The following is a 115,343-nucleotide window of genomic DNA, read 5'->3' on the forward strand; positions in this document are numbered from 1 at the left end:
CGCCTCCGCGACGGTCGCGGGGTCGGTGACGGTCGCCTGGCCACGGGCCATGGCGAGCGCGGCGAGGAAGTCGTCGAGGCAGTACGCCTCGGGGCCGCCGGTCCAGTGGGTGCGCCAGTCGGAGCCGGTGCAGTCCCACGACTCGCCCTGCCCCTGGTTCACGATCCGCTTGCCGCGCATGAACCTGTACGCCTGCAACGACCGCCACGTGCCGGGGTAGCCCCTGAGGAACTCCCCCAGCTTGTCCGGGGCGGCGTAGGTGTAGTTGTTGCCGTCGGTCGGGCTCGGCACCCACTTGGCGCACAGCTTCGTGGTGTCGTTGCACCGGCCTCCCGGGATGCTCCAGGTGTTCTGGAACCACGGCCCGGCCACACCGCCCGGCGCGCCCGGGGGCTTGTTGAAACCGGTGCCGTACTTGCGGCCGAAGGCGAAGCAGGTGGAGACGACGTCCTGCTGGATCTGCGCGGTCAGCTTGTCGTTGGGGTACACGAACAGCCCCCACGCCCGGTCGTGGCCATGGCTTTCGAGCGCGCCCAGCGAGCCGCACGACTCGTCGCGCTGCTCCTGCGGGGTCAGGCTCGTCATGTCGCGGTAGCCGGCGCCGTGGCTGACGAAGCTCCAGCCGTCCTCGTCGCGCAGCGTGGCGAGGTCGGCCCAGTTCGCGTAGCCGATCATGTCCAGGCACTGCCGGCCCTGGTCCAGGGCCCGGTTGACCACGACCGTGCCGGTGCCCGTGAACCCGCTCGCCTTGAACAGGCGGGCGGACTCCCGCAACGGCACGGCGGCGCGCAGCGGCCGGCAGGCCCCGTCCGTCGCGGACCACTGCGTGCGGGACATGAGCAGGCTGACGTACCTGCCCGCCGTCCCGGGGTCGTGGTCGAAGCTCTGCCAGCGCGTGAGCTCCTTGTTCGCGGTGTCCACGATCCTGGCCGCGAGGACGTAGTGACCGGCGGCGGGCGCGCGCCACGTGTGGGACCAGTTCTCTCCGGTCAGCGTCGCGGGGGCCCAGAGGGCGTTGTTGCCCCAGGTCCCGTTCGCCTGCCACCACTTCCCCGTGTCCAGGTTCTCCACCCCGATGACGACCTTGGCGACGGCGACGTCGTCGGTCGCGGTGCCGCGCATCTGGATGTCGGGCGAGGTGTAGCCCTGGCTTCCGACCGGGCTGGTCACCGTCCCCCCGGGCGGCGCGCCGTCGGGGCCGGGCGGGACGACGGAGAAGGCCTGCCAGGGGTGCGCGGTGTCCACCAGGCCCGTCGCGTCGACGGACAGCACCGAAAGGCCGTAGTCGCCCGTGGCGGGTGGCGTCCAGGTGTAGGTCCAGCCGGTCTCCGTGAACGACAGCTGCCCGGACGCCGACGCCTGCCAGGGCTTGCCGTTGAGCGGCCCGGTCAGCGGCACCGTCCGGTCCTGGTAGGCGCCCCAGGTGCCGTCGTCGCGCCACCAGAGCCTGCTGGTCCTGTCCATGATGGCCACGCGGACGGAGGCGACGCCGCGGTTGTCGCTCGCGGTGCCGGTCCAGGTGATCCGTTGCCCGGCCGGGTGGGTGGCCTGCCCCGCGGCCGCGGTGACCGCGGGCGGGGCCGCGTCCGTTCTCAGCAGGATTCCGGGCGACGGGACGGTGACGCCCTGTGCGTTCCGGATTCTGACGCTGACCCAGAAGTCCCCCTCGCGCGGGGGTGTCCAGTCGTAGGTCCAGGTCACCCTGGCCGCGCCCGGCGCGTCGAGGGTCACGGGGAGCGCCTCGAACGCCCCCCAGGTGCCGTCGGCGTGCCAGAACGTCCCGGCCGCCGCGTCGAAGATGGTCAGCGCGGCCCAGGTCACCCCGCCGGCCGCCTGGCCTGCCCCGCGCATCGTCGTCTTCGCGCCGACCCGCGCGATCGCGCCGGCGGAGGGCTCGGTGACGACCCCCGCCGGGTCGGCCAGGGCCGCGGGCAGGTCCACGACGGTGAAGCGCCGGTAGGGCAGGGTGGTGTCGACGGAGCCGTCGGCGGCGACCGCCTTGGCCTGGACGAGGTAGTCGCCGGGTTCGGGGGCCTGCCAGGTGAAGCTCCACGAGCCGCCGTCGAGGGACGCCTCCTGGCCCTGGTAGTCGCCCCACGTGCCGTCCGAGTGCCACCAGACGTTGCCGACGCGGTCGGAGACGGCGACCACCATCCTGGCGGCGCCGCTGAGCGTGCCGCGGAAGGTGATCGGCGCGCGGGTGTACAGGACGCCGTCGGCGGAGGGCTCGCCGATCGTGCCGGACGGGGCCGCCGCGGCGGGCGCGGCGGCCGTCGTGACCAGTCCGGCGGCTAGCACCAAGAGGGCGGCCAGGCCGGTGAGCAGTCGTCGGACGTTCATGTGGTGCGCCGGTCTCACTCGCCGCCGGGCCGGCCCACGCGGGCCAGGCGGCGGGCGCCACCGATGATCACCGGCGCGAACACGATGCCGACCAGCAGCAGCGCCAGCCCGAACAGGCCCCAGGGCGTGCCCGCCTGGGCCGCCACCGTGTTGACCTCGCGGGCGGCGTTCGCGGCGAGCGTCGGGTTGATCATGCCGTTGCCGGTGGCGCCGGGCGTGCCCGGGGCGCCAGGAACCTGCTGGACGTTGGGATCGCCGGACGTGGGCAGGCCGTTGGTCGCGACGGCGCCGGGGTCGCCCGTGGCGCTGGGGCCGGTGGTGCCCGGCGCGGTCGGGTCCCCGGTGTTCTGGCCGGGCTGCGGCGCACCGGTGCTCGCTCCGGGAGAGGGCGTCTTGCCGCCGGTGCCGTTCTTGGTGGGCGTGCCGTTCGGCGTCTTGGTGCCGTTCTGGTTGGTCTTGTTGGTGTTCTGCTTGTTCGTGTTCTGCTTGTTGGCGTTGTCGTTCTTCTGGTCCTTATTCTGGTCGTTCTGGTTCTTGTTCTCGTCCTTGTTCTGGTTGTTGTTCTGCTGGCTATTCTGCTGGTTGTTCTGGTCGTTCTGGTTGTTCTGGTTGTTGTTCTGACCGTTGTTCTGGTCGCCGCCGCCACCCCCGTTGTTGTTGCCGCCGTTGTTGTTCTCCTGCGGCGGGGGGTCGTTCTTGGTCTCCTGCCCTTCCTGTTCGCACGAGGTGCCGTCCGGAAGTTTCAGGCTCTTGTAGAACTTGCCCCACGTGGCGGCCTGATCCGCGTTCGGAATCGCCGGGTGACCGGGCACCTGGCCGAGTACGGCGAAGCCTTCCTGGATGAGGTTCGTGGGCAGCGGCGAGTAGCCGATCTTGTCGACGTTCTTCTGGCCGTCGGTGATCGAGTACAGCACGAACTTGGCGAGCGTCTCGCCCTTGGCCGGGTCGAGGCCGTCGGTGGGGACGATCACGTAGTTGTAGCTGGAGATCGGGTAGGCGCTGGGCGAGGGGTGCGTGTGCACGCCGTCCAGGTTGTAGGTGCCGTCTTCGTTGCGACGGGCGTTGGTGAGGGCGATCGCCTGGTTGCACGCCGTGGGCAGAGTGTAGTTGCCGGCGACGTTCCTGATGGTCGCCACTGGGACGTCGAGTTGCTTGGCGTAGGCGTACTCCGCGTAGCCGATCCAGCCCCAGCTCGGGTTGCCCTGCTTGACCTGGATCGCCACGCGGTCGGAGCCGTCCACCCGGTCGATGTCCGGCCGGTCCGGCCACTCGTCGGTGGCGCCGCACGCCTGCGGGGTGCACTTGTTCGTCGGCCGCGTGGTCGCGCACCCGTTGGGGTTGCCGTCGATGCCCTGCATGTACGCCTTCCAGCGCTGCGGGTCCATGTGGTTGAGGTAGTCGGTGAAGACCGCCGTCGTCCCGGAACCACCGGCGCGCACGACCGGACGTACCCGGACATGCGGCAACTGGGCGGCGATGCTGGGGTTGTCCGCCTTGACCGCTGGGTCGTCCCAGTACATCTCGGGGTTCGCGCCCGGGTCGGCGCAGGAGAACATGTTCTGCGTGAACAGCTTCACCAGCAGCGGGCCCGAGAGCTGGAGGTTGCTGATCGGCCTGCCCGCGTTGTCCTTGAGGTTCACCATGATGGCCGTGCCGCCGGCGACCAGCGGCATGTAGGTGTATCCGAAGGACGGCTTGGTCTCGTTGCCGAGGCCGCCGGGGAAGTTGTAGGACACGTCGCTGGAGGCGAAGTCGACCAGCTTGTTGGTGAAGTCCGTCCGGCCCTGGGTCGAGCCCTTCGGCTGGAAGTTGACGCTCAGCCCCTGCTTGGCGACGTCGGACATCCACTGCTGGATCGCGATGAACGCGAAGGTCGAACCGGACCCGTTGACGGCTGCGCCGGCATACGCGGGCACGGTCACGACCTGTGCGAGGAACGCCACCAGGGCCACCAGGGCCAGGCGGGCGGCTCGTCGGCGGACAGCCATTCGTCTGCTCCTAAACTCGGGAAGACTCAGCCGAAGCGGCCGTTGACGTAGTCGGCGGTCCTCGGATCGTTCGGGTCCGAGAAGAGCCGGTCGGTGGGGCCCTGCTCGATGACCCGTCCGGGCTCGTTCTCGGCCGCCAGGAAGAAGGCGCAGTGCTGGGAGACGCGCTGCGCCTGCTGCATGTTGTGGGTGACGATGACGATCGTGACCTGGTCCTTGAGTTCGAGGATGGTCTCCTCGATGCGCCGCGTGGAGGTCGGGTCCAGGGCGGAGCAGGGCTCGTCCATGAGCAGCACGTCCGGGCTCACGGCCAGGGACCTGGCGATGCAGAGCCGCTGCTGCTGGCCACCCGACAGGCCGCCGGCCGGGGCGTCCAGACGGTTGCGGACCTCGTTCCACAGGCCCGCCCGGCGCAGGCTGGCCTCGATGAGGCCGTCCCGGTCGGCGACCTTCTTGCCGGTCAGCTTCAGCCCGGCCGCCACGTTGTCGGCGATCGTCATCGCGGGGAACGGGTTGGGCTTCTGGAACACCATGCCGATGCGGCGGCGGACCTCGGTGAGACGCAGGCCCACCCCGTAGATGTCGTGGCCGTCGAGGAGGACGGAACCGGCGAGCGTGGCGATCGGCACCAGCTCGTGCATGCGGTTCAGCGTGCGCAGGAAGGTCGACTTGCCGCACCCGGAGGGCCCGATGAGCGCGGTCACGACTCCCGCGTCCATCTTGATGTTGACGCCCTCCAGCACCTTGCGGGACCCGAACCAGCAGCTGACGTCGACTCCTTCGAGAACGCCGCCCATCGGGCCGGGCACGGCCTCCTGCGGGGCCATAGGCCGCGTGTGGTCGAGCTCTGGCGCGGTCATGGATGTCCGTCCTTCCACACTGGGTACTGCGTCAGCGGCCACGACGGCGCCCGCCACGGCCGGGGATGGGGATCCGGAACCTGCGCCGCCCCGGACCCGCCGAGCCGACCAGCCGGGCCAGGATGAACAGCAGGAGCACGATGACCAGCAGGATCAGCGCGCCCGCCCACCCGCGGTCGACCTGGCTCTCCTGCGAGCTCCTGATCTGCGTGAACACGAAGAGCGGCAGGTTGTCCTGGAACCCGGACAAGGGGTTGGGGTTCAGCAGCGTCGTACCGCCCGTCGTCATCAGCACGGGCGCCGTCTCGCCGACCACGCGCGCCATGCCGAGGATCACGGCCGTCGACAGCCCCGCGCGGGCGGTGGGGAGGACGACCATCAGGACGCTGCGCCAGTACGGCGCGCCGAGGGCCAGCGCGGCCTCGCGCAGGCTGCCCGGCACCACGCGCAGCACCTGTTCGGCGGTGATCGTCACCGTGGGCAGCATCAGGATGGACAGCGCGAGAGACCCCAGGATGCCCGACTGCCCGATGATGTGCGGCTTGATGAACAGCGAGAAGATGAACAGGCCCGCGACGATCGACGGCAACGCGGTCATGGCGTCGGCGACGAGGCGGACGGGCCGCGCGAGCGGGCCCTTGATCTCACTGAGGTAGACGGCGGTGAGCACGCCGAGCGGCACCGCGATGACCGTGGCGAGCGCGAGCTGCTCCAGGGTCCCGATGATCGAGTGGAGGGCGCCGCCGTCCGTGGCCTCCGCGAGCGGGCCGACGAACTGCATGGTCTGGGTGAAGAAGTTGCCGCTCAGGGACTTCAGCCCGCGGTACAGCACGTACCCGATCACGAAGACGATCGGCGTGAAGGTGAACAGCGCGCCCGCCATGACGAAGACGGTGGCGACTCGGTCCTTCGCCGCCGTCGTGCCCTGCCCGTCCTTTGTCACGAACCAGTAGATCGGCAGGAACAGCACGAACCAGATCGCGAAGAAGGCGAGCGGCATGATCCGGAAGGGCAGCAGCCTGTTGAAGATCAGCCACGTCAGGAAGAACGAGGCGGCGAGCGCGCCCGCGGCCTCCGCGATGTCGCTCCATCGCCACGCCCGCGGCCTCCGGCGCGGCGGCACCCTGCGGGCGGGGCCGGCGGGCGACCCCGTGGACGGCCCCGTGGACGACGCCGTGGGCGCGCCCTTCGATCCGGCGTCCAGGGACGCGGGGCTCGCCCCGGGCGCGGCCGTCAGGGCCCTGGTCTCCTGTGTCGTCACGTGCTCGCTCCGGATCGGGACCTGCTGACCACCATCGCCGCCAGGAAGTTGATGGCGAAGGTGACGATGAACAGCGCGAGGCCCGCGGCCATCAGAGCGCTGAGGCCCATCTCCTTGGCGTCGCGGAACTCGATGGCGATGCCGCTCGCCACGGTGATGCCGCCGTTCTCCAGGATCCTGGGCTTGATCTCGAAGGCGATCGAGAGGATCAGCGTGGCGGCCAGGGTCTCCCCGAGCGCGCGGCCGAGGCCGAGCATCGAGCCGCCGATGATGCCGCCCTTGCCGAACGGGAGGACGACCGAGGTGATCATTCCCCAGCGCGTCCCGCCCAGGGCCAGCGCGCCCTCGCACTCGTGCCGGGGCGCCTGGGCGAGCACCTCACGGATGATCGAGGTCGTGATCGGGATGGTCATGCAGGCGACGATCAGTCCCGCGTTGAACAGCGACCCGCCGGTGGCCGACGCCTCCGCCAGCGGCAGCCAGCCGCCGAACTGCGCGACCACCCAGTCCTCGATGGGCGCGAGCGCCGGCACGAGGAAGAACAGCCCCCAGATCGCGAAGATCAGGCTCGGGATGGCCGCCATCAGGTCGACCAGCGACGTGAGGCTCCTGCGAACGGCCCGGGGGGCGTACTCGTTGATGAAGAGCGAGGTGCACACCGCGACGGGCACGGTGATCGCCATCGCCACCACGGCGCTGACGAACGTACCGAACATCATCGCCGCGACGCCGAATCTCGGCGGCTGACCGTCGGGGGTCCAGACTTTCTCGGTCAGGAACGAGAACCCGGCCTCCTTCAACGCGGGCCACGCGCCGATCAGGAGGAAAACGCCGATGAGCGTGATGAGCAACAGCGTCGCGGCCGCGCCCGACGACACGACTGCCCGGTACACCCGGTCGGCGTCGGTCAGCCGGGCTTCGAGCTTTCGCGGTTCATCGGCATGTGGCGGTGGTTCGGGCACATCGCTCGGGACCGACCCCTGAGGGTCAGTTGTCTGCACGTCGATCTCCTCGTCAGCGGGCGCTGAGTCTCCAGCGATTCCTCGACGGATCCTCACGGCCGTCGCGTGGTCCCGGCAGGTTGCTCGAGGTCCGCCGCAAGTGTCGGACATGTCATATGGCTGATGCGCTAATGGCGCGTGAACACGCGTGGGCAGGTGCTCGACGGGCACCATGCACCGTTCCACCCGAATCCGAGGCCATTTCCAGAACGCGAATCCAGGATGAACGAACTCGGACGACCCCACGACGAATGTCCGCACCCATTGTCCGCGGTGAGCTCGGAGCGCTTCCCTATATGGGGCATATGCAGCGAGGTACGCACGCCCCGTTCAGGGCATCTAGGAGAGCGGACGTGTTGCGAAGAAGGCGTTTGGCGCTGCTGGCCGTGGCGGTGACGGGAGGTTCCGCGATCTTGGCGGTGGGCCCCGCACCGGCGCAGTCCCCGGCGAGCGCGGCGGAGCCGACCCCGACGGTCGAGGTGTGGTCCGCCGACGGCAGCACGAGGCTGGACGGGATCACCAACCAGTTGCTCGGCCCGCAGCAGACGGTCACGGTCAAGTGGTCGGGTTTCACCCCGAACTCCTCGATCGTGCTCACCCAGTGCACGACCCCCGGCCGGGCGTGGTACGTCTACGACGGCAGCGTCATGAACGCCACTAACTGGAGCCCGTTCGACTGGTGCGGCCCGCAGATCCGCAAGCCGGTCAGCACCGGGCCCGACGGCAGCGGCTCGGCGACGTTCACCGTCAAGCAGGGCACGATGGCGCCCTCGGTCGTGTACAGCACCGGCGCGAACACCAAGACGAACAAGTCCTTCCTGTGCGCGGCGAACGCTCCCTGCATCGTCATCGCCAGTGAGTGCGAGTGGAGCCAGCCCCTGGACTACCAGACCACCTGGCCCCAGACCCTTTACCCACGCGCGGCGCAGCCCGAGGGCGTCGTGGACCCCGCGCGGGCGGCGGCGAGCCAGAGCCTCAACTTCGCCCCCGGCGATGACGGGAACCCGATCACCACCGTCATCCCCCCGCTGACCCTTCCCGAGTTCCCCAAGGACAAGCCGCCGCCCGTGCTGCCGCCCGTCACGGGCGGGAAGGTCGGAGGCCCCATCTACGGGACCGGCTCCGCCAACGTCGCGACGGTGTTCGAGGGCTGGCTCATCGACGTGCGCGCCCAAGCGAAGGCGGCGGACGCCGGGTACTCCCGCACGACGTCCGACCAGGGCGGCGACGTCCTGAAGTCCGGGTTCGACACCAACTTCGACAGCGGCGCCGACTACGCCGTCACCGGCATCGATTACACAAAGGACAAGGTCGGCGGGGACGTCGCCTACGCTCCCATCTCGCTCACCGCCCTCGCCATCGCCAATCAGGTCGAGGTCGCCGGCCAGCCGATCCGCGAGGCGCGGATGAGCCCCCTCACCCTCGCCTGGATGCTCGGCCGGAACGCCGCGCCCACCACCGGGCCGCTGAACGACCTCAACGCCTACTCCATGGACTGGGGCGTGCTGTCCGGCGGCGGGAAGACCATGCTCGCCAAGGACAACCACGGCTGCGAGCTGCCTCCCCGCTCGGTCACCCCGATCTTCCGCCTCGGCAAGTCGGCGCAGAACAAGGTCCTTTCTGCGTGGCTGGGCGCGAACATCCCGCTGGAGCTGTTCAAGAAGGAATTCCCCATCAGCGACCCGGGCAGCCTGGAGTTCCTGTCGAGCCAGGCCGGAGTCCGCGGCACCCAGAGCGGCGCCGAGACCGCCTCCCAGCTCGCGACGCAGTTCGGCGACCTCACCAAGTCCAAGGCCGACGGCTCGCCCGACGAGAACGTGTTCGGGTACCGCAACGGCAGGGCGTCGCTCGGATACCTGGACATCACCGAGGTCAAGGCGTACGCCGAGCGCGGGTTCACGCTCGGCGTGTCCCCGCTGCTCAACGCGGCCGGGAAGTACGTGGCGCCGACCAAGGAGTCGATCCTCGCCGCGTTCGCGACCATGAAGAAGGAGGCCGACGGGACGTACACGCCGGTCTTCGACGCCAAGGACGCGGCGGCGGCCTATCCCCTGCCGATGATCCACTACCTCGCGGTGCCGAAGAGGAACGCCGACGGGAAGAACCCGTTGCCGCAGGACAGGCGCATCGCGCTCGCCGCCCTCATCAGGTACATCGTCGGCGACGAGGCGCAGGCGAAGGTCGAGCGGCTCGGCGGCGCGCCGCTGCCGCAGGCGCTGCGCGCGCAGTCGCTGCAGGTCGCCGACATGCTGGAGACCCCGGACACGCCGAGCGACGACCCCACGCAGCCGCCCGCCGGGAACGGCGGGGGCGGGAACGGCGGCGGAGGCAACGGGGGAGGCGGCAACGGCGGTACCGGACCCAAGACCACCAACGAGGGGACGCCCGGCCCGCCCGACGACAACGCGGACCTCCTCGACGGCGCCGCCAGGCCGGCCCCGACCGCGACCGTGCGGATCACCCACACCCCGTCCCCGCGCGCCACCGCCAAGTCCTCCGGCACCGGCAAGTCGTCCGGCGGCAGCGGGAGCGGCGGCTCCTCGAACCAGCAGCCGATCGGCGGCGGCACGAACAGCGGCACGAACACGGGCGGCACCGGGGCGGGCGGAGCGACCACGACCCCGCCCCCCGCCGTCGACCCAGGAACGGGAACGGGCCAGACCCCGCCCGCCGAGACCACGCAGCAGCCCGGCGCCCAGACGACCCCGAGCGCGCAGCCACTGGCCAACGAGGGCACCATCCGCGGCGGCACGATCCCGGCCGCCTCGTGGGCCGCGCGGACCAGCCTGCTGCTGATCCTCGGCCTGATCGCGCTGTCGGTCGGCGGCACCTGGCGCGGGTACGTGTTGTGGCGGATCCGCGCCAACGCGGTCACCGCGACGGCCGCCGGACCCAAGCCCCCCACCGGGGCCCCGGGCTCCGGCGCCACTCCCCCGGCGACCTCGAACTCCGGCACGACTCCCCCGGCGACTCCGGGCTCCGGCGCATGACTCCGATGGACGTCGCGTCGCCGGCCGAAGGAGGCGGCGAGGAGGGGTACACCGCCGCGCTGGAGATGGCCGACCAGGCCGTGGCCCGGCTGGAGGAGACGGTCGCCCGCGTGTCCGGCACCGGCGGCGGGCCGGAGCATGCCAACGCCCTCGTCCAGGCGGGGTCGGCCTCGGTGCTGCTCGGGCAGCTCGAACTGACCGTCCCCGCCCACGACACCGCCCGCAGGGCCGTGGCCGTGGCCCTGCGGGCGCGCTACGACGACGCGCTCCTGCGGCTCGGCGCGGTTCCCGCTCCCGCGCAGGCGGCGCCCGCCATGCCGTACGGCCCGGCGCCGTGGATCCAGGTCGGGCCCGGGCAGTGGATGCCGCTGCCCCCGGCCACCGTGCCGGGCATGCCGCCCGGCTATGCCCTGCCGCCCGGGTACGGACTGCCGTACGCCGTTCCGCAGGGGTACAGCGTGCCCGTGCCCTACCCGGGGCACACCGGCTACCCGGGCCACACGGTCCTGCCGGGCCAGACCGTGCCTCCCGGCCCGGGCGTGCCCCCGGCGCAGGGCGCGCCTCCGGCCCAGACGGGTCCGTCCGGTGACACGGCACCGCAGGCGCACACCGCACCGGCCGCGCACGCCGCGCAGACGATGGGCCGGCCGGCGGCGTCCGCCCACACGGCGCCTCCCGGCCACCAGTTCGCCCAGCCCCCGGGTCACCAGTACACCCAGCCTCTCGGCCAGCCGTACCCTCAGGCCTACACCCAGCCGTTCACGCAATCCTTCGGGCGGCCGATGCCGCCCGGGCCGGGCGCGCCGATGTACCGCATGCCCGCGTACGCCCCTCCGCCGAGGGTCAGTTGGTGGCGCACGCTGAAGAAGTCGATCGGCGACCTCCCCCCGGAGGTGCGCAAGCTGGGCGGCGTCGCGATGAGCGCGCTCACCGTGATGGGCGCGCTGCTGGTCGCCTTCTCGTTCTACGCGTCGTGGTTCGGCCACCTGACCTACGAGCGCAACCAGCGGATCATGGTCGACGAGATCAACGACAAGTTCAAGATCGCCGCGGCGATCGCGGCGGCCCCCCAGCCCGGAGACCCCAACCTGGCGGCCAACCCGCCGCGCGGCGAGCCCATCGCGTTGCTGGAGATCCCCAGGATCGGCGTGCACGAGGCCGTGGTGCAGGGCACCGGCACGGCCGAGCTGAGGTCGGCGGTCGGCCACTACCGGCCGTCGTCGATGCCGGGCCAGGTCGGGAACGCCGTCCTCGCCGGGCACCGCGACCTGTACGGCGCGCCGCTGGCCCGCATCGGAGAGCTCAAGAGCGGGGACAAGATCACGGTCACCACGCAGGAGGGCAAGTTCTCCTACACGGTGGAGACGACGCTGCGCGCCAGGACCGGCGAGCAGGACTTCATCTCGCAGGCCACGATCGTCAACCGGCTGACGCTGCTGACCACGCTGGAGTCGGGCGGCGGCGGCAGGCTCGCCGTCGTCGCGCGGCTCGACGGCCAGGTCGCGTCGCTGAAGACCCAGGACGAGAACCAGGTCAAGGTGGACGAACTGGGCCTCGGGCGCGATCCGACGGCGTGGTGGCCGAGCATCGGCTGGGGCGTGGTGTTCTTCGGCCTGCTCACCGGGACGTTCGCGCTCTATCGCCGGTGGCGGAGGGCGTCGGCCTACGTGCTCACCACTCCCGCGCTGCTGGCGATGGTGCTGATCTGGTTCGAGGCGCTCGCCCGCCTGTTCCCGTCGACGTTCTGAGCCGCGGTGCAGGCAACGAGGCTTCGCCGCCGGCTCCCCTTCACGCCGAAGACCGCGTGGGGCATCGCCGACCAGGCCCTGGCCAGCGCGACGAGCATCGCCCTCACCGTGGTGGTGGCGCGCGAGGTCGACATCGCGGCGCTCGGCGCGTTCGCGATCGCCAACACGCTCTACATGATCGTGCTGGGGTTCTCGCGGACGGTCGTCTCCGAGCCGCTGCTCGTCCGGTTCAGCCACGTGCCGCCGGACGAGCACCGGCGCGGCGTCCGCGAGTCGACCGGGCTCGCGCTGCTCATCGGCCTGCTCGGGGGGCTGCTGCTGATGGCCGTCGTGCCCCTGTCCGGGGGCGCGGTGGCCGAGGCGGTCTACCCGCTGGCACTCTTCCTTCCCGGCCTGCTGCTCAAGGACGCCTGGCGGTTCGCGTTCATCGCCGCGGACCGGCCGGGGCAGGCCATCCTGAACGACGTCATCTGGGCCGCCGGACAGGTCGCCGGGGTCGGCTGGGTCATCCGCTCCGGTCACCCGACGGTGGGGGGCATCGTGGCGGCCTGGGCGATCTCGGCGACGGTCGCCGCCGTGGCGGGGGCGGTGCAGGCCCGCGTCCTGCCGGCCCCGTGGCGGGCCCACCGATGGGTCCGCGCGACCTGGGACCTGCTGCCCGCCTACACCGTCGAGTTCGTCGCGCGGATGGGCGGGCGCAACCTCGCGATGCTGGCCATCGGCTGGGCCGGCGGGCTTCAGGTCCTCGGGGCGATCCGCGCGGCCGAGGTCGTGTTCGGCCCGCTGAACGTGCTGCTGCAGGCTGGCGGCCTCGTCGCCATCCCCCAGGCCGTGGGCGCGCTGAGGCGCTCGGCCGCGACCCTGCGCACCACGGTGGTCACCCAGTCCGCGGCCCTGGTCGTGATGGCCGCCGGCTACACGGTGGTCGCCCTGGTGCTGCCCGTCGGCGTCGGACGGGCGCTGGTCGGCGAGTCGTGGGGGCTGGCCGAGTCCATTCTGCTGCCGACCGCCCTCCTGTACGCGTGCGTCGCCGCCATGACGGGGCCGGTGGTCGGTCTGCGCGCCCTCGGCGACACCCGCCGCAGCCCGGCCGTGCGCCTGATGTTCGCTCCCCTCTACATCGGCTTCAGCGTGGCCGGAGCCGCCTCCTACGGCGCCGTGGGGGCCGCGACGGGGCTGGCCCTCGCCAACCTCGCCGGGGCGGCGCTGTGGATCTGGCAGTTCCACTCCGCGGTCCGCGGGGCCGAGCCGCCGGACTCCTCGCCGCCTCTGGTCCCGACCTCCGTGTCCGCGCCCGTCGCGGCGCCCGCTGCCAAGCCCGCGCCGGCGCCCCCCGCACCGGCGTCATCGGCCCTGCCATCCATCCGACGAGTCACCCGAGGAGACACGATGGAACTCTCCGAATATGGGCGACGGTATCGCGGGATCATCGTTCCGCTGGCCGCCATTCCCATCGTCGCCGCGGCGGGCGGCGCCGGCTGGGCGTACCTCCAGCCGCTCACCTACCGGCACGTCGTCGAGCTGCAGGTGACCACCCCGGACGCCGCCGGGGGCGCCGCCCTCGCCGAGCAGTCCGTCGCCAACTACCGCACGCTGGTCGGCTCCGCCTCGGTGACCGAGGCGGCGGCCAGGAAGACGGGCGTGGACGCCGGCAGCGTCGCCGGCGGGCTGACCACCGCGCGGCCCGACGGCGTCAAGGAGCGCGGCACCGTCGTCCAGGTCGTCTACACCGGCGAGGACCCGGTCAAGGCGGCGGCCGTCACCCGCGCCGTGGCCACCGCCGCCCTGGACGCGCTGATCGACCCGTACGTGCAGCGCGCGAAGTCGGACGTCGCCACGGCGCGGCGCACCGCCGACGACAGCGCCAAGGCCCTGGCCAAGGTGGTGAGGAAGAACGGGCTGGCGCCCGACCGCTACCGCGTGCTGTACGCCGAGATCACCCGGCTGCAGTCGGAGCTGGCGGCTCCGACGGGCACCCGCGACAAGAACGAGATCCTCAAGGCCATCAGCGACCGGCAGAAGCAGCTCGCCGCCCTCACGCCCGACCTGGTGCCGTTCATCGCGCGGCAGAACGAGTCCGACCAGGCCAACCGCTTTCTCGTTCAGGCCACGCAGACGCTGCGCCAGGCCGAGGCGCGGCTGGCCCAGTCCAGGGCGTCGATCCGGCCGGTCACCCCCGAGGGCGAGGCGGTCGCGAAGTCGCCGCTCGTGGCGAGGTCGGCGGCGATGGCGGGCGGCGTCGGAGCGCTCCTGGCGGTCGTCATCCTGCTGCTGCGCGAGCTGCTGCGCCAGCGCCGCCCTGTGGTCCACCTCGGCCCGCCGCGCGTCTCGGCGGTGCAGGCGATGCCGCCGGGGCAGCCCCCGCAGCACGACGTGCGGGTGATCGAGCCGGAGATCCGCGTCCTCAGCGGCGGCGAGCGCACCGAGCACCGCCAGCTCGGCTGACGCCCGGTTCGCTCAGATCTGTAGCCCTCAGAGCTGGTAGCCGAACCGTTCGAGGTGCCCGCCCAGCGAGCGGTCGAGCAGGCCGACCTGGGCGGGGGTGAGGTCCCGGCGGAAGGCGTCGGCGCGGCTCGCCGAGAACGAGTACCGGGCGAAGCCGCGCTCGAAGCCGTGCGTCCAGGACAGGCCGAGGAACTCCAGGATCACTTCCAGGTGCTTGCGCGGGTCAGCCACGATGTCCTCGTAGCGCACCTCCAGCCAGGCGTCCTCGGGCAGGGCCTCGCGCGCCGCGCCGTAGGCGTCGATGAGGTGCTTCCAGGCGAGCCCGGCGAGGTGGACGAGCGGGCGTCCCTCCGCGTCCCACTCGCGTGCGTACCGCTCGGGCAGCGGCCCGAAGGACCAGCCCTCGGGTCCGAGGTGCCCGCGCCACCAGGGCATCTGCACCAGCGAGTTGGCCACCGCGCGCCCGTCGCGGACGATGTGGACGAACCGCGTCCCGGGGAAGATCTCTCTGAGGAAGCCGGTCCGCGGCCACCCGGTGAACTTGTGCAGGTACGCGGGGGCGCCCTCGGCCTCGGCGCGGGACTCGAAGAACGCCCGCGTGCGCCGGGCGAGCCACGGCGTGACGTCGGAGGCCAGCAGGTCCCGGAACGGGTCCACCAGCAGGGGGGACACCTCGCGGGCGAGCGCGCTGTAGGCCTCGGAGGGCGCGTAGCGCAGCCGGCCCTTGGCCGTCAGCCGCGGCGGCACCCGGCGGTAGATCGCGCCGCTGTTGCGGCGGACCCAGCCGGGGCAGCGCGCGTACCGGTCGTCGAGGTTGGAGACGAACCCCACCTCAGGGTGCCGGGCGAGCACCTCGTGGACGAGCGTCGACCCACAACGCCCGGTACCGATGACGAAGCTGAGCACGTGTTCTCCCGCCGAACCCGAACCGACCAATGAAATAACCCCGCGACCTCGCCGGTCACGCCGGACGAGAGAGGCCCCGCCGGACGGCCGAACCGGGCCGGGCTCGTGCGAGCCCGGCCCGGAACGGTACGGCCGTGTTGAGAGACCGAAGGTGGAAACTACGTCAGTTCACGTCGAACGTGACGCACTTGTTGCCGGTCGGGTTGACCTTCACGAAGCCGTTGGCGGTGATGACCTGGTCGATCGCCACGCCCCAGTTGCGGTCGACGTTCGCGTTGACGATGCCCGGGTTCGGGTCGCCGGTCGGCTTGCTGTGCAGGGCGTTCGGCTTGCAGATCCAGCCGGCCTCGCCCACGTAGCCCTGGATCCACGCCGGGCCGCCGCGGCGGTAGGCGTTGAACAGGGTGCGGTTGAACTGGTAGGTGCCGTTCTGGATCGTGGTGGGAGACGCGGCGATGCCGTTCACGCTGATCAGAGCGGTCCCGGTCGGGCTGCAGTCGGCCTCACCGGTGGTGTACTTGCCGAACGACAGGGCCCAGATCGACCGCTGGCGGTCGACGGCGGGCAGGGTGTTGATCGGGGTGCAGTTGTTCTCGAAGAGGACCTGGCCGCCGGTGGCCGCGACGCAGGTGTTCGGGTCGCCGCCGAGGAAGCCGGACCACGCCGAGTAGGTGCCGGAGCTGGTCTGGATGCCGTTCACGCGGATGAGCGCGTTGCCGCCGCCGAACTCGTTCCAGTTACGGTTGCAGCCGCCGGGGCCCGTGCCGAGGAAGATCTCCTTGAGCTGGGCGACCGTCAGGTTGGCCACGCCGTCGGAGGCGCCGCCGGTCCACCGCGGGATCGCCACGGCGTCCTTGGCCCAGCCGACGTAACGGAGCTTGTCGTTGGGGTCGTTCTTGCACTCGCTCGGGGCGCTGCCCGGGGCCGAGGAGGAACGCGCGTAGCTGTAGTACAGGGTGCCCGACAGGCCGTCGTTCTCCTGGCACAGCATGCGCAGACCGGCCGAGGAGCCCTGCGGGAACATCTCGGTGGCGACCTCGTGGTCGTAGTTCTCCGTCGTCACGGTGGTGGCCGTGTCGGCGAGGCAGGTCCACTGCGGGGTCGCCGGCGGGACGGTCAGGTTGCAGCCCGGGGCCTCGTTGAACAGGTTGTCCAGGTCCTGCATGGCGAAGTAGGTCGTGTCCGACCCGGCGCCCGTCATGACGAAGTTGAAGTGGCCGTCGGAGAAGTCGGGGAGCGCCGAGGCCGGGAGCGCGAAAAGGCTCACGGAGGTGAACACGGCCGCGATGGCGGCGACGCGCCGGGCCAGGCCGCGCAGCCGGCTCTTCTTTTCGGAAATTTCGATGGACATGAATCCTCGATCCTCGGGGGATAGGGGAGCGTCGGCGCGCGGTCCGTCCCGAACAGGGGTGGTTTCGTCGCGACACCACTGGGATCATCAATGCAGTTCCCCTGTTCGCCAACTAACCAGGTGTGTCCGCCACGGGAACGTGAGATGAGCAGGACGGATATTTCGGGATTCCGGGACCGGTCCCGCGATTTATCAATTCGTTTACCGAGTCAGCACTTCACAGACCTGCTTTCGGCGCTTCAATCCCCGAGAGTGCCGTGTCATGAGAAATGCGGCGATCAGGATTTCGGTGGCGATGGCCGGGCTGGCGTGCGCGGCCGGCTGCGCGGTCGGCCAGGCGGACCAGGGTTTGCCCGGCAGGCCCCTCGAGAACGTGACGGCGCCGCCGCTCACCTCCGCCGACACCCAGCGGATCGGCTCGGGCCTGACCGTCAGCCTCACCGCCGGCGGTCCGGTTCCCCGCCAGCTCGTCGCCGGCCTGGGTGACACGATCACCTGGCGCAACGACTCGGGCGGGAAGGTCTCGGTCCACCTGATCGACGGCACCAGGCCCTCGGGCGACATCCCGCCGGGCGGCACGTTCACGCACGTCTTCGAGACGGTCGGCTCCTTCGCGTACCGGACCTCGAAGGACGGCGAACCCGTGGGCTTCGTCGAGATCCTCCCGCACGCGGGCCAGGAGCCCACCCCGGCGACCCCCACCCGCTGAGCCGCACGCCGGCCGGGTCCGTCAGGAGGCCCGGCAGGCGATCAGCGACTTGGTGAGCCCGGCGAAGCGCTCGGCGATGAGGTCCGAGCCCGGGAAGTAGTGCCGCATCTGCGTACGGCTCATCAGCTCCACCTCCATCACCAGGGGAAGCGCCTCGGCCCGCGAGCGGGGACGCTTTCCCCACGCCGACAGCGGCCAGCGCGCGGCGATCGCCGTCTGCGCCGGCAGCGGCAGGAACTGGAACAGAGGGAACACCCAGTGCGGCTCGACCGGGAAGTACAGGTAGGGCACCTGCACCCAGTGCCGGTCGGACAGCATGTGGACGGAGTCGGCGAACCGGGCGCGCCTCTCGTGCCCGCCCACGTGCTCCATCACCGAGTTGGAGAAGACCAGGTCGAACCGCCGCTCGCGGAGGTGCGCCGGCAGGTCGCAGGCGTCGCCGATCTCCATGGTCACCCAGTCGGGCAGCACGTCGTCGGCGACGCCCTTGACCGGCGGCTCGGGGTTGATCAGGTGCACGTGGGCGGGACGGACCGGGGAGCGGGTCCAGGTGCGCACGGTGCCGCCGAGGTCGACGACCTCCATGTGCGCGAGGTCGGGGAACCGCTCCAGCAGCATCCCCATGCGCTTGGCGCGGAATCCCGTGTTCAAGGAGTTCGGCTGGCCTATCAGACGCGAGCGCACGCCTTTGCCGCGGTCCGGACGTACTTCGTCTACCGACGTCATCTCTGGTTCCCGTCTCACTGTGGTCACTTCTTCGCCCGGCCGCCGGCGCGGCGGGCCTCGGCGTAGATCTCGCCGAGCGCGCTCATGTGCCCCTCGGGGGAGAAGCGGGCGTTCGCCGTCATCCGCGCCGACCTGCCCATGGCCAGGCTCTTCTGCGGGTCGCGCAGCAGGGCCAGCGCCGCGGAGGCCAGCTCCATGGGGACGTCCGGGGGCACCAGCCGCCCGGTGGCGCCGTCGGTGACGAGCTCGCCGATGCCGCCGACGGCCGTCCCGATCACCGGGACGCCGCAGGAGAACGCCTCCAGGATCGTCATCGGCTGGTTCTCGTGCCAGCGGGACGGCACCAGCAGCGCGGTGGCCGAGCGGACGAGCTCCAGCACCTCCTCCCGCGACCTGCGGCCGAGGAACGTGACGCGGCCGGGCACGAGGTCGGCGGCCATCTTCTCCAGCCGCTCGCGGTCCGGCCCCTCCCCCGCGACGACCAGCCGCGCGTCCGCGCCGAGCAGGCTCATCGCGCGGATCGCGGTGTCGATGCCCTTGCCCTCGTGCAGCCGGCCGACGCACACCAGCGGGCCGCCGGGCTCGGTCTTCTGCGGGGGGTCGGTGAGGTCGACGAAGTTGTCGAGCACGCGCAGCCGGTCGGGGTAGACCTGCGCGCGGGTGAGCTGCCCGGCCAGGAACTTGCTGGGGCTGATGAAGATGTGGACGCCGTCGTAGGCACCGAACCGGCGGTGCAGCCAGGTCTCGGCGGCGAGCACCGCGCTGGCCGAGCGGGAGTCGTCCTTGCAGCGGCGGCGCACCGCCTCGCGCAGGCTGCCGCCGACGCACGCGGTGCACACCTTGCCGTGGTCGAGGAAGGAGTACGACGGGCAGACCAGCTTGGAGTCGTGCAAAGTCATGACGACCGGGACGCCGGCCTGGCCCAGCGCGGAGACCACCGAGGGCGAGAGCTGGTGGTAGATGTTGTGCAGGTGCGCGACGTCGGGCTTGAAGTCGGCGATCACGCGGGCGAGGCCGCGCCGGGCGCTGGTGGACCACAGCATGCGGCCGACGCCCCTGGCCTTGGCGAAGGGGCCCCGCGGCGCCGGGTTCAGCTCGACGTTGCGCGGGAAGTGCTCCTCGTAGCGGGAGGGGATGTTCTCGGGGTGGGCCATGGCGTAGAAGGCGACCTCGTTGCCGTTCCTCACCTGCAGGTCGGCCAGGCCCAGCATGTACGCCTCCGCCCCGCCACGCCGGTAGAGGAACTTGTTGACGTGCAGAACCCTCACTGGGTCTCCTTCCCGGGCGCCCCGATGCGAAGGGCAAGCCCGGCGAACACCGCGAGATACCACATGACGACCACGGCGGTCATGATGTTGTCGGCCAGGGCCGATACGGCGAAGGCGGCGACGCAGCCGGTGAAACCGACGGCGATCCCGCGCGACGGGTCGGCCACGCGAAGGCCCGGCGGCCGGGCCGTCGCGCGCAGCGCCTGTCGCGCGGCGATGAACAGGGCGGCCAGCAGGCCGAGGTAGGCCAGCAGGCCCACGACTCCGGACTCGACCAGCGCCCGGACGTAGTCGTTGTGCACCTCTTTGTAGAGGAACAGCCGGGCGGTGCCGAGCCCGACGCCGGTGACCGGGTTCTCGGGCAGCAGTCCGGTCGCCTCGATCCAGTGGTCGAACCGCCACACGAGCGAGTTGGCTTCGTAGCCGCCCGCCGTGTAGGTCTGCGACAGGTCGGAGAACCGCGCCAGCACCGACGGCACGGCCAGGACCACGCCGCCGACGACGGCCACGGCCCCGAGGATGATGCGGCGGTCCTGGAGGAACCCGACCACGAGCACGCCGACGAGCGCGGCGATCCACGCCCCGCGCGCGGCGGTCGTGACCAGGGCGGCGCCGAGGCCCGCGACCAGCAGGAACAGCGCGACCCGCGCGCCGCCGCGCACGTGCCACAGCAGCGCCACGCCCATGATCATGATCGTGTAGCAGAACTCGCCCAGCGCGTTGGGGTGCCAGAACGTGCCGACCGGGCGCATGAGCCCGTCCAGGTCCACCAGGCCGTTGCCGGTGACGACCTGGTAGAAGGTCACGAGCACCGGGACCACGCCGGAGGCGAACACCGCGCCGAGCAGCGGCCCCCTGCGGCCCGGGTCCTCGGCCACGAGCCGCTCGACCACGAAGATCATGACGAGGAACGCCGCGACGCGCGAGACCTCGCCGACGCTGACCGCCGGGGCCCGCGAGCCGAGCAGACTGAACAGGCACGCGCCGAAGAAGGTCAGGGCGGCCATCGGCAGCGCCGGGTGCGGGCGCGCCTCGATCGGGCGGCGTCCCTGCACGACCAGCCAGGCGAGCCCGGCGCAGATGAACAGCACCGCGAGCATCGAGGACGGGTCGAACAGGCTGGACGCTGTCGGCTGCCCGCCTCCCCCGTCCACCGTCGCGCCGATGTCGGCCAGCTTGGCCGCGTCCAGGCTCGACCGGATCGCCAGGACGATGACCAGGAACAGCGTGAACCGCGTGACGGCGACGACGGTCAGCGCGCCGGCCATCACCAGCGCCACGGGCATGATCCACGCGCTGCGGGGCGCGCCGGAGGCGAAGACGGCGCCGCAGTACACCGCGAGGGCGACCGCGCTCGCGCCGGCGATGACCAGGCTCTTCTCGACGGTGGCGCGGGGCCTGCCGTACGCGGAGCTGTGCGGGATCATGCCGCCTCCAGCCAGCGCAGCGCGTCCGCGTAGGGCGCGGGGAAGGTGACGACGAGCGGCTCGGCGCCGACCTCCAGCGTCCCGGCCGTCCAGGACCACGAGCGGCCGCCCGGCAGCGCGGTGACCGCGATCGGCCGGTCGGCGTCGAGGGCCGGTCGCGGCTGGGCGACGGGCGTCCCGCTCGTGCTCCAGAGCACCAGCGTCGTCGTGCCGCCCTGGTCGGCGAGGCCGCCGGCGAGTCCGGGGCGCGTCACGGGGTGCCAGGCGCCGGTGGCGAAGTGCTTCCTGAACGTGTCGTACACGAGCTTGGCCGGGCGGGCGACGTTGTCCTCGCCGTACAACCCGCGCCAGTGCTCCGAGCCGGCGAGCGCGCCGGCCGACTTGTAGTTCAGCGGCAGGTACACGACGCGCTTCACGCCGCCGGCGAGCAGCAGGGTGACGAGCTTGGCCGTCTCGGTGCCGTGCGGCGCGGGGTCGTAGTCCGGGCCCGGCCAGTAGGCGCCCACTTCCCAGCCCTCGATCGGCATGCCCGCGGGCACCCGGGCACGGATGTGCGCGAGGACGTCGGGGACGGCCTGCCAGCCCGCGTAGTAGTGGAGCTGGACGATGTCGAAGACGCCTTCCCTGTCCAGCTCGAACACCGCGTCCTGGGCCATGACGGCCCGCTGGGCCCTCGGCAGGGCGAACGCGGCCCGCAGGTCGTCGGCGGTGTTCGCCGCGGGGAAGCCGCCGTCCCCGCGCCCGGCGTAGAAGTCGCGGTAGAAGGCGAGGGCGCGGTCGGGCCGCCCGGCGTCCAGGAGCGCCTTGGCGACGGTGATGCCGTAGCCGGCGCTGGCCACCCCGGCGTCCAGCACCTTCGCCTGTGGATCGGCCGCACGCACGGCCCGCGCCCCGGCGCGGCCGACCGCCTGGTACTCGCGCGGGTCCACCCCCCAGGAGGTGAACGCGTCGATCTCGTTCTCGATGCCGTACAGGTGCACGCCCTTGGCGGCGTAGCGGGTCACCGTGTCGCGCACGAACGCCTCGTACGCGGCCGTGTCGGCGGGCGGGTAGGACACGGCGACGCGCGGGCGCTCGGCGTCGGGCCTGCCGCTCGCCCAGCAGGATCCGACGCGGATGCGCAGCATGACACGGTAGCCGTAGGCGACCAGGTCGCCGACGACGCGGTCGTCGAGCCACCAGTTGCGCTCCCCGGGCCTCGGCTCGACGGCGCACCAGACGATCTCGTGGAACGTGCCACCGCCGCCGTACGACTCGATGACGGCGTCGTGGACGGTGGGCGGATGCTGGTAGCCGTCCCACTTCAGACCGAAGGGCTGCTCGGGCGGCTGCCGATGGACCGGGGTCTTTCCGGGCTCGGGCCGCGGCGGGCCGGCGGTGCATGCGGTGGCACACAGAACGGTCATGACCGCGAGTACGGCCGCGACCACGCGGATCACGTTTTCTCCTCCCAAGGGACAGCCATTTATAGCGCCCGCGACGCGTATCGCACAGCGACGATCAGGCGAACCGATAAATACGCGAACAGAAATGACAGGTGGCGTAAATTTCATCTTTGCCGGGCTGTTCGGGCCTTGACCAACCCACAAAACCCATGTGGAATACAGGGAATCGGCGACAACGACGCGCCTGCGCCGGATCGGGCCGCCCAACCGCAGCTCAAGCGCGGGTTTCCCGCCGAAAGGGCCGGAGATCTTATCCGGAACTTATCGACCGGCGACGGTACGGATCATTAACGATCACTGGCGCGGCCGCGAACTTCTCCCTCAGGGAAAGCCCCCGCCGGCCGCGGCGCGCATGGGCGAGGTCGCGGGGGCCAACCATCGGTGAAGAGCGCGGAAATACCCCGGACCCCTCTTTCCCGCGCCACCGGGAATTCCCTAGCGTCCACGCCAGAGGCGCGTTCCGCGATTGTCATATTTGGGGAGTTCGGGCATGCCCGCGGCCGAGACTTCAGGTTCCATCGCACATTCCCCGGCGTCCGCCGATCGGCGGGTGCTCCGCATAGCCATGATCGGCCAGCGCGGCATCCCGGCCACCTTCGGGGGCATCGAGCATCATGTCGCGCACCTCGGGCGGCGGCTCGCCGCCCGAGGTCACGAGGTGACCGTCTACTGCCGCAACAACTACGTGCTCGAACGGCCGGCCACGGTGGACGGCGTGCGACTGCGGCACCTGCCCACCCTCGGCACCAAGCACTTCGACGCCCTCGCGCACAGCCTGGTGTCCACCATGGCCGCCCTCGCGGACGGGCACGACATCCTGCACTACCACGCGCTCGGCCCCGGGCTGTTCGCCCCGCTGCCCCGCTACCTGTCGCGCGCGCGGGTCGTCCAGACCATCCACGGGCGCGACGACCGCCGGCAGAAGTGGGGAGGCGCGGCCAAGGCCGTCCTGCGCAGCGCCCGCTGGCTGAGCGAGCGCGTCCCCGACGCGGTCATCGGCGTCTCCCGCGAGATCGCCGACGAGTACGCCCGGCTTCGTGCGCACCCGACCGTCCACATCGCGAACGGCGTCGAGCGGCCCGTGTCGGCCGTCTCCGTCGCGCCGGTCCTCGAACGCGGGCTGGCCCCGGGGCGGTACGTCCTGTTCGTCGGGCGCCTGGTGCCCGAGAAAGCCATCGACCTGCTCATCAGGGCCTTCCGCGACGTTCCGGGAGACATGCGGCTCGCCATCGTGGGCGGCTCTTCCTACACCGACGAGTACGTCCAGGAGCTGCACGCCCTGGCGGCGGGCGACCCGCGCGTGCGCATGCTGGGCTACCTCTACGGCGAGGACCTCGCCTCCCTGTACCGCCACGCCGCCGTCTACGTGCAGCCTTCGCACCTGGAGGGCCTGCCGCTCGCGCTGCTCGAAGCGTCCTCCTACGGCCTGCCGACCATCGCCAGCTCCCTCGGCTGCCACCGCGAGGTGATCGAGGAGGAGGGCCCGGGCGGGCGGCTGTTCCGCGAGGGAGACCACGAGCACCTGCGGGACGTGCTGGTGCGCGTGCTCTCCTCCCTCGACGCCGAGCGCGGCAGCGCCAGGACCCGGGCCGAGGACGTGCTCGCCCGCTACTCCTGGGACGTCGCCACCGACCGCACCGAGTCGCTCTACCGCTCGCTGGTGGCCGCGCCGGAGCGGCGGTGATGACCGCCACCTCCCTGTCCAAGCCCCTCACCGCCGCTCCCGCGCCGTCCTGGGTCGGGCGCTACCAGCGCCGGCTGGTGGCCGGGGACGCGCTCGTCGTGTGCGCCGTCGTCGTCGGCTCCTACGGCGGCCGGTTCGGGTGGCGCCCGCCCGTCATGGCCGGCGTCCCCTACCACCTGGCGGGCCTGGTGATCGCGGCGGCCTGGCTGCTCTGCCTGCACCAGACGCGCTGCTACGACGGCCGGATGCTCGGCTACGGCATCGACGAGTACCGCCGGGTGGCCAACGGCAGCCTGTACCTCGCGGCGTTCGTCGGCATCACCTGCTACGTGCTCGACCTGCCCCTGGCCCGCGGATTCGTCGCGCTGGCCTGCCCGGCGGGGACCGCCGCCCTGCTCGGCTGGCGGTTCGCCGCCCGCACGTGGCTGCGCCGCCGCAGGGCGCGCGACGCGTCCTGGTCGCACCGCGTGCTCGTGGTGGGCACCGAGTTCCGCGTCACGCACCTGATCCGCGAGCTGCGGCGGGAGGCCCAGGCGGGGTACGCGGTCGCCGGGGTGTGCCTCTCCGACGGGTACGACGACGCGCTGCCCTCCGTGCCCGGCGTCCCCGTGCTGGGCACCGTCGACGACGTGCGGCGGGCCGTCACCCGGGCCGGCGCCGACACCGTCGCGGCGACGGGGCTGACCATCCCCCGGATGCGCGCGCTGTCCTGGGAGCTGGAGGACATGGGCGTCAACCTGATCGTCGCGCCCGCGCTCACCGACGTCACCGGGCCGCGCATCCACACCCGGCCCGTCGGCGGGCTGCCGCTGCTGCACGTCGAGGCGCCCGAGCTGGCCGGGCCGCGCCGCACCGCGAAGGACCTGCTCGAACGCGCGGTCGCTGCGCTGGCCGTCCTGGCGCTGCTTCCGCTGCTCGCGGGCATCGCGCTGGCCGTGCGCCTCGACAGTCCCGGGCCCGCCGTCTTCCGGCAGACGCGCGTCGGGCTCGGCGGGCGGCGGTTCACGCTGTACAAGTTCCGCTCCATGGTCGTGGACGCCGAGGCCGCGCTGGCGGGCCTCGCCGCGCGCAACGAGAAGGACGCGGTGCTCTTCAAGATGCGTCACGATCCGCGCGTGACGCGGGTCGGCAGGTTCATCCGCAAATGGTCGCTGGACGAGCTGCCGCAGCTCTTCAACGTCGTCAGGGGCGACATGTCGCTCGTCGGCCCGAGGCCCCCGCTGCCGTCGGAGGTCGCCCGGTACGGCAGGGACGCGGCGCGGCGGCTGCTGGTGCGGCCCGGCATCACCGGGCTGTGGCAGGTGAGCGGCCGGTCCGACCTGACGTGGGAGGACAGCGTCCGGCTGGACCTGTACTACGTCGAGAACTGGTCCTTCACGGCGGACCTGGTGATCCTTTGGAAGACGGTCGGCGCGGTCCTGCGCCGCGACGGCGCCTACTGAGGCTGGACCGTGACATTCCCGGAGAGGTCCTGACAGGGCTGCGGTCCGTGACGTAACCGGAGGTCTGGCAGGGCTGCCAGGACGACCCCGGGAGGTCCCGGCCCGGCCGTGAACCCCGGGGTGGCCGGCCTGCCGGGCCATGAACGAGCCCGGCCGGGCCGGTAGAGGCCCTAGACCGTGCAGCCTCCGGGGTGCCCAGCCGGGCCGTGGGGGGCCGCAGCGACGTTCTAGCCGCCGACCGTGACGTCGTCCGTCGGCAGCACGCCGTCCACCAGCGGGAACACCACGTACCAGAGCAGCAGCACCACCACGGCGAGCAGCACCGCGGCCGACACCAGCTTGCCGAACGTGCGGCCCGGAAGCCGCTTCCAGATCCACGGGTAGATCACGGGTGCCCCTTGAGCTCGGCCGGGCGGCCGGCGGACTTGGCCTGCTCGCGCACGAGCTCGGCGTGGACGATGAGCCGCTGCCAGTTCTGGAACTTGGGGTTGCAGGTGGTCAGCGTCAGCATGGCCTTGTCCGGTGGCCGGTTCTCGTCGTCCGGGTTCGGGGCGATCACCTCCACCTGGGTCGGCCGCACCAGGCGCTGCCGGGTCACCTTGTAGACGAACCAGCCGGTCTTCGTCTCGGCCACGATCGTGTCGCCCTTGTGGAGGTGGTCGATGTCCCAGAAGACCGACGAGATCCGGTGCCCGGCGATGGCCACGTTGCCGACCTCGCCGGGCTGGGCGGTGCGCGGGTAGTGGCCGGGCCCCTTGCTCAGGTCGGACTGGTCCACCCCCTCGACCACCGCCCACTTGCGGTCCAGCTTGGGGATGTGGATGCGGGCCATGGGCTGGCCCGCCACCGGGCGCACCTCGTTCGCCGCCCAGCGCTCGTCCAGCTCGGCGGCGACGCCGTCCTGCGCGGCCTCGATCTGCCACGCCTTGCCGTACACCGCGTAGGCGGCGAACAGGAGCAGCAGCAGGCCGAGGGTGAGCATCACCTCGCCCACGGCCCGCGCGGCACGCCTGCCGGACGGCTCCCAGTCGTCCTCGGCGTGCCGCGGGGTCTCCTGCTCCATCGTGCCGGTCACTGGTCTCCCGGCCACCGCTCGCCTGTCACTGGTCACCGCGCTGGTAGGCGCCGCGGCGGGAGGCGCGCAGCGTGATGCCGCCGCCCACGATGAGCCCGATGCCCGCGGTCATGAGCGGGATGACGAAGCCGTCGCCGGTCTTGGCCAGCGTCTCGTCGTCTCCCGCGTTCTTGGCGGGCAGCGTGGTGTTCTCCGTGACGGTGTGCGTCGGCTTTGGCGTCGCGCTGCGCGAGGTCGACGCCGACGGCGAGGAGGACGTCGAGGGGGACGCGCTCCTGCTCGGCGACGCGCTGGTCGAGGGACACCCGGAGGCGCTCGTGCTCGGAGACGAGCTCGCGCTGGGACTGGTGCTGGTGGACGGAGTGGCCGAGGCCTCGGCCTCGGCGAAGGCGGCGAACCGCACGACCATCTCGCCGGCCGCCCGCGCCGCCCCCGGGGTCTGCGAGGAGCTGGCGGAGGGCGACGCGCTCGACGACGCGGAGGCGCTCGGCGAGGTGGAGGTCGAGGGGCTGCCCGAGGAGCTCGGGGTGGTGGAGCTCGACGGGCTGGAGCTGCTGGAGCTCGTCGGGGACGAGGTGGGACATGCGGACTGGCTCGGCGTGGGCGAGCCCGTGCCCGATCCCGAGGGGGTAGGCGAGGCCGAGGTGCTGGGCGACCCGCTGGCGCACGGGCTCGCCGACGCGCTCGGAGATGCGCTGGCCGAAGCGCTCGCGCTCGGGCTGCCGGAGACGCAGGGCGACGGCGACCCGCTGCCGGACGGCGAGGGGCTGCCCGTCCCGCTGCCGGTCGGCGTCGAGCCGGCGGAGTCGGCCACACCGGGGTTCGGGGCCGGGGTGCTCGCCTGGTCGAAGGTGACGGTGAGCGTCAGCGGGGTCAGCGGCTCGGTGCCGAGCACGTCGGCCAGCAGGCGGGCCGACTCCTCGGTGGCCGTCGCGGGCACGGCGGCCCACGTCACGGTCTGCTCCTGGACGCCGGCCGCGTCCTGGTCGATGGTCAGGCGGGCCAGCTCGGTGAGCGGCATCGGGCTCGTGGCGGTGCCGGACGGGTGCGGGGTGGCCGGCGCGGCGGCGTGCGTGCCGGGGGCCGCCGTGGGCGTGGCGGTGGGCGTGGCCGGCGGCGCGGCGACCTCGGCGTGCAGCGCGGACTCCGTGCCGTTGATCACGACGACGGGGTCGGCGATGACGACGGTCTTGTGCGCGCGCGTGACGGTGACGGTGCCGCCGTACCTGACGGTGCCGCCCCCGGTCGCCGGGTCGTAGGAGCCGCTCGCGACCGGGAAGTGGAACACGCCGTCACGGTCGCGCTCGACTCCCCCGGCGAGGACCACCTGCGTGTCGCCGGTCTGCGCCGCGCCGTTCCTGCCCTGCTCGCCGAGGTGCTCGTTGATCGCCCAGGCGAGCGACCCTCCGGTGACCTCCCGCGCCGTGGGCTGCCTTACCTGCACCGACACCGAGGCGAGCGCCGCCACGGTCGTCAGGCCACCGACCACCACTTGCACGAGGCCGAGCATGATCAACCAGCGGACGCGCCGTCGGGCCGGCCGGGGCCGACCGATGGACGTGGGACTCATCGAACCAACCATCCTGAAATATGTGTTTCGGTGGACGTGAAGGACATCCGAGGATCACCGAACACCGGTGAACCGAAATCGCCCTGTGAGCGAGGCAACAAAACGGTAAATTCGGCCCGGCTATATTGAGGTGGCCGGTCTCATGGACGCGTAGACGATCAGGTTGTCGGTGTGCGCGCCCGTTCTCCGATCGAAGTCACCGGCGCAGGTGATCAGTCGTAGACCAGGGCGGTCGAGGTTTCCATAGACCCGCTCCGTCGGGAATTCGGTCTTGCGGACCTGTTCCAGACGGTCCACGGTGAACACGGCCACCACGCCGTCGGAGCGCACGATCCTGATCGCGTCGCCCCGGCGCAGCCGGGCCGCACGGGCGAAGACCGACGGCCCCGAACGCGTGCTCCTGTGCCCCACGATCACGGCGGGCCCCAGGCTGCCGGGGACGGGTCCGTACTTGTACCAGCCGGTCAGGTTGCGGGGGGCGAGCGGCGGCACCTCGATCTCGCCCGAGGGCATCAGCCCGACGGGGCGCACGGGCGCGTCCACCCCGATGCGGGGGATCAGGATCCGCACCGGGCGGACCTCGGCCGCCGCCGCCCCGGGCTCGGCGGTCGCGGCGAACACCGGGGTCGTCACTCCCAGGAGGACGACCACCACGGCGACGACCGTCGTCGCCACCAGGGCGATCCGAATCGGCCGTCCGAGCAGGCCGGGCGGGCTCTCGCTCTGCGTCACTCTGTCTCTTCCCGTCTACGAGCGTCCGGGCTAGCAAAGGGTGGCGAGCTTCGGTTACGCCAAGGGGGCGGCCCGGCGGCTCACCGGTGTTGCCGCTGTGAAGGGTCTTTTGAAAGGTGCACGGGAGGCAACGCGGACATTTCCGGCGGGCGTCCGCCGGGCGAGCGGGACGTTGAACCGCCTCCGGGAGGGTGCCTCGCGGCGTTTCCCCGTCCATTTCCGGCAGCTCAGGTGACGAGCACGGCGACCGCGAAGTAGAGGTACAGGAACCCGCCGATCGACACCACGACCCCGGCCACGACCGGCGTCCAGGCCGCCAGCGCCGTGGCCGCCGAGCCGGCCCGGAGGCGGCTGCTGAGCAGCGCGTACCCACCGATCGTCACGGCCCCCACCCCGGTGAGGGTGCAGGCCATGCCGACGCCGAAGGCGAGGACGAGCACGACGGCGTCGACGCCGCGCCCGGTGAGCAGGCCGCTCACCAGCACGAGGAACGCCGACGGCGACGGCAGCAGCCCGCCGGACAGCGCGAGCGCCACCAGGCCCTTGCGCGACCACGGGTCGGTCGGCCCGTCCTCATGCCCGTGCCCATGACCGTGACCGTGCCCATGACCGTGCCCCTGGACGTGCGCGCGGGAGTGCGCCAGCCGTCCCCTCAGGTGCCGGTACGTGAGATGGCCGCCGATCGCGACCACGACCAGCCCGGCCGCCACCTGCATCCACGCCGTGACCGACTCGGTGCCGAACCCGGCGATCCCGCTCACGCCGACCCATGCGAGCGCGAGCACCAGTACGGAGAACGTGTGCATGACGGCGACGATGACGCCGAGCCGCACCGCGTCGCGGTAACGCCCGTGCGTGCCGACCAGGTACGCGGCCGTGATGCTCTTGCCGTGCCCCGGCGCGACCGCGTGCGCCGCGCCCGCGCCGAGCGCGATGACGAGCGCGAGCCAGAACACCCCCCTGCCGTCGAAGAAGGCGACGAGCCGGTCGTCGAGCACGGGAATCCCGCCCATGCCGGTCACGCCCGCCCGCCGCGCCGCCGCGCCCGACGGCCGACCACGACGCCCGCGCCGGCGACCATCACGACGCCCGCGCCGACGACCACGCCCGTCAGGCCCATGGGGGTGCTCGCCGCCGTGGCCGAGAAGCGCACCCGCTGGGTGGCGGTGGCCTTGGTGAACAGCGTCCGCGCCGGGGTGGCGGGCGTCTCGGCGGTCAGCATCGTGCGGTAGTTCTCGTTGAGGTCGGTCAGCGCGGCCAGGGTGACCTGGACCTCGGTCACCGGGCCGTCGCAGTCGAAGCCGAACCGGGCGCCCTCGGTGAGCAGCGCCCGCAGCTCCTCCAGCCGGGCCTCGCACGGACGGCCGTTACGCGCGACCGTGATCCGTTCGAGCAGGTAGTCGCGAACCGCGGGCGAGCGCGACAGCTTCTGCTCGCCGGTCAGCGCGGTCGACACCGTGCCGGTCGCGGGGTCCTCGAACGCGCCGATCGACTGGCCGAGCGCGACCCAGTCGTCCTCGGCCGCCATCCAGGACAGGGTCACGTGCGACCCGTCGGCGCTGATCCGCGCGGTGGACGGCGGGCCGAACGGGTGCGCGGCGGCGGGCACGGCGCACGCGAGGACGATGAAGGCGGCGGCGCACACGACCGGCGCGGCCTTCGGCATGAGGGTACGGATGTTCACCACGGGCTCCAGTCCGATACGGCCGGACACGGCCCCGCCACGGTGGCGGGCCCGCGTCCGGCGTGGGTCACTTCTTCGTCACCGTGACGACGGGAGAGGTGATCTTCTGGTGCTCGCTGGACAGGTACACCACGTACGTCTCGTCCTTGCGGGAGACGGACGGGGCCTTGAAGGTGTAGGTCAGGCGGCCGAGCTCGTCGGCGGTGCGGAAGCCGACCAGGGAGCTGTCACGGTCCCACAGCTTCCACAGGTCCCGCCAGTCGCGGACGCGGGCGCGCTCGTCCTTCGCCTGGTCGGCGTCGCGCAGGAAGACGGCGACCTTCTCGCCCGGGTCGTACCCGTAGGCCGAGACGGTGATGTCTTCGCGCGACCTCACCGTGGTCTTGTCGACGGCGACCTGCTCACCGGTGGTGTTCTGCTCGGTGCGGATCTCGTTGACGGTGCGCTCGCCCTTGTCGTTCTTGCGGACGAGGAACCCGTCGTGGTGCTGGCCGTTGGCGTAGCGGGCCTCGAAGCGGAGCTGGCCCTTGTCGACGTCGATGAGCTGGTAGAGCTGGACGTCCTGCCCCTTGCTCACGACCTCGGCGCCGTTGCCGGTCCAGTTCTCGCCGTTGTTCAGGGCGTACATCTTGCCGCCGGAGACCGACACCACGTACACCACGCCGTTGTGGACGGTGGCGGACTTGCGGGCGGTCTTGGCGTTGCCGCGGCCGTAGGAGTGGTCGTGACCCTGGAGGACCAGGTCCACGCCGTACTTCTCCAACAGCGGGCCCCACTGGTCGCGGACCTGCGGGTTGTTGCGGGTGCCGGTGGTGGAGTAGACGGGGTGGTGGAAGGTCACCACGGTCCACTTGTTGGGGTTGTTCTTGAGCAGGTTCTCCAGCCACGCGGTCTGCGAGGCCATGAGGGTGGCGTTGCTCTGGTAGTTGGAGTCGAGGCCGATGAACCGCACGCCCTGGTAGTCGACGTAGTACGCGGTCTGCTTCAGCTCGGGGTTGCCCGGCCCGTTGTCCGGATACGGGAACTGCGGCCGCCAGAAGGTGGACAGGCCGCTGCTGTACTCGTGGTTGCCGGGGATGGAGACGTTGTTGACCTGGCCGTCGATGAAGCCGCCGGCCTTGTACCACTGGCCCCACTGCTCTTCGCTGTTGGCCGAGTCGATCAGGTCGCCGGCGTTGACGATGACCTTGGCCTGCGGGCGCTCGGCGAACGCCTGGCGGAAGACGCGCGGCACCGCGGAGTCGATGTAGTTCTGCGCGTCGCCGTAGTAGATGAACGAGAAGGGCTGGAAGTCGGCGGCGGCGGTGGTGAAGTCCGTCCACTCACTCCAGTTGGTGCCGTCGCCGACGCGGTAGGTGTACCGGGTGTTCGCCTTGAGGCCGGTGAACTCGACGGTGTGGTACGTGGAGGCGTAGCCCAGCGTCGTGTTGACCGGCGTGCTGGCGACGGCCTTGACGTTGGTGACCGCCCCGGCGGCGGGAAGGACCTGGCCGAGCGCCTTCGGCGACTCCAGGATCTCCGCCTGCGCGAACTCGGCGGTGGTCTCGGCGCGCCAGGTGACCTTCTGGGAGGTGGCGGGCGTGGTGGTCGGGGTGAGGATGACGCGGTCGGGCATGGGGGACGGCTTGTGGATCTCGGCCGCGGGGTAGCGGGGCGGCGCGGCGGCGCCGAACGCCACCGGGCCGAAGGCGATGCCGCCGACGAGCAGCGCGCCGACACCGGCGATGGCGAGCCTGGCCTGGGTGGAGCCCTTGAGCCAGATCTTTCTTTCGTTGCTCACGTGGGGTTTCTTTCTGTCCGTAAAGGAGGGGAGTTCCGTCCGCGGAGCACGGCAGGTGACCGCATTCACCCAGCCGCGACCGGCAGGGACATGAAGATCACCTGGACGCCACGTGAACATAAGCTCGCGTATGACAAAGATCACATGGCCTCTGACCTGCGAAATCGCAAATATGTCGGATTCTGCGTCCGACACCGGCGCTCCCCGCGCCGGTCACGCCGCGTTCCCGTGGCATTCAGCGGGCCCTGCCTACGATCAAGGGTGCGTCCCGCAGACCCCTCGTCCCGTTCCGGGCCTCGCCGATGACCGCCGTACGACCGGTCGCGCCGCGGCGATGGTCCCGTCCGCTGGCCCTGCTACCCGGCGTGCTGGCGCTCGGCACGCTCTTCGTCGTCCCGCCGGGCGGGGCCGTCGTCAAGGACGACACCTTCATGACCGCGCAGACGACGGGCATCCTCAACATCGAGGCCGGAGAATGCTTCGACGACCCGGTCTACTCACCCGCCGCGGGCGAGAAGATCGTCCTCTACAAGCCGTGTCCCGAGCGCGCCGACAACCAGGCCTACGGCTTCCTGCACGCGGCGGACGGCCCCTGGGACCGCGCCGGGCTCGCCGCGTTCGCCTGGAAGAAGTGCGAGCAGGGCTTCACCCACTACTGGCCAGGCGAGGCGGGCTCGGGGCTGGACTACTACCCGATCATGCCGACGGCGGAGACCTGGGCCGACGGCGACCGCGACGTCATGTGCGCCGTCTACAACCCCCACGGCAAACTGACCCGCTCGCTCCTCCCCCTCAGGTGACCCGTCCTTCTCTTCGGTGCCTGCCCGGCGCGATGCCGTAGGTCGTCGTCACGCCCTGACCGACCCGGGGGCCAGAGCACCGGATCCTCGCCGGCTGCACGACCCTAATCGCCGCGTTCACCTTCTCGTTCATACGCGGTGAAGTCGTCGGGCCCGCCCGTGACGCTGGGTGCCGAGGCGTTTACCGGCGCTTTTGGTCCGGGCGTACGCCGTTCGACGGACGGCGGGACCCGTTAACGCCCGGCGTCACGTCTCTCTGCGCATTCCTTTTCGGCTGGGCGTGGTGATGCCAGTGACATCACGACTCTTTTCTTTCTGCTGTTATGTCCTCTGCCATTTGGTGCGCAGGCGCATCGCTCATAAGCGGCACCGGACACTCGGCCCCGAATTGATCATGCCCTCCACCAGGCATTAGATAGAACAGGATAAAAATCGGCCACCAATATTGTCAGAACGAGAAAACCGGCAGACACTCAGGGGCACGAGGCGCGACCCCGACCAATGGAGGCGTAGTGAACGCTCCCGTCCCCCGAAAAGTCAGGCACCGGAAACCGCTGATCCGAGGTCTGATATCCGCCGCCGTGGGGATCATCGCCGTGGCATTCCTGTCCGTGCCATCGGCCACCGCTCTGGCGCTGCCCACGCCAAAGGATTTCGTATCGTATCTCGACCTCGAATGCTTCAAGACCGACCCCTACCAGCCGCCGGCCACCGGACTGACGCTGAGGCACCTCAACCCCGTACTCAGCACCCTGCCGGTCGAGCAGGTCACCCTCGGCCCGCGCGAGCAGTTGTGCGTGCCGGTCGCCAAGAACAACGTCATCCCGCCGGCCCCCGTGCTGGACTTCATCCGGTACGTCGACCTGGCGTGCTACCGGATCACCGGGACGACCGTGAACGTCGGCCTCGTGCTCAGCCAGCTCAACCCGGTGCTCGCGGACCTGCCACGCCATGACGCCGTACTCAACGGGCCCCAGCAGTTGTGCGTGCCGGTGGCCAAGAACGGTCTGATCCCGCCCGCCGAGATCCTGTCGCTCGTCTCGCACCTCGACCTGAAGTGCTACGGGACCACGCCCAACCCCCTGATGAACCGCGCGCTGACCCTCCAGCAGCTCAACCCCGTCCTGGTGGACCAGATCCCCGTCCACCAGGTGAAGGTCAACGCCGCCCGCCAGCTCTGCGTGCCGGTGCAGAAGGCTGGAGACACCATCCCGCCCGAGGTGATGAACATCGTGAGGTGGGTGGACCTCGAGAAGTACGACATCACCCTCTCGACGACCCTCCCCTCTGTCACCCTCACCCTGCAGCACCTCAACCCGGTGCTCGGCCGCCTGCCGATCGAGCGCGCCACGCTCACCGGAGCCAACCAGCTCGCGGTTCCGGTGGCGAAGAACGGCCAGTTCCCGCCGGGCTGAGCCGCGTGCGGTCCCCCGCCCGGTCCCGGTTCCACCGCCGGGGCCGGGCCCCTTTTCGCCCCCATCACCGCACACCCTTCTCGCGCGGCCCCGGCGCTCCTCCCACGCGCCGGGGCGGGTCAGTGGGAGAGGAAGACCTGGCGCTCCGTCGCGCTGTCGTCGAAGGCCTCCAGGCGGGCCTGGCCTTCGGTGGCGAGGGTGTCGAGCATGCTGTGCAGGAGCGCGGTGCACAGCACCGTGGGGGCGGCGTGGGAGTCGAACGCGAAGTCCGAGCTCACCGGCGCGAGCAGGACCTCGTCCGCGAGGTCGGTGAGCCGGCCCACCGGCTGGTCGGTGACGAGGGCGACCTTCAGCCGGACGCGCCGCGCCCAGATGAGCCCCTGGACCAGTTCGCGCGGGTAGCGCGGCAGACCGATGGCGAGCACCCATTCCGCTCCGGATTCGGCCGCCCGGCCCAGCCGGTCCTCCAGGATCGAGCCTGGCACGTCGAGTACGCGTACGTCCGGGTGCACCTTCTCGGCGAGGTAGCCGAACAGGTGCGCCAGCGGCGCGGAGATCCGCAGGCCCATGACCAGGAGCGGAGTCGACCTGGCCAGCCCGGCGGCCACTCTGCGAAGCCGACCGGGATCCCGCAGGCCGTCCCGCAGCCGCTCCAGGTCGCGGATCTCGGAGTTGACGAGTTCCTGGACCTCGTTGAGGCGATCAGCGGGCGGCGCCGGGTGCCGATCGCCGAACACGGAGGTGCGGAGCGCGTCCCGGAACTCCGGGAACCCGCGGAACCCGAGTGCGGCGGCGAAGCGGGTGACGGACGGCTGGCTGACGCCGACGCGCTCGGCGAGGTCGGCGCTGGTGAAGAAGACGGCCTCCTGGGCGTTCTCCAGCAGGTAGCGGGCGATCCGGCGCTGAGACGGGGAAAGGCGGTGGCCGTCGAAAAGCGCGCGCAGGTTCGCGGCGATCCGGGACGCGTCCAGCACGGCGAGCGGCCGGCCGGTCTCCGAGACGTGCCTCATCCTGGAACACTTCCCTTCTCCGTGGAGTGACGGCCGCGATGAGCGACCCGCCGCCGAGGCGGCCGCGTCACTATGAATCGCGATGTGCCTGAGGGATGCAACGCCACCGGGCGGCCCTTTGTGGGGACCGCCCGGCCGAACATGTGCGGGGTGAGAACGGCTCAGTTCTTCGGGCCGTTGCCGTTGAACCGCTTCTTGCACTCCTGCAACCTCACGTCGACCTGCTCGCCGCGGTCGACGGTCACGCGCACCGTCTCGAGAACCTCGCCTGTCGGGCGGGCGCAGGTCAGCGTCCAGCTTTCCTTGAGGAAGTTGCCCGGCCCTGTCGCGACGACGCCGGTCTCGGTGTAGGCGGGGACCGGCCGCACCGACGGGTTCACGTGCCAGGTGAACTTGCCGTTGGTCGGGGCGACCAGCGTCGACTCCAGGTGGGTGGGAACTCTCTGCGGCGGGTCGAAGACGTTGTTCGCCTGCCGGATCGGCGCGGTCCACAGGTCGAAGTCCTTGGTGACCGTCAGCACCGCGCCCTTCGGCGCCTTGCCGGTGATCACGGAGTGCCCCGCCGGGTCCGCCGCGTACTCCAGGGCGACCATGAACGCCTCGCGGTTCGACCTGCCCTCGTAGCGGCCCGTGCCCAGGTAGTCCTCGATCACCTCGGGATAGGTGTTGTTGGTCGACTGGGTCTTCATGATCTCGAAGGTGAAGCCGAGGCCGCGGGTGGCGTAGTACGACCAGTCCGGAGTCTCACCGGTCGTCTCGTAGTCGAATCCCGACTTCATGCCCGTGTAGCCGTTCCTGGCCGTCATCGCGTCGGTCAGCGCGGCGTAGACGGCCTCGTCCGGAGCGTCGCCCGCACGCTTCTCCAGCGGGGGGCGAAGGAGGGTGTGACCGGAGGTGTGGTTCGTGATCAGGACGGTGACCTGGTTGTTCTTGGTCAGGTCCATGACGTTGCGCACCTCGGGCTCGGAGCCCGGCCCCGGGCCGCGGGTCGTCGCGTTGGACCCGGCGTTGCTGCCCCAGCCGAAGGGGTAGTTGCGGTTGATGTCGACCCCGCCGCTGCCGGCGCAGGTCGGGGAGAGGCCGCAGCTCGTGCGCCGGTTGATGACGAACCCGTCCACGTTGACGACCGGGACGAAGATCACCCGTGCCTGGTCGAGCAGGCGCGTGACCTGGGGGTCCTTCCCGTCGTTGTTGATCAGGTCGTAGGCGAACTCCAGCGTGTGCTCCCCGGAGGGCCATTCGTTGCCGTGGTGGACACCCATCATGAACAGGGCCGGCTTGCCGTCGGCGGCGTCGACGTCGTGGGTGACCTCGATGCCGTATACGTCCCGGCCCTGGCGGGTCTTGTGCGGCAGCGTGATGTGCTTGACGAGGCCGGGGTGCCGGGTGCTGAGCGCCAGCATCTCGTCGTTGTAGTCCGTGATCGTCCGGTACGAGGTGCGTCCGCTGGGCAGACCTGCCGCCTGCCCCGCCGCGAGCCGGACGGCCGCCTGGGTGGCGGCCGACTCGGCGAGGACGGGGGCGGCGGCCGGAACTCCGAGACCTCCCAGAAGACCGACGCTCAACGCGAACGTCAAAACGCGTTTCCGGGCGCCAGAGGCAGTGGAGGGGTGCGTGCCTCCTGAAGACATTCTGAAACCTTTCTCAGCCGCGGAAGAACAGGAACCAGAAACGCGTCCTTTTCTCCGAGCCGTCTTTCGGCAATGCGCGCGGCCACAGCCGCTGACTGCAAAGTTTCAGTTAGTCTGCGGGCCTGAATGTACCCTGTCAACCCCTTCCGGACGGCCTTCTCCGCACGCTCGCCTAATGCGAGTGGCACATTTTCGCACCGTCCCGGAGCGCCGGAGGTGAGGGATGCCTCGCCGCCCGGAAACCAGGCGGACGAAACCGGAAGGCCGACGACCCGTTGTCGGCGTCGCTCGACCCGGTCACCGTTCGACGGCGAGAGGACACAGCGCGCGAGCACCCTGGTGACCGCGCCTTGCCGGCGACGCCGTCGCGCCAACGGTGACATCCGCGGCTACCGCTGCCGGCGCACTCCCGACCGGCACGCCACCCGCACCCAGAAGACGAATACCGGCCATTTCCAGCCGCACCATGCGTCGAGGGAAATTCCAAATTCCGCTTTCGACGTCATCTTCTCATCGAGTCGATTCGCTCGTGGCACGCTGCCGCCGATGCATATTTGACCGAGGCGCGACAGGGCGGGGCCTCACCCCCCGGGAAAGCAGCCGCATAAGGTGTTACGCCGCGAGCGGCCGAAATGGTCCGGCAGGGGCGGGGAACGCCCCGTCGCCCGCACGCCGACGCTCACCGAACGGCGGCGCCGGCATCGCCACCTGCGTCTCACCGGAATACCAGTGAATACTGACAGCAGGGGGATAACACCCGGAGCCGGCTGGTCCGACCTGCCGAAGATCCTCTCGGCCCCAGAAAAGACGCACTTTTCAGGCGGTCAACTCCGCCACCCCCACGCAGGTGCGGTCGCCGCGGTTGTGCGGAGGTTCGGTGCCGGAAAGCGTTGACCATCCAGTCGTATGTAAGTAACTTCCAGACAGCGCCACCTGGCATGAAATTTACCTACATGCGAGGGTTTGGAGGACGGATGCGTTACCGGCGGTTAGTGGCTCTGGCGGCGGCGACGGTGGTTATGGGGGCGGGGGTGGCGCCGGCCGTTCACGCTGACGACGGGAAGGACTCCTGGATCCTGGGCAAGATCAGGAGCATGAGCCTGGAGGAGAAGGTCGGACAGCTGTTCGTGGCCGACGTCTACGGGCAGAGCGGGGACACGACCGACCCGGCCGACGTGGCGGCGAACCAGGCGATGTACGGGCCTGACGTCAAGAACGGCGACGACCTCATCGCCAAGTACAAGCTCGGCGCGATCCTCTACTTCCGGTGGGCGAACAACCTGAACGACCCCGTCAGGACGGCGGGGCTCTCCAACGACCTGCAGCGGGCGGCGCTGGCGCAGCCGGCGAAGATCCCGCTGCTGATCGCCACCGACCAGGAGCACGGCGCCGTCTACCGGCTGGACGAGCCGTTCACCGCGTTCCCCGGGCAGATGGCGCTCGGCGCGACCCGCAGCGCGGGCGAGGCGCTCGCCACGGGGATGGTCACCGGCCGGGAACTGGCCGCGCTCGGCATCAACCAGGACTACGCGCCGGTCGCCGATGTCAACATCAACCCGGGCAACCCGGTGATCGGCGTCCGCTCGTTCGGGGAGAACACCGAGCTCGTGTCAACGCTCACGCGAGCCTCCGTCCACGGTCTGCGGCAGGGCGGCGTCCTGGCGAGCCTGAAGCACTTCCCGGGCCATGGCGACACGATCACCGACAGCCACACCGGCGTACCGTGGATCTTCCACACGAAGGAGCAGTGGCAGCGGATCGACGCGCCACCGTTCCGGGCGGGCATCGCCGCCGGCGCCGACATGGTCATGACGGCGCACGTCGTCATGCCGTACCTGCAGAGCGACTGCGACGTGGCGACCCAGCAGGGCTGCGACCCCGCGACGCTCGACCCGGAGATCATGACCGGGCTGCTCCGCGGCGAGCTCGGCTACGACGGCGTCGTGGTAACCGACTCGCTGTCCATGCAGGGCGTGCGCGACAAGTACGGCGACGACCGCATCCCGGTGCTCGCGCTCAAGGCCGGGGTCGACATGCTCATGATCGTCGACGACGCGACGAGCACGATCTCCCTGGACCGCGCCTACAACGCCGTGCTGAACGCCGTCCGCTCGGGCGAGCTGACCGAGGAGCGCATCGACGAGTCCGTCCACCGGGTCCTGCGCCTCAAGAAGCAGCGCGGCCTCTTCCACGGTGACCGGCAGGTCGACGAGCGAAAGGTGCTGGACCGCCTCGGCTCCCCCGCGCACAAGGCGCTCGCCCGCGTGGTCGCCGGCCACAGCGTGACGCTGGTGCGGAACACCGCCGGTGTGCTGCCGCTGACGAACACCGGGCAGCGGGTGCTGGTGACCGGCTACCGCAACGTCACGCCGCCGTCCGTCAAGATCCCGCCGACCGAGCGGCTGGCCAAGGCGATCGGCGATTTGGGGGTCACCACCGAGGTGTTCGAGACGGGGACGGCCCCCAACCAGGCGACCGTCAACACCGCGGTGGCCAAGGCGGCCGCCTGCGACCTGGTCGTGGTGACCACGGTGAACTCCAAGAGCTCGGCCTCCCAGCGCAACCTCGTCAACGCGCTGCTCGCCACCGGCAAGCCCGTCGTCATCGTCGCCGCCCGCAACCCGTACGACATCGCGGACTTCCCCGACGCCCCCACGTACCTCGCGACGTACTCGTGGGAGAAGCCGGCGATGGAGGCCGCCGCACGGGTGCTGTTCGGCCGCACCGACCCCAGAGGCAAGCTGCCGGTGACGATCCCGGCCGCCGACGGCTCCGTCCTCTACCCCTACGGACACGGTCTGAGCTACTGACCTCCCAGAAGGGAGCACCATCTCATGGGCCACCTCTTCTCGCGGCGGGCCGTGCTGTCCACCGCGGCCGTCACCATGGCCGGGACAGGCATGGGCGTCCCAGCGCTCGGCCACCGTCCACGGCCCCGCGGATTCCGGACCGGCGTCCAGGTCCTGATGGCCGACGACTACGGGCTCGTGAGGGGCCAGAAGGTCGGCATCGTCACCAACCCCACCGGCATCCTGCCCGACCTCGGCCACGAGGTCGACGTGATGGCCGCCCGCGACGAGATCGACCTCGTCGCGGTGTTCGGCCCCGAGCACGGGTTTCGCGGCACGGCCCAGGCCGGCGGCTCAGAAGGTTTCCACGTGGACGAGCAGACCGGGCTCCCGGTCTACGACACGTACCTGAAGAGCGGCCAGGCGCTGGCCGACATCTTCACGAGGTCGGGCGTGGACACGATCATGTTCGACATCCAGGACGCGGGCGCCCGCTTCTACACCTACATCTGGACGATGTTCGACTCCATGCAGGCCGCGGCGCTGGCCGGCAAGCGGTTCGTCGTCCTCGACCGGCCCAACCCGATGACCGGCCGCCGGGCCTACGGGCCGGTCATGACGCCGCAGTTCTCCACGTTCATCGGCCGCGAGGCGATCTCCCAGGCGCACGGCATGACCGTCGGCGAGCTGGCGAGGCTGTTCAACGCCGAGTTCCTGGACCGGCCGGTCGATCTCACGGTCGTGCAGATGCGCGGCTGGAAGCGGGACCTGGCGTACGAGGACACCGGTTTGCCCTGGGTTCTGCCGTCGCCGAACATGCCGACCGTGGACACCGCGTTCGTCTACTCGGGCACCGGCATGTTCGAGGGCACCAACCTGTCGGAGGGACGTGGCACTACCCGGCCCTTCGAGCTCATCGGCGCCCCCTACGTCGACCACCGGTGGGCGGACACGCTCAACGCGCTGGGCCTGCCCGGCGCCGGGTTCCGACCGGCCTACTTCACGCCCACGTTCTCCAAGCACGTGAACAAGCTGTGCGGCGGGGTACAGCTGTACGTCACAGACCGGAAGGCATTCGACCCGGTCAAGACGGGAGTGGCGATGCTCGTCACGGTCAGGCGGCTCTACCCCGACGACTTCGCCTGGCGATACGACACCTCCGACCCGGCCCGGCCGTACTGGATCGACAAGCTGACCGGCTCGGCCCAGGTCCGGACCGACATCGACGCCGGGAAAGCCCCGGACGAGGTCGAGGCCGGCTGGGCCGGCCCGCTCAACGCGTTCGCCGAGACGCGCGAGAAATACCTGGTCTACCGCGGCGGGAACTAGCCACGCCGGCATGGCGGGGCCCGTCGAAGCACTCGGTGCCTATGGAACCTCGTCCCGCCTTGCCGGTACCGAAGACGGGAGAGCTCAGGGATGCGGGGCTTCGTCGTGCAACATCCACATTATCCGTCTTGGCCTGTCAATCTCTATTGTCATGATTCCATCATCGATGGACACTTGTGCCTTGACCATTGCCGCCGGACAGAGGGGTCCTGAGTGCGACGGCTTCGTGCAGGGCTGACCGTATGCGTCGTCTCGATCTTCCTTAGCGCTGCGCCGATCACGGCGCCCGCGCTCGCCGCGGAGACCGCGGGTTGTGCGGACACATCGGCGCCGCTCTCCATCGAGGAGCAACGCCTCGCCGGCGCCGTCCCGCAGGAGATCGTGCGGCGTGCCGGCTTCGACTCGGTGGCCTCCCAGTTCGCGCGGGTCCTGTGCGGGACGACTTCGTACCGCCAGGCGGAGCTGGTCGTCACAGCGCACGGGCAGCGGCTCTGGCGGCGCGCGGTCGATCGGGCGCAGGGACGCGGCGTTCCGGGCGGAGACCTGAGCCGGGACGACGACCGGCCGCTGTACTGGGCACGGCTGGGGATGACCGGCGCGCTGCGGCAGTGGCGGCCCGCGTTCGACCTCACCGACGCCGGACGCAAGGCGCTGCTCGATCGCCTGGAGCGCGGCTCCCGCGGTCAGGACGCCATCCGCTTCCCCGCGGCGAGGGGCGTGAAGCGGGTGCTGGTAACCGGCTTCGACCCGTTCACCCTGGACCGGGACATCCGCATCAGCAACCCCTCCGGGGCCACCGCACTGGCGCTCGACGGGACGACTGTACGGACGGACGCGGGCCTGGTCAGGATCGAGACGGCCGTGTTCCCCGTCCGCTGGGGCGACTTCGCGGACGGCATGGTGGAGCGGGCATTGCGCCCGCACCTACCACAGGCGGACCTGTTCACGACGGTCAGCCAGGGCCGGGTCGGCCGGTTCGACATCGAGCGCTTCAACGGGGCCTGGCGGGGAGGCTTCCCGGACAACGAGAACGTGTCCTCGACGGGGCCGATCCCCGTGTCCGACCCCGCCGGCCAGCCCCAGTGGACGGTCACCACGCTCCCGTACCGGGACATCGTCGCCGCCTCGACGGGCCGCTTCCCCGTGCGCGACAACACCCAGGTGACCGAGATCCCGGCGGGCGCGACCGCCCCCGTGGTGCGGCCGGACGGCCCCACCGAGGGCTCCACCGCGCGAAGCGGGAGCGGCGGCGACTACCTCTCCAACGAGATCGCCTACCGGGCGACACTGCTACGCGACCGGCTCCGTCTGGATATCCCGGGCGGCCATGTGCACACCCCCGTCCTGCAGTTCGGCGCGACCAACACCGACCCGGCGACGGGCACGATCACGGACCCCGAATTCGTGCGGAACCGCCTGGACATCATCGCCCAGGTCCGCTCGATCATCCTCGTGGCGGCCACCGCCACCCCTGCGCGAAGCTGAGCAACCAGATGCCGCTGCCATCGAGGCCGCGCTCAAGGGGTGATCGCGCCCGGCCCGCAGTTGGCCCACAACCCGCGAGCGTCAATGAGAACGGGCGGGACTCCGTAAAGTGGAGACCCGCCCGCTTCTATGTTGTTCGCCCTGGTCAGCGGCTAAATTCCGCTGGCTGAGATCATGTGCCCCCTGCAGGATTCGAACCTGCGCACCCGGCTCCGGAGGCCGGTGCTCTATCCCCTGAGCTAAGGGGGCTCAACGAGTGACAAGGCTACCAGCATCTGGAGGTCGTTCGTCACCGGGAATAGAGATCACGATCATGGTGTGCGCGGTGGGCGGCCGGGTGGACGGGGTGGTGGCACGGGGGGCATCAAGGATCCACATCGAGTGCCGGCCATACGGCCGGCACTCGATCATCCGATCACGACGGCGGGTTGCCGGCGATCTCGGACGGGCGTACTGGGTGCATGATCATAGGTGGGCGGTCGGGGTCGGCGCGGCGTGCGACCTCGGCCCGGGATCGGCCCCGAGGGCGCGGCCTCGCCCGGGACGTTAGACCTTGAAAGCGAGGGGCCGACCCCAGCTGCGACGAGCATGCGGGACGGGAGGCCGGTCCCGTGCGGCTCGGCCGGTGTCAGGTGCTCGGGCGGATGGCGCCTCGGTAGCGGGAGCGGTAGTAGGGCGAATGGAGGAAGTCGACCTTGCGGACCACGTCGCCGGTCTTCGGGGCGTGGATCATCACGCCGTTCTTGAGGTAGATGCCCACGTGGGACGGGTCGCCGGTGCCGCCGCCGAAGAAGACGAGGTCGCCGGGCCGGAGTTGGGAGATGGGAATCTTGGTACCTCGGGTGAACTGACTGCCGGTGTAGTGCGGGAGGGATACGCCGGCGCGAGACCAGGCATAGAGGGCCAGGCCGGAGCAGTCGAAGCCGCCGCGGGTCGCCCCCGCGGCCGATCCCCCGCCCCAGACATAAGGCGTCCCGAGCTGGCGGAGGGCAGCCGCTACAGCGATCGTCCCCGCCGGTGACTTGCCGGACCTTCTGGAGGCCGCGGCTCCGGGACGTTTTAACGGGTGCGGCAGGCGAGCCCCGGTGGGCGGCTTCGACAGGGCTGAAGTGCCGGCCCGCTTGGAGCTACCAGACGGCTTCACCCGCTCGGAAACCGTGGAGGGCTGCGGGGGTCCGGCCGGGCGGGCCGGTTGGTGGACCCTGTGTATGGGCTGCTCTTTGTCGTGGTCGGTTGAGGGCTGTGCGCCGGGCATGGGGATGGGGAACGTCCAGGTACGGGCGCCGGGTGTGCCGTACGGGTCGATCTCGGGTGTGTGCGAGGGGCGGCTGCGATCCATCGGGGACGGGCAAGGGACCGCGGCGTGTCCGCGTTCCGGGACGTCACTTGCTTCCACGGACATCGAGGAGATCCGAGACATCGCGGAGAATCCGGCGGTCTCTGTCGCGGCGGACGAGGGAGACCCCGGCGTGCCGGCTCCTGTGGCCTCCGTCGCGGCGATTACCGCGGCCTCGGTCGCGATGACCGCTGCGGCCTTCGACGCGGCCAGGCGGGCGGCCTTCGTCGTCGGAAGGTACGTGGTGTTCGGCCGTGGCTCAGAGTCACGTGGCCCAGAGTCACGTGGCCCAGAGTCATAGGCGTGATGGTCGGGGGGCCGGATGATGGGGGTGCAGCGGGTCAGCCGTGGGACCATGGTGGCCTCGCTGGAACCGGTTGAAGCCTCCGTGGAACCTGCTGAAAGTGCCGCCCCCGTGACAAGGACGGTGGTGACGAGCATCGTGATCACGGACGCCCTCCTTGGGCTCGATGAGGAATCGAGGCCCCAGAATCGGACGAGCAGGCCCTTCACCGTCCAGCCGAATCCCACTCTGTGGATTAAGGAGGTGCGACCGTTCCTCGGCCCGTTCAATCGCACCCGTCCTGAGCTGGGACGATGCCGGATTCGACCGAGTCTCGAGTGAGGGGGTTGTGGATAACTCGCAGCCTCGGCGCTCGTCGCCCCCCATCGGTGTCGCCCGGGGGCTACGACGTTCGCTCGGCGTTCGGGGCGGGGAGAGGAAGTTCGGGGAAAGGGTCGCGTGGGGGCGGTTCAGGGGTTAGCCTCGCGGCCGTGGAAGAGCTTCTGGGACGCGTGCTGGTCGTGGACGACGACGAGGTGATTCGGCAGCTCATCGCCGTCAACCTCAACCTGGAGGGCTTCCAGGTCGAGACGGCGACCGACGGGCAGGACTGCCTTGACCGGGTGGGGACGGTCCAGCCTGATGTCATCACGCTGGACGTCATGATGCCGCGCCTGGACGGCTGGATGACGGCCACCAAGCTGCGCGCCGACGAGCGGACCAGCCATATCAAGATCATGATGATCACGGCCCGCGCCCAGGAGGACGACAAGAAGCGCGGCCTCGCGATCGGCGTGGATGCCTACCTCACCAAGCCCTTCGACCCGGCCGAGCTGATCCAGGTCGTGAGAGATCTGGCCCTGTCCGCCCGCACGAGCTCCAGCGGCTGAGCACCGCCCGGTCTCCTGCGGCCACATCTGCATGGGGGACGCGCCGCCGCCCTGCCAGTCTCGCGAGATGCCACGCACCGCCCGGCAGTTCCCGGGGGACGACGGGCATACCTAAATATCCGAACTGGACTGGAAATAAGCTCACAAGTGGCTCTAACCAGCGCCGCGACCGGCTCCTAGAGTCGGACCCATGATCGCCCCCTCGACCCTGCTCGTGTTCTCCGCCGCCGCGCTGGCCCTGGTGGTCATTCCGGGGCCGAACATCATTTACATCACCGCCCGGGGCATCGCCCAAGGGCGCGCGGCCGCCATCGCCTCGGCCGTAGGTGTCGAGACCGGGACGTTGCTGCACATCGCCGCGGCCTCCGCCGGCCTGTCGTACCTGATCGCGCGGTCGGCGGCGGCCTTCACCGTCGTCAAGTGGGCCGGGGCCGCGTATCTGGTCTACCTCGGCGTCCGTACGCTGGCCGACCGGCGCGGGCAGGCCGGCGAGGTCGTCGCGAGTCAGCCGCTCGGCAGGGTCTTCCTGGAGGGGGTGATCGTGAACGTGCTGAACCCCAAGGTGATCCTGTTCTTCCTCGCGTTCCTGCCGCAGTTCGTCGACCCGGCGGCGGGATCACCGGCCCTGCAGATCGCGGTGCTGGGGGCGACGCTGCTGCTGCTCGGGATCGCGAGCGACATGGTGTACGCCGTCGGGGCGGGCACGCTCGGCCGGGTGCTGCGCCGGCGCGGGAAGTCGATCAAATACGTCAGCGGGTGCGTCTACCTCGGGCTCGGCGTCGCGACCGCGCTCACCGGCGGCGCTCGCGCACGCTGAGCGTCGTTCAACGCGACGTCGGCGGGCGCGGGGGAATGTCCGCGCCGTCTCAGCGCGGCCTCCAGCGCCACCTCGGCCAACCGCCGCCACCTCGGCCCGGCCTCGGAGCCGGACGCGTGGCCGCGTGGCCGTGGTTCAGTGTGCGAACGTGCCGATGGTCTCCCCCGAGGCGATCGCCGAGTTCTTGATCCGCTGGTGGACCTCCTGGGGGCCGCCGGACGACACGACGGGTCCGGGCAGCGCGTACACGATGAAGTGGTAGTGGTGGACGCCGCTCGGCGGGCACGGCCCCGCGTACGCCGGATCGCCGCCGTTGCCCCTCACGACCCTGCCGGGGGCCTCGCCCTCGGCGGCGCCGGTGGCGGTGGTGGAGACGCCGGTCACGAGCCAGTGGATGTACGAGCCGCCGGGCGCGTCCGGGTCGTCGACGACGATGGCCAGCTCACGGGCGGACGAGGGCACGCCGCTCCACTTCAGCGGCGGCGAGACGTCCTGGCCGCCCTGGGCCGCGCACGCGTGCTTCCGCGGGATCGCGGCGCCGTCGGCGAAGGCGGGGCTGCTGACCTTGAGACCGGACGCCGGCGTGGCCCCCTCCGCGGAACAGCCGGCGAGCGTGATCGCCGCGACGAGCGCCAGAGCGTTGACGATCTTCATACGTCCAGAATACGGCCACCGACCTCCGCCACCCGGGAGTACCGGGCCGCGTATTTCCTGGGTACGCGGATCGACCACCACCCGGGAAGCGCCCGGCCGAGAACCGGCCGCCGGCCGGGAATTGACAGGGAGGAGGGCCCGCGCCCCTTGGGGGGTGAGGGGCGCGGGCCGGGGGGAGGGTCAGTTGCCGAAGGTGAACCAGTTGAGGTTGACGTAGTCGGCCGGTTGGCCGCTGGAGAAGGTGAGGTAGACGGTGTGCGTGCCGGTCACCCCGGCGATGTTGGCCGGGACGGTGCGCCAGCTCTGCCAGCCCCCGGTGTCGCCGATCGCGAAGTCCCCGATGGGCGCCGCGGTCAGGCTGTCGAGGCGTACCTGGACGAGGCCGCTGGCGCCGCCCGCCCCGGACGCGACGCGCGCGCTGAACTGGGTGGCCGCGGCGCTGCCGAAGTTCACCCCGTCGTAGCGCAGCCAGTCGCCGCCCGCGATGTGGGACACGTTGCTGCCGCCCCCGGCGTCGGTCGTGGCCTCGGTCTGGGTGCCGGACTGCGCCTGGTAGTTCTCGGCCTGGATGGTCGAGCGCGCGTCCACGCCGCCGGGCGGGGGCGTGGTGGGCGGGGGTGACGTGGGCGGGCCGGTGGGGCCGGTGCCGCTCTGCCAGACCGCGACGTAGTCGACGACCATGGGACGCCCGGAGACGGTCGCCGCCGTCGGGGTCTGCCCGGCGAGCGCGTTGGGGAAGGCGCCGCCCATGGCGACGTTGAGCAGCAGGAAGTAGCCGGCGTGGCCGGTCATGTTGTTCCAGGTGGTGGCGTCGACCTGGTTCTGGTTGACGCTGTGGAACTGCTGGCCGTCGACGTACCAGCGCAGGGCGTTGGGCGTGGCGGCGCGGTCCCACTCGAAGCGGTAGGTGTGGAACGCGGACTGGCAGGTGGAGCCGGGGCACGGGCGGTTGGCGCCCAGCCCGGTGGTCTCGTTGCACGGCCCGCCGGGGCTGACGCCGCAGTGCAGCACGCCCCAGACGGCGTTGATGCCGTTGACGTTCTCCATGATGTCGAACTCGCCGATGCCCGGCCAGTTCCAGTAGTTGCCCCGGTAGGGCGCGCCCAGGGCCCAGAACGCGGGCCAGTAGCCGAGGGCGGCGTTGCCGGTGACGTTGGGCATCTGGATGCGGCCCTCGATGCGCAGGACGCGCCCGGCGGCGGGCTTGAAGTCGGCGCGGCGGGTCTCGATGCGGGCGGACGTCCAGTTCTGGCCGCTGCCGATCGGGGTGATGCGCAGGTTGCCGGCGCCGTCGAGGCTGAGGTTGGACGTGCTGGCGGTGTAGTTCTGGATCTCTCCGGTGCCCCAGTTGGCGGGTCCTCCGGGGTAGGCGTGCCCGGTGTCGATGATCCAGTTGGCGGACGACGGGAGGGTGCCCGCCGAGCCGTTGAAGTCGTCGCTCCAGACGAGGCTCCATCCGGTCGGCGTGGGAGGCACGGCGGCGCCGGCGGGGACCGTCACGGCCAGGGCGATGACGGGGAGGATCGCGGCACCGACGGCGGTCAGCAGTGCGCGGAGTCGGGGGCGGCGCCTTTCGGGTGTTCGGGTCGGTGAGTCCATGCTCATCCTCATCTCTCGGGGCAGATCGGATTTGTGCCGGAGATCAGATGCGGACCGCGCCGGGAGGGGCGGGGCTGGCCGTACGGGCCGTGACCGGCGGGGAGGTCACGGCCCGTACGGGCGTGTGCGTCAGCGGAAGGGAAGGGTGATGACCGAGCGGTTGCCGGTGCCGACCGAGGCCGGGTTCGAGCCGATCGCGCTCCACACCTCGACGCGCACCCGGCCGTTGCTCAGGTTGCCGAGGGCGCCGGTCGCGGACGACGGGCCCGTCCCCTGCGTGTAGTGCTCGAAGCCGGTGACCGGGTCGGTGGCGAAGTAGGGGTAGGTCTCGACGCGGTCGTAGGTGCCGTCTCCGGTGAGGTCGTAGGAGACGCGCGCCTGGATGCCGTTGCCGACGGCAGCGCCCGAGTCGATGAACAGGTCGAACGCGGTGGCCGCGCCGGTGTACGTCATGGTGAGCCCGCTGGCCGTGTAGGTCACAGGGTTGTACGGGGTGCCGTCGTGGTTGGCGCCGCCGGCCGAGGGGATGGTGTCGGCCCCGGTCGCCCCCGCGGTCGCGGCGAGCCCGCCGCCGGTCTGCAGGTACCGGGTCGGCGAGCCCGGCGGGGGCGTGACGGTCGGCGTCGGCGTGGGCGTGACCGTCGGGGTGACGGTCGGCGTGGGCGTCGGCGTGGGCTGGGTGCCTCCCGCGCTGGTCGCCGTCGCCCCGGCCGGGACCGTCAGCGTCCTGCCGTCCGAGAACCTGACGGTACGGGCGGCGGTGCCGAAGTTGTGCGCGACGTACGTGCGCGTCCCGTTCTGGGAGAAGACTGCGGCCGTCGGGGTGTCGGCCGTGACCGCCGGGTCGACGAGGCCGAGCCGGGCCAGGTTGTAGATCCAGTGATACTCGTGCGCCTTGGAGTCCCCGGATTCGGGGGTGTAGTTGTTCCAGTTGGCGTCCCAGTTCGCCTTGGCGGCGGCGGGGTCGCCGAGCGCGCGGTACTGCCAGATGATGTCGCGCCATTCCACGGCGGGCCCGCCGTTGTTGGCCTCCATCTCGGCCAGCCCGGCCCTCACCTTGGCCGGGTAGAGGCCGTGGTAGAGCGAGCCGCCGGTGATCGGCAGGTAGTTGATGCCGTGGATCTCCTCGGGGTTGCCGGTCCACCAGGTGCCGTAGGCGGCGCCCTCGCCCCAGATCATGCCGGCGGTGTCGTGGCCGTAGTTCGGCGGGAAGACCGCGCTGTCCACGTCGAACCAGTACTGCGCGATCGTGGCGGTCTGGGTGGTGTAGAGGTAGATGCCGAGGTCGCGCAGGGCGGTGTCGCCGGTGGCGGCGCCGAGCAGCAGGGCTCCTGCGGCGAAGTTCATCCCCTCCGAGGACGACTCCTCGTTGTTCCCCGCGGCGAAGCCCTGGTGGCCCGAGGCCCAGCCGTTGCCCGCGTACGGGTCGAAGTTGCGCAGGAACGGGAAGCGCGTGTCGCTGCGGTCCCAGTTGTTGGCGTCCCGGGCGAGCAGCTTGGCCATGCCGCCCCACTGGCCGTCGGCGGCCCACGCCTTGTCGTACCGGGCGACGGTGGCGGCGGCCATCAGGTAGTAGCCGTAGTGGAAGTGGTGGTCGTTGACCTCGGTGTCGCTGCCGTAGGACGCCGGGTAGCCGGTGAGGATGCCCCAGGCGGCGTCGTAGCGGAACTGCTCGCCGCCCGCCGTGAACCAGCTCTGCAGCTTGGTCTTCAGCAGCCCGATCAGCTTGTCGCGCGAGGCGAGGTCGCCGAGCTGCTCGGCGATGGGCACGAGCTGTGCCAGCCGCCCGAGGGCCTTGCCCGCCCAGTAGGTGTCGCCGGCGCCCTTGTACGGGTCGGCGGCGTTGGCCTCTTGGCGGACGAAGTCGAGAAGCCGGGCGCGGTCGTAGGCGCCGAGGTCGGGCAGCGAGGGCAGGACGCCGTGGAAGGTCTGCCGGGTGCTGAACGTGGCGCCCTCGCGCAGCTTCATCGTGCCGCGGGACGAGGCGTACGTGTAGGTGGTGAGCGCGTCGGTGGTGGCGAGCCACTGGTGCCGGTAGAGGGCGAGCAGCGTGCCGGTCTGCGTGCCCTCCTTCGCCGTGGTCGCGGCGGTGTAGGTGGTGGTCAGCCGGGCGTTCGCCTCGTCGTAGGACCAGCTCACGGTGGTGCCGGTGACGAACGAGTAGGCGTACTTGGCGAACAGGTCGAGGGCTGCGCGGGAGGGCAGCGCGGCGACGGAGAAGTAGTTCTTGCCGCCGAGCGCCACGGTCGCGGTGGTGCCGGCGATCGTCCAGTCGGTGCCCGTCGGGGCGAACAGGGCGTAGTCGTGGCCGTTGACGGTGGCGCCGAGCACGTTGCCCCGGTCGGCCCAGATGGTGGGCGTGGCGACGAAAGCGACCTGCCCGTCGCCGCCGGAGGGGGTGGCGTACACGAACGGCGAGCCGTGGCCGATGGTGGTGCGCAGCGTGCGCGCGCCGTCGGACCAGTAGGGGGTGACCGTCCAGTCGGACCAGCCGTCGACCTGCGTGCGCGGCGCGTTGAGGCCGGTGACGCCGAGGGTGAGGTCGCGGGCGTGGCTGTAGGCGTACTGGGTGGCCGAGCCGCCGGGCGTGGACGGGTAGCTGACCTCCAGCCCGCCGGCCACGGCGTGGAAGGCCAGCGGGTGGGCGTACATGTTCTCGGAGTACGGGTTGCCCGCGTACCTCTGGAAGGCCAGGGAGGACCACCAGTCGTTGGTGGGGACCTTGGCGGTGACGGCGGAGGTGACCTTGGGGGTGACCTGCGCGCCCGCGGTGTTGGCGGGGCCGGAGGCTCCGGCGGGCAGGTCGGTGGTGTAGCTGCCGGCGCCGACGGCGATCGTGGCGGCCTGGGCGGGCCCGGCGGTCACGGTGGTCAGCAGGCCCGCGAGGAGGGTGACGAGGGCGAAGCCGGCGGTACGGCGCCTGCCCGGGAGGCGGGCGGCGGCGGGACGGTTGGGCGGGGTTTCCGAGGGGAGCTGGTTGATCATGCGGAGAGACTTTCGTCGTGGGGGGTGAACCGGCCCGCCCGGGCGAGGGGCGGGGACCGGCGGCGGTCCGTACGGCGGGCCCGACGGCCGTTCGAGGCCCGCACAGCGGCGCGAACCGTTTGTTCGCGGTGACGTAACGTGCGTGTAACGCTCTCAGCGCCGCTGACGCTATTTGGGTCAGAAGCCGCTGTCAACAGCGTGAAAATGTTTCTTGAAGATCACGAGAGCGCTCTCATCTTGACCCAGGGCGCCGCTACGGGCAGGCGTCGCACCGGCACCCTTTTCACCAGGCATGACAGCGGCGGAACGGTGCGGGGTTGCCTTGAACAGCGCACGGCGCACGACGTCCGATCACTTTCCGTCACCGGCGGCCTCCGCGCCCCGGGCGCACCCCTTAGGGGTCGTAGCCGGAGAGCGCTCTCCATCCGTCGGCCCGGACCGTCGACGGAAGAGCTATATTGGGCTGGTGGAAAACAGATTATGAGGCGCGCCGTATTACCCGTTTCCACGCTCGGCGCCCCCCGTGCCCGACGCTCGGCGAACGTGAGGCGGCGGTACGCGCACGGTCACTCTCGGACGCGCCCCGGAACGCAACTGTAAGGACCGGCGCCCCCTCCGCATTACGACCGGGCGTCGATCCGGTCCGACACGGCCCGCCACGGGCGATCGTTTGGGCCCTACTGGATAATTTCGAGTGGCACGATGGGTAGCGTCGGGTTTTCGGAATCGTTCACCGCGATTTCGAAACCAGTGGCGGCTCCTCAACAGCGACAGCGGCTGTGGCACCGGTCGGCCATCCGGGGCGACGGCCGCACCACGACCTCCATCCGAGGAAAGACAGGGCTCTAGCGAATGAAACGACCAACCCTGGAGGCGGTCGCCGCACGCGCCGGCGTCTCCCGGGCGACCGTCTCGCGGGTCGTCAACGGCCAGTCGACCGTCACTCCGGAGATCAGAGAGATGGTGCTGCGGGCCGTGAGCGAGCTGGGGTACGTCCCCAACTCCGCCGCCCGCAGCCTGGTCACCCAGCGCACCGACTCGATCGCGCTGGTCATCTCCGAGCCCGCCACGCGGGTCTTCTCCGACGACCGGCTGTTCTCGATGGTGATCCGCACGGTCAGCAGCGAGCTGGAGGCGGCCGACAAGCAGATCGTGCTGATGCTCGCCAGCTCGCCCCGCAGCCACGCGCGGGTGGAGCGTTACATTTCGGGCGGCCACGTGGACGGTGTGCTGCTGCTGTCCATGCACGGCGCCGACCCCCTGCCGGGCGCGCTGACCCGTATGGGCGTGCCCGTGGTGTCCTACGGCCGGCCCGCCGTCGCGGTCGAGATGCCCTACGTCGACAATGACAACGTTGGCGGCGCGGCGGCGGCCGTGCGCCACCTGCTCGACGCCGGGAGGCGCCGCATCGCGACGATCGCGGGCCCGCAGGACATGATAGGAGGTCAGGACCGCCTGACCGGCTACCGTGAGGCCCTGCGCGACTCCGACCGCCGCTCGATCGTCGCCGTAGGCGACTTCACCCGCGCCTCGGGCATCGCCGCTATGCGCCAGCTGCTGGAGGACGACCCGTCACTGGACGCGGTGTTCGTGGCGAACGACGTGATGGCGATCGGCGCCCTGCAGGTGCTGCGCCAGGCCGGGCGCCGCGTCCCGGACGACGTCGCGGTGGTGGGCTTCGACGACATCGAGGCCGCGCGCTACACCGACCCGCCGCTGACGACGGTGCGCCATCCGATCCCCGAGCAGGCGACCGCGATGGTGCGGCTGCTGCTGACTCCCCCGCACGAGCGCGCGAGCGACCGGCTGATCCTGCCGAGCGAGCTGGTCGTCCGCGAGTCCGCCTGAGGCCTGATCCCGGGACCTGATCCTGAGGTCCTGATCCTGATCCCGGGCGAGGTCTGCGGGCTCCGGCGAGTCCGTGTGGGCTCCGGGCGCCTCCCGGGGGTCAGGGGCGGTGGCCGAGCGCCCCCGGGATGCGGTTCAGCACGCTGTACGGCACGAGACCGTAGGCGTGGAAGTCCACGGCGTCACCGCCGGCCGCCCTCACGGCACGGACCTTCGCGGCGAGCCTGTCCTCGGAGTCGGTGTCGGGACGGCCCGGGCGCAGCACGACCCTCAGCTCGCGGTCGTTGCCCACCGAACGGCGGTAGGCCCCCACGTCGTCGGCCACCCGCGCGGCGTCCCTGGCGTAGGCGAGCACGCCGAACGACGGCACCAGGTCGCCGAGCGCGACCAGGTCCACGCCGAGCTGCCAGGCGTCGTGCGCCGCGAGCCCGGCCGGGGGCAGCCCGTCGGCGTACCCCTTGCCGTGGCCGGTGCCGTCCACGAAGGTCAACCGCGACCCCTCGGCGGCCACGGCCGAGGACACCTCGCTGACCAGGGAGGTGACGGTCTCGGACCGGGCGCGGGCGTAGGCCACGACCTCCGGGCCCGCGTAGGCGGTGAGCGCCGCCCGCGTCACCTCGCCCTGCGCGGGAGGGTCGCCGTCCAGCACGCCGCCGATGATCCTCGCGCACTCCTCGCGCGCGACCTCCGCCTTCACGCCGAGGTCGGCGGCGCGCCGCATGCACCACGAGCAGAAGCACAGGCCGAGCAGGAACTCGTCCATGGGGCCGAGGGGCACGTACGAGCGGTCCTGCCGGTAGCCCTGGGCGAACGTCCCGAAATGGAGGGACTCGGCCACCACGCTGCGCACCCCCTGGCGCGCCACGGCCCGCGCCAGCGCCACCGAGTACAGGCGGACGTCGGGCTGGGCCGGGCACAGGGCGGCCGGTGAGCCGCGCCCGCCGAAGCAGTCCTGGACGGTCAGGTCGAGGTTCGCCAGGCCGAGCGTGACGTTTTGCAGGAAGACCGCCCAGCCGTGCAGGACCATGCCGTGGTCGTCGGCGGCCTCGCGCAGCGCGGCGAGCGGCTCGTCCTGCGCGCCCGGCTGCACGGGCGGCGTCAGGCGCAGGTTCGCGAACAGATCGTCCGGGGGCGGGAAGTGGACTCCGTCCGAGCGCAGGGTCACCCGCGAGGCGCCGTGAGGGGTGACGTCGCGGGCCGCGTGGTAGGCCGCGGCCACCGTGACCTCGCGCACGCCGTACTCGGCGATCCTGCCGAGGACGCGGCGGGCGCCCTCGTCCCGCACGTCCTCGACGAAGACGTGAACCGAACCCTCCACCGCTGCCGAGCCTTTCCGGGAGGCCGCCGTGCGCGACCGTGAGTGACCTATGTCCCAGGTGACCCTATATCTTCACAGGTGAGCGTCGACGGGTACAGGGGAGGACGGGCGCGCAGCAATTCGCGAGCCCGCGCGCGGGCGAGGTTCGAGCCGTTCCACGGGTCGGCGTGGCCGAACCTGTCGACGGCGGCCATCTGGGCCAGCAGGCAACTGCGCGCGGGCTCGGGCAGCCGGTCCACGGCGGGCACGGCCTCGGCGCCCAGGTCGGCGAGGTAGTCGACGTCGAGCCGCGAGACGCCCCGCTTGTCGATCTGGCTCTCGGCCACGCGTAGGTCGGGGTTCCAGGCCGCGAAGATCACCAGGCTCAGCGCGGTGACCAGCACCAGCGTACGGGGCAGCCAGCCGGCTCCGCGCCGGGCCATGCGCAGGGCGCCCGCGGCGAGGACCAGCGCGAACACCGCGCCGAGCCACCAGATCGCCGCGCCGACCGTGGCCCGCAGCCGCGACAGGCCGTACGCGTCCGTGTAGAGGCCGAGCCGGTGCAGGGCCGAGGCGAGGATGACCATGGTCAGCCCGCACAGCAGGCCGAGCAGCCCGGCGAGCGCCCAGCGCTCACGGCCCGCCGGCGCGAGCACGCCCGCCGCCACCGCGACGATGGCGAGCACGAACACGCTCACGGTGACCAGCTCGAAGAAGCCCGACCGCGCGTACTCCGCGTAGGTCAGCCCGGCCGTCTCGACGACCTTGCGGTTGCCGCCGAACAGCGTCGTGATCTGCACGACCACGAACGAGACGAACAGCAGGTCCACCGCCACCAGAGGGGTGATCCACAGCGTGGGGTTCACCCGCCTGCGCCGGACGGGCACCCGCGGCTCCACCGCCGGCCGCAGCGCGACGAGCGTGGCGCCGCCGACGAGCGCGGCGAACAGGCCGAACACCACCAGGCGGAACGGAAGCTTGGACGCCCAGTCGGGGGCCGTGAACAGGCGTTCCACCAGTGAGGAGAAGACAGCGTCCGCCGAGGCGAACAGCAGCCCGAACACCAGCATCAGCACCAGGGCCAGCCCCAGCCCGGCGAGCACGGGCCCGAGCCTTCGCCGGTTCGCCCCCTTGAACGGCGCCGCCAGGAACCACGGGAGCGGCGCGAGCGCGAGCAGCACCGACAGCCCTCCCCGGATCACGCCGAGCCAGCCGCGCCCGCCGCCGGACACGGCGAGCGCCGCCAGCCCGAAGCCGGCGAGCGTCATCGGGCCGACCAGCCAGCCGGCGTCGCGGAACAACGCCACCGCGACCAGCGCGTACGCCAGCACGCCCAAGGCGATCGTCCACGGGGTGATCCGCGCCCGCGCCCACGGCATGACGGCCGCCCCGGCGGCGACGGCCACCAGGACGAACCCGAGGCCCGGCCTGCTCTCCGGAAGCGCCACGGCGGCCAGGAGGCCCACCGCCGCGGCGAGCGCCGGCAGGGCGCGGGGTGTCTTCGGCAGGCTGGGGCGCGGCAGCAGCGGCGGCGGCACGTACGCCTCGACAGGGTCCCCGGCCTGGGCGGTGGCCGAGGGGCGGGCGTCTTTGTAGCCCATAGAGGTGCCGAGCATCGTGCCGCCGGCCGAGAACAGCACCATCGCCACGGGGCCGTAGGGGCCGCCGAAGAAGTAGCCGAGGAAGAACGCGACGCACAGCCCGACGACGAACCCGCACACCAGCCCCAGCAGCCCGCCGGCGTAGGCCTTCTTCCAGGACACGGACGCCAGGAAGTCCGGCTCGGGGTCGTCGAAGCGGCGCCCCGGCCGCGTCGCGGGGGGCGGGTACGGGGCCGCGCCCGGGTGCGGGTGCGGAGCCCGGTCCGGGTGCGGGGGCGCATCCGCGGCGGAGACAGGATCCGTGCCAGGGACACGATCCGCGGCGTGGACGGAGCCTCTGCCTGGCCCGACGTCGGGGCTCGCGGCCACGGCGGTGTCCGTCCCAGGCGCGAAGGGCGTCGCGGGCGCGGAGGGCGTCCCGGGCGCGGAGGGCGTCCCGGGCGCGAAGGGCGTCGCAAGGGCGGAGGCGGGGGTGTCGGCGGCGGGGACGGAGGCCGTTTCGGGCGTCTCGGGGTCCGTGTGCATGCCCTTGGGTCCCGCGACGAGGACGTCGTGCGTGCCGCGTTCCGTCACGGGCGGACGGGCCTCGGCGACGCCCGTCTCGACAGAACCCTCGGCCAGTGCGGCGAGGCCCTCTGCCGAAACGGAGTGAGCGCCTCCGAGCGGCGCGGAGTGAGCGCCTCCGGCCGACACGGAGTGAGCGCTTCCGGGCGGCGCGGAGTGGAACGGCGCCGGCCGTTCGAGGGGCTCGCGCGGCCCCTGTGCCGCGCGAGAGTCCTCGTGGCCCGGTAACGGATCGCTCGAATCGTCGTTCATCGCGGTTGTCCTTCCGGGAAGGTCGACCACCATGTGGCAGCCGGCCGGCGTGTCGGCGACGCTGATCGAGCCGCCGTGCAGTTCGACGATCTCCTTCACGATGGCCAGCCCCAGGCCGGCCCCGCCCGCGTCCGCCGCCCGCGCGCTGTCGAGGCGGGAGAAGCGCTCGAACACCCGGGGCCGTTCGGTCTCGGGGATCCCCGGCCCCTCGTCGACGACGCCGAGGCGCACCCCCGTCCCCTCGGGACGGGCTTCGAGCCACACCCGCCCGCCGGACGGGCTGTGCCGGACGCCGTTGTCCAGCAGGTTGGCGAGCACCTGGGCGAGCAGCGCCGGGTCGGCGTGCACGCCCAGGCGCGGGGTCACGAGGCTGGACAGCGCCACGTCGTCGCGGGTCAGGCTCGCCTCGCGCACGGCCTGGCCGCAGAGGGCGGCCAGGTCCACGGGCTCGCGCTCGATCGACCGCGTGCCGGAGTCGAGGCGGGACAGGTCGAGGAGCTGGGCGACCAGCCGGCCGAGCCGCTCGGTCTGGGCCAGCGCGGTGCCGAGGATGTCGAGGTCGGGCGGGGAGACGCCGTCCACGATGTTCTCCAGCACGGCCTGCAACCCGGCGATGGGGGTGCGCAGCTCGTGGCTGACGTTGGCCACCAGCTCGCGGCGCTGCCGGTCCACCTCGGCGAGGTCGGCGGCCATCGCGTTGAAGGCGCGGGCCAGCTCACCGACCTCGTCGCGCGAGGTCGCCGAGACCCGCATGCCGTACCGGCCCTTGGCGATGGTCTGTGCGGCGGCGGCCATCTCGCGCAGCGGCCCGGTCATTCCGCGGCCGAGCAGCTGGACCATGCCGATGCTGAGCAGCCCGGCCAGGCCCATGCGGACGGAGGCGTCCACGCCGAGCGTGCGGCCGTACTCGTTGATGGTGAACGCCGTGGCGACGGCGAGCAGGATGACCAGGCCGAGCTTGACCTTGATGCGGCCGAGGAAGTCCAGCGGCCTCATGGACGTACCAGGGCGTATCCGACGCCGTGCACGGTGCGGACGATGCCGGAGCCGAGCTTGCGGCGCAGGGCGCGCACGTGGCTGTCGACCGTCCGGGTGGCGGCGGCCTCGGAGAAGCCCCAGATGTCGGAGAGCAGCCGTTCGCGCTCGAAGACGTGCCCGGGGCGCTCGGCGAGCCGCCGCAGCAGGTCGAACTCGGTGCGGGTGAGCTGCGCCTCGGCCCCGCGGACGAAGACCCTGCGCTCGGCGGTGTTGATCTCGACGTCGCCGACGCGGATGACGGTGTCCTCGTGGGCGAGCTGGACGGCCCGTTCGACCCTGCGCAGCAGCGCGTGGATCCTCGCGACGAGCTCGCGCATGCTGAACGGCTTGGTCAGGTAGTCGTCCGCGCCGACACCGAGCCCGACGAGCAGGTCCGTCTCCTCGGCGAGGGCGGTGAGCATCAGCACCGGGACGGGACGGGCGGCCTGCATGCGCCGGCACACCTCCAGCCCGTCCAGGCCGGGCAGCAGCCGGTCGAGGATGACCAGGTCGGGCTCGGCCCGCGCGTACATCGCCAGGGCCTCCTCCCCGTCACCCGCGATGCGCACGTCGAATCCCTCGGCGCCCAGCCGGCTGCGCACGGCCAGCGCGATGGTCCTGTCGTCCTCGACCACGAGAATGCGTCGCTGGTCTGTCACGCGAAGAAGCCTAGGACGGGCACGTGCAGACATTCCTAGGCAACTTGTGCAGATCTCATGCAGGGCTCGGTCAGCTCGCCCGGTGACCTATTCCTCGGTTCGTCCGGAAACCGCGCTCTCCCCTGGCTCCCTCGACGTGCGCGGACACCTTCGCCGGGCCGCCGGGCGTCGAGTCGCTCACGCGGCCGCATCCCCACCGCCCGGACGGTGGGGAGCGTCCGGGCGGTGAGCAGAGGGACGCCGGAGTCAGCAGGCGACCGGCGCGGAGCCGAGCGCCACGTCGTCGAACCACAGCGTGTCCGCGTCGTTGCCGTAGCTCTCCCAGCCGAGCCGCAGGGTCACCGGGCGGGGCGGGGTCGTCCGGCGGAGCCACTGGCTGTCGATGTCGCGGGTGGGCGTCTCGTCGAGATGCAACCCGGCGACCTCCTGGTCGTCCAGCCAGGTGCTCATGCCCGGCCGGGTGGTGTCGATGCGGTAGCGCAGGCAGACCCAGCGGCCGGTGGGCAGCGGCGCGCTGAGGGCGACGCCGGTCGGGCTCTGCTCGGGCAGGGTCGCGTCGTCGGACTGGCGGTTCCACTGGAGGGCGCCGTTCTGGCCGCCGACGCGCAGGTCCCTGCCGCCGTCGTTCTGGTCGGCCATGGTGATCATGGTGATGTGGTTGGCGGGCAGGGCGGTGGTGTGCCGCACCCAGACCCGGGCGTACACGACGGGGCCGACGGCCCCGACGTTCTTGGTGGTGGCGGCGAAGATGTGGTTGCAGTACCCGCCCCCGCCGGAGATCCGCAGGGACTTGCCGCCGCTGTGCGCCTGGGCGGTGTCGATGGTGGCGGTGCCCGTGCCACGGCAGTCGGGGGCGACGACCTGCCAGTCGCCGCTCGGCGCTCCCGGCGCCTGCTCCTCGAAGTTCGCGCACACCACCGCGCCTGAGCAGCCCGCGGGCGGCGTGGGGGTCACGGTCGGCGTCACCGTGGGGGTCACGGTCGGCGTCGGTGTGGGCGTCACGGTCGGGGTCTGCGTCACGGTCGGGGTGGCCGTCGGGGTGGCCGAGCCGTTGCAGGGGACGCCGTTCAGCGCGAAGTCCACCGGGGTGGGGTTGGACGCCGTCCAGGTGCCCTGGAACCCGAAGTCGGCCGAGCCGCCGGCCGGCAGGGCCGCGTTGTGGGCGACGTTGGTCGCGGTGACGGCGGTCCCCGTCTGGCCGATGGTGGCGTTCCACGCGGAGGTGACCCGCTGGTCGCCGCCGAAGGTCCAGCGCAGCGTCCAGCCGTTGAGCGCGGGGCCGAGGTTGGTCACGCGGACCTGGGCGGTGAACCCGCCGCCCCACTGGTTCGGGGTGTAGACCACGCGGCACCCGGTGTCGGCGGCCGCGTGGCCGGGCGGGGCGGGGAGGAGGTCTGTCACCGCCATCACCAGCCCGGCGACCACGGCAAGCAGGGCGAACAGGAGTGACGTTTCCCGTCTGGCTCTCATGCTGTTTCCCCTCACCTCTCGATGGGAGCGCTCCCACAGGCACGGGCCACCGCCGTGCTCGTCGGGCCGATGGTTCTGCGCGCCCCGCGCGAAGTCAACGGCGAGCCCGTCCCCGTGCCGTCCGACCTGGACGGACGCGCCACCAGTGCTGAACGTTTCAGCCGGGGGCAGGGCTCAGAGGCGCTCGCGCAGGTCCCGCTTGAGGATCTTGCCGACCGCGTTGCGCGGCAGGGCTTCGACGAGTACGAGCCGCTCGGGCAGCTTGTAGGAGGCCAGCCCCTTGTCCCGCAGGAAGTCCACCAGCGCGCCGAGGTCGACGTCGTCGCGCGCCACCACCACCGCGCACACCCGCTCGCCGAGCACCTCGTCCGGGTATCCGATGACGGCGACCTCCACCACGGCGGGGTGACCGCCCAGCAGCCCCTCCAGCTCGGCCGCCGAGATGTTGACGCCGCCCCGGATGATCAGGTCCTTCGTGCGGTCGACGTAACGCAGGTACCGCCCGCCGTCGCCGGCGATCTCGAAGACGTCCCCGGTGACGAGGTACCCCTCCTCGTCGAACGGCTCCGCCGTCGCCGTACCGGCGAGGTACCCGGCGAAGACGGTCGGCCCGGACAGGCGCAGCTCGCCCGGCCGCCCCGGCTCGGTGATCTCCTCGCCCGTGCCGGTGTCGACCAGCCGCACGCTGGTGGCGGACATGGTGCCGAGCCAGGTGCCGCCCGGGACGCCGGGCCTCGGGAAGAAGCGGGCGCGCTCCTCCGGGTCGGGAATGGTCACCGGGTCGGACAGCAGCGCGATGCCCTCGTTGGAGCCGAAGAAGTTGATGATGGCGATGCCGTGCCGCTCCTGCCAGCCCCTCACCATCCACGGCGGCAGCGGCGCCGAGCCCGACCCGATGCGCGTCAGCGAGGAGATGTCGTACCGCTCCAGCATCTCCGGCTTCTGCAGCAGCATGGTGAGCAGCGCGGGCGGGGCGAGGGTGTAGGTGACCCGTTCCTCGGAGATCTGGTCCAGGTAGACGAGCAGGTCGAACGGGTGGTGCTGGACCAGCGCGAACCCGGTGCGCAACCACGGCAGGAAGATCCCGCCGATGCCGGCCATGTTCACCATGGGGAACGGGTTCAGCACGACGTCGTCGCCGGTCAGCGAGGGCGCGGCCGTGGTGTTGGCCTCGACGGCGAACCAGTCGTAGTGGCAGCGCGGCACGCCCTTCGGCGTCGCCTCCGTACCCGACGTCCAGCAGATCGTCACGCAGTCGTTCGGGTCGGTCCGCAGGCCCTTGACGTGGGCCGTGAGCGCGGCGGGGTCGGCGGTGGCCGTCTCCAGGTCGCGCGCGAGGTCGCCCCAGGCGAGCACGAGCGGCGGCGCGGGGACCTCCAGCCTGCGGACGATCTCGGCGTTCTCGCGGTCCCCCACGCGCTCGGCGGTGACGAACACCTTGGGCGCGGCCAGGGTGATCACCTGCGTGAGCTCGTACTCGCGGTACTGCACCGGGAGGGGGGTGAGGACGGCGCCGATCCTGGCCGCCGCGAGGAACGTCACAGCCAGCTCGACGCTGTTCGGTAACTGGACGGCGACCACGTCGCCCGCGCCGAGGCCGGTGCCCAGCAGGACCGCGGCGATCCTGTCGGCCTCGGCGCCCAGCTCCGCCCAGGTGAGCCGCCGCGCGGGGCCGTCCATCAGGCTCGGCTTGTTGGGCGGGTCGACGATCGCGACGGCGTCCGGCCGCTCGCTCACCCGCTCGCGGAACAGCCGGTCGACGGTGTCGTCCGTCCACCATCCGTCGGTGGTGTACCGCTCGACACGCTGATGCGGGTGCAGCCCCATCGCGACTCCCATCACAGGCTGGAGCGACACTATGAAGCCGGGCACGGGCGGGTCAATGGCTCCGGCGAGATCTTCGTCGGGCGGACGGCGGGTGCCCGTAACCGGCGCCCGCAGGAGCGTCCGGACGCGAGGCCCGGACGCGAGGCCCCCGCCGGCTCTCAGGCCAGATGGGGGTAGGCGGACAGGTCGAAACGGACCTCCCGGCGCTCCAGCACCTCGTGGCAGTGGCGGCAGAGCAGCACCGGGCTCAGGGGGGAGCCGCAGGGCTTGTGGGTGATGTCCAGGTCGGACCCGGGCGGGCCGGGCAGCTCGCGCTGACCCCAGTGCACGAGGAAGGCGAAGACCTCGAAGTAGGCCAGCCCCCGGTCGGTGAGCCGGTAGTGGCGGCCGGCGTCGGCCTGGAGCACCCCGAGCTCGACGAACCGCTTCAGCCGGTCGGTGAGCACCGAGGGCGCGATGCCGAGCTCGCTCTGGAAGTCGACGAAGCGCCGCACACCGAGGAACGCGCCCGCGAGAACGCTGGTGCTCCAGCGGTCGCCGAGGATCTCCATCGAGAGGGGGCAGTAGCCGACGTAGTCCGTGCGGACGTCGCCGCGCGCGGTGGTGCGGCGGTGCTGCCGGGGCAGGCCGACGCGGGAGAACGTCGCGAGCGGGCCGCGCACGGTGTGGGTGTCGCGGGCCGTCATCGGCTTCCGGCACGCTCCGCAGGCCAGGTACGGACGGGCGTCGTGGCGGCAGCGGTCGTGCATCAGCGTCAGCAGGTCGGGCCGGTCGGCCCAGTCGCGCTCCCAGCTGTGGACGGCGACGAGGAACGACCACAGCTTGAGCCCTGCCTCGGTGAGCCTGTATTCCAGGCGGGTGCGGCCGTCGCGGTAGGCCTTCTGCTCGAAGATGCCGTACCTGACCAGCTCCTTCAGCCGGGACGCGAGCACGGACTCGGAGATGCCGAGCTGGTCGCGCCAGCCCGCGAACGTCCGGACGTGCAGCAGGAAGGCCCGCTGCAGGATCAGCAGCACCCAGCGGTCGCCGAGGATGGCCAGCGCGCGGCCGATGCCGCTGAGCCCGGCCGCCGGCTCCCCCGGGCCGCCGGGCTGGCCCGGGGCCACGCCGAGGAGGGCGCCACCCGGGGATGCGTCGATCGCGTCGACGCCGTTCGTCGCCCGCCCGGCCGCGGGTCGCCCCGTCCCGACGCCGGCCGGTATTTCCTTCTCGTTCACCGCGTCCACTTTAAACACCACCGGCGAACGGTGCGCCACGGTCGCGCGTTGACGTGCTGACTTTCTTTATCGTAGTTTCCTGGAATGAGGGAACTTCCGACGGCGGTCGCGACGGTCATGGACCGGTCCGGCGAGCCCAACCCCTACCTCCTGGGCGTGTACGCGCCCGTGCACGAGGAGGTCACCGCCGAGGACCTGACCGTCATCGGCGAGATCCCCCGCGACCTCAACGGCGTGTACCTGCGCAACGGGCCCAACGCGCGCTACCCGATGCGGGGCCGCTACCACTGGTTCGACGGCGACGGCATGGTGCACGCCATGCACTTCGAGAACGGCCGGGCGCGCTACCGCAACCGGTACGTCCGCACCCGCGCCTTCGAGGCCGAGTCCGCCGAGGGCAGGTCCCTCTGGACGGGTGTCATGGAGGACACCAAGGACAACCCCTTCGGCAACGGCCACGGGCTCAACCTGAAGGACTCCGCCAACACCGACCTGATCTTCCACCGCGGCAAGGTGCTCGCCACCTGGTACCTGTGCGGCTCGCCGTACGCCCTGGACCCGCTGTCGCTGGAGACCATCGGGGCCGAGACCTTCCTCGACACGCTGACCGGCGACTTCATGGCCCACCCCAAGGCGGACGCGCGCACGGGCGAGCTGTTCTGGTTCGACTACGGGCCGCGCCCGCCGTACCTGCGCTACGGCGTCGTGGGCGCGAGCGGCGCGGTGGAGCACCTCGTCGAGCTGGACCTGCCCGGGGCGCGGCTGCCGCACGACCTGGCGATCACAGAGAACCACGCCGTGCTGATGGACCTGCCGCTGTTCCAGGACCTCGACGCGGCCCGCCAGGGGCGGTACAAGCTCACCTTCGACCGGGGGCTGCCCTCGCGCTTCGGGGTGATCCCGCGCCGGGGGCTCGCCGGTGACATCCGCTGGTTCGAGGCCAAGCCCTGCTACATCTACCACGTGGTCAACGCCTGGGAGTCCGGGGACGAGATCACGATGGACGTGTGCCGGGTGGCGCGCCCGGCGCCGAACGGCGCGGGCACCCCGCTGTCGCGCATGCTGTCGTACCTCAAGCTGGACGCGCGCATGTACCGCTACCGGTTCGACCTGCGAACCGGGAGGACGTCCGAGGGCTACCTGGACGAGGAGCAGAACACGGAGTTCCCGTCCATCGACGCCCGCCTGACCGGCTACGCCACGCGATACGCGTACAACGTGTCCGTGAAGGAGGCGGAGACCAACCTCTTCGACGGCCTGATCCGCTACGACAACGTCACCGGCGAGCGGCAGCGGTACCGCTTCGGCGAGCACCGCTACGGCAGCGAGGCGCCGTTCGCGCCCCGCGACGGCGCGACCGGCGAGGACGACGGCTACCTCGTCACCTTCGTCACCGACGAGCGCGAGGGCACCTCCGAGGTGCAGATCCTGTCCGCCGCCGACCTCGCCGCCGGGCCACTGGCCCGCGTCCTGCTCCCCACGCGCGTCCCGCTCGGCTTCCACGCCACCTGGGTCCGCGCGGACCAGCTCCGGTGAAACGACGCGGAAAGGGCTCTCAGGGACGGATCCGGGCACGCACTGGTGAGGAGCGTCGCTTATGGGGTTGACTATGCGTCGGGCATGCACGGGGACGGCGAGGGCATGCCACACGGGGCACGACGCCTCCCCGGGCGTAGGGCAGGTGTGTTGAAGAATGAGGCTCAGCGTCTCCCTCGGGCTGTGGCAGGACCGGCCGGCGGACGAGGCGGTGCGGACCGCGCAGATCGCGGACGAACAGGGCTATTCCGAGGTGTGGGTCGGCGAGATGGCGACGTACGACGCGTTCGCGCTCGCGACGGCCATCGGCATGCGGACGCGTCGCATCGGGCTGACCGTGGGGCCGCTGGCGGTCACCGTCCGCGACCCGATGATGATCGCGATGGGCGCCGCCTCGGTGGCCGGGCTCACCGGCAGGCCGGTGGACGTCGCACTCGGCACCTCCAGCCCGGTGGTGGTCGAGGAGTGGCACGGGCGCTCCCGCGCGGGGGCGGCCACGGCGCTGCGCGAGGCGGTCATGGCGCTGCGGCCCCTGCTCGACGGGGAGAAGTCCGACTTTTCCGGTACGCGGGTCTCCAGTAAGGGGTACCGCCTGCGGCTGCCCGCGCCCCGCTCCAAGCTGAGCGTCGCGGCGTTCGGCCCCGCCGCGGTGGGCGCCGCCGCGCTCGCCGACCGCATGGTGCTGAACCTCCTCACCCCCGCCTCCGCCGCGCGGCTCATCACCGACCTGCGGCTGATCTCCCCGACGACGCGGGTCGCCGCCTGGGTGGTCGCCGCCGTGGACCCGGACGCCTCCGCCGTCGAGCAGATCCGGCGCGGGACGCTCCCCTACCTCGCCGCGCCGGGGTACGGGGAGATGTTCGCGGAGTGCGGCTTCGGCGATCTCGTCGCCTACGCCCGCACCCGGCCGCATCCGCGCGACCTGCTGGCCGAGATCCCGGACGGCCTGCTCGAATCGATCGCGCTCATCGGCGACTCGGTCGAGATCATGGACCGCCTCGACGCCTACGCGGAGGCGGGCGTGGACGAGGTGGCCCTCGTGCCGGTCAGCAGCGACGGCGACCCGTACGGCGAGGCAACGCTCAAGGCCCTCGCCGACCGGCCGTGACGGCCTTTCCCCTGAGGTTCCCACCTCGTGACCTCGGGTGCGGGCGGAACTCCCGCCGGAGGGCCGCTCGTTGAGCTGAGGACGCAGAATGGCGGTGGGGACCTCCCCCGCTCGGCGAAGAGAAAGGCCCGGCCATGTCGCCACTCGGAAAGTACTACATAGGTGCGGCGATCGCCTCCGTGCTCGCCCTGCTGCTCGTGCCGTCCCCGATATCCTGGCTGGTCGTCCTCGCGGTCCTCGGCGGGCCGGTGGTGGCGTACTTCATGCTGGACGAGTCGCAGCGCGCCCGCCTGCGCCGCATCCGCCGCCGTCAGATCGGCGGCTGACCCCGGCTCGGATCGGCCGCTGGTGACGACGGGGGCTCCTGGCCGGTCCGCACGACGCGGCCGGCCGGGTCAGGCGGTGGCGACCGCGGCCGCCTGCTCCTGCACGCGCTGGGCCACCTTGCGCTCGATGAGGAACGACAGGAACGGAACGGTGCCCGCGAGCAGCACCCCGACGGTGTAGGGCCAGGACCAGCGTGCCTTCAGCCCCAGGTTGAGGGCGGACAGCAGGTACACGGCGTACACGAAGCCGTGCACGGGGCTGACGATGGCGGCGGGCGTGGCGTTGTCGAAGCCGTACTTCACTACCATGGCGGCCACGAGGGCCAGCAGCATGCAGCCGACGATATAAGCCATCACCCGGAAGGGCTTGAGCGCGGATTCCACGACGATCATTACCTCGCTAGCTGAACGGTTCCCACACGATATCCCGCCCCACCCCCGGTCCCGGCCCGGGGACGGCCGTGGCGGGTCGTCAGGGCCGGGGGCTCGTCAGGCCTGGGGGGTCGCGTCCAGCACCGGGGCGGCGGGGGATTCGTCCTCGGTCTCGCGGTCCGCGCGCACCGCGTCGCGGACGAAGTGGAACCACATGAAGACGGCGAACGCGGCGAAGATCCACCACTGGGCCGCGTAGGCGAGGTTCCGCCAGGTGAAGCCCCCGGAGACCATCGGCCCCGGCACGTCCACCAGCCGCACCGCCTGCCCCCGCGCGCTCGCACTCGGCGGTGTCCCGCTTCGGACGGCGCCGTTGCCGGCGGCCCCGTTCTGTGCCCGCGCGGTCGCGTCCTGGGCGGTCCCGGTGGGGATCACCTGTTCGGTGGCGACCACGAAGCCGTCCTGGAGGCGGACGCCGCTCCACACGTTGATCAGCTCGGCCGTCGAGACCGTGGCCACCTGGCCCTGTGGCAGGGGCGCGGTGCGGCGCTTGGCGAAGTCGCTCGGCTCGGAGGGCTGGACGCGCCCGGCCACCCGTACCGTCCCCTGGGGGACGGCCACCGCCGGGTCCGTGGCCGAGGCGACCCAGCCGCGCACGATCGGCACCAGACGGCCGTCGGCGAGCCTCAGCGGGGTGAGCAGCCAGTAGCCGGCGTTCCGGTCCGCCCCGCCGCCCGTCTCCACGGTCGGCGCGCGCTCGGCCACCAGCAACTGCCGGGAGGCGTCGAACGTCCCCTCGGCCGTCACCCGCCGGCTCAGCGCCTCCGCCGGGACGCGCCTGTCCGCCTGGACGAGCGTGGACAGCGCCACGGGCGCCGGATCGCCGACCGCGTGGGGACGGCCGGACTCCTCGAAGACGCCGAGCTGCCATCGCCCGAGGAGGGTGAAGGAGATCAACACCCCGATCGTCACCAGGTGGAGTCCCACGAGGCGAGGCGAGAACAGCGTCCGAAGCATAGGCCCACGGTATCCGCCCCACTCCATGGTCCGGTTCCCGGCACGTCCCTGCCGATCCCCCGATCGCATGCCCCGGACCATGAGATCATCATGAGGCCGCCTCACCTCCAGCGGGCGTGCGGAACGGGGGACGACCCAGGCGACGGCGCCTGGGAGGCATGGACGACCTCGGTGTGACTCCCGGCCTGACCCCGCAGGTCGGAGGGCGACGAGGGCCGTACGTCCGGTTGGCTCGGTCCAACCCGGATATGTCGATGACGCCGAGTATCGGACCTACGCCTAACTGGCATAAACGGCGTCAACGGGCGCGCGGGGTGGCTAAAGTCGTGCCCATGTCCGAACCTCAGATTGATCCTGCGGGGAACACCCAGCAGTTCAAGGCCTTCGCCCAGCGCCAGGAGCCGGAGGCGGCCGCGCCGCAGCGGTCCTACCTCGTGCCCGCCATCGCGGCCGTCGCCGCCGTGATCGTCGTCGCCGTGGTCGTCTTCCTGGTCGTCCGCTAACCAGTCCAACACGCTCAAGGATGCCAGCGCCGCCGGAACAGCCCGTCGGCGCTATGTCCCATGCCCGAGAGCACCTGAAGCCGCCCCCGACCGTGGATGCGCACCGCCACGGGAGCGCACACCATACCCCGTGGACGGCCCGCCCCGCAGGTGGGGGGACGGGCCGCCTCGTCGAGTGGTGGGGGGACTGAGTGGTGGGAGACTACGGGCGAGGCGAGACCACCAGGGCGCTGCCGCCGCCGCGGCGGGTGCGTTCGGCCACCGCCTGGATCTTGCCGTGGGGAAGGAACTCAAGGCCGGTGGCCGCGCCGATCTCGCCGACCGGGGGGCCGGGGGCGACCGTCAAGGTGTGGCCCTTGGCCGTCAGCTCGGGGCCGTAGCGGTCGAGGAACGCCTGCTCGACCTGGGTGGCCGCCGTGTTGCGCTGGCTCGCCCGCGGAGCGAAGAGGGCGTCGGGCAGGGACATGCCGAACTCGTACCGGTTGACGAGGATCTGCAGCACCGTCGTGATGATCGTCGCCCCGCCCGGCGAGCCGACCGCGAGCAGCGGCCTGCCGTTCTTGAGGATGATCGTCGGGGCCATGGAGGAGCGGGGACGCTTGCCCGGGGCGGGGAGGTTCGGGTCGCCGGGAGCCGGGCCGAAGGAGAAGTCGGTCAGCTCGTTGTTCAGCAGGAAGCCGCGCCCGGGGACCACGATGCCGCTGCCGCCGGTCTGCTCGATCGTGATGTTGTACGCCGCGACGTTGCCCCAGCGGTCGGCGACGACCAGGTGGGTGGTCTCCGGCCCCTCGGGCTTCTCGTCGGCCTGGTCGGCCTTGGCGGCGTCACCGGGGGTGGCCTGCGGCGTGATCGAGTTCCCCTCGAACTGGCAGCCGGTGTAGGACCCGTCAGGCTGGCCCGCCGACGCCGGGTGCGGCATCGCGAAGTCGCCGATCAGGCAGGCCCGCTCCTTGGCGAAGCCGTCCGACAGCAGCTCCTTCAGCGGCACGTTGACGTAGCCGGGGTCTCCGACGAACACGTTGCGGTCGGCGAAGGCGAGGCGCGAGGCCTCCAGGTATTCGTGGAGGCCGACCTTCGGCAGCGCTTCCAGGATGTTAAGCGCCTCGCCGACGGTGGACCCGCCGGAGGACGGCGGCGCCATGCCGTAGACCTCCATGCCGTTGTAGACGACCTTGCTGGGCTCGCGCTCCAGCGCGCGGTAGGCCCGCAGGTCGGAGGTCTGCATCAGGCCGGGTCGCACGACGCGGGTGGAGCCCGGCCGGACCGGGGGCGCCTTGACGGTGGCCACGAGCTCGTCGCCGAGCCTGCCCTCGTACAGCCACTCGCCGCCGCGACGGCCGAGCTCGCGGTAGGTGGCGGCGAGGTCGGGGTTGCGGAAGGTGGACCCGACGGGCGGCGGCGCGCCGTTCGGGAGGTAGAGCGCGGCGGTGGAGGTGAAGTCGGCGAAGCGGGCGGCGTTCTGGGCGGTCTGGTCGTAGAAGGTCTGGTCGACCGTGAAGCCGTTGGCCGCGACGTCGGCGGCCGGCTTGAGCGCCTCCTTGAGGGAGATCGTGCCGTAGCGGCGCAGGGCGAGCTCCCACTGGGCCACGCTGCCGGGCACGCCGACCGAGAGCCCGCTGGTCACCGCGTCGGCGAACGGGATCGGGGCGCCGTTCTCCTGGAAGGAGGTCTCGGTCATCGCCTGGGGGGCCTTCTCACGGCCGTCGATGGTGGAGACCCTGTGGCGCCGGGCGTCGTAGTAGACGAGGAAGCCGCCCCCGGCCAGGCCCGCCGAGTAGGGCTCGGTCACGCCCAGCGTGGCGGCTCCGGCCACGGCGGCGTCCATGGCGTTGCCGCCCTGCCTGAGGATGGAGAGCGCGGCCTTGCTGGCGTCGAGGTCGACGGTCGAGACCGCGCCGCCGTACCCCTCGGCGACGGGGACCTTCGCCGGGCCGCCGTGCGACAGCGTGCCGGTGGAGATCTGCGAGTCGAGCGTCGCCTGGGCGTTGCCGGGCGGCACGACAAGGGAAAGGGAGGCGGCGACTCCCACGAAAGGCACGGCGAAGCGGCGGAACATCATGGCAGCCCCTCATTCCTCCTAGATCGCACCAGCATTGACTCATAGCTTCACAACCGTGGTCAATCGCGATCAATCGACTCGGTAGTCACCGCAGGCACGGCCGCGCACCCGGCCCGCCGCCACCAGAGGGGCGCGGCGCCGAGGCGCGCCCACCGGCCCCTTCCGGGTAGCCGAACGATCACTTTCGGTGAACGGAGTCTAACGCGGGCCCCCGACAGAACTTCCCGGGCCGTGCTCACGGGCTCACAGGGCTCGCCGTCGCCCAGGCATGGGCGCGCCCTTCCGGCGTACACCGATGACTGTAGGCGGCACTGCCACACGGGGACGATGCACTGGTCAGCGGGCGTGACGTACCGTTCAGGACGTGCGCGCGACACGTCCCCACCCGATCTCCGGCCCCCTGCTGCCCCTGTTCGTGGCCGCGGCGCAGCTCTGGGGCACGGTGTACGCGCAGAGGTTGCAGGTCGACCCGGACGACCGCTACAGCCGCGTCCCCCTCGATTTCCCCGGGTTCGCGCTTCTGTCCGTCGGCCCGATGGCCCTGATCATCCGCCACGCGCGCCCGGTGCTGGCGCTGTGGATGACGATCGCCGCGACCTGCGTCTACGTCAACGCCGGGTACTCCTACGGCCCGATCTTCATCAGCCCCATCGGCGCGGCCGTCAACGCGCTGCTGGCCGGTCACCGCCGGGCCGCCTGGGCCGCCGGGATCACGTTGTTCGGGTTCCTCATGGCGTACTCCACGTGGCTGCTCGACAAGCCGCAGAGCCTGTACCACCACGCCAGCGTGGGCGCGTTCATCATGGTCGTGCTCACCGTCGCCGAGATCTTCCGCGCCCGGGTCGAGCAGCGCGCCGAGCGCGACCGCGTCGGCCGGGAGGAGGCGCGGCGCCAGGCCAGCGAGGAGCGCCTGACCATGGCCCAGGAGCTGCACGACGTGCTGGGCCACAGCATCTCGCTGATCCACGTCCAGGCGTCCACGGCCCTGCACCTCATGGACGACCACCCCGAACAGGCCCGTACGGCGCTCACCACGATCAAGCAGGCGAGCAAGGACGTGCTCACCGAGATGCGCTCATTGCTGGGCGTGCTGCGCGAGGACGCGCCGCGCACGCCGACGGCCGGTCTGGCGCAGCTCGACGAGCTGCTCGGGCGCAGCGGCCCCGTGGTCACCAAGAGGGTCACGGGCACCGTGCGGTCGCTGCCGCCGGGCGTCGACCGCGCCGCCTACCGGATCGTCCAGGAGGCGCTGACGAACGTCACCAAGCACGCGCCCGGCGCGGGAGCGGCCGTGACGCTCATGTACGGCGCGGACGTCCTGACCATCCGGGTGGACGACACCGGCGCGACCGCGCCGAGCGTGCTGGGCGAGGAGGGCGGCGGCAACGGCATCCCGGGGATGCGCGAGCGGGCGGCCGCGCTCGGCGGCTCGCTGTACGCCGGCCCGCTTCATCCGGGTTTCCGGGTGGAGGCCCGCCTTCCGGTCCCGCCCGCCAAGACCCCCGCCCTTTCCGAGGGCGCCACCCCTTCCGAGGACCCCGAGTGATCAAGGTACTGCTGGCCGACGACCAGGCCCTCGTGCGCGCGGGCTTCCGCGCCCTGCTCGACGCCCAGGACGGCATGACCGTCGTGGCCGAGGCCTCCGACGGCGCCGAGGCGGTCCGGCTGGCCGGCGAGCACCATCCGGACGTCGTCCTGATGGACATCCGCATGCCCGGCATGGACGGCCTGACCGCGACGCGGAAGATGCCCGGGACGGTGAAGGTCATCATCCTCACGACGTTCGAGCTGGACGAGTACGTCTTCGAGGCGCTGCGCGGCGGGGCCAGCGGCTTCCTGGTGAAGGACACCGAGCCGGCCGAGCTGATCCAGGCCGTGCGGGTGGTGGCGGCGGGCGAGGCGCTGCTGTCGCCCAGCGTGACCCGGCGCCTGATCGCCGAGTACGCGACCCGGGCAAAGGAGCCGCACGTCAGGGCCGGGCTGGACCAGCTCACCGAGCGCGAGCGCGAGGTGCTCAAGCTGGTCGGGGCCGGGATGACCAACGACGAGATCGCCGCCAAGCTGTTCATGGCGCCCGCCACCGCGAAGACGCACGTGAGCCGGGCCATGATGAAGCTCCGGGCCCGCGACCGCGCGCAGCTCGTCGTCATCGCCTACGAGTCCGGCCTGGTCAGGCCCGGGTGGCTTTGAGCTGATACGCCATGCTTGGGCCGTGAGACTCGACGACATCGCGATCCCCGCCTCCCCGGCCGCCCGCATGGCGCACGAGGTGGCCGCCGCCTACTGCTCGTATCGCGGCCAACCCCCTGGACGCCCCCGGCCCCGCGTGACGACGGCCGCGGCCACGACGCCGGGTTAGCGAACTGTCACTGGCCGTCATCGGTTGATTCCATTACGTTCCGTAAGGAATGTTCTACGGAGGAGGATCCCGGTGCGTCCACACCGCCCAGCCCGTCCGCACGTACGGACCGGCGTCGCCGAAGCCGCCGGGTGACGCCGCCACTCGCGCTCCTCGCCGGCGGGCTCGCGGCGGGGCTGGTGGCCGGGGGCACGTCGTGCGCGGCGGTACAGGGCGGCGTCCTGATCGGCCTCGCCCGTCCCGGCGCGCCCCGCGCCGCCGTCCCGGCGTTCCTCGCCGGGCGGCTGGTGGCGCACACGGCGCTCGGCGCGCTGCTGGGGATGCTCGGCGAGGCGGTGCGCATCCCTCCCCCGGCACGGGCCGCCCTGCTGGTCGCCGCGGGCGCGGGCGTGATCGTCTTCGCGCTCCGGCTGATCCTGAGACGGAGCCCGGCGTGCTCTTCGGGGGCCGCGCCGGCCGAGGACGGCACGCCGGCGTGCGCGGCGCCGCATCCGCGACGCGCACGGGACACCCCAGGGACGGCGACCGGCCGTGCGACGCGGATCACGCCCCTCGGGGAAAGGTGGCGGCGGATCACGGCCCTCACGGCGAGATGGCGGACGATGGGCCCGGTGGCGCTGGGCGCGGGCACCGTCCTCATCCCCTGCGGGGTCACGCTGAGCACCGAGCTCGTGGCGGTGTCCGCGGGCTGGCTCGGCGGCGCGGCGGTGATGGCGGGGTTCGTCGCGGGCACGTCCCCCGCCTTCGCGCTGCTCGGCCTGGTCCTGCGCGGGATCGCCGCGACGAGGCTAGTCACGTTCGCCGCCGTGGCGGCGGTCGCGGCGGGGTCGCTTACTGTCCTCGCGGGCCTGCGCCTCGGCGGCTGGCTTCCCGAGCCGGGCACGCCGGCGATGTCCACCGCGACGGGCGTACGGCCGGCCCCGGACGGGACGCAGGTCGTCACCATCTGGTCGACCGACCACGGCTTCGTGCCCGGGGTCGCGGGCATCGAGGCGGGGCGGCCCGCCGAGATCGTCTTCCGCACCCGCGACAACCAGGGATGCACGCGCACGCTGACGATCCAGGGCCGCGACCTCGCGCTCCCGGTCACGGGCGAGCGCGTCGTACGGCTGGCACCGCAGGGGCCGGGAAGGCTGCGCTATGTCTGCGGAATGGGGATGTACGTCGGATTTATCAACATCAATCAACCACCCCCACCCGGCCCCGCCGCCGCGCCACCCGCCCGCCACCCCCTCTGACACCGGGTCAAACGCGTTCCGCCGGACGGCAAGAAGCCGTCGATTACGTTCCATCTCTTTGGACCACGTGCGACTCTGTCCCCCATGACGTGGTGGCATGGTGACCCGGAGGCGGCCGTCGCGCGGCCGGTCGTGCCGATGCCCCGCGCGCCCGAGTCCCCCCGCCACGGCCACCCGACCGAGGCCGACCTGCTGAGCGCCGCGCGCACCGGCGACTCGGGGGCCGCGCACCGGCTCGGCCGCCTGTACGCCCAGCGCGGCGACCGGTCGGCCGCGCGTCACTGGTGGGAGCGCGCCGCGGCCGCGGGCAACATCGACAGCGCCTTCAACCTCGGCATCTGGCACGAGAAACACGGCAGTCTCGACGAGGCGATCACGTGGTACGAGCTCGCCGCCGGAGCCGGGGACAGCGAGGCCGCGGTCAACCTGGCCACCCTCCTGCTCGAACAGCGCGGGGACGTCCCGCGCGCCCGCCAGTGGCTGCAGAGCGCGGCGGCCGCGGGGTCGCGTCCCGCGGCGCGCCGCCTCGCCCTGCTCTGCGAGGACGTCGGCGACGGCGCGGCGGCCCGCGACTGGCACCACCACGCGGCCTGCGCCGGGGACCTCGCCTCGGCCCACGACCTCGCCTTCATGAGCTACGCCGCGGGCGAGGAGGGGCAGGCGAGCGCCTGGTGGGAGTACGCCGCGCGCGGCGGGCACGCCGACGCCGCCTACTACCTGGGACGCCTGCTGCACGCCGGGCGCGACCCCGAGGGCGCGGAGGCGCTGTACCGCCTGGCCGCCAAAGCCGAGCACCCGGGCGCGGCCTCCCAGCTCGGCAGGCTGGCGCTGGCGCGGCGCGACCTGCGCACGGCGCGGGCGTGGTTCGAGCGCGCCGCCCACTTCGGCAGGGTCGAGGACCAGCGCATGGCCGGGTTCGTCTGCGTCGAGCTGGAGGATCCGCGCGCGGCCAGCCACTGGTTCGGCCGCGCGGCGGCGAGCGGCGACCCCGAGTCGGCCTACAACTTCGGCCTGCTGCTGATCGCCGAGCACAACGACCTGCGCGGCGGCCAGCACTGGTTCCGCCAGGCCGCCGCCTACGGCCACCAGAAGGCCGCGACGGAGCTGAGCACGCTGCAGTCGGTGATCGGCCCCCAGGCCGCGCCGGTGGACGACGGCCGGCGGCCCGCGGAGCACGCCCCGGCCTGGGACCGGCCCGTCGAGCCCGAGCTGGTCGCCCGCGCCGAGCTGGCGGTCGCCGCGGCCGGCAGGCGGGGCGGCACGATGCTGCGCCTGGCCGACCTCGCCGAGATCCTCGGCACCTGGGACCTGCTCACCCGGCGGCTGCGCGAGCCCGCCGACGTGGTCGAGTGGCTGACCGACCAGAGCGGGCTGCACGCGAGCGCGGTCGAGCACCTCGCCTCGGTGCGCATGACACTGCTGCGCCCCGGTACGGCGCCCTGGCCGACGCCCGGCGAGGTGGAACACGTGCTGGCGACGTCCCGGCAGCTGCGCAAGCGCCTCGGCCTGACCTGAGACGGACGCCCGCGCGGCGCGGGCGTCCGGTGTCAGGCGAGCGGATCGCCGGGCGGAAGGTCCCTTACGCGGCCAGGCCGCCGGGCGAGCGGACCGTCAGGGGGAAGAGTTACGCGAGCAGACCCGCGGCGGGCTCGAACGGAAGGCCGTGGGCCTCGGCGACCGGCTCGTAGGTGAGCCGTCCGTCGTGGGTGTTCAGCCCGAGCGCGAGCGCGGCGTCCGCGCGCAGCGCCTCCCGCCAGCCGAGGTCGGCCAGCTTGACGGCGTACGGCAGGGTCGCGTTGGTCAGCGCGTACGTCGAGGTGTTGGCCACCGACCCGGGCATGTTCGCCACGCAGTAGAAGACCGAGTTGTGCACCTTGTACGTCGGCTCGGCGTGCGTGGTGGGATGAGAGTCCTCGAAGCAGCCGCCCTGGTCGATGGCGATGTCGACCAGCACCGAGCCCGGCTTCATGCGCGAGACCAGCTCGTTGGAGACCAGGGTCGGGGCCTTGGCGCCGGGGATCAGCACGGCGCCGATGACCAGGTCGGCCTCCAGGACGGCCTGCTCGATGGCGTAGGCCGTGGAGACGATCGTGCGCAGACGGCCCTGGTAGATGGCGTCGATCTGGCGGAGCCGGTCGACGTTGACGTCCAGGATCGTCACGTCGGCGCCCATGCCGACCGCGACCTGCGCCGCGTTCAGGCCCGAGACGCCGCCGCCGATGACGACGACCTTGGCGGGGGCCACGCCCGGGACGCCGCCCGGCAGCACGCCGCGCCCGCCGTTGAAACGCATCAGGTTGTACGCGCCGACCTGCGGGGCGAGCCGGCCGGCCACCTCCGACATGGGGGCGAGCAGCGGCAGGGAGTTGCCCACCTGCACGGTCTCGTAGGCGATGCCGGTGACCTTGCGCTCCAGCAGCGCGTCGGTGCACCCCCGGGACGCCGCGAGGTGCAGGTAGGTGAACAGCACCTGCCCCTCGCGCATCCGGTGGTACTCCTCGGCGATGGGCTCCTTGACCTTCAGGATGAGGTCGGCCTCGCCCCAGACTTCGTCCGCACCCTCGATGATCTTCGCGCCGGCGAAGAGGTAGTCCTCGTCGGGGATCTGCGAACCGAGGCCCGCGTCGCGCTGGACGTACACGTCATGGCCGTGGCGGACGAGCTCGTGCACCCCCGCCGGGGTGGCGGCGACACGGTACTCGTGGTTCTTGACCTCGGCGGGCACGCCGATCTTCATCGCGGATTCCTTTCAGATGCTCAGGTGGCGGCGGCCGGTACGGACCCCGTACCCGGCACGGCCGTGGGAAGACCCCGAAGCGGGCGTTACAGGCGGGCCCATGCCTCGGTCAGGACGGAACGCAGGATCGACTCGATCTCGTCGAACTGCTGGGGGCCGCTGATGAGCGGCGGCGCGAGCTGCACGACCGGGTCGCCCCGGTCGTCGGCCCGGCAATACAGGCCCGCGTCGAACAGCGCCTTGGACAGGAAGCCCCGCAGCAGCCGCTCGGACTCCGCCTCGTTGAACGTCTGCTTGGTCTCCTTGTCCCTGACCAGCTCGATGCCGTAGAAGTAGCCCGAGCCGCGGACGTCGCCGACGATCGGCAGGTCGCGCAGCTTCTCCAGCGTGGCGCGGAAGACCGGCTCGTTGCGCTCGACGTGGCCGAGGATGTCCTCGCGCTCGAACAGGTCGAGGTTGGCCAGCGCGACCGCCGCCGAGACGGGGTGGCCGCCGAAGGTGTAGCCGTGGGCGAACATGGTGGCGCCCTCCTTGAACGGCTCGAACAGCCGCTCGGAGGCGATCATCGCGCCGATCGGCGAGTAGCCGCTGGTCAGGCCCTTGGCGCAGGTGATGATGTCCGGCACGTAGTCGAACTTCTGGCCGCCGAACATCGTGCCGAGCCGCCCGAAGGCGCAGATGACCTCGTCCGAGACCAGCAGCACATCGTAGGTGTCACAGATCTCGCGCAGGCGCTGGAAGTACCCGGGGGGCGGCGGGATGCAGCCGCCGGCGTTCTGCACCGGCTCGACGAAGACGGCCGCGACGGTGTCGGGGCCCTCCATCTCGATGGCCTTGCCGACCTGGTCGGCGGCCCAGCGGCCGAACTGCTCGGGCGTCATGCCGGGGAAGCCGGTGATCTCGTCGGCCCGGTAGTGGTTGGTGTTGGGCACGCGGACCGAGCCCGGTACCAGGGGCTCGAAGAACTGCTTGAACGCCGGGATGCCGGTGATCGACAGGGCGCCCTGCGGGGTGCCGTGGTAGGCGATGGCGCGGCTGATCACCTTGTGCTTGAGCGGCTTGCCGGTGAGCTTGAAGTACTGCTTGGCGAGCTTCCAGGCGCTCTCGACGGCCTCGCCGCCGCCGGTGGTGAAGAACACGCGGTTCAGATCGCCGGGGGTGTACCGCGCGAGCCGCTCGGCCAGCTCGGCGGCCTTGGGGTGGGCGTACGACCACAGGGGGAAGAACGCCAGCTCCTGGGCCTGCTTGGCGGCGGCCTCGGCGAGCTCGGCGCGCCCGTGACCCATCTGCACGACGAAGAGGCCGGCAAGGCCGTCGAGGTAGCGCTTGCCGTGGATGTCGTAGATGTAGGCACCATCACCCCGGACGATGGTCGGCACCTCGCCGTCGCCGTGGGTGCTGTGCCGGGTGAAGTGCAGCCACAGGTTGTCCTGTGCTGCCTTCAGGACGGCGGCCGTGTCGGTCTCAGGCTGCGTCATGGATATCTTCCTCAGTGATCTCGGCTCCACCCAGTGTGCACGCTCAACACGGATGATTACAACTGGTTGCGTAGCGACACTATGCAAGAACCTCGGAATCCGCGATAGCGGTATGTAACAACGACGAAATCCGTTTGGGGTGTCGATCGTTTCGGTCTGGGGCGGGAGCGCCGTGGACGCCGGGGACGCGGCGCGCCAGGGCGGATCTTCCGGCGTGTCGTCACGACCGGCGCGGGTCGCGTCCCGTCTGTGGTGCAATGTGTCGGATCAGACCAGAGACGAGGCGGTGACAGTCAGTCGTGACTCCCGAGGAAACCGGCGACACCCGGCACACAGGGAACGCAGAGATGCCCCATGACCTGGAAGGCATCGAAAGGTCCATCGCGGCGCAGATGCCGCGTGCGGTCGAGGAGCTCTCGCGGCTCGTGGCCATCCCCTCGGTGGCCTTCCCCGGCCACCCCGAGGAGCCGGTGCTCGCCGCCGCCGCCGCGACCGAGGAGCTGCTGCGCGGCGCGGGGCTGCCGCACGTCCGGCAGATCCCCGTCGAGGGCAGCTTCCCCGCCGTCTTCGCCGAGGCCCCCGCTCCTCCCGGCGCGCCCACCGTGCTGCTGTACGCGCACTACGACGTGCAGCCCGCCGGGGACCCCGCGCTGTGGCGCACGCCCGCGTTCGAGCCCACCCTGATCGACGGGCGGCTGTACGGGCGCGGCGCCGCCGACGACAAGTCGGGCATCATGGCGCACGTCCTGGCGCTGCGGTCCTTCGAGGGCCGGTTCCCCGTGGGCGTCAAGGTCATCATCGAGGGCCAGGAGGAGTACGCCGGAGAGCGCCTGGAGGCGTTCGTCGAGAAGAACCCGGACCTGCTGCGCGCCGACGCCATCATCGTGGCCGACGTCGGCAACCCGTCCGTGGGCGACGCGGCCGTCACCACGTCCCTGCGCGGCCTCGCCGCCTTCACCGTGGAGGTCCGCGCGCTGAAGGAGTCGGTGCACAGCGGCTCGTTCGGCGGCGCCGCCCCGGACGCCCTGGCCGCGCTGATCCGCATGCTCGCGTCCCTGCACGACGAGAAGGGCGACGTCCGCGTGCCCGGCCTGCCGCGCGGCGTGTTCCCCGGCGCCGGTCCCTCCGAGGAGGAGTTCCGCGAGACCGCCCAGGTCGAGGACGGCGTGTCCCTGGTGGGCTCCGGCTCGCTGGCCGACCGCCTGTGGGCGTCCTACTCGATCACCGTGACCGGTCTGGACGTGCCCACCGTCAACGGCGCCATCAACGCCGTCCAGTCGGTGGCCCGGGCCCGCGTCACCGTCCGCGTCCCCCCGGCGGGCGACCCGGGCAGGGCCGCCGCCGACGTGACCGACTTCCTGCGCCAGGCCGCGCCATGGGGCGTCCAGGTGACCGTCACCGACCAGGTGCTCGGCTCGGGCTACCTCGCCGACTCCGGCGGACGGGCGCGCGCCGCGCTCGACCGCGCCATGGAGCGCGCGTTCGGCCGGGCGCCGCGCGACATCGGCGCGGGAGGTTCGATCCCGCTGGTGTCCACGCTGGCCCGGCAGTTCCCCGCCGCCGAGATCCTGCTCTTCGGCGCCGAGGACGAGGCCGCGTCCATCCACGCCCCGAACGAGCGCCTCGACCTGGAGGAGCTGCGCCGGGCGGCCACCGCCGAGGCCCTGTTCCTCGCGGAGTTCGGCAGCCTCTGACCGAATACGAGGCTTGTGCAGCGACCGGAGGAAGCCTCCGTGCCCTCGGGCACGGAGGCTTCCTCCGGTCCGGGGACGGCGCCGTGACCCCTCGCCGAGAACGCAGGCCCGATTGGTCGAGGACGGCCTCAGGGGCGCTCGAAGAGGCGCAGCAGACGGCCCTGCTCCTCCTCGACGACGCCGAGGTCCAGCGTCCCCGGCGGCAGGACCTCGCCCAGCGCCTCGTCGAGCATCGCGCGCCCCCTGCGCTCGGCGTCGTCCTGTGCGCGGCCGACCGCGAGCAGCAGTTGCTCGGCCAGTGTCCGGCTGTCCAGGCGCATGGCCCGCCGGGTGACGACGACGTCGCGCACCAGCCCGTCCGCCGTCGTGGTGACCTTGATCTGGCCCTCCCCCGCCTCGCCCTCGCCGACGATCGATTCGAGCTCGTCGCGCGCCTCCTCGACCCACGCCATGATCTTCGCGGCGCGCTCGGCGTCCCGTTCGAGATCGCCCTCACGCCAGTTGGCGGGGTCGGCGTCCAGGTTGTACACCGGCTGCTCCTTGCCACGTGCCTCAGGGGCGTCGCCCACGTGCCTCGTCCACGCCGTCCGCCGTACCTCAGGTCGACGTCATTCGATTTCGCGGGCGACCTGGTCGATCCTCTGCCGCACGAACCGCTCGTCGAGCGCCGCGGGGAACCGCTCGGCCAGTTCCCGGGCGCGCTCGGCGATCTCCCGGGCCTTCAGGACGGCGGTGTCCTGAGCCTGCCGGATCGCCTTCAGCGCCTCCGCCCCCAGCTCGTCCGGGCTCAGCCGCATGACGCGCGGGTCGAACTCGACCCGCGTGAGCCGCCCGGCGCCGTCGGAGGCCACCGACATCAGGCCACCGGCGGCGGTGCCCTCCGCGGTGACCCGGCCGATGGCGTTCTGGGCGTCCAGCAGGCCGCGCATCACTTCCTCGGTCTCGCGGACGATCAGCTCCAGGCGCTCCAGGTCGTCCGCCCACGGGTTCGGTGACGACAACACGTGATCCCTCCCGGACGGCGGCGTACCGCCAGGACGTTACCCGGGCGGCCGGTTCACCGGCCGGTGAACCGGATTTCCCGCCATGACAGCCGAAAGATCATACAAAACACAGGAAGTTACGCGATCGCTCACGATCATGGCTAGCCTGCGTTCATGGAACAGGGTTTCGACATGATCCACGGGGCTCTGGAGACGTCGGGCTCCCACCTGCGGGTCCACGGGGCAGAGTACGCGTCGGCCGTCCAGGGCCTGCTCGCGAACCGCGAGGCGTCGTGGGGCGACGACGGCCTGATGGGCCCGCTCGTCGCCGCGTACAGCCAGTGCAAGGACACCGCGCTCGCCGCGTTCACCCACATGGGAACCGTGATCTCCACCACGGGGGACGCGATGTCGGCCGCGACCGGCCGGGTGTCGTACGTGGAGGACGAGCTGGCCGGCGGGCTGGTCCGGCTGGACGGGGAGCCGGACGTCACATGGACGTGACGCTGCCCCCATGGGCGGCCGGCATGCTGAACATGGCCGGAGTGCCCTGGCCCAACATCAGAGAGAGCGGCCTCCGCGCGGAGGCGCAGGCCTGGCGCGACCTCACGACCCGGTCCGCCACGGCGTCCGAGGGCGCCGACGGCACGGTCCGGCGCGCGTCGGCCGACTACAGAGGGGCGTCCGCCACCGCCCTGGCGGGCCACTGGCAGAAGACCGGCGAGACCGGGCACCTGGGCCTGGCCACCCGCGCGACGCGCTACGCGCCGGTGCTGCTCGACGGCGCGGCGACCGTCGTCACCGGCACCAAGATCGCGCTGATCTCCCAGGCCGCGGTGTCCACCGTGAAGCTCGCCACCAGCATGCTCGCCGGCGGCCCGCTCGCCCTCGGGACGGCCACCGCGACGGTGCTCACCACCCGGTACGCGATGGGCAGGATCCTGCGGGAGGCCGGCGAGGGCGGCGCCCGCGTGCTGGCCCCCGGGCTCACCCGCCGCGTCACCGAGCCGCTGGCGCGGATCCTGCGCAACGCGCGCGGCCCGATGGGAGGCACGCTCGCGCCGGCCGGGGCCGGTGTGCGCGGGGGGTTCCGTCCGCCGAGGCAGGGCGCGGGCGACCCCCTGGACGACCTCATGATGAAGATGGGCCGGGGCAAGAAGGGAGGAGGAGGCGGCGGCACCTCGGCACACGCCCGCAAGCGGCAGGGCCAGCGAGGCATCAGCGACGACATGGTGCAGCAGGCCATCGCCACCGGGAAGCAGAAACCGGGCAGGACGCCCGACACGGTCGTCCACGAGGGACGCAACGTCGGCGTCGTCGTCAACAAGAAGACCGGCAAGATCATAACGACCTACCGGCGCTAGAGATCAGGAGTCGCACACGTGCGGATCGAATACGACCGGGAGAACGACGTCGCGTACGTGTACCTGGCCGGCCACATCGGCCCCGGCGAGGCCGCGTCCCAGGTGCCGGTGGAGGGGGAGGGCCTGCGGGGCGACGTCATCCTCGACCTGGACGCGGACGGGTTCCTGCTCGGCGTCGAGGTCATCGGGGCCTCGCGGGTGCTGCGGCCGGGGCTGCTCGCGCAGGCGCGGGACATCTCCGGCGACGACGATTCCGCCTGAGCGCGTCGCCGGCCCAGGAGAGGCATCCTCGAAGCTGAAAACCGGCCTTCACGGCTGTCAACCCGGCAGGTGAAGCAGAGGGAGACCGATCGCGCCCCCCACAGGCACCGCAAGGCCATCCAGCCGGCGTGACGCCGTTCTTTGTGAACGCGATGAAACGTTCACCGCCAGAGGCGCCCGGGATCACCGATGACGGATTCTCAGGACGCGAGGAAGGGCCGGGGGCCGAGGCGCGGCTCCCGGCCCTGCGGCCCCGCTGTGGTCACTGCGTCTGCTCGGCGGCCTCCTCGGGCGTGAGGCGGCCCCGGGTGCCGGCCTGCGCGCGCAGGCGGGCGGCGACCGGGTCCGCCGGGCGGCGCCAGTGCCAGTCCGAGACGGCCTGGTAGGCGCCGACGACCGACAGCAGCCGGTCCTCCGCGTACGGCTGCCCGCCGAGGATCGTGCCGATGGGCCGCCCGGCCGCCGTGAACCCGATCGGGAAGCCGATCTCCGGCAGGCCGATGGCGTCGAACGGCGTCGGCGAGGTCTGCACCACCACGTCGCAGCGCTCGAACACCTGGTCCAGCACCCGCTCCAGCAGCAGCAGCTTGGCCCGCTGCCCGGTGATGTACTCGTTGCCTCCCAGCAGCGCGCCCTGCAGCCAGCTCGTCAGCGAGACGCCGAACCCGCGCAGGTCGGAGCGCAGGTACGGCATGAACGGCTCGCTGCGCTCCGGCAGGCGGACGTTGTTGAAGTCGTTGCCGGTCAGCAGGGCCCAGTCGTCGGGGAAGGGCACCTCGACGAGCGTGACCCCGCGGATCGCCGCCATGGCGCTCAGGAAGCTCCGGCGCGCCGCGGCGGTCTCGGACGTCCCGTCGGCGTAGCCGGGGAGCACGCCGATGCGGGTGTTCCAGCGCATCCTGAGCCGGTTGCCGCTGTACACCGGGGTGGCCGCGTCGATCAGGTTCGGCACCTTCGGCAGGCCCTGGGTGCGCGGGTCGTTCGGATCCTCGCCCGCCATCGCCGTCATCATGATCGCGGCGTCCCTGGCGTCCCGGGCGAGCGGGCCGGGATGGTCGCGCGAATAGCTGAGCGGGATGATGCCGTAGAGGGAGACCCGGCCCATCGTCGGCTTGAGGCCGGTGAGGTTCTGCGCGTTCGACGGCGCGGTGATGGAGCCGCCCGTCTGCGTGCCTGTGCCCGAGGTCGCCAGCCGGCCGGCCACCGAGGTCGCGGTCCCGGTGGACGAGCCGCCGGGGTCGACGCTCGGGTCGCCCGGCGTCCACGCGTTCACCGTCGTGATCTCCCCGGCCGGGGTGGTCGCCCGCGTGGTGGCCAGCGGGCCCATCTGGGTCTTGCCGAGCACGATCGCGCCCGCGCCCTTGAGCGCCGCCACGGCGGTGGCGTCGAACGGCGCGACGAAGTCCTTGAACAGGAACGAGCTCGCCGTGGTGAGCACGCCCTTGGTGTAGTAGTTGTCCTTGATCGCCAGGGGGATGCCGTGCAGCGGGCCCCGCGGCCTCTGGCGTCCGAGCCCCTTCGCCGCCTCACGGGCCGCGTCGGCGAGCACGGTGTTGAAGGCCAGGTACGTGGCCTCGAAGGCGTCGATCCGCGCAAGGTACGCCTCGACCAGCTCCAACGGGCTGATCTTGCGGTTGCGGATCATCCACGCGGCCTCGGCCAGGGTCAGCTCGGTGGGGTCGGCCATGGCCTCCGGGCGTGGCTTCGCGTAGGCGTTGGCCACGTCGAGCGCGGGGCCGCCGCGGCCGGGGTCATGGGCCCACGCCGGGACGGCGGGCAGGGTGGCGACCACGCCGGCGACCGTGCCGAGGGCGGCGGTCCTGGCCAGGAACGCGCGCCTGTCCACCCTGCGGTCGACCGGCGGGTCGCCGACCTCCTCGACGGCCGTGGCCCGCGCGGTCCGCATGATATCCGCGGTAGCCGTGGTGGCCATGGTGGAGTCGGTGGGTGTGGTGGGCGTCGTCTGCGCGGTCGTGCGCGCCGTCTCGCTCATCGCCGCCACTCCACGCTGATGGACGGGTAGAGCATCGGCGCGCGCTGCTGGGACAGCGCGGCGGCGGTCGCGGGGTCGGGGGTGGTTCCGGCCGGAGCCGGCGGTTGGTAGGCGGCGAGGTTCGCGACCGTGCCGCGCATGAAGGAGCGGAGCGAGGCGAGAACCGAGTCCCGGCCGGGCGAGCCGGTCACGGGGTCGGGCGTGGTGCCGGGCGGGAGTTGGGAGAGGTCGATGCCCAGCGAGGCGAGCCGGGCCGTGATCATGGTGTTGAGTTCGGCGTCTGTGGGTGCTACCGGTGTCACGTGGTACTCCAGGGGAAGGAAGCACCCCTACATTCAGATCACGGCGTATCGCCCATATGTCCTAGAGATCACTTGTTTGTGAACATGATTCCGGATTGCCGATACACGCGTGATATGAGGCTAAACGACTGTTCAACGGGACCGCCCCCGGAGTGTCCCCGCCCGTGGCGGCGGCTGGCACCGAGCCGTGCCGGGCCACGGCGTCGACCGCAGCCGTAGGACGTCGAGCATTCATGACCATCTATGGGTCGACACGGCATTTGGCAGTGGACCTATGGATGCGCGATGCGCGAACGTGGATGCGTGCATCCCACAGCGCCGTCCGTCACCGACATCCTCCACGCCGCCCGGCTGGTCTCCGCCCACCTGCCGGAGACCCCGATGTGGTCCTACCCCGTGCTCAACGAGCGACTGGGCGCGGAGGTCCACGTCAAGCACGAGAACGTCCAGCCCACCGGCGCCTTCAAGGTGCGCGGGGGGATCAACCTCCTCGCCCGCCTGCCCGAGGCCCGGCGGGCGGACGGCGTGCTCGCGTACTCCACCGGCAACCACGCCCAGTCGATCGCGTACGCGGCGCGCATCTTCGGCGTGCCGTGCACGATCGTGATGCCCGAGAACCCGAACACGGCCAAGGTCGCGGCGATCCAGGCCCTCGGCGCCGCCGTCGAGGTCAAGGGCGCCACGATGGTCGAGGCCGGCGAGTACGCGACCGCGCTCGCCGCCGAGCGCGGGCTCCACCTGGTCGGCGTCGCCGACGAGCCCGACCTGATCGCCGGGGTGGGCACGTTGTATGTGGAGATGCTCACCCGCCGGCCGGACCTGGACGTGGTGATCGTGCCCGTCGGGTCGGGCACGGGCGCCTCCGCCGCGCTCCTGGTGGCCCGGGCCATCGCGCCGCGCTGCCGGGTGATCGCGGTGCAGTCCGCGCAGGCCCCCGCCGCCCACGACTCCTGGCGCGCGGGCGCGCCGGTCCGGCGGCCGGTGGAGACCGTCGCCGACGGCCTGGCCACGGGCTCGGCCTTCGCACTCCCCCAAGGCGTCATGCGCGGGCTGGACGATTTCGTGCTCGTCTCCGACGAGGACCTCCGGGCCGCCCAGTGGCTGCTGCTCACCGAGGCCCACACCCTCGCCGAACTCGCCGGAGCCGCGCCCCTGGCGGCCCTGATCACCCGGGCCGGCGACCTCGCGGGCCTCAAGGTCGGCCTGGTCTGCACGGGCGGCAACGCCGGCCCGGCCGAGCTCCACCGCCTCCTGTCCTAGACGTCCCCGGCCGGGCCTGGGAGTGGCCGCCCAGGGCGGAAGCCGACAGTGCCGGCACATCGGGGCGGAAATTGCATAGACGCCGGTGACGGCGGGTTCCTACGATTCCGGGCATGCCACCCACATCCACGCTCGCGATCTTCAGCATCGCCGCGCTCGCGCTGTTGCTCGTCCCCGGGCCCGCCGTCGTCTACATCGTGACCCGCAGCGTGGCCCAGGGGCGCTCGGCGGGGCTGGTGTCGGTGGCGGGGGTGCACACGGGCTCGGCCGTGCACGTCCTGGCCGCCGCGCTCGGCGTCAGCGCGGTGCTCGCGACCTCGGCCACGGCGTTCATGGTGGTGAAGTACCTCGGCGCCGCCTACCTCGTCTGGCTCGGCCTGCGCAAGCTCTTCGCCCGCCCCGACGGCGAGGCGGACGCGCAGGCCCCCTCGGCGTCCCGCTCACGGCTGTTCGCGGAGGGGTTCGTGGTCAACGTGCTGAACCCGAAGACCGCGATCTTCTTCCTGGCGTTCCTGCCCCAGTTCGTGGACCCCGCGCGCGGGCCGGTCGCGCCCCAGATCGCCCTGCTGGGCCTGATCTGGATCGCCCTCGGCATGGCCAGCGACGGCGGGTACGCGTTCCTCTCCTCGGCCCTGGCAGGCCGCCTGCGCCGCTCCCGTACCGCCGCCCGCCGCCTGGACATCGCCGGCGGCCTGGTCTACCTCGGCCTGGGCGCCGTGGCGGCCTTCGCCGGCGACGGCCCCCGCAAGGTCTAGCGCCGGCCCGGCCCCGGGCTCAGCCGAAGGCGCTCGCGGTCGTGCCGGCCCAGCGGTAGTCGGGCTTGCCGGAGGGGAGGCGCACCATGCGGTCGACGAAGGCGTACGTGCGCGGGACCTTGTAGCCGGACAGGCGCCCCCGGCAGTACGCGTCAAGCTCGCGCGCGGTCGGAGCCTCCCCCTCCCTCGGCTCGACCACGGCGGCGACGCGGCTGCCCCAGCGCTCGTCGGGGACCTCCGTCACCACGGCGTCGAACACGGCGGGGTGCCCCTTGAGCACGGCCTCGACCTCCTCGGGGAAGACCTTCTCGCCGCCGCTGTTGATGCACTGGGAGCCGCGCCCCAGCACCAGGATGGCGCCGTCCTCCTCCACCTGGGCGAGGTCGCCGGTGAGCAGCCACCGCGTGCCCCCGGCGTCGGTGACGAAGGCGCGCGCGGTCTTCTCCGGGTCGTTGTGGTAGCCGAAGGCGATGCTCCCGGTCTTGGCGATGGTCCCCGTCTCACCGGAGCCCGGCCTGACCGGCCGGAGGTTGTCGTCGAGGACGGCGAGCGTGGACGCCGCGTTGGGCCGGTACCGGAGCCCCGACTCGGGCGAGGACCCCGCGACCGCGGTGGCCGTGTAGCCGGACTCGGTCGAGCCGAAGCCGTCCAGGACGAACACGTGCGGCAGCAGCTCACCGAGCCGGGCCCGCACCGCGCCGGTCAGGATGGCCCCGGTCGAGGTGATCACCCGCAGCGACGACAGGTCGTAGTCCCCGCGGGCGATCTCGTCGGCGAGGGGCCGCGCCATCGCGTCGCCGGTGACGTTGACGCTGACCACCTTCTCGCGCCCGATCGTCCGCAGCACGTCGGCGGCGTCGAACCTGCGCGTGTAGACGGCGGTGCCGCCCAGCCACCAGGTGATGAAGGTGCCCATCTGCGCGGCCCCGTGCGTGAGCGGAGCGGCGGGCATCATCACGAACCCTCCGGAGCGCGTGGCCGTCTCGACGACCTGGCGCGGCTCGGTGTGCGGCAGTCCGTACGGGTTGCCGCCCCCGAACGCCATGAACAGGTCCCGGGTACGCCACATGACGCCCTTCGGCATGCCCGTGGTGCCGCCGGTGTAGATGATGTAGACGTCGTCGCCCGACCTCCGGGGGAAGCCCTCGCGCCCGTCCGGCCGCCCGGCGAGCGCCCGCTCGTACGGGACGGCGCCGGGGGCGCGCGCGGGGCCGCCGACGGCGACGAGCGTGGACAGCGCGGGGCAGCGTGGCGCGGTCGCGGCGACGCGGTCGTCGAACTCCGCGTCGTACAGCAGCGCGACGATGCCCGAGTCGGTGTAGAGGTGGAGCAGCTCGCTCTCGACGTACCGGTAGTTCACGTTGACCGGCACCGCCCTGATCTTCAGCGTGGCGAGCAGCGCGGCGACGTACTCGACGCCGTTGTAGAGCTGGACGCCCACGTGCCGGCCGGGCCCGACGCCGCGCTCCCGCAGGTAGTGCGCGAGCCGGTTGGCGTGCCGGTCCAGCTCGGCGTACGTCAGGCGGTGCTCGCCGCACACCAGGGCCGGCCGGTCCCCGATCGCGTCGGCCAGCGCCTCGAACAGGTCGGCGTGGTTGAACTCCATCGGCGGCTCCTCGTCTGCGCCCGGTCCATGGCTCGCCGCTCCCGGAGATCCCCAGGTGCGGCCCGCGCCGGCGACCGGCGAGGCGTCGTACGGCGAGGGTTCAGATGCTATGGCGGCGGCCCTCCCAGTAGGGGGCCCGGAGCTTGCGCTTGAGCAGCTTGCCGTTCGGCTCGCGCGGCATCTCCTCGATGAAGTCGACCGAGCGCGGCCACTTCATCGTCGCGAGCCGGCCCTCCAGGGATCGCAGGAGCTCCCGGGCCAGCTCCGGGCCGGGTTCCGCGCCGGGGACGGGCTCGACCACGGCCTTGATCTGCTCGCCCCACTCGTCGTCCGGGATCCCGAAGACGGCGACGTCGGCGACCTTGGGGTGGACCATCAGCTCGTTCTCGATCTCGGCGGGGTAGATGTTCGCCCCACCCGAGATGATCACGTCGGCCTTGCGGTCGCAGAGGAACAGGAACCCCTCGTCGTCCAGGTAGCCGACGTCACCGACCGTGAAGAACTCCGAGCCGCCCTCGCCGCCGCCGTCCGAGCCGCCGCCGGTGTCGCGGAGCAGCCGGTTCTCGCGGGTCTTGGCCGGGTCGCCCTTGTACTCGAAGCCGAGGCCGCCCATCCTCATGTAGATCGTCCCCGGGGTTCCCGCGGGGACGGGCCGGTGGTCGTCGTCCACGACGAGCAACTCGCTGACCGGCCACGGCCTGCCGACGGTGCCCGGATGCTTCTTCCAGTCCTCCGGTGTGGCGATCGTGCCTCCGCCCTCGGTGGCGGCGTAGTACTCGTAGACGCAGTCGCCCCACCAGTCGAGCATCGCCCACTTCACCGGGACGGGGCACGGCGCCGCGGCGTGGATCATCCACCGCAGGGAGGACAGGTCGTAGGCGTGCCGGACCTCCTCGGGCAGGGCCAGCAGCCGCTTGAAGTGGGTGGGGACCATGTGGGAGTTGGTCACGCGGTGCCTCTCGCACAGGCGCAGCATCTGCTCGGCATCCCACTTGTCCATGAAGACGAGGGTGTGCCCCATGTGCAGGGCCGTGCCGCCGAAGAGCGTGACCGCCGTGTGGTACATCGGCGAGGTGACCAGGTGGACGTTCGGCCTGCCCGGGGTGACGCCGAACATCAGGGGCAGGAACGCCAGTTGCTCGGCCGCCTCGTCGGGGTCGCGCCCGTTCAGCGGGCGCCTGACCCCCTTGGGACGGCCCGTCGTGCCGGAGGTGTAGTGCATGGTCGCCCCCGCGGTGCGGCCGGGCGGCGGGGTGCCGGGACGTCCGGCGGTCAGCTCGGCGACGGGGCGGAACCCGGGGACGTCGCCGAACGAGAAGCGCCGGGCCGGGCCGAGGGCCTGGGCGCCGCGCGCGCCCTCGGCGGCGTACCGCTCGTGGAGGAAGAACGCGCGGGCCTCGCTGTCGGCGAGGATGTAGGCGATCTCGGGCCCGGTCAGGTGCCAGTTGACGGGGGTGTAGTACCAGCCCGCCTGGAGCGCGGCGAGGTACACCACGAGGCCGTCCACCCCGTTCGGCGTCAGGGCGCAGACGCCGTCGCCCGCCTTCAGGCCGGACTCGCGCAGCCCGTGGACGAGGGCGTCCGCCCGCGCGAGCACGTCGCCCGCGGTGTGCTCGGAGCCGTCCGGGTCCACGGCCGCGATCCATGCCGGATCGCCCTGCGCGAGCCTCCAGAAGCCGAGCGACGCCATCGGGACTCCCTCCGCCTTCGGTCCGATGTCCGCAACGTCCCCAGAAATCGGAGATGTGAAGCCCCGCGCGCGAGACCGCGTCTCAGGGCCGTCCCTGGATCATCGCGTGCGTGCCGCTGGTCCGCCATGGACGCCCGGTGGCATCCAGCGCGGCCAGGACCTCCGGGTCGATGCCGACCAGCGCGTCCGACTTGAGCGTGCGCAGCGCGACCAGCGGGCCGGGGAAGTAGGCGGTGACCGCCGCGAAGGGCGTGGACGGCGGCCACAGCCGGTCGCCGACCAGCCTGCGGTAGTTGAGGTCGCCCTTGGTGATGGTCAGGCTCGCGGCGTCGAACTCGGCGCGCAGGTCGACCGGCATGTCCCAGTACGGCAGCGGGGCGCAGGAGAAGTCGTGCGCCCGCGGCCTGAGCCGTCCCGACCTCGTGGCCCGCCACAGGCGGCCCCCGGCCCTGCCCGCCTCCCCCGGCGCGGCGGCGAGCCGCCGGAGCGCCTCGGCCAGGTCGGCGGGCGTGGCGTCCGACACGAAGTAGGGATAGGGCTTGACGTGCAGGACGACCTCGGCGGCGAGCCCCTCCTCCAGGAGGAGGTCCACGAGGAGCAGGTCGGGCAGCAGCTCGCGCCCGGCGTTGTCCGCCACGACGACGACCGTGCCGGGCTCGCGTCCGCGCAGCGTGGACCACAGCAGCGCCGAATCGTCGGCGACCAGGTCGGCGACCCGCTCGCCCTGCCCGGACCGGGTGACGGCGAACGTGAGGTCGGCGCGGTTGCCCCACAGCGAGCCGAGCAGCAACGCCCTCTCGCGCTCGGCGGCGGGCAGCGCGGCGACCTCGTCCAGCGCGGCCAGCTCGGCGTCCACGGCCTCGCCGTCGAGCTCGGCCCGCTTGACCGGCCCGAAGGGATCGACGCCCCGCCACGGGCCCTCCTCGAAGTAGCCGGTGGCGTGGAGGATCTTGCGATAGAAGTAGCTCTCGGCCCACAGGAACGGCACGTCCACCCACCGCCGGCCGAACATCTCGCGGCCGCCTTCGTCCCACAGGGCGTGGTCGTGCGCCGAGCGGTCCAGCGGCGCGATCACGTCCCGCGCGACCTCGTCCTCCAGCAGGTCGAGCGCGCGGTGCCGGTCCGGGGTGTAGGGCAGGGCGTCCCTCACCTGGCGCAGCAGGGCCGGGTGGCGTTCGCGGAAGACGCCGAGGGCGTACGAGCCCGGCACGTTGCCCAGGATCGGCGGCGCGTCCGTCGTCTCCGGCATGGAACTCCCCTGATCTTCCTGGCGCACCGTGCCAGTAAATCGCACGGCGCGCGGGGTACGAAGGACGGGACGCCACGCGGCGAGGAGATCAGGCGCCGGTGACGCGACACGGGTCCACACAGAGGCGAATCCAGGGGCGACCCCGACATTCCCGAGACCCGTTCTAGACAGAACGTTCGGTCAAGATACCGGTCGATGACACCGGGCCGACCTGCGGCCGAAGATCAGCAGAACATGTTCCACCGGTACGGGGGTATACCACTGAAGCGGGTGTGGAGAATGGCTTCGGCATAGCCCGACAAATAACTGTAAAATTTCATGACAAGCCGGTATTGCGGGCATAGATCGGTAGTCGTACGTTTCCGGTATGGATCTGGAGCTCCGACACCTCAAGATCGTGCGCGCGGTCGCTGAGGCCGGGAGCGTCACCAAGGCGGCCACCCAGCTAGGACTGGCCCAGCCGTCGCTGACCGCGCAGCTGAAACGCATCGAACGCACACTCGGTGGCGCTCTTTTCGAGCGTGACCGTAACGGCGCGCGCCCCACCCCCCTCGGTCAACTGGTCCTCACCCGGGCACGCGTGCTGCTGCCCGCCGTACGAGAACTGCAGGAAGAGGCGGTGCGGTTCGCCAACAGTTACGAAGGAATCCCCGGTTTCCGGATCGGCGCCACCCACGGCCCGATCCTGGGCGGCCTGGTCGACCGCCTCACCGCCGCCCACCCGCAGACCCCCGTCAGCACGAGCACGTCGTGGTCCTCACGCGAGCTCACCTCGCTCGTCAGCGCGGGACGGCTCGACTTCGCGCTCATCGGCACCTGTGGCGACACCCCGCCGCCCTCGGCCGAGTCCATGATCTGGAGCGTGGTCGGCACCGACCCGGTGTTCGCCCTGCTCAGCCAGAGCCATCCCCTCGCCGGGGAGAAGGAGCTGGAACTGGCCAGCCTCGCCGACCAGGGCTGGGCGGTCGCCCCCGGCGACGGCTGCTTCGCCGACTGCTTCGCCGGAGCGTGCGCCCGAGCCGGGTTCGTCCCGAAGACGATGTACGAGACGGACGTGGCGACCTGCCTGCACCTGGTGAAGGTGGGCAAGGCCGTGGCGCTGTGCCAGGCGACGTTCGAGCTCACGGCCGACCTCGTGATGATGCCCATCGTCGGGGCGCCGCTGCGCTGGAGGCACCTGCTCGGCTGGCATTCCGACTCGCTGGCCGCCCGCGCGGCGCGCGCGATATCCCACCACGCCCGCGAGGCCCACGACGACGCCGTCCGGCGCAGCGTCCCCTACGCGGAGTGGCTGGCCCGTAACCCACACTTCGGAACGGTTCCATAGCCCGGCGATAGGACCGAAAAGGTAGTGCCCCCCCGAACGTGACCGCGGGCTACGGTGACGGCGCATCCCCCCTTAACACCTAGGAGTTCCCATGCTCCGCAGCCGCGCGGTCATCGCCGCATGCGCGCTCACGGCCGGTGTTCTGACCCTCATGGCCACTCCGGCCATGGCAGAACCCGAGTTTTCGGGCCAGTCCACGACCGCCTCCGTCAAGCCCCTGCCCGGTATGATCCAGGCGCTCCAGCGCGACCTGGGCCTCAGCGCCGAGCAGGCCGAGTCCCGCCTTCTGAACGAGGCCCGCCTGGCGGGCGTCGAGACCAAGATTCGCAAGTCGCTTGGCGGCGGTTACGCCGGCTCGTGGCTCAGCGGCCCGACCTCGTCCACGCTCACCATCGCCACCACCGACGCCGCCTCGACGTCCTCGGTGACCGGCGCGGGCGTCCAGGCCAAGGTCGTCCGTCACAGCCTCGCGTCCCTGAACGCCGCCAAGGACGCCCTCGACAAGGCCAGCGCGACGGCCGCTCCGAAGGCGTCGCCCGTGTGGTACGTCGACGTGCGCACCAACAGCGTCGTCGTCCAGACCTCCCAGCCCGCCGACGCCGAGGCCTTCATCGCGGCCAGCGGCGCCGACCGCGGCGCCGTCCGCGTCGAGCTGTCCGGCGAGACCCCGCAGACGTACTACGACCTGCGCGGCGGGGACGCGTACTACATCGGCGGCGCCCGCTGCTCGATCGGCTTCCCCATCACCCGGGGCACCACGCAGGGCTTCGTCAGCGCCGGGCACTGCGGGTCGACGGGCAACTCCACCAGCGGCTACAACCAGGTAGCGCAGGGCACCTTCCAGGGCTCGTCCTTCCCGACCAACGACTACTCGTGGATCGCGACGAACAGCAACTGGACGGCGCAGCCCTGGGTCAACCAGAGCGGCACCAACCTGCAGGTCACCGGGTCGACGGTGGCGGTCGAGGGCGCCTCGATCTGCCGCTCCGGCTCGACCACGGGATGGCACTGCGGCACCGTGCAGCAGCGCAACACCAGCGTGACCTACTCGCAGGGCACCGTCTACGAGGTGACCCGCACCAACGTCTGCGCCGAGCCGGGTGACTCCGGCGGCTCGTTCATCAGCGGCAGCCAGGCGCAGGGCGTGACCTCCGGCGGCTCGGGCAACTGCTCCTCCGGCGGCACGACGTACTTCCAGCCCGTCAACGAGATCCTCTCGGTCTACGGCCTGACGCTCAAGACCTCTGGTGGCACGCCTCCGCCCACCGGGTGCACCGGCTACCAGCAGACCGTCACCGGCAGCCTGAGCAGCGGCGCCAGCGCCTACCAGCCGGGCGGCAGCTACTACAACTCGACCGTCTCCGGCACGCACCGCGCCTGCCTCGACGGCCCGAACGGCACGGACTTCGACCTCTACCTGGAGAAGTGGAACGGCTCCGCCTGGGCGACCGTCGCCAGCGCCACCACGGCCAACCCGGACGAGACCCTCACCTACAGCGGCACGTCCGGTTACTACCGTTACCGCGTCCACGCCTACAGCGGCTCCGGCTCATACAGCCTGGGCTACACCAAGCCGTAACCCCCCACCCCGGCTTCCATACCGGGGGACGATCGAACCCGCCTCACAGAGGCACACGCGGCGCCGCCGTCCAGTCCTGGACGGCGGCGCCGCCGCGTTCGCGGGTCTCAGCCCAGCGGGTGGATCCTGAAGACGACGTTGCGCTGCGTCACCGTGACGCGCGCCGAACCGGTCATCCCGGCATAGCGGCCGGTGCCGCCGAGGATGGCGGCGGTGCTCGTCCACGGCGGGGCGCCGAGCCTGTCGTCCATGCCGAGCAGCGTGAGCTGGCCGGCCTTGGTGCGCAGCACACGGGTGCACTGCGCGATGACACCCTGCCGGGTCACCATGGCCGCCGTGCAGCGGGCGCTGCCGTCGCCGACCCTGTTCTTCTTCACGTCGTAGAGCGCGAGATAGGTGACCCAGGAGTCACCGGGCTTCGCGTGCGGGGGGCGCGTGTTCACCAGGAACCGCGCATAGTAAGTGAATTCGGGCGCCTTGACCGCCGACCTCGCGGCGGGCTTTCCGACGGGCTTGAGTGCGGTGGCGGAAATGGCCGGGATGGTGGGGGCGGGAACTGTCGCGGCGGATGCCGATATGGGCGGAAGAACGGCGAGCGAGGCTCCGGAGAGGGCCGTGACCAGCGCGGCCATGGCTCTCCGGCTACGAGGAGCGAATCCTGACATTTCTACTCCAACTCGGGAGATGAGGGAATGCGGAGGGATGCCACTTTCGCTAGGAAGCGGCGAAAGTCGAGTGAACAGTGTGCCCGCCGATTCACTCGAATCGCAACGGCCATAATCGCGACATATTCGCATTCAATCCACAACTCCGGCCGAAAATCATCGCCTTTCCTGGAGCCCCGCCCGCCGTGCCGCCGATCGCCGCCCCAGCGTTTCCTCCTGATTACCAAATGCGCACGATGCCCGACACTTCGTAATGAGGCAGGTCCATAACGCGGCGATATGGGCGAAACGATAGCTCCGCGTGACCCCCGCTCGCGGTTACGGTGACGGCACCCCCCGAACACGAGGAGAGCCCATGCTTCGCAGACGCACGGTCACCGCCGGATGCGCTCTTGCAATCAGTGCCCTCACCATCCTGGCGACCCCCGCCATGGCCGACCGCGCCCCCCTCGCGGCCGGAGCACCGTCCTCGCAGGCCGCGCCCGCCATGGTCGACGCGATGAGCCGCGACCTGGGCATCACCAAGGAGCAGGCCGAGTCCCGCCTGCTCAACGAGGCCCGCCTCACCGGCACCGAGACCAAGATCCGCGAGAGCCTCGGCGGCACCTTCGCCGGCTCCTGGCTCAGCGGCCCGACCTCCGGCACCCTTACCGTCGCCACCACCGACGCCGCCGCGGCCTCCCGCGTGACCGGCACCGGCATCCAGGCGACGGTCGTCGGCCGCAGCCTGGCGTCGCTGAACTCGGTCAAGGACGCCCTGGACAAGGCCTCGGCGAGCGCGCCGAAGTCGGCCCCCGTGTGGTTCGTCGACGTGAAGACCAACAGCGTCGTCGTGCAGGCCTCCCAGCCCGCCGAGGCCGAGGCGTGGATCGCCTCCACCGGCGTGGACAAGGCGGCCGTGCGGGTCGAGCAGTCGAACGAGGCCCCGCAGACGTTCTACGACCTGATCGGTGGTCAGGCGTACTACATCAACAACTCGGCGCGCTGCTCGATCGGGTTCTCGGTGCGCCGCGGCACCACGAACGGCTTCGTCAGCGCCGGGCACTGCGGCCGGGCGGGCAACTCGACCACCGGCTACAACCGGGTCGCCCAGGGCACCTTCCAGGGCTCGTCCTTCCCCGGCAACGACTACTCGTGGGTCGCGACGAACAGCAGCTGGACCCCGCGCGGCACGGTCAACAACGGCTCCGTGGCCGTCCGCGGCTCCACGGTGGCCGTCGAGGGCTCCTCGATCTGCCGCTCCGGCTCCACCACCGGCTGGCACTGCGGCACCGTCCAGCAGCGCAACACCAGCGTCACCTACTCGCAGGGCACCGTCTCCCAGGTCACCCGCACCAACGTCTGCGCCGAGCCCGGCGACTCCGGCGGTTCGTTCATCTCGGGCAACCAGGCCCAGGGTGTCACCTCCGGCGGCTCGGGCAACTGCTCCTCCGGCGGCACGACCTTCTTCCAGCCGGTCAACGAGATCCTGTCGGTCTACGGCCTGACCCTCGTGCTCGGCTGACCCGGCCGGCAACCTCACCGTAGAACACGGCGCCGCCGTCCCACCTGGGACGGCGGCGCTTTTCGGACGTCCGCGCCCGCGTCCGCCGTGCCCTGCGGCCCGTCAACGCGGAAGGCGTCGCCACAGCGGGCGGGGAAGGGCGCGCATGAGGGTGAAGAACAGGCGCAGCCTGGCGGGGACCCACACCGTCTCGGCGCCGTCGCGCAGGCCCTGGACGATCGCGTCCGCGACCTGGTCCGGCGTGCTCGACATGGGCGCGGGGGACATTCCGGCCGTCATGCGTCCCTTGACGAAACCCGGTCGTACCACCATCACCCGGACGCCGGACCCGTGCAGGGAGTCGCCGAGGCCCTGCGCGAAGCCGTCCAGGCCCGCCTTGGCCGCGCCGTACACGAAGTTGGCCCGCCGGACGCGCACGCCCGCCACCGACGACAGGACCACCAGCGTGCCGTGGCCCTGTTCGCGCAGGCGCCGGGCCGCGAACAGCCCGGCGGAGACGTGTCCGGCGAAGTTGACGGCCACGGACTCCGCCGCCGCGACCGGGTCACGCTCGTAGGCGGCCTGGTTCCCGAGCACGCCGAAGGCGGGGATCACGACGTCCAGGTCGCCCACGAGGCCGACGGCGGCGTCGATCACCTTGCCGTGCGTCTCGGGCCGGGCCGCGTCAAAGTCGATCCGGTGCACCTCGGCCCCGAGCGCCGCGAGCCGCGCGGCCGCCCCATCGCCGTCTCCATGTCCCGGCGCGGCCTCCCCGTGGCCGTCCCGCCGGCCCCGCGACGGGCCGTCGTCCAGGGCGCTCACCTGACCGGACGTGCCGGGGCGTGCGGCGAGGACGACCTGGCGGGCGCCGTCGCGCACCAGCCGCTCCACCACCGCGAGCCCGATCTCGCTGCGCCCGCCGAGCAGCAGCACCGAGTCCACCGAACCGAGGGCGTTCTTCACAACCCCAGCCTCCTCGCCAGGTCGGAGCGGAACACGCCGCCGGGGTCCGCCATCTGCCGTATCTTCGTCCATTCGGCAAGCCGCGGGTACATCACGGGCAGCAGCTCGGCGCGCATCCGCGCGTCCTTGGCCAGGTAGAGGCGCCCGCCCGCCTCGGCCACCCAGGCGTCGAACTCCCGCAGGAGCCCGGCGAGCCCGGCGTGACCCGCCGGGATGTCCAGCGAGAGCGTCCACCCCGGCATCGGGAAGGACAGCATGCCGGGCGTGCCCGGGCCGAACCGCTTGAGAACGGTGAGGAACGACACCACGCCCTCGGCGGACAACCGGGACACGACCCGCCGCAGGGTCCCTTCCTCGCCGAAGGGGACGACGAACTGGTACTGGACGAACCCCCGCGATCCGTACACCCGATTCCAGCCCTGCACGAAGTCCAGCGGGTGGAAGAACGGGGCGATTTCCTGAATTATCCGCCGATCGCGGGCCTTGGCGTACCACGCCTCGTTGAAGGCGCGCACGGTGACCCGGTTGAGCAGCCCGTTCGGCGCCCACGGCGGCGCGGTCAGCCGCGAGGACGGCGCGAAGGCAAGCGGGTCGCCCCCGCCCGGGAGCTCGTCGCGGCGCGCGTGGTCGCCCCGGGTGAGCACGCTGCGTCCCATGCGCGGGCCCCGGGCGAGCAGGTCGATCCAGGCCACGGCGTAGCGGTATCCGTCGTCGGTGGCCGCCATGACCTCCAGCGTGTGGTCCAGGTCGCGCGTGCGCTCGACGTCCACCCGCACGCGCGAGGTCTCGATCGGCACGCAGCCGAAGCTCGCCTCGACGATCACGCCGGTGAGGCCCATGCCGCCAACGGTGGCCCAGAACAGCTCGTCCGCCGGCGTCAGCACGCGGATCGTCCCGTCGGCCGTGAGCAGCCGCAGCGCGCGCAGGTGGGCCCCGAGGGAGGAGTCGACGTGGTGGTTCTTGCCGTGCACGTCGGCGGCCACGGCCCCGCCCACGGTGACGTGCCGCGTGCCGGGGCTGACGGGGACGAACCAGCCCTTGGGCACCAGGGCGGTCATCAGCTCGTGCAGGCTCCTCCCGGCCGAGGCGGTCACCACGCCGGTCTCGGGGTCGAACGACCAGCGCGGCTCCAGGCGGGTGAGGTCGACGACGACCCCGCCCGCGTTCTGGGCGGCGTCGCCGTACGCCCGGCCGAGGCCCCGGGGGACGAGACCGCGCGGGGGCGCCTCGGCGACCAGCGCGGCGAGCTGCTCGGCCGTGCGCGGCGCGACGAGCGTGGCGGGCGTGGGGGCGGTGCGCCCCCACCCGGTCAGAAAGGTCATCTCACCCGGATTCGGACGGCGAGCAGGACGATGCTCACACCCTAGAGGGTGACGAGATGACCCCGCCGTGCCGGTAGCCGAAACATTCGGTAACGCGAGATATCCGGCAGCCTGGCCCGCATCGGCCGACCGCCCGGCCCGGGTTCACCCACCCGGGCCGGCGGTCCGGCTCGCCGTTCCGCGCCCTGCCTACCTGCCGGGCTCGGGGTCGCGGGGAAGGCCCAGCATGCGCTCGCCGATGATGTTGAGCTGCACCTCCGTCGTGCCGCCGTAGATCGTCATGGCGCGCGTGGCGAGGACGGCCCGGTTCCAGTAGCCCGCGTCGCCCAGCTTCATGTCGGCGGCGATCACGGCGGAGGTGCCGAGCAGGCTCACCGCGCACTCCGAGACGTGCTGCGCGTGCGAGGTGGACAGCAGCTTGCGCACCGACGCGTCCGCGCCGGGCTCCGAGCCCGCGAGCTGCTTGAGCGTGACCCGCAGGCTCAGCGCGTTGATCGAGTGCCCCTCGCACACCACCCCGGCCAGTTCGAGCCGCTCGGCCTCGGTCAGCTCACGGCCGAGGCGGGAGGCCAGGCCGAGCAGGTCGGAGACCGACGAGCCGGTGCCGCCGGACCCCGACGACAGGGAGACGCGCTCGTTGGACAGCGTGTTGCGCGCGACCCGCCACCCCTCGTCGACCTCGCCCACGACCAGGTCGTCCGGGACGAACACGTCGTCGAAGAACACCTCGTTGAACAGGTTCTCGCCGGTCATCTCGGTGAGGGGGCGCACGGTGACGCCGGGGGCCTTCATGTCCACCAGGAAGTAGGTGATGCCGTCGTGCTTGGGCTTGGAGGGGTCCGTGCGGGCGATGCAGATGCCCCATTCGGCGACGTGCGCGACGGACGTCCAGATCTTCTGGCCGTTGAGCCGCCAGCCGCCCTCGACCTTCTCGGCCTTCATCTGCAGCGACGCCAGGTCGGACCCCGCGCCCGGCTCGCTGAAGAGCTGACACCAGATCAGCTCGCCGGAGAGCGTGGACGGCAGGAAGCGTTCCTGCTGCTCGCGAGTGCCGTACGCCGCGATGGACGGCACCACCCACGCGCCGATGATCATCTGTGGCAGGCGTACCCGCGCGGCCTTCAGCTCCTGGTGGATGAGCACCTGCTCCAGCGGCGAGGCGTCACGCCCCCACGGAGCCGGCAGGTGGGGCATGACGAAGCCCTTCGCCGCCAGCGCGCGCTTCTGCTCCTTGCCCTCCAGCGCCGCGATCCCGGCGATCTCGTCACGGATCGCGGCGCGCCTCGCCTCGGACTCCTCCGGCAGGTCGATGCGCATCTCGCGGGTGACGCCCGACAGGGCGTGCGACGCCACCGAGCGCGCCCACGCGGCCGAAGGGCCGAGCAGCGCGCGCAGGGTGAGCGCGCGGCGGTAGTAGAGGTGGGCGTCGTGCTCGAAGGTGTAGCCGATGCCGCCGAAGATCTGGATCGCGTCCTTGGCGCACCGCACGGCGGCGTCCGGGGCCATGACCCCGGCGACGGCGGCCGCGTATCCGAGCTCGTCGCCGGTGGCGCGGGTCGCGTCCCAGACGGTCGCGCGGGCCTGCTCCAGCGCGACCAGCATGCGCGCAGCCTTGTGCTTGACGCCCTGGAACTGGCCGATCGGACGGCCGAACTGCACGCGCACCTTGGCGTACTCGGCGGCGGCCCGCACACACCACGCGGCCACGCCCGTCGCCTCGGCGCCGAGCAGGATCGCCGCCGTGTTCCGCACGTCCTGGCCGGTGAGGCCGTCGAGGAGGCGCTCCCCCGGCACGGTCACGGCGTCGGCCTCGACCTCGGCCACCCCGCGCGTGAGGTCGAGGCTCCTGACGGGGGTCACGGTCACGGCGTCCCTGGACAGCGCGACCCATTCCTCGCCGCGGTCGGTGCTCACCGGCAGCACCAGCACGTCGGCGAGGGCGGCGCCGAGCACCAGGTCGGCGGTGCCACTGACCGTGAGGACGCCGTCGTCGGACCGGGTTCCGGTGAGCGAGCCGCCGAGGGCGACGGCGCCGGTCAGCGAGCCGTCGGCCAGGCCGGGCAGCAGCTCGGCGCGCGCCTTGCCGTCGGAGGAGAGGATCACCGCCGAGGCCAGGACCGTGGGCACGTACGGGCCGGGCGCGACGCGCTCGCCGAGCGCCTCGACGGCCACCGCGGTCTCCAGCAGGCCGAAGCCGCCACCGCCGAACTCCTCGGGAACGTGCAGGCCGAGCAGCCCCTGCCCGGCGAGTCCCGGCCAGAAGGCGGGCCGCTCCTCGGCCTCCGCGCCGAGGGCCGACCGCACGGCTTCGGGGCGGACGTTGCGCTCGGCCCAGCCGCTCACGGACTCGCGGAGCGCCTCGTGCTCCTCGCTCAACCCGATCGCCATAACACCCTCCGGTTCGGCCTCCAGACGTGACAGAATCATATTCTAGAAGATGCTTCCATGGCCAACCATGGACGGCCCGTTACCCGGCCGCGACCAAACTACCGGCTACGCTGCGTCACCATGCGCGGATCCGGCACTCCGCTTCCGCCGGCCCGGATCGCCGCCGCCGCAGGTGTGTCGATATCAGGACGCCGTCGGCCTTTACCGGCGCGATCACTGTGCGTACGCCCAGCCGAGCCGGCCCGTTCAGAGGGCGCGGGTCGTCCAGAAGAGCATGTTCAGGTCGTAATAGAGGGCCTTGCTCGTGTCCGGCACGCTGGCGAACAGCATCGCGGGCTTCTTCTTCCCGGTGGCGATGACCATCACGTACGCCTGGGACGTGTGCTTCTTCCCGCCCGTGACATAGCTGACCTTGTAGCCGAGCAGCCATCCGAGGTCGTACCGGGCGCGCTGCGAGACCGTCCAGGCGAACTTGGAGCCGGCGGGCTGGTACTTCAGGCTCCACTTGACCGCCTTGCCCGCCAGCTTGCGGTAGTCCTCGTACGTCGCGGGCGGCTTCGGCGCGGCGCCCGGCAGCGGGCCCGAGCCGATGATCGCCTGACGGCGCGCCGGTCCGGCCTTCTGCCCGGCCGAGAAGCCGTCCTTGGACGTCTTCACCCACGGAGGGCCGTACTGCGCGTAGCTGATTCCGGCCGTCCGGTCGACCGTGAGGGAGGCGATGCGCGTGCCGGAGGCGGGGAAGACCGTCATCGCCTTGGCCGCGGGGACGGGCGGCACGGCGATCGGCGTCGGCGCGGGCGCGCGCGTGGCATCGGACGCGGTCCCGCGCGCCTGGGCGGGGGTCACCGGCACGGGCTCGGGCTTGTCGCCGGAGAACAGGGTGAAGACGAGGACGACGACGATCGCCGTGACGATCGCCGCACCTATCCCATATACCGCTCTTATAGGGATATCTCCGAGCCGGACCAGCACGGCCCGCAGCCACCGGCGCGCCAGGCCGCCGCGCTCCGCCGTCCGCCGCGCTCGCGTGGCGTCCGCGCCGAGGTCGCCCGCCATGGACGTCGTCTCGAACGTCCACTCCGGCCTGCGCGCAGGAGTCCACTCGGGCGTCCGGCGGGGCTCGGGCGCTCCGAACAGTTCGTCCAGTCCCACGGAGCCGTCGTGGCCGACCTCCTCGGCTCCGGCCGGCGGCTCGGCGAGCCGGTCCACGACGGACGACGGCCCGGCGCCGGGGGACGCCTTCCTCCAGACCGCGACGGTCCCCGCGTCGTCGGACGCGTCGCCCGGCGCGCTCTCGTCCTGGCGTCTCTCGTCCTGGCGTCTCTCGTCCTGGCGTCTCTCGGGCCGCGGCCTGAAGTCGGCCGTCGGTTGCTCGATGCCCGAAGCCTCCTCGCCGGCCGAGCTCCGAGGGGCGACGGCCGGCGTCCGGGGCCCGGGGATCGCGCCGGCGAGGTCGGGCGCGCGGTGCTCGGGCGTCGCCGGTGCGGCGGACGGATCCCTCTTGACCTGCTCATACGTGGCGGATCTGCCGTAAGGATGGAGGAACGGTCCAGCCGGGCGCCGGACGTTCGCCGTGTCGCCCTCGTCGTTCTCCTCGGTCCCGTCGTCCCTCTCGCCGACGTCACCGGAGTCCCGCGCACCGGCCGGTGGCCTGCGGCGCTTCTGCCCCTTCACCTTGAACGACCGGCCCTTGGCCGCGCCCGTCGGCCGGCCCGGCGCGGGCCTGCCGGAAGGGGCGTCGCTCTCGTCACCGGGCGGCGGGTCGTCGTCCCTGGCCGCGGGCGCGTGCTGCTTGGCGGCCTGGACGACGGCCTCCAGCTGCTCGGGCGTCATGCGCGGCATCGGCGTGGTCGGCGCGTCGTAGGACGGAACGTAGGTAGGAGGCCGCCCCGAGCCAGGGCGGTCAGGGGTGTTCCCAACGCCGTCCGCCATGTCGGCAGACTACGTCACAAATGTTGATCCATGAGGCCCGGTATGCCGGTCGTTCAGGGCGGACAGGGCGTTCCACCAGGTAGAGGACGTGGACCGCGCACGAAGAAACTCACGGTCCGTCGCGTCGGCCGCCCTTCACCTAGACTGCACCAAGATCTACTCATTGGCCCCAAACGGTGAGTATCTTCCGCGAGGTCGGGAATCACCTCCTCCATGGCAACGACACCAGGTAACCGGCGTATCCGGCACGCCCGCCGGAACGTCATCGCCGCCGGGGTGGCCGGGGTCCTGGTCGTCAGCGGTTGCGGCTTCATCGGCTCACCGGCCGCGACGAACACCGGCGACAGGCGATCCGACACGTCGCCCACCGCGACAGGCCCGACCTCGTCCGTGGCGGAGGAGCAGGCGTACGAGCGGACCATCAGCCAGGTCCTGCCGTCCATCGTCCAGATCAACACGCGCGGGGGCCTCGGCTCGGGGGTCGTGTACGACACGCGCGGGCACATCGTGACCAACGCCCACGTCGTCGGGAAGTCCACGAGCTTCGAGGTGACGCTCGCCACGGGCGGCAAGCCGCGCAAGGCCAAGCTCGTCGCGTCCTACCCGCTCGGCGATCTGGCCGTGATCCGGGTCGCCGACGGTGCGGGGCTGGCCCCCGCCACGTTCGGCGACTCCACCAAGCTGCGGGTCGGTCAGATCGTGCTCGCCATGGGCAACCCGCTCGGCCTGTCCGGCAGCGTGACGAACGGGATCATCTCAGCGCTCGGACGGACGGTGACCGAACCCCAGGGCGAGGGATCGCCGGGCGCCACGATCACCAACGCGATCCAGACGTCCGCGTCCATCAACCCGGGCAACAGCGGCGGCGCGCTGACCAACCTCGCCGGCGAGGTCATCGGCATCCCGACGCTCGCGGCGATCAACCCGGAGCTGGGAGGCGGCGCGGCGCCGGGCATCGGGTTCGCGATTCCCAGCAGCACCGCCAAGGACATCGCCGAGCAGATCATCAAGAACGGCCGGGTGACGAACACGCGCCGCGCCGCCCTCGGCGTCCGGGTCAACACCGTCGTCGGCCCCGACGGCCAGCCGGTCGGCGTCGGCGTCGCCCAGGTGGACGTGAACAGCGGCGCCGCCAAGGCGGGCATCCGGCCGGGCGACATCATCCTCAGCGTGAACGGGAAGCCGACTCCGACCGCGGCGGCGCTCTCGGAGATCCTCGCCGGGCTCCGGCCGGGGTCGAAGGCCACCGTGGAACTGCTCCACCCGGACGGGAAGACCTCGACGGTGACGGTCACCCTCGGAGTCCTCTCGGGGAGCTGACCCACGCGAAGCGTCGAAGAGGTGCGGCTTCCCGGGACTGACGACGTCCTTCACCCGGGATGTCAGGACTTGGCGCGCCACTTCCCCAGCAGGAAGGCGACCGCCGCCACCGCGAGGATGAGCCACAGCACGGCGGCGAACTCCAGGTCGGCGCTCCCGATGACGGCGAACAGACCGCCCAGCCCGAGCCCGCTGACCACGGCCGCCGCGGAGGGCGTGACGTTGAACGTCCCCTTGCGCCGCTCCTGGGTGGCGAGCTTGGCGTCGATGCGCTCGTCGATGGTGGTCCCGATGCGCTCCACGAGCGCGTCGGCGAGCGCGTCCTCGTAGTCGGTTCCGAGCTCACGCCGTGCCGCGAGCGTGGCGGCGACATCATCGCGCGGGATTGAGGCCATGGGGCGAATTGTCGCGATTCCCGGCGTCCTCCCCTAACACCCGGGCGAACCCGCAGGCTCCGTGGCGTGTCGCGAACCGAACCGCCTCGGGAGCACCCGGCGGTCAGCGGGTGAGGAACGCGGTCACGGCGGAGAGGAATTCCTCCAGGCGGTGCTTGTGGATCTCGTGGCCGGCCTCGATGGTGACGAGTTCGGCGCCGGGGATGCGCGCGGCCAGGTCGGCGACCTCGTGCTGGGGCAGGTGGCTGGCCGCGCCGCCGGCCAGGACGAGGGTCGGCGCGGTGATCTCGCCGAGCCTCTTCAGCCACGCGGGGCCGGGATCGTTGCGCTGATCGGTGGTCTGCTCGACCATCGCCCAGTCGAAGGGGAAGGGGTCCGCCGGCCGCTCCGGGACGGACTGCCCGGCGGGGACCGGCAGCGGCACGTCCTCCAGCACCATCCGCGCGACCCGGTCCGGGTACTCCTCCGCGATCAGGTACGCGACCACCCCGCCCAGCGAGTGCCCGATCACGATCGCCCGCTCCACGCCGAGATGGTCCAGCAGTCCCACGACGTCGTCCCGCATCGACTCCAGCGAATAGTCGCCGGGCCACTCGCTCTGGCCGTGCCCCCGCAGGTCCGGGGCGTACACCCGCCAGGACGCGGCGAGCGGCTCGATGACCTCGTCCCAGGTCGTGTGATCCGCCCCCCGCCCCGGGAGGAGCACGACGGGTGGCGCGCCCGGGTCCCCCGCGACCCTGTACGCCAGCCGAATACCGTTCACCCGCGCGGCCTGAAGATCGTCCATGTCGTCAACGTAGCCGCGGATCAGGTCACGCCGAAAGAGACGTTCGCGACGAGACGAACACGAAGGATCCACCCTGCGGCATCGCGACGAAAAGGGACCCCGCGGGCCGCGACGGAACTCGGGCCGACGGTGGACCGCCCCCGGGAAGACCGCCCGTAGACGCCCTCCGAAAACGCGAGAGCCCCGTCCACGGTGTGGGCGGGGCTCCGAGTGGGTGGTGGAGGTGGCGGGAATCGAACCCGCGTCCTTCAACACCACGACAGGGCTTCTCCGGGTGCAGCCTGCTGTGATTTTCTCAGCCCCGGCGATCACGCAGGCAAGTCGCCGACGGGCTCAGTCACTGTTAGGTTTCCCTATCGGCCCCGTGACCGGGTCGATCGGTTGAGCCTCCTAGCGATGCCAGATCCCGGGCCGGAGGCAGTCCCGGGCTGACAAGGGCCAGGTCCTCGCTCAGGCGGCGAGGGCCATGTGGCCCTGAGTGCGCGTGTTATTGGCACTTATTTCTTTGCGGTCACAGTGTTAACGAGGTTATGTCCGCAGTCCTCGACCCGCTTCCCCTGGCGTGACATGCCGAAGTCGAAACCAGTCACCCCCTGGAGTGGCGCCCGATCCCTCGCGAGACCGAGCACACCGAAGATACTCTAGCCAACACCCTCCGTGCCAACTTGATTCCCGGCGCGCGGTCGAACCTGTCCCGAAGGCCGGCGGCCGGGCGTGGCCGGTGTCCTGGCCGGAAACGCCGAAACCCCCGGAGGCGTGGCACGAGGCGCACACCCCCGGGGGCCGACCGGCAGGGTCGAGCCGGTCCGGACGGCAGGGCTTCCCCCGAGATGAAGCCCTGGTCTCATCACGGCGACTGAGCCCGCAACCCCCAAGCGGTGCCCAGTCACCCAGAAAGACGCAGGACGAGGGCCCGATGGTTGCTCGCCCCCGGGAAATTCTTCTCCGGCCGCCGTGCCTCAGCCCGCGGGGGTGGTGCTGGTCGTGGAGGTGGCGCGGAAGAACTGCCCGGCTATCTGGGCCGCGGCGGTCGCGTTGGGCGTCTGGGTGAGGACGGCCACCGCGATGTCGCCCTGCCACCCGACGAACCAGGCCAGGTCCGCGGGGCGCTTCTTGACCGTGTACGTCAGGGCCGCGGCCACGCCGTAGACGTCGCCGCCGGGGGCGGCGGCCATGGCGGCGTTGCCGGCGGTGACACCCGCGCGCATCAGCCCGCGCAGGCCGTCCAGCACCGTGGGGTCGACCGGGATGGGCCTGGGCGGCGGCGCGGGGGCGACCTCCGAGGAACTGTCCGGCGCGGCGGGCGCGGTGACGAGCGTGGGGGGCCGCCAGGTGCCGGACGCCAGCGCGCCCGCGACCAGGGCCATGGTCAGCGGGCTGACCCGCACCGTCTGACCCGCGATGATCTTCGCCTTCGCGGCGTCCGTCGTGGCCCGCGGGACCGTTCCGCTGAAGGACCGCAGCGGCAGGCTCCAGCCCACGCCGACGCCGAACTGCGCGGCCGCCTGGCTCAGCTCCTCGGCGTCCACCCGGCGGGCCAGCGAGGCCAGCGCGGTGACGCATCCCTGGGCGAACCCGGCCCTGATGGACGGTGACGTCCCGGCGGGGACGGAGGTCTGCTGGAAGCGCGCGCCTCCGACGGTGCGGTCGGCGGGGCACGGCACCTTCTGCGCGGGGTCGACCCCGGCCCTGAGCAGCGCCTCGGCGGCGACGATCGAGAAGGTGGTGCCCGCGGGGTACTTGCCGGCCAGCGCGTCGAGTTCCTGGTTCATCTCGTGGGCGCCGACGGCCAGGACCTCCCCGGTGGACGCCTTGACCGCGACGAGCGTGGCGGGCGCGGTGCCGCTGACGGCGAGGTCGGCGGCCCGCTGCACGCCCTTGTCGATGGTGGTCTTCACCGAGGTCGTGTTGGACCTGCCCGGCCACTTGGCGAGCTCGGCGACCGGCTCGCTCGTCTTCAGGTCGTAGGTGATGACCTTGGTGCCGGTGGAGCCGGTGAGCTGGTCCTGGTAGGCCTTCTGCAGGCCGCCCTGCCCGACGGTGTCGCCCGCCCGCTGCGGGCCGCCGAGCTGCTGCTCGGTCTCGGGGGTGATGGCGCCGACCTTGCCGATGATGTCGGCCGGCTCGGCGGGCGCGACCGGCTGCGACTTCTTGTCGACCGTCAGGTCGGGGATCTCGTCCAGGCGGTCGCGCAGCTGGGCGTACTTGCGCCCGCCGAAGGTGACGAGCGGCACGAAGTCCTGCGGCGGGGCGGAGCGGATACGGCTGAGCAGCCGGTCCTGGGCGAAGCCGGTGAGGTGGAACAGCCGCTCGCACACCCCCACCGGGTCCTTGACCCGGGCCGGGTAGACGCCGGCGACGTAGAGCGTGGCCTCCTTCTGGAGGGGGTCGCCGTTGCGGTCCTCGATGGGCTGGCGGCCCTCGGTGGAGACCTCCACGGCGAAGCGCTGTCCCTCGCGCAGCTCCGGGTGGATGACGCTCGGCGACCAGCGGACCTTCCACCTGCCGTCCACCAGGTGCAGCGGCAGGTGGTTGTCGTACTGCCACAGCGGGTTGTTGTCGCCGAGGTCCACCTGGACGTGGAACTTGGCGTCGGCGGTGTCGCCGTTGGTCGTCAGCCCCTTCAGCGAGAAGCGGATCGACGCGGCGTCGAGCTGGAGCCCGGTGTCCTCCAGGGCCTTCCTCACGACCTTGGGGTCGCCGTCGGCGCGCTCGGCGGCCTCGTCGAAGTGACCGGACTGCCAGCCGACGAGGAACTCGCTGACGGCGTCGTGCGGCGACGGCTCGGCGAAGCAGCCGGACGCCAGTGGGGCGACCACGGCGAGGGCGAGCCCCGCCGACAACGCTCTTCTCATGCGCACGGCCAGCACGTGGTCCTCATCGGTTGCGGTGACGCAGGGCGCGTGCCATCTCGCGATCGGCCTGCTTCTCGGCGAGGTCGTGCCGCTTGTCCCACGTCTTCTTGCCTCGGGCCAGCCCGATCTCGACCTTGGCCCTGCCGTCCTTGAAGTACAGCGACAGGGGGACCAGGGTCAGGCCGGACTCCTTCGTCTTCGCGACGAGCTTGCCGATCTCCTTGCGGTGGAGCAGCAGCTTGCGCGGGCGGCGCGCGGCGTGGTTCGTCCACGTGCCCATGTGGTACTCGGGGATGTGGACGTTCATCAGCCACACCTCGTCGTCCTTCACCTGGGCGAACCCGTCCGCCAGGCTCGCGCGGCCGGCACGGAGGGATTTCACCTCCGTGCCCATGAGGACGAGCCCGGCCTCGTAGGTGTCCTCGATGTGGAAATCGTGCCGGGCACGCTTGTTCTGGGCGATGAGCTTACGCCCGGTCTCACGTGGCATACCTGCGAGCCTACCGGGGGTCGTCACACCCTCAGGTATCGCCGGAGCGTGACGAAGGAGGCCAGGACACAGATCAGAACGCCCACCACGGTGGTCAAGGTGATGACCTGGGCGACCTCGCTCCAGCCGAGCTGGGTGGACAGCACGAAGTACTGCTTCATGCCGTCGAACAGCACGATCTTGGCGAACATCAGCATGACCGCCGAGATCACGCCGCCCACGAGGCCGGCGATGGTGCCCTCCATGACGAACGGCAACTGGATGTAGAGGTTGGAGGCGCCGACCAGGCGCATGATGCCGGTCTCGCGTCTGCGGTTGTAGGCGGACAACCGGACGGTGTTGCCGATCAGCAGGATGGCCGCGAACACCTGGATGAGCGCCACGATCAGCGCGGCCGTGCGCAGCTTGCCCATGAGACCGAAGAACTTGTCCAGGAGCTGCTGGTCGTTGACGACGTTGGACACCCCGGGCGAGCCGCTGAGCACGTCGAAGACGGCCTTGTAGTCGTTCGGGTCCTTGAGCTTGACGCGGAACGACTCCGGCATGTCCTCGACCTTGACGGCCGAGAGGAACACGCTGTTGCTGCTGTAGGCGGCCTTGAAGTTCTCGTAGGCCCTCTGCTGACCCTCGAAGTCCACCCTCTCGACCTGCGGCAAGCTCTGGATCTTCGCCTGCAGCGCCTGCTTCTCCTGGGCGCTGACCGCGCCGCGGCCCTTGCAGGCCTCGAAGGGGTCGTTCTTCTTGCACAGGAACGCCGAGAGCTGGACCTTGTCGGTCCAGTAGTTGCTCATGTTCCCGACCTGTGCGTTGATCATCAGCCCAATGCCGAGCAGCGCCATTCCGATGGCCACGGTCACGATGACCGCGATCGTCATCGTGAGGTTACGGCGAAGGCCGATCCAGACCTCAGAGAAGATGAAGTTTGCCCGCATGCTGTGGGTGTCCCCTGTTGTTCTCGCTGGGTGATCAGTACGCCTGGCCGTACACGCCGCGCGACTGGTCCCGGACGATCTTGCCGTCCTCTAGTTCGACCACGCGCTTGCGCATGGAGTCGACGATGGCGGCGTCATGGGTGGCCATGACGACGGTGGTGCCGGTCCGGTTGATCCGGTCGAGCACCTTCATGATCCCGATGCTGGTGGCGGGGTCGATGTTACCGGTGGGCTCGTCCGCCAGCAGGATCATCGGCCGGTTCACGAACGCGCGTGCCATGGCGACCCGTTGCTGCTCACCTCCGGACAGCTCGTCGGGCATGCGGTGGGCCTTGCCTTCGAGGCCGACCAGCTCCACGACCTCGGGCACCACCTTGCGGATGAACCGCCGGGGCTTGCCGATGACCTCCAGCGCGAAGGCCACGTTCTCGTACACGTTCTTGTTGGGCAGGAGCCGGAAGTCCTGGAACACGCAGCCGATGCGGCGCCGCAGGTGCGGCACCTTGAAGTTGGACAGGCGCGCCAGATCCTTGCCGGCGACATGGATGGCGCCCGAGTTCGGGCGCTCCTCCTTCAGGACCAGCCGGAGAAAGGTCGACTTCCCCGACCCCGAAGGACCGACCAGGAACACGAACTCCCCCTTGTCGACGTCCACGCTGACGTGGTCGAGGGCGGGCCGGTTCTGGTTAACGTAGACCTTGGTGACATTATCGAAATGGATCACAGGCGCATCACGGCATGCCAGTCTAGGGGTTAGGACGGTAGCGGGAGTGGCCGCGTGAGCCACATCGCATTGCTCGCCGGTCGGGGGGCGCCGGTCTTTACCATCGATCGACGTTCCGGTTGGCCGAGGCTCAGTCTAGGGGTAACACTGGCATGGAACGTCCATAACGGAAACAAAACGATTCCACACTCGCTAACAGCATGGTAAAGCGATCACCGTGGAGAGGGAGATATCCCGTGAGCTGCGAACATCTGGTCTGCGCACAGTGCGCCGGCCCTGTGGTCGAAGGACGCTGCCCCGCGTGCCGGGCCAGCAGGGACAGGCTGCACCACCATGGGCTGGGCGGCCTGTCGCCCATGCTCGTCGCGATCGTGCTGGTCGTGCTGCTGGTGTTCACGCTGACGCTCAAGCACCTGTACGGCGCCTGAGCGGCGTTCCGGCGGCGCCGCTCGGCGTCGCCCACGCGGCCGGGCGGCCGTGAGCCGCTCCGGCCGGCGAGGGACCGCACGGTGGTCAGCCCGCCACGCCCGCCGTCCTCCTGGCGCGCCCGCCTTCGCCCCCGGCCGCCGTCACCGAGCCGGACCGCGGCGGGACCGAAGCCATCGGGCCGTCACTGGCCGGCGCCGGCCTCCTGGCGGCGCATCCAGCGGATCTCACCCTCGATGAAGTCGTCCAGGTCGCCGTCGAGGACGGCGCTCGGGTTGCCCGCCTCGATGGACGTCCGCAGGTCCTTCACGATCTGGTAGGGGTGCAGGACGTAGTTGCGGATCTGGGTGCCCCACGAGGTGGTGGACTCGCCCCGTAGCTCCGACATCTTGTCGGCCTCTTCCTGCCGCTTGCGCTCCAGGAGCTTGGCCTGCAGGACCGTCATCGCCGAGGCGCGGTTCTGCAGCTGGGAGCGCTCGTTCTGGCAGGAGACCACGATGCCGGTGGGCAGGTGGGTGATGCGCACCGCCGAGTCGGTGGTGTTGACGCCCTGGCCGCCCGGCCCGGAGGAACGGTAGACGTCGATGCGCAGATCGTCCTCGTTGATGTCGATGTGGTCGGTCTGCTCGACGACCGGGACGATGTCGACGCCCGCGAACGAGGTCTGGCGGCGGCCCTGGTTGTCGAACGGGCTGATGCGCACCAGCCGGTGGGTGCCGTGCTCGCCGCGCAGCGTGCCGTAGGCGTACGGCGCCTTGACCGTGAACGTGGCCGACTTGATGCCCGCCTCTTCGGCGTAGCTGGTGTCGTAGACCTCGGTGGGGTAGTTCTTGCGCTCGGCCCAGCGCAGGTACATGCGCAGGAGCATCTGCGCCCAGTCGGCGGCGTCGACGCCCCCGGCCTGGGAGTTGATCGTGACGAGCGCCTCGCGGGCGTCGTAGGGGCCCGACAGCAGCGTGCGGACCTCCAGCGCGTTGACGTCACCGCGCAGGGAGGCGAGCTCGCGCAGGGCCTCCTCGCGGGTGTCGGCGTCGTCCTCGGCCTCGGCGAGCTCGAAGAGCACCGAGACGTCGTCGAGGCGCCGGATCAGGTTCTCGACGCGGTTGAGCTCGCCCTGGAGATGGGAGAGCCTGCTGGTGACCTTCTGGGCGGCCTCGGGGTCGTTCCACAGGTCGGGCGCGGCGGCCTGCTGCTCGAGCTCGGCGATCTGCCTGCGCATTGCGTCGAGATCCAGCACATCCTGAATGCCCTTCAGCGTGCCGGTAAGCTCGTTGATCTCTTCTGCGGGATCGATGGCTGCCACATCTGCCAAGGGTACGCGACACCGGAGGCACCTCGCGCGTGGCTAGCATGGGCGCGGGACTCATCGGGAGGCGAGCGTGACAAGGACCATGCGTGTCGCCCTCGTCTTGCTGCTCTTCGCCCTGGCCGCCTGCTCCACAGGGGGCGGGCCGCCGCGCCGGTCCCCGGACGCCGTCCCGGCCTCCGCGCCCGCGACCGCCACCCCCGTCCCCTCCGCCTCTCCGTCCCCGACCGGCGACGCGCCGGCGGTGACGCCCGAGGACGCCGCCGTGATCGCCCGCAAGGTGCTCGGGGCGGAGGACGCCGCGAGGGCCTGGGGCGCGGAGTCCTACGCCGTCGACCTGACCCGCGACGCGCAGCGCCTGTTCACCGTGACGGCGTTCAAGTCCACGCGCATGAAGCCCGCCCGCTACACCTGGGGCGCCCCGCGGGTGCTCGTCCCCCGGCTGGGCCGTGACCGCTACCCCTACTGGTTCGCCGCGGTCGCCGACCGGCGCGACGCGCAGGGCCGCGACCGGACGGCGCTGCTGGTCTTCATGAAGGAGTACCCGACCTCCCTGTGGCAGCTCGGCTTCGCGTCGCTGCTGTACCCCGGCACGAAGCCGCCCGCCGTCCTGCTCGACCGCGAGGGGTACGCCACCGCGCTCCCCACCCGTGACGACTCGATCGCGATCAGCCCCCACCTCATGGCGCCGCTGCACGCCACGATCGCCGAGGAGGGCCCCGGCGGGTTCGCCGCCGGCCTGATCGCGGCGGGCCCGCAGACGACCGGCTACTTCACCGAGGTGGGCAAGGAGCAGCCCGAGGCCAAGGGGCGCGGGCTCCTCTACGACTCGATCTTCGCCGCCACCACCTTCCCGATCTTCGCCCTGCGGACGACGGACGGCGGCGGCGTGATCATGTACTCGCTGACGCGCACCACGCTGCGGCAGGTCAAGACCGACAACGCCCTGGGCCTGGTGCCGGTGCCGAGGAACGTCCGCTGGGCCACGGGCGACAGGCCCGTGGTGCGGCGCAAGCTGCGCGTCGAGGAGACCCAGCAGTACGTCACCCAGGTCTCGCGCAAGGGCGCGACCACCCCGGCGAAGGTGATGGGCTTCGACGGCACCCCGACCAGCGTCACCAGCGACATGCCGATCGAGGAATGAGCGTCCCCGCCCGGCCCGTCGCACGCGACGAGCCGGGCGTACGGCGGACGGTCAGCCCTCCGCGTGCGGCAGGTTGCTGGTGGCGACCAGCGTGCGGATCGCCCGCAGCGCCACCGACAGCGTGGCCAGGTCGAAGTGGTCGCTCTCCCAGATCTCCGACAGCGTCTGGCGCGCCCGCGCCACCGCCGCCGAGTTGGCCTGCGACCACCCCGCCAGCCGCTCCTCCGGCGACAGGCCGGGCAGGCTGTGGGTCAGCACGTCGCGGGTCAGCGTCGCGTGCGCGGCGTACAGGTCGTCGCGCAGCGCAGCGCGGGCCATGGAGTTCCACCGGTTGTCGCGCGGCAGGGAGATGACGCGCTCCCTGAGCCGGGCGAGCTGGAGCCGGTCGGCCAGGTCGAAGTAGACCTCGGCGACCTCGCCCACCGGCCGGGCGGTGCGCGAGGCGATCTCCACCAGGTCGAAGGTCGAGTACGCCGGAACCATCACCGCCGCCCGCTCGGCCAGGTCGGCGGGGACGCCCCGGTTGACGAAGCCGTCGCGGCGCTCCTCGAACGCGGCGACGTCGGGGCCGGCCAGCAGCTTGGGCAGGTGCGGCAGCAGCCCGTCGGCGCCCTCGGCGAAGAACCGGGCGGTCGAGGCGAGGTCGAGCGGCGGCCTGCGGTTGCCGAGCAGCCAGCGCGCGCCGCGTTCGGCGAGCTTGCGGCCCTCCAGCAGCATGGCGAGCTGGGTGGCGGTGTCGACCTTGTTGTCCAGGGCCTCGACGGCGCGCCAGAAGGTCGGCAGTTCGAAGACCTCCCGGGACACCAGGTAGGCCCGGGCGATGTCCGGGACCGAGGCGCCGGTCTCCTCGCCGAAGCGGAAGATGAACGTGGTGCCGCTGGCGTTGACCAGGTCGTTCACCACGCCGGTGGCGATGATCTCGCGGCGCAGCGGGTGGGCGTCCATGGCCGCGCGGAACCGCTCGCGCAGCGCCGTGGGGAAGTAGGACACCAGCCACGGCTCCAGGAAGGGGTCGTCGGGCAGGTCCGAGGCCAGGAGCTGGTGGTCCACCGTCAGCTTGGTGTAGGCGAGCAGGACGGAGAACTCCGGGGCGGTGAGCCCGATCCCGGCCTGGCGGCGCTCGGCGAGCATCTTGTCGGAGGGCAGGGCCTCCAGCTCGCGGTTGATCACGCCGTCGCGTTCGAGCTTGCGCAGGTAGCGGGCGTGGATGTGCAGCATCTGCGGCGCCTGCGCACGGGCGGCGGCGAGAACCACGTTCTGGGCCTTGTTGTCGCGCAGGACGAGCCCGGCGACCTCGTCGGTCATGTCGAGGAAGAGCTGGTCGCGCCGGCGCTCGCCCAGCTGGCCGTCCCGCACCACCCGGTCCAGCAGGATCTTGATGTTGACCTCGTGGTCGGAGGTGTCGACGCCCGCGGAGTTGTCGATGAAGTCGGTGTTGACGTACCCGCCGTTCAGCGCGAACTCGATGCGGGCGAGCTGGGTGAGGCCCAGGTTGCCGCCCTCGCCGACGACCTTGCACCGCAGCTCGGAGGCGTTGACCCGCAGCGAGTCGTTGGCCTTGTCGCCGACGTCGGCGTGGCTCTCGGAGGACGCCTTGACGTAGGTGCCGATGCCGCCGTTCCACAGCAGGTCGACGGGGGCCTTCAGGATCGCGTTGATCAGGTCGTTCGGGGTGAGCGCCGCCACGCCCTCGGGGATGCCGAGCGCGGCGCGCGTCTGCGGGGAGATGGGGACGGACTTGGCCGTGCGCGGCCAGACCCCGCCGCCGGACGAGATAAGGGTGGGGTCGTAGTCGGCCCACGAGCTGCGCGGCAGCGCGAACAGGCGGGAACGTTCCTCGAAGCCGCGCTCGGGATCCGGCGAGGGGTCGACGAAGATGTGCCGATGGTCGAAGGCGGCGACCAGCTTGATGTGGCGGGACAGCAGCATGCCGTTGCCGAAGACGTCGCCGGACATGTCGCCCACGCCGGCGACGGTGAAGTCCGTGGTCTGGACGTCGACGCCCATCGACCGGAAGTGGTAGGCGACCGACTCCCAGGCGCCGCGCGCGGTGATGCCCATGGCCTTGTGGTCGTAGCCGACCGAGCCGCCGGAGGCGAACGCGTCGCCGAGCCAGAAGCCGTACTCCTTGGCGACGCCGTTGGCGATGTCGGAGAACGTCGCGGTGCCCTTGTCGGCGGCGACCACCAGGTAGGTGTCGTCGCCGTC

90 protein-coding genes, 1 tRNA gene and 1 other RNA gene (2 of these 92 only partly in view) are annotated in these 115,343 nt (G+C 71.6%); 35 read left to right on the forward strand and 57 right to left on the reverse strand.

Annotated features, from left to right (window positions below; genetic code table 11):
• The 5 genes from DQ384_RS13545 to pstC form a co-directional block, all read right to left on the reverse strand.
• A protein-coding gene (locus tag DQ384_RS13545) for a polysaccharide deacetylase family protein (protein WP_114029104.1) crosses the window boundary here: on the reverse strand, positions 1-2,340 show its 5' portion. Its footprint begins 30 nt before the window's first position; 2,340 of the gene's 2,370 nt are visible here — the first part of the coding sequence; the start codon lies at positions 2,338-2,340; the stop codon falls past the left edge of the window.
• A gap of 14 nt (positions 2,341-2,354) precedes the next feature.
• Positions 2,355-4,328: a substrate-binding domain-containing protein gene (locus DQ384_RS13550; protein WP_114029105.1), complete on the reverse strand. Its 1,974-nt coding sequence runs from the start codon at positions 4,326-4,328 to the stop codon at positions 2,355-2,357.
• 26 nt (positions 4,329-4,354) lie between these two features.
• Positions 4,355-5,125: a phosphate ABC transporter ATP-binding protein gene (locus DQ384_RS13555; RefSeq protein ID WP_220182937.1), complete on the reverse strand. Its 771-nt coding sequence runs from the start codon at positions 5,123-5,125 to the stop codon at positions 4,355-4,357.
• A gap of 94 nt (positions 5,126-5,219) precedes the next feature.
• A complete protein-coding gene (gene pstA / locus DQ384_RS13560) occupies positions 5,220-6,449 on the reverse strand; it encodes a phosphate ABC transporter permease PstA (RefSeq protein ID WP_147268764.1) in 1,230 nt (409 codons plus the stop codon).
• The gene (gene pstC / locus DQ384_RS13570; RefSeq protein WP_220182918.1) at positions 6,446-7,450 is read right to left on the reverse strand and encodes a phosphate ABC transporter permease subunit PstC; all 1,005 of its coding nucleotides are present in this window, start codon (positions 7,448-7,450) and stop codon (positions 6,446-6,448) included. Before pstC ends, pstA begins: the two co-directional genes overlap by 4 nt.
• 353 nt (positions 7,451-7,803) lie before the next feature.
• On the opposite strand from pstC, the gene DQ384_RS41220 reads away from it, so the two are divergent.
• Genes DQ384_RS41220 through DQ384_RS13585 form a run of 3 tightly spaced genes read left to right on the forward strand, consistent with a single transcriptional unit; the run spans position 7,804 to position 14,633 of the window.
• Positions 7,804-10,440 carry a hypothetical protein gene (locus tag DQ384_RS41220; RefSeq protein ID WP_181871189.1) on the forward strand — a complete coding sequence of 879 codons (2,637 nt, stop codon included), beginning with the start codon at positions 7,804-7,806 and terminating at the stop codon, positions 10,438-10,440.
• A 5-nt stretch (positions 10,441-10,445) separates the two neighbouring features.
• Positions 10,446-12,188: a sortase gene (locus DQ384_RS13580; RefSeq protein WP_181871190.1), complete on the forward strand. Its 1,743-nt coding sequence runs from the start codon at positions 10,446-10,448 to the stop codon at positions 12,186-12,188.
• Positions 12,189-12,194: 6 nt separating this feature from the next.
• Complete coding sequence (locus DQ384_RS13585) at positions 12,195-14,633, forward strand: MATE family efflux transporter (RefSeq protein ID WP_114029111.1); 2,439 nt, start codon at positions 12,195-12,197, stop codon at positions 14,631-14,633.
• A 27-nt stretch (positions 14,634-14,660) separates the two neighbouring features.
• On the opposite strand, the gene DQ384_RS13590 is transcribed toward DQ384_RS13585, so the two are convergent.
• Positions 14,661-15,539: a sulfotransferase family protein gene (locus tag DQ384_RS13590; protein ID WP_181871191.1), complete on the reverse strand. Its 879-nt coding sequence runs from the start codon at positions 15,537-15,539 to the stop codon at positions 14,661-14,663.
• 163 nt (positions 15,540-15,702) lie between these two features.
• Positions 15,703-16,890 (reverse strand): substrate-binding domain-containing protein, encoded by a 1,188-nt coding sequence (locus DQ384_RS13595; protein WP_114029113.1) that lies wholly within the window; start codon positions 16,888-16,890, stop codon positions 15,703-15,705.
• A 262-nt stretch (positions 16,891-17,152) separates the two neighbouring features.
• Between DQ384_RS13595 and DQ384_RS13600 the strand changes: the two genes are divergently transcribed.
• Positions 17,153-17,599, forward strand: a complete 447-nt coding sequence (locus tag DQ384_RS13600) for a cupredoxin domain-containing protein (RefSeq protein ID WP_147268766.1) — start codon at positions 17,153-17,155, stop codon at positions 17,597-17,599.
• Positions 17,600-17,620: 21 nt separating this feature from the next.
• On the opposite strand, the gene DQ384_RS13605 is transcribed toward DQ384_RS13600, so the two are convergent.
• The 4 genes from DQ384_RS13605 to DQ384_RS13620 all read right to left on the reverse strand — a co-directional run bounded on the left by DQ384_RS13605 (position 17,621) and on the right by DQ384_RS13620 (position 22,459).
• The gene (locus tag DQ384_RS13605) at positions 17,621-18,250 is read right to left on the reverse strand and encodes a methyltransferase domain-containing protein (protein ID WP_220182919.1); all 630 of its coding nucleotides are present in this window, start codon (positions 18,248-18,250) and stop codon (positions 17,621-17,623) included.
• A gap of 98 nt (positions 18,251-18,348) precedes the next feature.
• Positions 18,349-19,593: a glycosyltransferase family 4 protein gene (locus DQ384_RS13610; RefSeq protein WP_114029115.1), complete on the reverse strand. Its 1,245-nt coding sequence runs from the start codon at positions 19,591-19,593 to the stop codon at positions 18,349-18,351.
• Positions 19,590-21,020 (reverse strand): O-antigen ligase family protein, encoded by a 1,431-nt coding sequence (locus tag DQ384_RS13615; RefSeq protein WP_114029116.1) that lies wholly within the window; start codon positions 21,018-21,020, stop codon positions 19,590-19,592. Before DQ384_RS13615 ends, DQ384_RS13610 begins: the two co-directional genes overlap by 4 nt.
• Positions 21,017-22,459 (reverse strand): hypothetical protein, encoded by a 1,443-nt coding sequence (locus DQ384_RS13620; RefSeq protein WP_114029117.1) that lies wholly within the window; start codon positions 22,457-22,459, stop codon positions 21,017-21,019. The genes DQ384_RS13615 and DQ384_RS13620 overlap by 4 nt, the downstream gene beginning before the upstream one ends.
• A 496-nt stretch (positions 22,460-22,955) precedes the next feature.
• Here DQ384_RS13620 and DQ384_RS13625 point away from each other — a divergent pair, with 496 nt between their 5' ends.
• Entirely contained in the window at positions 22,956-24,149 is a 1,194-nt protein-coding gene (locus DQ384_RS13625; RefSeq protein ID WP_114029118.1) for a glycosyltransferase family 4 protein, read from the forward strand.
• The gene (locus DQ384_RS13630; protein WP_114029119.1) at positions 24,149-25,591 is read left to right on the forward strand and encodes a sugar transferase; all 1,443 of its coding nucleotides are present in this window, start codon (positions 24,149-24,151) and stop codon (positions 25,589-25,591) included. Before DQ384_RS13625 ends, DQ384_RS13630 begins: the two co-directional genes overlap by 1 nt.
• A gap of 227 nt (positions 25,592-25,818) precedes the next feature.
• Here the strand turns inward: DQ384_RS13630 and DQ384_RS41225 are convergent, their stop codons facing one another.
• The 7 genes from DQ384_RS41225 to DQ384_RS13660 all read right to left on the reverse strand — a co-directional run bounded on the left by DQ384_RS41225 (position 25,819) and on the right by DQ384_RS13660 (position 32,432).
• Positions 25,819-25,980: a hypothetical protein gene (locus DQ384_RS41225; RefSeq protein ID WP_181871201.1), complete on the reverse strand. Its 162-nt coding sequence runs from the start codon at positions 25,978-25,980 to the stop codon at positions 25,819-25,821.
• The gene (locus DQ384_RS13635) at positions 25,977-26,666 is read right to left on the reverse strand and encodes a class E sortase (protein ID WP_114029120.1); all 690 of its coding nucleotides are present in this window, start codon (positions 26,664-26,666) and stop codon (positions 25,977-25,979) included. Before DQ384_RS13635 ends, DQ384_RS41225 begins: the two co-directional genes overlap by 4 nt.
• A 25-nt stretch (positions 26,667-26,691) precedes the next feature.
• Complete coding sequence (locus DQ384_RS44145; protein WP_114029121.1) at positions 26,692-28,248, reverse strand: HtaA domain-containing protein; 1,557 nt, start codon at positions 28,246-28,248, stop codon at positions 26,692-26,694.
• Between the two features lie 108 nt (positions 28,249-28,356).
• The gene (locus DQ384_RS13645; protein WP_114029122.1) at positions 28,357-28,968 is read right to left on the reverse strand and encodes a class F sortase; all 612 of its coding nucleotides are present in this window, start codon (positions 28,966-28,968) and stop codon (positions 28,357-28,359) included.
• 227 nt (positions 28,969-29,195) lie between these two features.
• Positions 29,196-29,981: a nickel/cobalt transporter gene (locus tag DQ384_RS13650; protein WP_114029123.1), complete on the reverse strand. Its 786-nt coding sequence runs from the start codon at positions 29,979-29,981 to the stop codon at positions 29,196-29,198.
• A gap of 5 nt (positions 29,982-29,986) precedes the next feature.
• On the reverse strand, positions 29,987-30,652 hold the full coding sequence (locus DQ384_RS13655; protein ID WP_147268767.1) for a hypothetical protein: 666 nt from the start codon (positions 30,650-30,652) through the stop codon (positions 29,987-29,989).
• A 67-nt stretch (positions 30,653-30,719) separates the two neighbouring features.
• On the reverse strand, positions 30,720-32,432 hold the full coding sequence (locus DQ384_RS13660; protein WP_220182920.1) for a purple acid phosphatase family protein: 1,713 nt from the start codon (positions 32,430-32,432) through the stop codon (positions 30,720-30,722).
• Positions 32,433-32,734: 302 nt separating this feature from the next.
• Here DQ384_RS13660 and DQ384_RS13665 point away from each other — a divergent pair, with 302 nt between their 5' ends.
• Positions 32,735-33,232, forward strand: a complete 498-nt coding sequence (locus tag DQ384_RS13665) for a hypothetical protein (protein WP_147268768.1) — start codon at positions 32,735-32,737, stop codon at positions 33,230-33,232.
• A gap of 596 nt (positions 33,233-33,828) precedes the next feature.
• On the forward strand, positions 33,829-34,647 hold the full coding sequence (locus tag DQ384_RS13670) for a hypothetical protein (protein WP_114029231.1): 819 nt from the start codon (positions 33,829-33,831) through the stop codon (positions 34,645-34,647).
• Positions 34,648-34,766: 119 nt separating this feature from the next.
• Here DQ384_RS13670 and DQ384_RS13675 read toward each other — a convergent pair whose 3' ends face one another.
• Both DQ384_RS13675 and DQ384_RS13680 read right to left on the reverse strand, forming a co-directional pair.
• Entirely contained in the window at positions 34,767-35,657 is an 891-nt protein-coding gene (locus tag DQ384_RS13675; RefSeq protein WP_114029127.1) for a MurR/RpiR family transcriptional regulator, read from the reverse strand.
• Positions 35,658-35,818: 161 nt separating this feature from the next.
• Positions 35,819-37,222 carry a M14 family zinc carboxypeptidase gene (locus tag DQ384_RS13680; RefSeq protein ID WP_181871194.1) on the reverse strand — a complete coding sequence of 468 codons (1,404 nt, stop codon included), beginning with the start codon at positions 37,220-37,222 and terminating at the stop codon, positions 35,819-35,821.
• A gap of 1,160 nt (positions 37,223-38,382) precedes the next feature.
• Here DQ384_RS13680 and DQ384_RS13685 point away from each other — a divergent pair.
• The 3 genes from DQ384_RS13685 to DQ384_RS13695 all read left to right on the forward strand — a co-directional run bounded on the left by DQ384_RS13685 (position 38,383) and on the right by DQ384_RS13695 (position 42,891).
• Positions 38,383-40,098 carry a glycoside hydrolase family 3 protein gene (locus DQ384_RS13685; protein WP_181871195.1) on the forward strand — a complete coding sequence of 572 codons (1,716 nt, stop codon included), beginning with the start codon at positions 38,383-38,385 and terminating at the stop codon, positions 40,096-40,098.
• Positions 40,099-40,122: 24 nt separating this feature from the next.
• Complete coding sequence (locus DQ384_RS13690; protein ID WP_114029130.1) at positions 40,123-41,406, forward strand: exo-beta-N-acetylmuramidase NamZ family protein; 1,284 nt, start codon at positions 40,123-40,125, stop codon at positions 41,404-41,406.
• Positions 41,407-41,619: 213 nt separating this feature from the next.
• Positions 41,620-42,891 (forward strand): pyroglutamyl-peptidase I, encoded by a 1,272-nt coding sequence (locus DQ384_RS13695; RefSeq protein ID WP_245966455.1) that lies wholly within the window; start codon positions 41,620-41,622, stop codon positions 42,889-42,891.
• A 177-nt stretch (positions 42,892-43,068) separates the two neighbouring features.
• On the opposite strand, the gene DQ384_RS13700 is transcribed toward DQ384_RS13695, so the two are convergent.
• A tRNA-Arg gene (locus tag DQ384_RS13700) sits at positions 43,069-43,140 on the reverse strand.
• 379 nt (positions 43,141-43,519) lie between these two features.
• Positions 43,520-44,230 (reverse strand): C40 family peptidase, encoded by a 711-nt coding sequence (locus tag DQ384_RS13705; protein ID WP_245966456.1) that lies wholly within the window; start codon positions 44,228-44,230, stop codon positions 43,520-43,522.
• A gap of 771 nt (positions 44,231-45,001) precedes the next feature.
• On the opposite strand from DQ384_RS13705, the gene DQ384_RS13710 reads away from it, so the two are divergent.
• Both DQ384_RS13710 and DQ384_RS13715 read left to right on the forward strand, forming a co-directional pair.
• Positions 45,002-45,400: a response regulator transcription factor gene (locus DQ384_RS13710; RefSeq protein WP_245966457.1), complete on the forward strand. Its 399-nt coding sequence runs from the start codon at positions 45,002-45,004 to the stop codon at positions 45,398-45,400.
• Positions 45,401-45,590: 190 nt separating this feature from the next.
• Positions 45,591-46,217, forward strand: coding sequence for a LysE family translocator (locus DQ384_RS13715; protein ID WP_114029132.1), 627 nt, complete (start codon positions 45,591-45,593; stop codon positions 46,215-46,217).
• Between the two features lie 135 nt (positions 46,218-46,352).
• Here the strand turns inward: DQ384_RS13715 and DQ384_RS13720 are convergent, their stop codons facing one another.
• The 3 genes from DQ384_RS13720 to DQ384_RS43625 form a co-directional block, all read right to left on the reverse strand.
• Complete coding sequence (locus DQ384_RS13720; RefSeq protein ID WP_114029133.1) at positions 46,353-46,871, reverse strand: YbhB/YbcL family Raf kinase inhibitor-like protein; 519 nt, start codon at positions 46,869-46,871, stop codon at positions 46,353-46,355.
• Positions 46,872-47,051: 180 nt separating this feature from the next.
• Complete coding sequence (locus tag DQ384_RS13725) at positions 47,052-48,470, reverse strand: glycoside hydrolase family 16 protein (protein ID WP_220182923.1); 1,419 nt, start codon at positions 48,468-48,470, stop codon at positions 47,052-47,054.
• Positions 48,471-48,599: 129 nt separating this feature from the next.
• Complete coding sequence (locus DQ384_RS43625) at positions 48,600-51,455, reverse strand: glycosyl hydrolase (protein ID WP_114029135.1); 2,856 nt, start codon at positions 51,453-51,455, stop codon at positions 48,600-48,602.
• Between the two features lie 852 nt (positions 51,456-52,307).
• On the opposite strand from DQ384_RS43625, the gene DQ384_RS13735 reads away from it, so the two are divergent.
• Complete coding sequence (locus DQ384_RS13735; RefSeq protein ID WP_114029136.1) at positions 52,308-53,303, forward strand: LacI family DNA-binding transcriptional regulator; 996 nt, start codon at positions 52,308-52,310, stop codon at positions 53,301-53,303.
• A 100-nt stretch (positions 53,304-53,403) separates the two neighbouring features.
• Here the strand turns inward: DQ384_RS13735 and DQ384_RS13740 are convergent, their stop codons facing one another.
• The 6 genes from DQ384_RS13740 to DQ384_RS13765 form a co-directional block, all read right to left on the reverse strand.
• On the reverse strand, positions 53,404-54,621 hold the full coding sequence (locus DQ384_RS13740; protein ID WP_114029137.1) for a hypothetical protein: 1,218 nt from the start codon (positions 54,619-54,621) through the stop codon (positions 53,404-53,406).
• A gap of 47 nt (positions 54,622-54,668) precedes the next feature.
• Positions 54,669-58,013, reverse strand: a complete 3,345-nt coding sequence (locus DQ384_RS13745) for a DUF4153 domain-containing protein (protein ID WP_114029138.1) — start codon at positions 58,011-58,013, stop codon at positions 54,669-54,671.
• The gene (locus tag DQ384_RS13750) at positions 58,010-58,693 is read right to left on the reverse strand and encodes a response regulator transcription factor (RefSeq protein WP_245966458.1); all 684 of its coding nucleotides are present in this window, start codon (positions 58,691-58,693) and stop codon (positions 58,010-58,012) included. The genes DQ384_RS13745 and DQ384_RS13750 overlap by 4 nt, the downstream gene beginning before the upstream one ends.
• Positions 58,694-58,939: 246 nt before the next feature.
• On the reverse strand, positions 58,940-60,163 hold the full coding sequence (locus tag DQ384_RS13755; protein WP_114029140.1) for a cellulose-binding domain-containing protein: 1,224 nt from the start codon (positions 60,161-60,163) through the stop codon (positions 58,940-58,942).
• 174 nt (positions 60,164-60,337) lie between these two features.
• Positions 60,338-61,990, reverse strand: coding sequence for a class I adenylate-forming enzyme family protein (locus DQ384_RS13760; RefSeq protein ID WP_220182924.1), 1,653 nt, complete (start codon positions 61,988-61,990; stop codon positions 60,338-60,340).
• Positions 61,991-62,148: 158 nt separating this feature from the next.
• Positions 62,149-63,207 (reverse strand): winged helix-turn-helix transcriptional regulator, encoded by a 1,059-nt coding sequence (locus DQ384_RS13765; protein ID WP_181871196.1) that lies wholly within the window; start codon positions 63,205-63,207, stop codon positions 62,149-62,151.
• 84 nt (positions 63,208-63,291) lie between these two features.
• On the opposite strand from DQ384_RS13765, the gene DQ384_RS13770 reads away from it, so the two are divergent.
• The 3 genes from DQ384_RS13770 to DQ384_RS13780 all read left to right on the forward strand — a co-directional run bounded on the left by DQ384_RS13770 (position 63,292) and on the right by DQ384_RS13780 (position 66,177).
• Positions 63,292-64,743, forward strand: a complete 1,452-nt coding sequence (locus tag DQ384_RS13770; RefSeq protein ID WP_114029142.1) for a carotenoid oxygenase family protein — start codon at positions 63,292-63,294, stop codon at positions 64,741-64,743.
• A 157-nt stretch (positions 64,744-64,900) separates the two neighbouring features.
• Positions 64,901-65,851 carry an LLM class F420-dependent oxidoreductase gene (locus DQ384_RS13775; protein ID WP_114029143.1) on the forward strand — a complete coding sequence of 317 codons (951 nt, stop codon included), beginning with the start codon at positions 64,901-64,903 and terminating at the stop codon, positions 65,849-65,851.
• A 134-nt stretch (positions 65,852-65,985) separates the two neighbouring features.
• The gene (locus DQ384_RS13780; protein WP_114029144.1) at positions 65,986-66,177 is read left to right on the forward strand and encodes a hypothetical protein; all 192 of its coding nucleotides are present in this window, start codon (positions 65,986-65,988) and stop codon (positions 66,175-66,177) included.
• A 69-nt stretch (positions 66,178-66,246) separates the two neighbouring features.
• Here the strand turns inward: DQ384_RS13780 and DQ384_RS13785 are convergent, their stop codons facing one another.
• Together DQ384_RS13785 and DQ384_RS13790 are read right to left on the reverse strand one after the other, a co-directional pair.
• A complete protein-coding gene (locus DQ384_RS13785) occupies positions 66,247-66,570 on the reverse strand; it encodes a DUF3817 domain-containing protein (protein ID WP_114029145.1) in 324 nt (107 codons plus the stop codon).
• A 96-nt stretch (positions 66,571-66,666) separates the two neighbouring features.
• Entirely contained in the window at positions 66,667-67,566 is a 900-nt protein-coding gene (locus tag DQ384_RS13790; RefSeq protein WP_114029146.1) for an SURF1 family protein, read from the reverse strand.
• 332 nt (positions 67,567-67,898) lie between these two features.
• Between DQ384_RS13790 and DQ384_RS41230 the strand changes: the two genes are divergently transcribed.
• Positions 67,899-68,069, forward strand: coding sequence for a hypothetical protein (locus DQ384_RS41230; RefSeq protein WP_181871197.1), 171 nt, complete (start codon positions 67,899-67,901; stop codon positions 68,067-68,069).
• A gap of 202 nt (positions 68,070-68,271) precedes the next feature.
• Here the strand turns inward: DQ384_RS41230 and ggt are convergent, their stop codons facing one another.
• A complete protein-coding gene (ggt, locus tag DQ384_RS13795) occupies positions 68,272-70,128 on the reverse strand; it encodes a gamma-glutamyltransferase (protein WP_114029147.1) in 1,857 nt (618 codons plus the stop codon).
• A gap of 364 nt (positions 70,129-70,492) precedes the next feature.
• Between ggt and DQ384_RS13800 the strand changes: the two genes are divergently transcribed.
• The 5 genes from DQ384_RS13800 (at position 70,493) to DQ384_RS13815 (ending at position 75,240) form a co-directional block, all read left to right on the forward strand.
• Entirely contained in the window at positions 70,493-71,674 is a 1,182-nt protein-coding gene (locus DQ384_RS13800; RefSeq protein WP_114029148.1) for a sensor histidine kinase, read from the forward strand.
• The gene (locus DQ384_RS13805) at positions 71,671-72,318 is read left to right on the forward strand and encodes a response regulator (protein WP_114029149.1); all 648 of its coding nucleotides are present in this window, start codon (positions 71,671-71,673) and stop codon (positions 72,316-72,318) included. Before DQ384_RS13800 ends, DQ384_RS13805 begins: the two co-directional genes overlap by 4 nt.
• A 22-nt stretch (positions 72,319-72,340) precedes the next feature.
• Positions 72,341-72,487 (forward strand): hypothetical protein, encoded by a 147-nt coding sequence (locus tag DQ384_RS41235; RefSeq protein WP_181871198.1) that lies wholly within the window; start codon positions 72,341-72,343, stop codon positions 72,485-72,487.
• A 131-nt stretch (positions 72,488-72,618) separates the two neighbouring features.
• The gene (locus tag DQ384_RS13810; protein ID WP_114029150.1) at positions 72,619-73,725 is read left to right on the forward strand and encodes a sulfite exporter TauE/SafE family protein; all 1,107 of its coding nucleotides are present in this window, start codon (positions 72,619-72,621) and stop codon (positions 73,723-73,725) included.
• Between the two features lie 84 nt (positions 73,726-73,809).
• Positions 73,810-75,240, forward strand: coding sequence for an SEL1-like repeat protein (locus tag DQ384_RS13815; protein WP_114029151.1), 1,431 nt, complete (start codon positions 73,810-73,812; stop codon positions 75,238-75,240).
• Between the two features lie 109 nt (positions 75,241-75,349).
• Here the strand turns inward: DQ384_RS13815 and ald are convergent, their stop codons facing one another.
• Both ald and DQ384_RS13825 read right to left on the reverse strand, forming a co-directional pair.
• Positions 75,350-76,462 (reverse strand): alanine dehydrogenase, encoded by a 1,113-nt coding sequence (gene ald / locus DQ384_RS13820; protein ID WP_114029152.1) that lies wholly within the window; start codon positions 76,460-76,462, stop codon positions 75,350-75,352.
• Positions 76,463-76,548: 86 nt separating this feature from the next.
• Entirely contained in the window at positions 76,549-77,940 is a 1,392-nt protein-coding gene (locus DQ384_RS13825) for an aspartate aminotransferase family protein (RefSeq protein WP_114029153.1), read from the reverse strand.
• Positions 77,941-78,287: 347 nt separating this feature from the next.
• Between DQ384_RS13825 and DQ384_RS13830 the strand changes: the two genes are divergently transcribed.
• Positions 78,288-79,634 carry a M20/M25/M40 family metallo-hydrolase gene (locus DQ384_RS13830; RefSeq protein ID WP_114029154.1) on the forward strand — a complete coding sequence of 449 codons (1,347 nt, stop codon included), beginning with the start codon at positions 78,288-78,290 and terminating at the stop codon, positions 79,632-79,634.
• A 128-nt stretch (positions 79,635-79,762) separates the two neighbouring features.
• On the opposite strand, the gene DQ384_RS13835 is transcribed toward DQ384_RS13830, so the two are convergent.
• The gene (locus DQ384_RS13835; protein ID WP_114029155.1) at positions 79,763-80,203 is read right to left on the reverse strand and encodes a YbaB/EbfC family nucleoid-associated protein; all 441 of its coding nucleotides are present in this window, start codon (positions 80,201-80,203) and stop codon (positions 79,763-79,765) included.
• 39 nt (positions 80,204-80,242) lie between these two features.
• Positions 80,243-80,635, reverse strand: coding sequence for a YbaB/EbfC family nucleoid-associated protein (locus DQ384_RS13840; RefSeq protein ID WP_114029156.1), 393 nt, complete (start codon positions 80,633-80,635; stop codon positions 80,243-80,245).
• 156 nt (positions 80,636-80,791) lie between these two features.
• Between DQ384_RS13840 and DQ384_RS13845 the strand changes: the two genes are divergently transcribed.
• Genes DQ384_RS13845 through DQ384_RS13855 form a run of 3 tightly spaced genes read left to right on the forward strand, consistent with a single transcriptional unit; the run spans position 80,792 to position 82,242 of the window.
• Positions 80,792-81,121 carry a hypothetical protein gene (locus DQ384_RS13845; RefSeq protein ID WP_114029157.1) on the forward strand — a complete coding sequence of 110 codons (330 nt, stop codon included), beginning with the start codon at positions 80,792-80,794 and terminating at the stop codon, positions 81,119-81,121.
• Positions 81,112-81,981 carry a DUF4258 domain-containing protein gene (locus DQ384_RS13850; RefSeq protein ID WP_114029158.1) on the forward strand — a complete coding sequence of 290 codons (870 nt, stop codon included), beginning with the start codon at positions 81,112-81,114 and terminating at the stop codon, positions 81,979-81,981. Before DQ384_RS13845 ends, DQ384_RS13850 begins: the two co-directional genes overlap by 10 nt.
• A gap of 18 nt (positions 81,982-81,999) precedes the next feature.
• A complete protein-coding gene (locus tag DQ384_RS13855) occupies positions 82,000-82,242 on the forward strand; it encodes a DUF2283 domain-containing protein (protein WP_114029159.1) in 243 nt (80 codons plus the stop codon).
• A gap of 262 nt (positions 82,243-82,504) precedes the next feature.
• Here the strand turns inward: DQ384_RS13855 and DQ384_RS13860 are convergent, their stop codons facing one another.
• Together DQ384_RS13860 and DQ384_RS13865 are read right to left on the reverse strand one after the other, a co-directional pair.
• On the reverse strand, positions 82,505-84,235 hold the full coding sequence (locus DQ384_RS13860; RefSeq protein ID WP_220182925.1) for an amidase: 1,731 nt from the start codon (positions 84,233-84,235) through the stop codon (positions 82,505-82,507).
• A complete protein-coding gene (locus DQ384_RS13865; RefSeq protein ID WP_220182926.1) occupies positions 84,232-84,537 on the reverse strand; it encodes a hypothetical protein in 306 nt (101 codons plus the stop codon). The genes DQ384_RS13860 and DQ384_RS13865 overlap by 4 nt, the downstream gene beginning before the upstream one ends.
• Positions 84,538-84,840: 303 nt before the next feature.
• Here DQ384_RS13865 and DQ384_RS13870 point away from each other — a divergent pair, with 303 nt between their 5' ends.
• Together DQ384_RS13870 and DQ384_RS13875 are read left to right on the forward strand one after the other, a co-directional pair.
• The gene (locus tag DQ384_RS13870; protein WP_245966459.1) at positions 84,841-85,797 is read left to right on the forward strand and encodes a threonine ammonia-lyase; all 957 of its coding nucleotides are present in this window, start codon (positions 84,841-84,843) and stop codon (positions 85,795-85,797) included.
• A 113-nt stretch (positions 85,798-85,910) separates the two neighbouring features.
• Complete coding sequence (locus tag DQ384_RS13875; RefSeq protein ID WP_114029162.1) at positions 85,911-86,552, forward strand: LysE family translocator; 642 nt, start codon at positions 85,911-85,913, stop codon at positions 86,550-86,552.
• 19 nt (positions 86,553-86,571) lie between these two features.
• Here DQ384_RS13875 and DQ384_RS13880 read toward each other — a convergent pair whose 3' ends face one another.
• From DQ384_RS13880 to DQ384_RS13890, 3 genes are all read right to left on the reverse strand, one after another.
• Complete coding sequence (locus DQ384_RS13880) at positions 86,572-88,158, reverse strand: acyl-CoA synthetase (RefSeq protein WP_114029163.1); 1,587 nt, start codon at positions 88,156-88,158, stop codon at positions 86,572-86,574.
• A gap of 100 nt (positions 88,159-88,258) precedes the next feature.
• Positions 88,259-89,848 carry an acyl-CoA synthetase gene (locus tag DQ384_RS13885; RefSeq protein WP_114029164.1) on the reverse strand — a complete coding sequence of 530 codons (1,590 nt, stop codon included), beginning with the start codon at positions 89,846-89,848 and terminating at the stop codon, positions 88,259-88,261.
• 82 nt (positions 89,849-89,930) lie between these two features.
• On the reverse strand, positions 89,931-91,097 hold the full coding sequence (locus DQ384_RS13890; RefSeq protein WP_114029165.1) for a damage-control phosphatase ARMT1 family protein: 1,167 nt from the start codon (positions 91,095-91,097) through the stop codon (positions 89,931-89,933).
• A gap of 367 nt (positions 91,098-91,464) precedes the next feature.
• On the opposite strand from DQ384_RS13890, the gene DQ384_RS13895 reads away from it, so the two are divergent.
• The gene (locus tag DQ384_RS13895) at positions 91,465-92,424 is read left to right on the forward strand and encodes a LysR family transcriptional regulator (RefSeq protein ID WP_114029166.1); all 960 of its coding nucleotides are present in this window, start codon (positions 91,465-91,467) and stop codon (positions 92,422-92,424) included.
• 91 nt (positions 92,425-92,515) lie between these two features.
• A complete protein-coding gene (locus DQ384_RS13900; protein ID WP_114029167.1) occupies positions 92,516-94,003 on the forward strand; it encodes a S1 family peptidase in 1,488 nt (495 codons plus the stop codon).
• A 107-nt stretch (positions 94,004-94,110) separates the two neighbouring features.
• Here DQ384_RS13900 and DQ384_RS13905 read toward each other — a convergent pair whose 3' ends face one another.
• A complete protein-coding gene (locus tag DQ384_RS13905; protein ID WP_114029168.1) occupies positions 94,111-94,635 on the reverse strand; it encodes an allene oxide cyclase barrel-like domain-containing protein in 525 nt (174 codons plus the stop codon).
• Between the two features lie 388 nt (positions 94,636-95,023).
• Here DQ384_RS13905 and DQ384_RS13910 point away from each other — a divergent pair, with 388 nt between their 5' ends.
• Positions 95,024-96,172 (forward strand): S1 family peptidase, encoded by a 1,149-nt coding sequence (locus tag DQ384_RS13910; protein ID WP_114029169.1) that lies wholly within the window; start codon positions 95,024-95,026, stop codon positions 96,170-96,172.
• Between the two features lie 102 nt (positions 96,173-96,274).
• On the opposite strand, the gene dprE2 is transcribed toward DQ384_RS13910, so the two are convergent.
• The 4 genes from dprE2 to DQ384_RS13930 all read right to left on the reverse strand — a co-directional run bounded on the left by dprE2 (position 96,275) and on the right by DQ384_RS13930 (position 102,756).
• Complete coding sequence (dprE2, locus tag DQ384_RS13915) at positions 96,275-97,114, reverse strand: decaprenylphospho-beta-D-erythro-pentofuranosid-2-ulose 2-reductase (RefSeq protein WP_114029170.1); 840 nt, start codon at positions 97,112-97,114, stop codon at positions 96,275-96,277.
• Positions 97,111-98,436: an FAD-binding oxidoreductase gene (gene dprE1, locus DQ384_RS13920; protein ID WP_114029171.1), complete on the reverse strand. Its 1,326-nt coding sequence runs from the start codon at positions 98,434-98,436 to the stop codon at positions 97,111-97,113. The genes dprE2 and dprE1 overlap by 4 nt, the downstream gene beginning before the upstream one ends.
• 189 nt (positions 98,437-98,625) lie before the next feature.
• A complete protein-coding gene (locus DQ384_RS13925) occupies positions 98,626-100,824 on the reverse strand; it encodes an acyl-CoA dehydrogenase family protein (RefSeq protein ID WP_114029172.1) in 2,199 nt (732 codons plus the stop codon).
• Positions 100,825-101,070: 246 nt separating this feature from the next.
• The gene (locus DQ384_RS13930; protein ID WP_147268769.1) at positions 101,071-102,756 is read right to left on the reverse strand and encodes a hypothetical protein; all 1,686 of its coding nucleotides are present in this window, start codon (positions 102,754-102,756) and stop codon (positions 101,071-101,073) included.
• Between the two features lie 213 nt (positions 102,757-102,969).
• Between DQ384_RS13930 and DQ384_RS13935 the strand changes: the two genes are divergently transcribed.
• Entirely contained in the window at positions 102,970-104,076 is a 1,107-nt protein-coding gene (locus DQ384_RS13935) for a S1C family serine protease (protein ID WP_114029174.1), read from the forward strand.
• A gap of 62 nt (positions 104,077-104,138) precedes the next feature.
• On the opposite strand, the gene DQ384_RS13940 is transcribed toward DQ384_RS13935, so the two are convergent.
• The 7 genes from DQ384_RS13940 to ftsE form a co-directional block, all read right to left on the reverse strand.
• Positions 104,139-104,471 carry a hypothetical protein gene (locus DQ384_RS13940; protein ID WP_114029175.1) on the reverse strand — a complete coding sequence of 111 codons (333 nt, stop codon included), beginning with the start codon at positions 104,469-104,471 and terminating at the stop codon, positions 104,139-104,141.
• Positions 104,472-104,574: 103 nt separating this feature from the next.
• Positions 104,575-105,258 (reverse strand): alpha/beta fold hydrolase, encoded by a 684-nt coding sequence (locus tag DQ384_RS13945; RefSeq protein WP_114029176.1) that lies wholly within the window; start codon positions 105,256-105,258, stop codon positions 104,575-104,577.
• A gap of 215 nt (positions 105,259-105,473) precedes the next feature.
• Positions 105,474-105,852, reverse strand: a transfer-messenger RNA (tmRNA) gene (ssrA, locus tag DQ384_RS13950).
• Between the two features lie 365 nt (positions 105,853-106,217).
• The gene (locus DQ384_RS13955; RefSeq protein ID WP_114029236.1) at positions 106,218-108,113 is read right to left on the reverse strand and encodes a penicillin-binding transpeptidase domain-containing protein; all 1,896 of its coding nucleotides are present in this window, start codon (positions 108,111-108,113) and stop codon (positions 106,218-106,220) included.
• Positions 108,114-108,135: 22 nt separating this feature from the next.
• A complete protein-coding gene (gene smpB / locus DQ384_RS13960) occupies positions 108,136-108,603 on the reverse strand; it encodes an SsrA-binding protein SmpB (protein ID WP_114029177.1) in 468 nt (155 codons plus the stop codon).
• 23 nt (positions 108,604-108,626) lie between these two features.
• Positions 108,627-109,535 (reverse strand): permease-like cell division protein FtsX, encoded by a 909-nt coding sequence (gene ftsX, locus DQ384_RS13965; protein ID WP_114029178.1) that lies wholly within the window; start codon positions 109,533-109,535, stop codon positions 108,627-108,629.
• Between the two features lie 34 nt (positions 109,536-109,569).
• Entirely contained in the window at positions 109,570-110,259 is a 690-nt protein-coding gene (ftsE, locus tag DQ384_RS13970; protein WP_114029179.1) for a cell division ATP-binding protein FtsE, read from the reverse strand.
• Between the two features lie 236 nt (positions 110,260-110,495).
• Between ftsE and DQ384_RS13975 the strand changes: the two genes are divergently transcribed.
• Positions 110,496-110,687 (forward strand): hypothetical protein, encoded by a 192-nt coding sequence (locus tag DQ384_RS13975; RefSeq protein ID WP_114029180.1) that lies wholly within the window; start codon positions 110,496-110,498, stop codon positions 110,685-110,687.
• Positions 110,688-110,869: 182 nt separating this feature from the next.
• Here the strand turns inward: DQ384_RS13975 and prfB are convergent, their stop codons facing one another.
• Positions 110,870-111,988, reverse strand: coding sequence for a peptide chain release factor 2 (gene prfB, locus DQ384_RS13980; RefSeq protein ID WP_114029181.1), 1,119 nt, complete (start codon positions 111,986-111,988; stop codon positions 110,870-110,872).
• Positions 111,989-112,064: 76 nt separating this feature from the next.
• Here prfB and DQ384_RS13985 point away from each other — a divergent pair, with 76 nt between their 5' ends.
• A complete protein-coding gene (locus DQ384_RS13985; RefSeq protein WP_147268770.1) occupies positions 112,065-113,135 on the forward strand; it encodes a DUF8094 domain-containing protein in 1,071 nt (356 codons plus the stop codon).
• A 51-nt stretch (positions 113,136-113,186) separates the two neighbouring features.
• Here the strand turns inward: DQ384_RS13985 and DQ384_RS13990 are convergent, their stop codons facing one another.
• Positions 113,187-115,343, reverse strand: the 3' end of a protein-coding gene (locus tag DQ384_RS13990; protein ID WP_114029183.1) for an NAD-glutamate dehydrogenase. Its footprint extends 2,778 nt past the window's final position; 2,157 of the gene's 4,935 nt are visible here — the last part of the coding sequence; its start codon lies beyond the right edge, outside the window — the gene reads right to left on this strand; its stop codon occupies positions 113,187-113,189.

It is taken from the genome of Sphaerisporangium album (assembly GCF_003323745.1).
GTDB lineage: Bacteria > Actinomycetota > Actinomycetes > Streptosporangiales > Streptosporangiaceae > Sphaerisporangium > Sphaerisporangium album.

What these genes read in the sequence shown, in the direction of transcription:
- DQ384_RS13720 (WP_114029133.1), bottom strand. Translation starts at nt 46,871, where the DNA reads ATGAAGATCGTCAACGCTCTGGCGCTCGTCGCGGCGATCACGCTCGCC.
- ftsX (WP_114029178.1), bottom strand. Translation starts at nt 109,535, where the DNA reads ATGCGGGCAAACTTCATCTTCTCTGAGGTCTGGATCGGCCTTCGCCGT.
- DQ384_RS13760 (WP_220182924.1), bottom strand. Translation starts at nt 61,990, where the DNA reads ATGGGGCTGCACCCGCATCAGCGTGTCGAGCGGTACACCACCGACGGA.
- DQ384_RS13910 (WP_114029169.1), top strand. Translation starts at nt 95,024, where the DNA reads ATGCTTCGCAGACGCACGGTCACCGCCGGATGCGCTCTTGCAATCAGT.
- DQ384_RS13685 (WP_181871195.1), top strand. Translation starts at nt 38,383, where the DNA reads ATGAGCCTGGAGGAGAAGGTCGGACAGCTGTTCGTGGCCGACGTCTAC.
- DQ384_RS13555 (WP_220182937.1), bottom strand. Translation starts at nt 5,125, where the DNA reads ATGGGCGGCGTTCTCGAAGGAGTCGACGTCAGCTGCTGGTTCGGGTCC.
- ggt (WP_114029147.1), bottom strand. Translation starts at nt 70,128, where the DNA reads ATGATGTTCCGCCGCTTCGCCGTGCCTTTCGTGGGAGTCGCCGCCTCC.
- DQ384_RS13630 (WP_114029119.1), top strand. Translation starts at nt 24,149, where the DNA reads ATGACCGCCACCTCCCTGTCCAAGCCCCTCACCGCCGCTCCCGCGCCG.
- DQ384_RS13770 (WP_114029142.1), top strand. Translation starts at nt 63,292, where the DNA reads ATGAGGGAACTTCCGACGGCGGTCGCGACGGTCATGGACCGGTCCGGC.
- DQ384_RS13885 (WP_114029164.1), bottom strand. Translation starts at nt 89,848, where the DNA reads ATGGCGTCGCTCGGCTTCTGGAGGCTCGCGCAGGGCGATCCGGCATGG.
- DQ384_RS13900 (WP_114029167.1), top strand. Translation starts at nt 92,516, where the DNA reads ATGCTCCGCAGCCGCGCGGTCATCGCCGCATGCGCGCTCACGGCCGGT.
- DQ384_RS13875 (WP_114029162.1), top strand. Translation starts at nt 85,911, where the DNA reads ATGCCACCCACATCCACGCTCGCGATCTTCAGCATCGCCGCGCTCGCG.
- DQ384_RS13890 (WP_114029165.1), bottom strand. Translation starts at nt 91,097, where the DNA reads ATGCCGGAGACGACGGACGCGCCGCCGATCCTGGGCAACGTGCCGGGC.
- DQ384_RS44145 (WP_114029121.1), bottom strand. Translation starts at nt 28,248, where the DNA reads ATGGTTGGTTCGATGAGTCCCACGTCCATCGGTCGGCCCCGGCCGGCC.
- DQ384_RS13650 (WP_114029123.1), bottom strand. Translation starts at nt 29,981, where the DNA reads ATGGGCGGGATTCCCGTGCTCGACGACCGGCTCGTCGCCTTCTTCGAC.
- DQ384_RS43625 (WP_114029135.1), bottom strand. Translation starts at nt 51,455, where the DNA reads ATGATCAACCAGCTCCCCTCGGAAACCCCGCCCAACCGTCCCGCCGCC.
- DQ384_RS13830 (WP_114029154.1), top strand. Translation starts at nt 78,288, where the DNA reads ATGCCCCATGACCTGGAAGGCATCGAAAGGTCCATCGCGGCGCAGATG.
- DQ384_RS13815 (WP_114029151.1), top strand. Translation starts at nt 73,810, where the DNA reads ATGACGTGGTGGCATGGTGACCCGGAGGCGGCCGTCGCGCGGCCGGTC.
- DQ384_RS13580 (WP_181871190.1), top strand. Translation starts at nt 10,446, where the DNA reads ATGGACGTCGCGTCGCCGGCCGAAGGAGGCGGCGAGGAGGGGTACACC.
- DQ384_RS13715 (WP_114029132.1), top strand. Translation starts at nt 45,591, where the DNA reads ATGATCGCCCCCTCGACCCTGCTCGTGTTCTCCGCCGCCGCGCTGGCC.
- DQ384_RS13780 (WP_114029144.1), top strand. Translation starts at nt 65,986, where the DNA reads ATGTCGCCACTCGGAAAGTACTACATAGGTGCGGCGATCGCCTCCGTG.
- ald (WP_114029152.1), bottom strand. Translation starts at nt 76,462, where the DNA reads ATGAAGATCGGCGTGCCCGCCGAGGTCAAGAACCACGAGTACCGTGTC.
- DQ384_RS13850 (WP_114029158.1), top strand. Translation starts at nt 81,112, where the DNA reads ATGGACGTGACGCTGCCCCCATGGGCGGCCGGCATGCTGAACATGGCC.
- DQ384_RS13905 (WP_114029168.1), bottom strand. Translation starts at nt 94,635, where the DNA reads ATGGCCGCGCTGGTCACGGCCCTCTCCGGAGCCTCGCTCGCCGTTCTT.
- DQ384_RS13690 (WP_114029130.1), top strand. Translation starts at nt 40,123, where the DNA reads ATGGGCCACCTCTTCTCGCGGCGGGCCGTGCTGTCCACCGCGGCCGTC.
- DQ384_RS13955 (WP_114029236.1), bottom strand. Translation starts at nt 108,113, where the DNA reads ATGAGAAGAGCGTTGTCGGCGGGGCTCGCCCTCGCCGTGGTCGCCCCA.
- DQ384_RS13775 (WP_114029143.1), top strand. Translation starts at nt 64,901, where the DNA reads ATGAGGCTCAGCGTCTCCCTCGGGCTGTGGCAGGACCGGCCGGCGGAC.
- DQ384_RS13665 (WP_147268768.1), top strand. Translation starts at nt 32,735, where the DNA reads ATGACCGCCGTACGACCGGTCGCGCCGCGGCGATGGTCCCGTCCGCTG.
- DQ384_RS13790 (WP_114029146.1), bottom strand. Translation starts at nt 67,566, where the DNA reads ATGCTTCGGACGCTGTTCTCGCCTCGCCTCGTGGGACTCCACCTGGTG.
- DQ384_RS13895 (WP_114029166.1), top strand. Translation starts at nt 91,465, where the DNA reads ATGGATCTGGAGCTCCGACACCTCAAGATCGTGCGCGCGGTCGCTGAG.
- DQ384_RS13615 (WP_114029116.1), bottom strand. Translation starts at nt 21,020, where the DNA reads ATGATCCCGCACAGCTCCGCGTACGGCAGGCCCCGCGCCACCGTCGAG.
- DQ384_RS13930 (WP_147268769.1), bottom strand. Translation starts at nt 102,756, where the DNA reads ATGGCGGACGGCGTTGGGAACACCCCTGACCGCCCTGGCTCGGGGCGG.
- DQ384_RS13735 (WP_114029136.1), top strand. Translation starts at nt 52,308, where the DNA reads ATGAAACGACCAACCCTGGAGGCGGTCGCCGCACGCGCCGGCGTCTCC.
- DQ384_RS13600 (WP_147268766.1), top strand. Translation starts at nt 17,153, where the DNA reads ATGAGAAATGCGGCGATCAGGATTTCGGTGGCGATGGCCGGGCTGGCG.
- DQ384_RS13935 (WP_114029174.1), top strand. Translation starts at nt 102,970, where the DNA reads ATGGCAACGACACCAGGTAACCGGCGTATCCGGCACGCCCGCCGGAAC.
- DQ384_RS13705 (WP_245966456.1), bottom strand. Translation starts at nt 44,230, where the DNA reads ATGGATCGCAGCCGCCCCTCGCACACACCCGAGATCGACCCGTACGGC.
- DQ384_RS13845 (WP_114029157.1), top strand. Translation starts at nt 80,792, where the DNA reads ATGGAACAGGGTTTCGACATGATCCACGGGGCTCTGGAGACGTCGGGC.
- DQ384_RS13925 (WP_114029172.1), bottom strand. Translation starts at nt 100,824, where the DNA reads ATGGCGATCGGGTTGAGCGAGGAGCACGAGGCGCTCCGCGAGTCCGTG.
- DQ384_RS13940 (WP_114029175.1), bottom strand. Translation starts at nt 104,471, where the DNA reads ATGGCCTCAATCCCGCGCGATGATGTCGCCGCCACGCTCGCGGCACGG.
- DQ384_RS13825 (WP_114029153.1), bottom strand. Translation starts at nt 77,940, where the DNA reads ATGACGCAGCCTGAGACCGACACGGCCGCCGTCCTGAAGGCAGCACAG.
- DQ384_RS13725 (WP_220182923.1), bottom strand. Translation starts at nt 48,470, where the DNA reads ATGGACTCACCGACCCGAACACCCGAAAGGCGCCGCCCCCGACTCCGC.
- DQ384_RS13550 (WP_114029105.1), bottom strand. Translation starts at nt 4,328, where the DNA reads ATGGCTGTCCGCCGACGAGCCGCCCGCCTGGCCCTGGTGGCCCTGGTG.
- DQ384_RS13755 (WP_114029140.1), bottom strand. Translation starts at nt 60,163, where the DNA reads ATGAGAGCCAGACGGGAAACGTCACTCCTGTTCGCCCTGCTTGCCGTG.
- DQ384_RS13945 (WP_114029176.1), bottom strand. Translation starts at nt 105,258, where the DNA reads ATGGACGATCTTCAGGCCGCGCGGGTGAACGGTATTCGGCTGGCGTAC.
- DQ384_RS13880 (WP_114029163.1), bottom strand. Translation starts at nt 88,158, where the DNA reads ATGGAGTTCAACCACGCCGACCTGTTCGAGGCGCTGGCCGACGCGATC.
- smpB (WP_114029177.1), bottom strand. Translation starts at nt 108,603, where the DNA reads ATGCCACGTGAGACCGGGCGTAAGCTCATCGCCCAGAACAAGCGTGCC.
- DQ384_RS13745 (WP_114029138.1), bottom strand. Translation starts at nt 58,013, where the DNA reads ATGAGGCCGCTGGACTTCCTCGGCCGCATCAAGGTCAAGCTCGGCCTG.
- DQ384_RS13595 (WP_114029113.1), bottom strand. Translation starts at nt 16,890, where the DNA reads ATGTCCATCGAAATTTCCGAAAAGAAGAGCCGGCTGCGCGGCCTGGCC.
- DQ384_RS13675 (WP_114029127.1), bottom strand. Translation starts at nt 35,657, where the DNA reads ATGAGGCACGTCTCGGAGACCGGCCGGCCGCTCGCCGTGCTGGACGCG.
- DQ384_RS13625 (WP_114029118.1), top strand. Translation starts at nt 22,956, where the DNA reads ATGCCCGCGGCCGAGACTTCAGGTTCCATCGCACATTCCCCGGCGTCC.
- DQ384_RS41230 (WP_181871197.1), top strand. Translation starts at nt 67,899, where the DNA reads ATGTCCGAACCTCAGATTGATCCTGCGGGGAACACCCAGCAGTTCAAG.
- DQ384_RS13785 (WP_114029145.1), bottom strand. Translation starts at nt 66,570, where the DNA reads ATGATCGTCGTGGAATCCGCGCTCAAGCCCTTCCGGGTGATGGCTTAT.
- dprE1 (WP_114029171.1), bottom strand. Translation starts at nt 98,436, where the DNA reads ATGACCTTTCTGACCGGGTGGGGGCGCACCGCCCCCACGCCCGCCACG.
- DQ384_RS13860 (WP_220182925.1), bottom strand. Translation starts at nt 84,235, where the DNA reads ATGAGCGAGACGGCGCGCACGACCGCGCAGACGACGCCCACCACACCC.